Annotated in this window: 106 protein-coding genes and 1 tRNA gene (1 of these 107 only partly in view); 61 read left to right on the top strand and 46 right to left on the bottom strand. The window is 39.9% G+C overall.

Annotated elements, in window-relative coordinates:
• Positions 1 to 50: 50 nt before the first annotated feature.
• Entirely contained in the window at positions 51 to 674 is a 624-nt protein-coding gene (locus GSQ84_RS22125; RefSeq protein ID WP_158799550.1) for a 7-carboxy-7-deazaguanine synthase QueE, read from the bottom strand.
• Between the two features lie 86 nt (positions 675 to 760).
• On the opposite strand from GSQ84_RS22125, the gene GSQ84_RS22120 reads away from it, so the two are divergent.
• On the top strand, positions 761 to 1,123 hold the full coding sequence (locus GSQ84_RS22120; protein WP_158799549.1) for a Rieske 2Fe-2S domain-containing protein: 363 nt from the start codon (positions 761 to 763) through the stop codon (positions 1,121 to 1,123).
• 191 nt (positions 1,124 to 1,314) lie between these two features.
• Positions 1,315 to 1,539, top strand: a complete 225-nt coding sequence (locus GSQ84_RS22115; RefSeq protein WP_158799548.1) for a hypothetical protein — start codon at positions 1,315 to 1,317, stop codon at positions 1,537 to 1,539.
• A gap of 61 nt (positions 1,540 to 1,600) precedes the next feature.
• Here the strand turns inward: GSQ84_RS22115 and GSQ84_RS22110 are convergent, their stop codons facing one another.
• The 6 genes from GSQ84_RS22110 to GSQ84_RS22085 all read right to left on the bottom strand — a co-directional run bounded on the left by GSQ84_RS22110 (position 1,601) and on the right by GSQ84_RS22085 (position 8,370).
• On the bottom strand, positions 1,601 to 2,482 hold the full coding sequence (locus GSQ84_RS22110; protein WP_158799547.1) for a bifunctional 5,10-methylenetetrahydrofolate dehydrogenase/5,10-methenyltetrahydrofolate cyclohydrolase: 882 nt from the start codon (positions 2,480 to 2,482) through the stop codon (positions 1,601 to 1,603).
• Positions 2,483 to 2,511: 29 nt separating this feature from the next.
• Complete coding sequence (gene lepA, locus GSQ84_RS22105) at positions 2,512 to 4,299, bottom strand: translation elongation factor 4 (protein WP_158799546.1); 1,788 nt, start codon at positions 4,297 to 4,299, stop codon at positions 2,512 to 2,514.
• A gap of 30 nt (positions 4,300 to 4,329) precedes the next feature.
• A complete protein-coding gene (locus GSQ84_RS22100) occupies positions 4,330 to 5,070 on the bottom strand; it encodes a copper homeostasis protein CutC (RefSeq protein ID WP_158799545.1) in 741 nt (246 codons plus the stop codon).
• Between the two features lie 210 nt (positions 5,071 to 5,280).
• Positions 5,281 to 6,318, bottom strand: a complete 1,038-nt coding sequence (locus GSQ84_RS22095; RefSeq protein ID WP_158799544.1) for a N(4)-(beta-N-acetylglucosaminyl)-L-asparaginase — start codon at positions 6,316 to 6,318, stop codon at positions 5,281 to 5,283.
• Between the two features lie 65 nt (positions 6,319 to 6,383).
• Positions 6,384 to 7,196 (bottom strand): nitrilase family protein, encoded by an 813-nt coding sequence (locus tag GSQ84_RS22090; protein WP_174238685.1) that lies wholly within the window; start codon positions 7,194 to 7,196, stop codon positions 6,384 to 6,386.
• Between the two features lie 28 nt (positions 7,197 to 7,224).
• The gene (locus GSQ84_RS22085) at positions 7,225 to 8,370 is read right to left on the bottom strand and encodes a methionine aminotransferase (protein WP_158799543.1); all 1,146 of its coding nucleotides are present in this window, start codon (positions 8,368 to 8,370) and stop codon (positions 7,225 to 7,227) included.
• Between the two features lie 307 nt (positions 8,371 to 8,677).
• Here GSQ84_RS22085 and GSQ84_RS22080 point away from each other — a divergent pair, with 307 nt between their 5' ends.
• The 3 genes from GSQ84_RS22080 (at position 8,678) to GSQ84_RS22070 (ending at position 10,199) form a co-directional block, all read left to right on the top strand.
• Positions 8,678 to 8,920: a hypothetical protein gene (locus tag GSQ84_RS22080; protein ID WP_158799542.1), complete on the top strand. Its 243-nt coding sequence runs from the start codon at positions 8,678 to 8,680 to the stop codon at positions 8,918 to 8,920.
• Positions 8,921 to 9,067: 147 nt separating this feature from the next.
• A complete protein-coding gene (locus GSQ84_RS22075; protein WP_158799541.1) occupies positions 9,068 to 9,388 on the top strand; it encodes an RNA-binding protein in 321 nt (106 codons plus the stop codon).
• Positions 9,389 to 9,506: 118 nt separating this feature from the next.
• Positions 9,507 to 10,199: a lysoplasmalogenase gene (locus tag GSQ84_RS22070; protein WP_158799540.1), complete on the top strand. Its 693-nt coding sequence runs from the start codon at positions 9,507 to 9,509 to the stop codon at positions 10,197 to 10,199.
• Here the strand turns inward: GSQ84_RS22070 and GSQ84_RS22065 are convergent, their stop codons facing one another.
• Both GSQ84_RS22065 and topA read right to left on the bottom strand, forming a co-directional pair.
• Positions 10,200 to 10,604 (bottom strand): hypothetical protein, encoded by a 405-nt coding sequence (locus GSQ84_RS22065; protein ID WP_158799539.1) that lies wholly within the window; start codon positions 10,602 to 10,604, stop codon positions 10,200 to 10,202.
• 4 nt (positions 10,605 to 10,608) lie between these two features.
• Positions 10,609 to 13,209: a type I DNA topoisomerase gene (gene topA / locus GSQ84_RS22060; protein WP_158799538.1), complete on the bottom strand. Its 2,601-nt coding sequence runs from the start codon at positions 13,207 to 13,209 to the stop codon at positions 10,609 to 10,611.
• Positions 13,210 to 13,435: 226 nt separating this feature from the next.
• On the opposite strand from topA, the gene GSQ84_RS22055 reads away from it, so the two are divergent.
• Positions 13,436 to 13,945: a glutathione peroxidase gene (locus GSQ84_RS22055; protein ID WP_158799537.1), complete on the top strand. Its 510-nt coding sequence runs from the start codon at positions 13,436 to 13,438 to the stop codon at positions 13,943 to 13,945.
• A gap of 91 nt (positions 13,946 to 14,036) precedes the next feature.
• On the opposite strand, the gene mnmA is transcribed toward GSQ84_RS22055, so the two are convergent.
• Entirely contained in the window at positions 14,037 to 15,128 is a 1,092-nt protein-coding gene (gene mnmA, locus GSQ84_RS22050; RefSeq protein WP_158799536.1) for a tRNA 2-thiouridine(34) synthase MnmA, read from the bottom strand.
• Between the two features lie 269 nt (positions 15,129 to 15,397).
• Here mnmA and GSQ84_RS22045 point away from each other — a divergent pair, with 269 nt between their 5' ends.
• From GSQ84_RS22045 to GSQ84_RS22035, 3 genes are all read left to right on the top strand, one after another.
• Positions 15,398 to 17,680 carry a GH92 family glycosyl hydrolase gene (locus GSQ84_RS22045; RefSeq protein WP_158799535.1) on the top strand — a complete coding sequence of 761 codons (2,283 nt, stop codon included), beginning with the start codon at positions 15,398 to 15,400 and terminating at the stop codon, positions 17,678 to 17,680.
• 188 nt (positions 17,681 to 17,868) lie between these two features.
• A tRNA-Lys gene (locus tag GSQ84_RS22040) sits at positions 17,869 to 17,941 on the top strand.
• A 249-nt stretch (positions 17,942 to 18,190) separates the two neighbouring features.
• Positions 18,191 to 19,408 carry a site-specific integrase gene (locus GSQ84_RS22035; RefSeq protein WP_158799534.1) on the top strand — a complete coding sequence of 406 codons (1,218 nt, stop codon included), beginning with the start codon at positions 18,191 to 18,193 and terminating at the stop codon, positions 19,406 to 19,408.
• Positions 19,409 to 19,521: 113 nt separating this feature from the next.
• On the opposite strand, the gene GSQ84_RS22030 is transcribed toward GSQ84_RS22035, so the two are convergent.
• Positions 19,522 to 19,794, bottom strand: coding sequence for a helix-turn-helix transcriptional regulator (locus GSQ84_RS22030; protein WP_158799533.1), 273 nt, complete (start codon positions 19,792 to 19,794; stop codon positions 19,522 to 19,524).
• A 429-nt stretch (positions 19,795 to 20,223) separates the two neighbouring features.
• On the opposite strand from GSQ84_RS22030, the gene GSQ84_RS22025 reads away from it, so the two are divergent.
• Genes GSQ84_RS22025 through GSQ84_RS22015 form a run of 3 tightly spaced genes read left to right on the top strand, consistent with a single transcriptional unit; the run spans position 20,224 to position 22,265 of the window.
• A complete protein-coding gene (locus tag GSQ84_RS22025; RefSeq protein WP_158799532.1) occupies positions 20,224 to 21,138 on the top strand; it encodes a HEPN domain-containing protein in 915 nt (304 codons plus the stop codon).
• Positions 21,135 to 21,881 carry a hypothetical protein gene (locus GSQ84_RS22020; protein ID WP_158799531.1) on the top strand — a complete coding sequence of 249 codons (747 nt, stop codon included), beginning with the start codon at positions 21,135 to 21,137 and terminating at the stop codon, positions 21,879 to 21,881. Before GSQ84_RS22025 ends, GSQ84_RS22020 begins: the two co-directional genes overlap by 4 nt.
• Before the next feature lie 9 nt (positions 21,882 to 21,890).
• Positions 21,891 to 22,265, top strand: coding sequence for a hypothetical protein (locus GSQ84_RS22015; protein WP_158799530.1), 375 nt, complete (start codon positions 21,891 to 21,893; stop codon positions 22,263 to 22,265).
• Between the two features lie 400 nt (positions 22,266 to 22,665).
• Here the strand turns inward: GSQ84_RS22015 and GSQ84_RS22010 are convergent, their stop codons facing one another.
• Complete coding sequence (locus GSQ84_RS22010; RefSeq protein WP_158799529.1) at positions 22,666 to 23,322, bottom strand: hypothetical protein; 657 nt, start codon at positions 23,320 to 23,322, stop codon at positions 22,666 to 22,668.
• 1 nt (position 23,323) lies between these two features.
• Positions 23,324 to 25,312: a DEAD/DEAH box helicase gene (locus GSQ84_RS22005; protein WP_158799528.1), complete on the bottom strand. Its 1,989-nt coding sequence runs from the start codon at positions 25,310 to 25,312 to the stop codon at positions 23,324 to 23,326.
• Between the two features lie 327 nt (positions 25,313 to 25,639).
• Between GSQ84_RS22005 and GSQ84_RS22000 the strand changes: the two genes are divergently transcribed.
• Complete coding sequence (locus tag GSQ84_RS22000) at positions 25,640 to 26,830, top strand: ImmA/IrrE family metallo-endopeptidase (protein WP_158799527.1); 1,191 nt, start codon at positions 25,640 to 25,642, stop codon at positions 26,828 to 26,830.
• Positions 26,831 to 26,835: 5 nt separating this feature from the next.
• On the top strand, positions 26,836 to 27,378 hold the full coding sequence (locus GSQ84_RS21995) for a hypothetical protein (RefSeq protein ID WP_158799526.1): 543 nt from the start codon (positions 26,836 to 26,838) through the stop codon (positions 27,376 to 27,378).
• 918 nt (positions 27,379 to 28,296) lie between these two features.
• On the opposite strand, the gene GSQ84_RS21990 is transcribed toward GSQ84_RS21995, so the two are convergent.
• A complete protein-coding gene (locus tag GSQ84_RS21990) occupies positions 28,297 to 28,836 on the bottom strand; it encodes a YceI family protein (RefSeq protein WP_158799525.1) in 540 nt (179 codons plus the stop codon).
• Positions 28,837 to 29,057: 221 nt separating this feature from the next.
• Between GSQ84_RS21990 and GSQ84_RS21985 the strand changes: the two genes are divergently transcribed.
• Both GSQ84_RS21985 and GSQ84_RS21980 read left to right on the top strand, forming a co-directional pair.
• Positions 29,058 to 29,978 (top strand): AraC family transcriptional regulator, encoded by a 921-nt coding sequence (locus GSQ84_RS21985; RefSeq protein ID WP_158799524.1) that lies wholly within the window; start codon positions 29,058 to 29,060, stop codon positions 29,976 to 29,978.
• 190 nt (positions 29,979 to 30,168) lie between these two features.
• Positions 30,169 to 31,296, top strand: coding sequence for a TlpA disulfide reductase family protein (locus GSQ84_RS21980; RefSeq protein WP_158799523.1), 1,128 nt, complete (start codon positions 30,169 to 30,171; stop codon positions 31,294 to 31,296).
• Positions 31,297 to 31,439: 143 nt separating this feature from the next.
• On the opposite strand, the gene GSQ84_RS21975 is transcribed toward GSQ84_RS21980, so the two are convergent.
• Positions 31,440 to 32,588 carry a glycoside hydrolase family 76 protein gene (locus tag GSQ84_RS21975; RefSeq protein ID WP_158799522.1) on the bottom strand — a complete coding sequence of 383 codons (1,149 nt, stop codon included), beginning with the start codon at positions 32,586 to 32,588 and terminating at the stop codon, positions 31,440 to 31,442.
• Positions 32,589 to 33,271: 683 nt separating this feature from the next.
• Between GSQ84_RS21975 and GSQ84_RS21970 the strand changes: the two genes are divergently transcribed.
• The 3 genes from GSQ84_RS21970 (at position 33,272) to GSQ84_RS21960 (ending at position 40,493) form a co-directional block, all read left to right on the top strand.
• Positions 33,272 to 37,471 carry a hybrid sensor histidine kinase/response regulator gene (locus GSQ84_RS21970; RefSeq protein ID WP_158799521.1) on the top strand — a complete coding sequence of 1,400 codons (4,200 nt, stop codon included), beginning with the start codon at positions 33,272 to 33,274 and terminating at the stop codon, positions 37,469 to 37,471.
• A gap of 138 nt (positions 37,472 to 37,609) precedes the next feature.
• Complete coding sequence (locus GSQ84_RS21965) at positions 37,610 to 37,948, top strand: hypothetical protein (protein ID WP_158799520.1); 339 nt, start codon at positions 37,610 to 37,612, stop codon at positions 37,946 to 37,948.
• 145 nt (positions 37,949 to 38,093) lie between these two features.
• Positions 38,094 to 40,493 carry an ABC transporter permease gene (locus tag GSQ84_RS21960; protein WP_158799519.1) on the top strand — a complete coding sequence of 800 codons (2,400 nt, stop codon included), beginning with the start codon at positions 38,094 to 38,096 and terminating at the stop codon, positions 40,491 to 40,493.
• Positions 40,494 to 40,567: 74 nt separating this feature from the next.
• Here the strand turns inward: GSQ84_RS21960 and GSQ84_RS21955 are convergent, their stop codons facing one another.
• The 5 genes from GSQ84_RS21955 to GSQ84_RS21935 form a co-directional block, all read right to left on the bottom strand.
• Complete coding sequence (locus tag GSQ84_RS21955) at positions 40,568 to 41,896, bottom strand: FKBP-type peptidyl-prolyl cis-trans isomerase (protein ID WP_158799518.1); 1,329 nt, start codon at positions 41,894 to 41,896, stop codon at positions 40,568 to 40,570.
• Positions 41,897 to 42,229: 333 nt separating this feature from the next.
• Complete coding sequence (locus tag GSQ84_RS21950) at positions 42,230 to 43,078, bottom strand: alpha/beta fold hydrolase (protein WP_158799517.1); 849 nt, start codon at positions 43,076 to 43,078, stop codon at positions 42,230 to 42,232.
• Positions 43,079 to 43,117: 39 nt separating this feature from the next.
• The gene (locus tag GSQ84_RS21945; protein ID WP_158799516.1) at positions 43,118 to 44,032 is read right to left on the bottom strand and encodes a cation diffusion facilitator family transporter; all 915 of its coding nucleotides are present in this window, start codon (positions 44,030 to 44,032) and stop codon (positions 43,118 to 43,120) included.
• A gap of 75 nt (positions 44,033 to 44,107) precedes the next feature.
• On the bottom strand, positions 44,108 to 44,272 hold the full coding sequence (locus GSQ84_RS21940; RefSeq protein WP_254070951.1) for a cupin domain-containing protein: 165 nt from the start codon (positions 44,270 to 44,272) through the stop codon (positions 44,108 to 44,110).
• Positions 44,273 to 44,336: 64 nt separating this feature from the next.
• A complete protein-coding gene (locus GSQ84_RS21935; RefSeq protein WP_158799515.1) occupies positions 44,337 to 44,789 on the bottom strand; it encodes a GNAT family N-acetyltransferase in 453 nt (150 codons plus the stop codon).
• Positions 44,790 to 45,131: 342 nt separating this feature from the next.
• Between GSQ84_RS21935 and GSQ84_RS21930 the strand changes: the two genes are divergently transcribed.
• The 17 genes from GSQ84_RS21930 (at position 45,132) to GSQ84_RS21850 (ending at position 63,973) form a co-directional block, all read left to right on the top strand.
• On the top strand, positions 45,132 to 46,118 hold the full coding sequence (locus GSQ84_RS21930; protein ID WP_158799514.1) for an aldo/keto reductase: 987 nt from the start codon (positions 45,132 to 45,134) through the stop codon (positions 46,116 to 46,118).
• Positions 46,118 to 46,876, top strand: a complete 759-nt coding sequence (gene modA, locus GSQ84_RS21925) for a molybdate ABC transporter substrate-binding protein (protein WP_158799513.1) — start codon at positions 46,118 to 46,120, stop codon at positions 46,874 to 46,876. Before GSQ84_RS21930 ends, modA begins: the two co-directional genes overlap by 1 nt.
• A 15-nt stretch (positions 46,877 to 46,891) precedes the next feature.
• A complete protein-coding gene (gene modB, locus GSQ84_RS21920; RefSeq protein ID WP_174238684.1) occupies positions 46,892 to 47,563 on the top strand; it encodes a molybdate ABC transporter permease subunit in 672 nt (223 codons plus the stop codon).
• On the top strand, positions 47,560 to 48,183 hold the full coding sequence (locus tag GSQ84_RS21915; RefSeq protein WP_158799512.1) for an ATP-binding cassette domain-containing protein: 624 nt from the start codon (positions 47,560 to 47,562) through the stop codon (positions 48,181 to 48,183). Before modB ends, GSQ84_RS21915 begins: the two co-directional genes overlap by 4 nt.
• Positions 48,184 to 48,189: 6 nt before the next feature.
• A complete protein-coding gene (map, locus tag GSQ84_RS21910) occupies positions 48,190 to 48,993 on the top strand; it encodes a type I methionyl aminopeptidase (RefSeq protein ID WP_158799511.1) in 804 nt (267 codons plus the stop codon).
• A 98-nt stretch (positions 48,994 to 49,091) separates the two neighbouring features.
• Positions 49,092 to 50,276, top strand: a complete 1,185-nt coding sequence (locus GSQ84_RS21905) for an MFS transporter (RefSeq protein ID WP_158799510.1) — start codon at positions 49,092 to 49,094, stop codon at positions 50,274 to 50,276.
• Positions 50,277 to 50,506: 230 nt separating this feature from the next.
• Positions 50,507 to 51,010 carry a redoxin domain-containing protein gene (locus GSQ84_RS21900; RefSeq protein WP_158799509.1) on the top strand — a complete coding sequence of 168 codons (504 nt, stop codon included), beginning with the start codon at positions 50,507 to 50,509 and terminating at the stop codon, positions 51,008 to 51,010.
• A complete protein-coding gene (locus tag GSQ84_RS21895) occupies positions 51,003 to 51,536 on the top strand; it encodes a DsbA family protein (RefSeq protein WP_158799508.1) in 534 nt (177 codons plus the stop codon). The genes GSQ84_RS21900 and GSQ84_RS21895 overlap by 8 nt, the downstream gene beginning before the upstream one ends.
• A gap of 79 nt (positions 51,537 to 51,615) precedes the next feature.
• The gene (locus tag GSQ84_RS21890; protein ID WP_158799507.1) at positions 51,616 to 54,210 is read left to right on the top strand and encodes a phosphatidylglycerol lysyltransferase domain-containing protein; all 2,595 of its coding nucleotides are present in this window, start codon (positions 51,616 to 51,618) and stop codon (positions 54,208 to 54,210) included.
• 4 nt (positions 54,211 to 54,214) lie between these two features.
• A complete protein-coding gene (locus tag GSQ84_RS21885; protein ID WP_158799506.1) occupies positions 54,215 to 55,651 on the top strand; it encodes an AcvB/VirJ family lysyl-phosphatidylglycerol hydrolase in 1,437 nt (478 codons plus the stop codon).
• 51 nt (positions 55,652 to 55,702) lie between these two features.
• Entirely contained in the window at positions 55,703 to 56,896 is a 1,194-nt protein-coding gene (locus tag GSQ84_RS21880; protein WP_158799505.1) for an anhydro-N-acetylmuramic acid kinase, read from the top strand.
• An 8-nt stretch (positions 56,897 to 56,904) separates the two neighbouring features.
• The gene (locus GSQ84_RS21875; RefSeq protein WP_158799504.1) at positions 56,905 to 58,671 is read left to right on the top strand and encodes a serine hydrolase; all 1,767 of its coding nucleotides are present in this window, start codon (positions 56,905 to 56,907) and stop codon (positions 58,669 to 58,671) included.
• Between the two features lie 152 nt (positions 58,672 to 58,823).
• Positions 58,824 to 60,194, top strand: a complete 1,371-nt coding sequence (locus tag GSQ84_RS21870; protein ID WP_158799503.1) for an NAD(P)/FAD-dependent oxidoreductase — start codon at positions 58,824 to 58,826, stop codon at positions 60,192 to 60,194.
• A gap of 17 nt (positions 60,195 to 60,211) precedes the next feature.
• Positions 60,212 to 60,886 (top strand): response regulator transcription factor, encoded by a 675-nt coding sequence (locus GSQ84_RS21865; protein WP_158799502.1) that lies wholly within the window; start codon positions 60,212 to 60,214, stop codon positions 60,884 to 60,886.
• Positions 60,886 to 62,139, top strand: coding sequence for a sensor histidine kinase KdpD (locus GSQ84_RS21860; protein ID WP_158799501.1), 1,254 nt, complete (start codon positions 60,886 to 60,888; stop codon positions 62,137 to 62,139). The genes GSQ84_RS21865 and GSQ84_RS21860 overlap by 1 nt, the downstream gene beginning before the upstream one ends.
• 60 nt (positions 62,140 to 62,199) lie before the next feature.
• Positions 62,200 to 63,384 (top strand): aspartate aminotransferase family protein, encoded by a 1,185-nt coding sequence (locus GSQ84_RS21855; protein ID WP_174238683.1) that lies wholly within the window; start codon positions 62,200 to 62,202, stop codon positions 63,382 to 63,384.
• A gap of 58 nt (positions 63,385 to 63,442) precedes the next feature.
• Positions 63,443 to 63,973 carry a GNAT family N-acetyltransferase gene (locus GSQ84_RS21850; RefSeq protein WP_158799500.1) on the top strand — a complete coding sequence of 177 codons (531 nt, stop codon included), beginning with the start codon at positions 63,443 to 63,445 and terminating at the stop codon, positions 63,971 to 63,973.
• Here GSQ84_RS21850 and GSQ84_RS21845 read toward each other — a convergent pair.
• Positions 63,970 to 64,335, bottom strand: a complete 366-nt coding sequence (locus GSQ84_RS21845; protein ID WP_158799499.1) for a PleD family two-component system response regulator — start codon at positions 64,333 to 64,335, stop codon at positions 63,970 to 63,972. The genes GSQ84_RS21850 and GSQ84_RS21845 overlap by 4 nt on opposite strands.
• A gap of 152 nt (positions 64,336 to 64,487) precedes the next feature.
• Here GSQ84_RS21845 and GSQ84_RS21840 point away from each other — a divergent pair, with 152 nt between their 5' ends.
• Positions 64,488 to 65,486: an aldo/keto reductase gene (locus GSQ84_RS21840; RefSeq protein ID WP_158799498.1), complete on the top strand. Its 999-nt coding sequence runs from the start codon at positions 64,488 to 64,490 to the stop codon at positions 65,484 to 65,486.
• A gap of 81 nt (positions 65,487 to 65,567) precedes the next feature.
• On the opposite strand, the gene GSQ84_RS21835 is transcribed toward GSQ84_RS21840, so the two are convergent.
• Genes GSQ84_RS21835 through GSQ84_RS21825 form a run of 3 tightly spaced genes read right to left on the bottom strand, consistent with a single transcriptional unit; the run spans position 65,568 to position 66,330 of the window.
• Positions 65,568 to 65,792 (bottom strand): hypothetical protein, encoded by a 225-nt coding sequence (locus tag GSQ84_RS21835; RefSeq protein ID WP_158799497.1) that lies wholly within the window; start codon positions 65,790 to 65,792, stop codon positions 65,568 to 65,570.
• 4 nt (positions 65,793 to 65,796) lie between these two features.
• Complete coding sequence (locus GSQ84_RS21830; RefSeq protein ID WP_158799496.1) at positions 65,797 to 66,153, bottom strand: hypothetical protein; 357 nt, start codon at positions 66,151 to 66,153, stop codon at positions 65,797 to 65,799.
• Positions 66,154 to 66,180: 27 nt separating this feature from the next.
• Entirely contained in the window at positions 66,181 to 66,330 is a 150-nt protein-coding gene (locus GSQ84_RS21825; RefSeq protein WP_158799495.1) for a hypothetical protein, read from the bottom strand.
• Between the two features lie 161 nt (positions 66,331 to 66,491).
• Between GSQ84_RS21825 and cls the strand changes: the two genes are divergently transcribed.
• Positions 66,492 to 67,952: a cardiolipin synthase gene (cls, locus tag GSQ84_RS21820; RefSeq protein ID WP_174238682.1), complete on the top strand. Its 1,461-nt coding sequence runs from the start codon at positions 66,492 to 66,494 to the stop codon at positions 67,950 to 67,952.
• A 13-nt stretch (positions 67,953 to 67,965) separates the two neighbouring features.
• On the opposite strand, the gene GSQ84_RS21815 is transcribed toward cls, so the two are convergent.
• Together GSQ84_RS21815 and GSQ84_RS21810 are read right to left on the bottom strand one after the other, a co-directional pair.
• Positions 67,966 to 68,163, bottom strand: a complete 198-nt coding sequence (locus GSQ84_RS21815) for a hypothetical protein (RefSeq protein WP_158799494.1) — start codon at positions 68,161 to 68,163, stop codon at positions 67,966 to 67,968.
• A 3-nt stretch (positions 68,164 to 68,166) separates the two neighbouring features.
• Positions 68,167 to 68,370 (bottom strand): DUF3606 domain-containing protein, encoded by a 204-nt coding sequence (locus GSQ84_RS21810; protein WP_216849011.1) that lies wholly within the window; start codon positions 68,368 to 68,370, stop codon positions 68,167 to 68,169.
• A gap of 436 nt (positions 68,371 to 68,806) precedes the next feature.
• Here GSQ84_RS21810 and GSQ84_RS21805 point away from each other — a divergent pair, with 436 nt between their 5' ends.
• Positions 68,807 to 69,976: an esterase-like activity of phytase family protein gene (locus GSQ84_RS21805; RefSeq protein ID WP_158799493.1), complete on the top strand. Its 1,170-nt coding sequence runs from the start codon at positions 68,807 to 68,809 to the stop codon at positions 69,974 to 69,976.
• A gap of 61 nt (positions 69,977 to 70,037) precedes the next feature.
• Here GSQ84_RS21805 and dinB read toward each other — a convergent pair whose 3' ends face one another.
• Positions 70,038 to 71,171 carry a DNA polymerase IV gene (gene dinB / locus GSQ84_RS21800; RefSeq protein ID WP_254070948.1) on the bottom strand — a complete coding sequence of 378 codons (1,134 nt, stop codon included), beginning with the start codon at positions 71,169 to 71,171 and terminating at the stop codon, positions 70,038 to 70,040.
• Between the two features lie 141 nt (positions 71,172 to 71,312).
• On the opposite strand from dinB, the gene GSQ84_RS21795 reads away from it, so the two are divergent.
• Together GSQ84_RS21795 and GSQ84_RS21790 are read left to right on the top strand one after the other, a co-directional pair.
• Positions 71,313 to 74,708 (top strand): glycosyltransferase, encoded by a 3,396-nt coding sequence (locus GSQ84_RS21795; protein WP_158799492.1) that lies wholly within the window; start codon positions 71,313 to 71,315, stop codon positions 74,706 to 74,708.
• 44 nt (positions 74,709 to 74,752) lie between these two features.
• Positions 74,753 to 75,100: a hypothetical protein gene (locus GSQ84_RS21790; protein WP_158799491.1), complete on the top strand. Its 348-nt coding sequence runs from the start codon at positions 74,753 to 74,755 to the stop codon at positions 75,098 to 75,100.
• Positions 75,101 to 75,221: 121 nt separating this feature from the next.
• Here the strand turns inward: GSQ84_RS21790 and GSQ84_RS21785 are convergent, their stop codons facing one another.
• The 6 genes from GSQ84_RS21785 to GSQ84_RS21760 all read right to left on the bottom strand — a co-directional run bounded on the left by GSQ84_RS21785 (position 75,222) and on the right by GSQ84_RS21760 (position 80,717).
• Positions 75,222 to 76,400, bottom strand: coding sequence for a metallophosphoesterase (locus tag GSQ84_RS21785; RefSeq protein ID WP_158799490.1), 1,179 nt, complete (start codon positions 76,398 to 76,400; stop codon positions 75,222 to 75,224).
• Between the two features lie 57 nt (positions 76,401 to 76,457).
• The gene (locus GSQ84_RS21780; RefSeq protein ID WP_158799489.1) at positions 76,458 to 77,375 is read right to left on the bottom strand and encodes a cation diffusion facilitator family transporter; all 918 of its coding nucleotides are present in this window, start codon (positions 77,373 to 77,375) and stop codon (positions 76,458 to 76,460) included.
• 53 nt (positions 77,376 to 77,428) lie between these two features.
• Positions 77,429 to 78,016 carry an RNA polymerase sigma factor gene (locus tag GSQ84_RS21775; protein WP_158799488.1) on the bottom strand — a complete coding sequence of 196 codons (588 nt, stop codon included), beginning with the start codon at positions 78,014 to 78,016 and terminating at the stop codon, positions 77,429 to 77,431.
• A 164-nt stretch (positions 78,017 to 78,180) separates the two neighbouring features.
• Complete coding sequence (locus GSQ84_RS21770; RefSeq protein ID WP_158799487.1) at positions 78,181 to 79,545, bottom strand: MATE family efflux transporter; 1,365 nt, start codon at positions 79,543 to 79,545, stop codon at positions 78,181 to 78,183.
• Positions 79,546 to 79,573: 28 nt separating this feature from the next.
• Positions 79,574 to 80,206, bottom strand: coding sequence for a helix-turn-helix domain-containing protein (locus GSQ84_RS21765; RefSeq protein ID WP_158799486.1), 633 nt, complete (start codon positions 80,204 to 80,206; stop codon positions 79,574 to 79,576).
• A gap of 34 nt (positions 80,207 to 80,240) precedes the next feature.
• Positions 80,241 to 80,717 carry a DUF4442 domain-containing protein gene (locus GSQ84_RS21760; RefSeq protein ID WP_158799485.1) on the bottom strand — a complete coding sequence of 159 codons (477 nt, stop codon included), beginning with the start codon at positions 80,715 to 80,717 and terminating at the stop codon, positions 80,241 to 80,243.
• Between the two features lie 65 nt (positions 80,718 to 80,782).
• Between GSQ84_RS21760 and GSQ84_RS21755 the strand changes: the two genes are divergently transcribed.
• From GSQ84_RS21755 to GSQ84_RS21715, 9 genes are all read left to right on the top strand, one after another.
• Positions 80,783 to 81,106 carry a phosphoribosylpyrophosphate synthetase gene (locus tag GSQ84_RS21755; RefSeq protein ID WP_158799484.1) on the top strand — a complete coding sequence of 108 codons (324 nt, stop codon included), beginning with the start codon at positions 80,783 to 80,785 and terminating at the stop codon, positions 81,104 to 81,106.
• A gap of 190 nt (positions 81,107 to 81,296) precedes the next feature.
• On the top strand, positions 81,297 to 81,506 hold the full coding sequence (locus GSQ84_RS21750; RefSeq protein ID WP_158799483.1) for a coproporphyrinogen III oxidase: 210 nt from the start codon (positions 81,297 to 81,299) through the stop codon (positions 81,504 to 81,506).
• A 137-nt stretch (positions 81,507 to 81,643) separates the two neighbouring features.
• The gene (gene hemF, locus GSQ84_RS21745) at positions 81,644 to 82,537 is read left to right on the top strand and encodes an oxygen-dependent coproporphyrinogen oxidase (RefSeq protein WP_158799482.1); all 894 of its coding nucleotides are present in this window, start codon (positions 81,644 to 81,646) and stop codon (positions 82,535 to 82,537) included.
• A gap of 98 nt (positions 82,538 to 82,635) precedes the next feature.
• The gene (gene gyrA / locus GSQ84_RS21740; protein ID WP_158799481.1) at positions 82,636 to 85,251 is read left to right on the top strand and encodes a DNA gyrase subunit A; all 2,616 of its coding nucleotides are present in this window, start codon (positions 82,636 to 82,638) and stop codon (positions 85,249 to 85,251) included.
• A gap of 85 nt (positions 85,252 to 85,336) precedes the next feature.
• On the top strand, positions 85,337 to 86,419 hold the full coding sequence (locus GSQ84_RS21735) for a lipopolysaccharide assembly protein LapB (RefSeq protein ID WP_158799480.1): 1,083 nt from the start codon (positions 85,337 to 85,339) through the stop codon (positions 86,417 to 86,419).
• 82 nt (positions 86,420 to 86,501) lie between these two features.
• Positions 86,502 to 87,650, top strand: a complete 1,149-nt coding sequence (locus GSQ84_RS21730; protein WP_158799479.1) for a lipopolysaccharide assembly protein LapB — start codon at positions 86,502 to 86,504, stop codon at positions 87,648 to 87,650.
• Positions 87,651 to 87,881: 231 nt separating this feature from the next.
• Positions 87,882 to 89,096, top strand: a complete 1,215-nt coding sequence (locus GSQ84_RS21725; protein ID WP_158799478.1) for a TCR/Tet family MFS transporter — start codon at positions 87,882 to 87,884, stop codon at positions 89,094 to 89,096.
• Positions 89,097 to 89,153: 57 nt separating this feature from the next.
• Complete coding sequence (locus GSQ84_RS21720) at positions 89,154 to 91,310, top strand: FUSC family membrane protein (RefSeq protein WP_158799477.1); 2,157 nt, start codon at positions 89,154 to 89,156, stop codon at positions 91,308 to 91,310.
• A 32-nt stretch (positions 91,311 to 91,342) separates the two neighbouring features.
• Positions 91,343 to 91,753, top strand: coding sequence for an organic hydroperoxide resistance protein (locus GSQ84_RS21715; RefSeq protein ID WP_158799476.1), 411 nt, complete (start codon positions 91,343 to 91,345; stop codon positions 91,751 to 91,753).
• Between the two features lie 110 nt (positions 91,754 to 91,863).
• On the opposite strand, the gene mgtE is transcribed toward GSQ84_RS21715, so the two are convergent.
• The 3 genes from mgtE to GSQ84_RS21700 are packed head-to-tail and all read right to left on the bottom strand — an operon-like array spanning position 91,864 to position 94,990.
• On the bottom strand, positions 91,864 to 93,213 hold the full coding sequence (mgtE, locus tag GSQ84_RS21710; RefSeq protein ID WP_158799475.1) for a magnesium transporter: 1,350 nt from the start codon (positions 93,211 to 93,213) through the stop codon (positions 91,864 to 91,866).
• Positions 93,214 to 93,256: 43 nt separating this feature from the next.
• Complete coding sequence (corA, locus tag GSQ84_RS21705; protein ID WP_158799474.1) at positions 93,257 to 94,375, bottom strand: magnesium/cobalt transporter CorA; 1,119 nt, start codon at positions 94,373 to 94,375, stop codon at positions 93,257 to 93,259.
• A gap of 3 nt (positions 94,376 to 94,378) precedes the next feature.
• Positions 94,379 to 94,990: a WbqC family protein gene (locus GSQ84_RS21700; RefSeq protein ID WP_158799473.1), complete on the bottom strand. Its 612-nt coding sequence runs from the start codon at positions 94,988 to 94,990 to the stop codon at positions 94,379 to 94,381.
• 104 nt (positions 94,991 to 95,094) lie between these two features.
• Between GSQ84_RS21700 and GSQ84_RS21695 the strand changes: the two genes are divergently transcribed.
• Positions 95,095 to 96,120: a glycosyltransferase family 2 protein gene (locus GSQ84_RS21695; RefSeq protein ID WP_158799472.1), complete on the top strand. Its 1,026-nt coding sequence runs from the start codon at positions 95,095 to 95,097 to the stop codon at positions 96,118 to 96,120.
• Here the strand turns inward: GSQ84_RS21695 and aroQ are convergent.
• Positions 96,095 to 96,514, bottom strand: a complete 420-nt coding sequence (gene aroQ / locus GSQ84_RS21690; RefSeq protein WP_158799471.1) for a type II 3-dehydroquinate dehydratase — start codon at positions 96,512 to 96,514, stop codon at positions 96,095 to 96,097. The genes GSQ84_RS21695 and aroQ overlap by 26 nt on opposite strands.
• A 44-nt stretch (positions 96,515 to 96,558) precedes the next feature.
• Here aroQ and xerD point away from each other — a divergent pair, with 44 nt between their 5' ends.
• Entirely contained in the window at positions 96,559 to 97,458 is a 900-nt protein-coding gene (xerD, locus tag GSQ84_RS21685; protein ID WP_158799470.1) for a site-specific tyrosine recombinase XerD, read from the top strand.
• A gap of 359 nt (positions 97,459 to 97,817) precedes the next feature.
• On the opposite strand, the gene prmC is transcribed toward xerD, so the two are convergent.
• Complete coding sequence (gene prmC, locus GSQ84_RS21680; protein ID WP_158799469.1) at positions 97,818 to 98,666, bottom strand: peptide chain release factor N(5)-glutamine methyltransferase; 849 nt, start codon at positions 98,664 to 98,666, stop codon at positions 97,818 to 97,820.
• An 82-nt stretch (positions 98,667 to 98,748) separates the two neighbouring features.
• Here prmC and ribD point away from each other — a divergent pair, with 82 nt between their 5' ends.
• Genes ribD through GSQ84_RS21655 form a run of 5 tightly spaced genes read left to right on the top strand, consistent with a single transcriptional unit; the run spans position 98,749 to position 103,431 of the window.
• On the top strand, positions 98,749 to 99,804 hold the full coding sequence (gene ribD / locus GSQ84_RS21675) for a bifunctional diaminohydroxyphosphoribosylaminopyrimidine deaminase/5-amino-6-(5-phosphoribosylamino)uracil reductase RibD (RefSeq protein ID WP_158799468.1): 1,056 nt from the start codon (positions 98,749 to 98,751) through the stop codon (positions 99,802 to 99,804).
• Entirely contained in the window at positions 99,801 to 100,664 is an 864-nt protein-coding gene (locus GSQ84_RS21670; RefSeq protein ID WP_158799467.1) for a DMT family transporter, read from the top strand. The genes ribD and GSQ84_RS21670 overlap by 4 nt, the downstream gene beginning before the upstream one ends.
• The gene (locus GSQ84_RS21665) at positions 100,654 to 101,268 is read left to right on the top strand and encodes a YigZ family protein (RefSeq protein ID WP_158799466.1); all 615 of its coding nucleotides are present in this window, start codon (positions 100,654 to 100,656) and stop codon (positions 101,266 to 101,268) included. The genes GSQ84_RS21670 and GSQ84_RS21665 overlap by 11 nt, the downstream gene beginning before the upstream one ends.
• A gap of 21 nt (positions 101,269 to 101,289) precedes the next feature.
• Positions 101,290 to 102,168, top strand: a complete 879-nt coding sequence (locus tag GSQ84_RS21660) for a nucleoside phosphorylase (RefSeq protein WP_158799465.1) — start codon at positions 101,290 to 101,292, stop codon at positions 102,166 to 102,168.
• Positions 102,169 to 102,201: 33 nt separating this feature from the next.
• Positions 102,202 to 103,431, top strand: coding sequence for a multidrug effflux MFS transporter (locus GSQ84_RS21655; RefSeq protein ID WP_158799464.1), 1,230 nt, complete (start codon positions 102,202 to 102,204; stop codon positions 103,429 to 103,431).
• A gap of 68 nt (positions 103,432 to 103,499) precedes the next feature.
• Here the strand turns inward: GSQ84_RS21655 and GSQ84_RS21650 are convergent, their stop codons facing one another.
• Positions 103,500 to 104,330, bottom strand: coding sequence for a mechanosensitive ion channel family protein (locus GSQ84_RS21650; protein ID WP_158799463.1), 831 nt, complete (start codon positions 104,328 to 104,330; stop codon positions 103,500 to 103,502).
• 114 nt (positions 104,331 to 104,444) lie between these two features.
• Between GSQ84_RS21650 and GSQ84_RS21645 the strand changes: the two genes are divergently transcribed.
• Entirely contained in the window at positions 104,445 to 104,765 is a 321-nt protein-coding gene (locus GSQ84_RS21645; protein ID WP_158799462.1) for a hypothetical protein, read from the top strand.
• Between the two features lie 71 nt (positions 104,766 to 104,836).
• Here the strand turns inward: GSQ84_RS21645 and GSQ84_RS21640 are convergent, their stop codons facing one another.
• Entirely contained in the window at positions 104,837 to 105,232 is a 396-nt protein-coding gene (locus tag GSQ84_RS21640) for a hypothetical protein (protein WP_158799461.1), read from the bottom strand.
• Positions 105,233 to 105,246: 14 nt separating this feature from the next.
• Positions 105,247 to 106,092, bottom strand: a complete 846-nt coding sequence (locus GSQ84_RS21635) for an RNA polymerase sigma factor RpoD/SigA (RefSeq protein ID WP_158799460.1) — start codon at positions 106,090 to 106,092, stop codon at positions 105,247 to 105,249.
• 216 nt (positions 106,093 to 106,308) lie between these two features.
• Here GSQ84_RS21635 and GSQ84_RS21630 point away from each other — a divergent pair, with 216 nt between their 5' ends.
• The gene (locus GSQ84_RS21630; protein WP_158799459.1) at positions 106,309 to 106,770 is read left to right on the top strand and encodes an Lrp/AsnC family transcriptional regulator; all 462 of its coding nucleotides are present in this window, start codon (positions 106,309 to 106,311) and stop codon (positions 106,768 to 106,770) included.
• Between the two features lie 130 nt (positions 106,771 to 106,900).
• Positions 106,901 to 107,803: a lysophospholipid acyltransferase family protein gene (locus tag GSQ84_RS21625; RefSeq protein WP_158799458.1), complete on the top strand. Its 903-nt coding sequence runs from the start codon at positions 106,901 to 106,903 to the stop codon at positions 107,801 to 107,803.
• Here GSQ84_RS21625 and GSQ84_RS21620 read toward each other — a convergent pair.
• The 5 genes from GSQ84_RS21620 to GSQ84_RS21600 all read right to left on the bottom strand — a co-directional run bounded on the left by GSQ84_RS21620 (position 107,766) and on the right by GSQ84_RS21600 (position 115,201).
• Positions 107,766 to 109,271 (bottom strand): malate:quinone oxidoreductase, encoded by a 1,506-nt coding sequence (locus tag GSQ84_RS21620; protein WP_158799457.1) that lies wholly within the window; start codon positions 109,269 to 109,271, stop codon positions 107,766 to 107,768. The genes GSQ84_RS21625 and GSQ84_RS21620 overlap by 38 nt on opposite strands.
• A gap of 113 nt (positions 109,272 to 109,384) precedes the next feature.
• The gene (locus tag GSQ84_RS21615; protein WP_158799623.1) at positions 109,385 to 110,629 is read right to left on the bottom strand and encodes a glutamate-5-semialdehyde dehydrogenase; all 1,245 of its coding nucleotides are present in this window, start codon (positions 110,627 to 110,629) and stop codon (positions 109,385 to 109,387) included.
• Positions 110,630 to 110,640: 11 nt separating this feature from the next.
• Positions 110,641 to 111,720: a glutamate 5-kinase gene (gene proB, locus GSQ84_RS21610; protein WP_158799456.1), complete on the bottom strand. Its 1,080-nt coding sequence runs from the start codon at positions 111,718 to 111,720 to the stop codon at positions 110,641 to 110,643.
• A gap of 38 nt (positions 111,721 to 111,758) precedes the next feature.
• Positions 111,759 to 114,380, bottom strand: coding sequence for a glucosidase (locus GSQ84_RS21605; protein WP_158799455.1), 2,622 nt, complete (start codon positions 114,378 to 114,380; stop codon positions 111,759 to 111,761).
• 80 nt (positions 114,381 to 114,460) lie between these two features.
• Positions 114,461 to 115,201: a phosphatase PAP2 family protein gene (locus GSQ84_RS21600; RefSeq protein WP_158799454.1), complete on the bottom strand. Its 741-nt coding sequence runs from the start codon at positions 115,199 to 115,201 to the stop codon at positions 114,461 to 114,463.
• 86 nt (positions 115,202 to 115,287) lie between these two features.
• On the opposite strand from GSQ84_RS21600, the gene GSQ84_RS21595 reads away from it, so the two are divergent.
• Positions 115,288 to 115,343: the 5' portion of a hypothetical protein gene (locus GSQ84_RS21595; RefSeq protein WP_158799453.1), read on the top strand. Its footprint extends 160 nt past the window's final position; 56 of the gene's 216 nt are visible here — the first part of the coding sequence; the start codon lies at positions 115,288 to 115,290; its stop codon lies off the right edge, out of view.

The raw sequence follows: 115,343 nt of genomic DNA, 5'->3' as shown, positions 1-115,343 counted from the left end.
AGTGATCAACTCCATGTTATCAAACATAGTTTTTTTGGATTAGATCTAGCTTAAGGAATATTTAAATACTTATGTGTCTGTAATGAAATCTCCCATTTAGGGTTCGCCATTACATAATCTATGATTAGCGGAGTGATCTCTTTTGATTTAGACCATTCTGGTTGTAGATACAACTTACAGGTAGGAGATACCGTTAGCGCATATTGCTCTGCCCATTCAAAATCACTCTTGTTAAATACAATTACCTTTAGCTCATTGGCGAAAGGGGTAATATCAGGACGCGGAGCTTTAAACTTTTTAGGGGAAAGACAGATCCAATCCCAATCGCCCGACAAAGGATAGGCACCTGAAGTCTCAATAAAAGTCAATATATTTTTTTCGTGAAGCTTTTTAGTCAGGTAATCCATATTATAGATCAGCGGTTCACCACCAGTGATCACAACAGCCTTACCTGGAAAAGTATCTGCTTTTGCTGCTATATCATCTGCCAGTGTTAAAGGATGAAGTTCAGCGTCCCAGCTTTCTTTAACATCACACCAGTGGCAACCGACGTCACATCCTCCAAGACGAATAAAATAAGCAGCTTTACCTGTATTAAAACCTTCACCCTGTATAGTATAAAACTCTTCCATTAAAGGAAGCAATGTGCCGTCTGCGGGAATATTATGTGCCATATTAAGAGGTCAAAGTTAAATAAAATATGAACGGTAAATGGGAATATCTGTATATTGGACTTGTTTAAATGACTAATCTGTGAATAATGCAGCTCCACATGGCAAATCTGCGCTGGTATAAAATCGATGAAAAAATACCTGAGGGGGATTTTATCAGGCAGATTACGCTTGCTGGTAAAAAACTGTGTTTATTGAGGACTGAAAACAAGATCCATTTGGTACAAAATAGCTGTCCGCATGCTGGTGGTTTGTTAAGTACCGGCTGGTGTGAAAATAGTCAGTTGATCTGTCCCATTCATCGTTATGCATACAACCTGGAAAATGGAAGAGGAGCAGAGGGGCAAGGCGATTATATCCATATTTATCCTTTGCGTGAAGAAGCCGATGGTTTATATGCTGGATTTCGTCAGAGTTTATTCGGCCGTTTATTTGGGAGGGATGAATCATAAAATTGTATTTTGAATAGCATACAGGACAGTTCTATGACAACTATAGTGTTCACTGAATTGTATACTTTGGAATGAAATATCCTTAAATAACTGTTTTTCAATATATTAAATCCTGATGTAAAGGAAATCAACAGGTATACGGTATAAGGGCATGATTATAGTTTATACTAACACAATTAACTAATCAAATTATGAAAATATTTAAATTTGCCGTAGTTGCAGTTGCACTGATTGCTGCTACAACTTTTAGCCCAGCAGCAAATGCACAAGTTATTGTGAAAGCCAGAATTGGTGGACATGGTCCGGTAAGAAGACCTATTCACCGTAGGTATTACCATCACCGCAGACCTTATTATCATCACAGACCATATCATCGTGGACCTTACCATCGCGGACCATATCGCAGACATTACTAGAATCAAAAAAGACCGTCTCATAAATATGATGACGGTCTTTCTTTTTAATGCTTAAAAATAACTAAGCGTAGATCTCTTTCTTAGCAGAAGCCAGTGTGTTTTTTAGTAAACCAACAATGGTCATGAGTCCAACTCCACCTGGTACCGGTGTGATCCATGATGCCAAAGGCGCAACATTTTCAAAATCTACATCGCCATATAATTTGTATCCTGATTTTGTAGTTTCAGAAGTTTCCCTATTGATACCTACATCAATGATAATAGCACCAGGTTTCACCATATCAGCAGTGACAAAATTCTTCTTGCCAATTGCTGCAATGATAATATCGGCCTGCAAGGCCAGTTCTTTCAGATTACTTGTTCTGCTATGGGTAAGCGTCACCGTACAATTTCCTGGATTTGCATTACGCGCCATCAGGATACTCATCGGGCTGCCTACAATATTGCTGCGTCCAACCACTACACAATGTTTACCGGCAGTATCAATTCCATAAGCTTTTAAAAGCAGAAGGATTCCATAAGGTGTTGCAGGAATAAAACAGGGCAGGTTACGCATCATACGGCCTAGGTTTACCGGGTGGAAACCATCTACATCCTTGCGGTGATCAATTGCTTCTGTAACTTTCTCCGGGTCAATGTGTTTAGGCAGGGGAAGCTGAACAATCAGACCATCGATACCTGCATCTGCATTGATCTCATGGATCTTGTTTAACAACTCTTCTTCCGTCACTTCCACATCATACCTGATCAGTGAAGATTGAAAACCTACCTTTTCGCAGTTCTTCATCTTACTGGCCACATAAGTTTCGCTGCCTCCATCATTACCGACCAAAATAGCCAGCAAATGGGGCTTACGACCTGTTTCTGCTAAAAATTCAGCAGCTTCGGCCGCTATTTCTAATTTAATTTTTTCTGATGCGAATTTTCCGTCCAGTAACTGCATAGGAAATGCTATATTTTAATGTACTTAAATTAATCTAACTTCAATACGGCCATAAATGCAGACTGTGGAATCTCCACATTACCTACCTGGCGCATACGTTTTTTACCTTTTTTCTGTTTCTCCAACAGCTTACGTTTACGGGAGATATCACCACCATAACATTTGGCTGTAACGTCTTTACGCAGGGCTTTCACTGTTTCCCTGGCAATGATCTTGGCACCAATAGAAGCCTGGATAATAATCTCAAATTGCTGACGCGGAATGAGTTCTCTTAATTTCTCACAGATTTTCTTACCGAAATCATAAGAATTACTGCGGTGGATCAATGATGAAAGTGCATCTACTGGTTCAGCATTCAACAGGATATCTAATCTCACCAAATCAGACTTACGATAACCTATCTGGTGATAATCAAAAGAAGCATAACCTTTGGAAATGGTTTTCAGCCGGTCGTAGAAGTCGAACACAATCTCTCCCATAGGGATTTCAAACACCAGCTCTACGCGATCTGAAGTCAGGTAAGACTGATTAACGATGGCCCCTCTTTTCTGGATACACAATGACATTACCGGTCCTACGAACTCAGACTTAGTAATGATATTCGCCTTGATATAAGGCTCTTCTACATATTGCAATTTACTTGGATCAGGAAGGTCTGAAGGGTTATTCACGCTGATCAGATCGTCCTTAGTAGTCAGGGCCTGATAAGATACGTTGGGAACAGTAGTAATTACCGTCATATCGAACTCACGCTCCAAACGCTCCTGGATGATCTCCATATGTAGCATGCCCAGGAATCCGCAACGGAAGCCAAAGCCTAATGCTGCTGAAGATTCTGGTTCAAATACAATAGAAGCATCATTGAGCTGCAGTTTATGCATTGCTTCACGAAGGTCCTCAAATTCATCTGTATCTACGGGATAAATACCGGCGAAAACCATTGGTTTTACTTCCTCAAAACCTTTGATCGGCTCTGAACTCGGGCGGTCTTTATGGGTAATCGTATCTCCAACTTTTACTTCCCTGGCTTCTTTAATACCAGAAATGATATAACCAACGTCACCTGTTTTGATGACATCTTTGGGTGATTGTTTTAATTTTAACGTACCTACTTCCTCAGCAATATATTCTTTTCCGGTAGCTACAAACTTTACTTTATCTTTTTTGCGGATCTCCCCGTTTAAAACTTTAAAATAAGCCACGATACCACGGAATGAATCAAAAACAGAATCAAAGATCAGTGCCTGCAGTTCACCATCAGGATTTCCAGTAGGAGCCGGGACACGGTCTACAATAGCCCGCAGGATGTCATGTACACCTAAGCCCGTTTTTCCGGAAGCAGGAATGATATCTTCTCTTTTACAGCCAATCAGTTCAATGATCTGATCTTTTACTTCTTCTGGCATAGCACCCGGAAGATCCATTTTATTTAAAATAGGAATGATTTCCAGATCATGCTCTAAAGCCAGATAAAGGTTAGAGATGGTTTGTGCCTGTATCCCTTGTGAGGCATCAACGATTAATAAAGCACCTTCACAGGCAGCAATAGAACGTGAAACTTCATAAGAAAAATCGACGTGTCCGGGAGTGTCAATCAGGTTGAATATATAAGGTTGTCCATCCTGAACGTAATCCATCTGGATAGCGTGACTTTTTATGGTAATACCACGTTCCCGTTCCAGATCCATATCATCAAGCAGCTGAGCCTGAGACTCTCGCTGGGTGATTGTGTTGGTATATTCCAATAAACGGTCGGCCAGAGTGCTCTTCCCGTGATCAATATGTGCAATTATGCAAAAATTACGTATGTGCTTCATCAGTGCCGCAAATATAGAATATTCGCTTGATTATTCTGCACTGTTTGCCAGTTCGAGTAATTTATTGACCAGAGTGGCATCTGTGAGGGAAGTACTGTATTCATCTGCATCAGCACCCATGTTCAAATCCTGGTTACGGAAAAGCATGGCACTATCTACAGTTTTCCTGGCGGAAGCATGAAATACTTTGGCGCCGGTAAGGCTGATGATCTCCGCGATATTGCCGGTATGTACACCAGCTCCCGGCATAATGCTGATCCTGTCGCCGGCAAGGAGAATCAACTTGGAGAGGATTAACGCACCTTCCAGGGCAGAAGCTTTTCCACCGGAGGTTAATATACGGACAAAGCCTAATTGAATAATATCTTCCAGCGCCTCTTCCAGATCTGTTGTCATGTCAAAAGCGCGATGGAAGGCAACCTGCATCGGCTTTGCCAGCTCGACCAACTCTGCACATCGCGGCAGGTCAACTTTACCTTCTGCTGTCAGGATTCCTGTAACGATACCCTCGCAATTTAATTCTTTGCAGATCCGGATATCTTCTTTCATCAGTTCAAACTCCAGGTCGGTGTATAGAAAATCACCTCCTCTGGGCCTGATAATAGGGAAAACCTGGATATCCAGCATTCTCTTTGCCATGACGATTTCTGCATAACTAGGCGTGGTACCTCCTTCAGTAAGGCTGGCACAAAGTTCTACACGTACTGCGCCGCCTAGCTGAGCCTCCAGGGCAGAGCTAACACAATTGGCACAAACTTCCATTTCAATCATACGACAAATTTAACAGGAGATCATCTTTTGATCATGATCTCCTTTATAGGGTAAACACCTTTTTGATATCAGATGATCATCTGATTGATACAAATTCAATACTGATAGCTTGAATCAATTAATGATCTCCTTTATAGGGTAACCACTTTTTTGATAATCAAATGATCATCTGATTGATACAAATTCCTGCCGATAGCAGCGAATTGATGATTAGTAATAACTTTTTGCGGGGATCAGCAGACTTTTGTTTTCTTCATTACAAACCGCAAAGCTGAACCCTTTTTGTATGGCATAAGCACCGTACTGTCCTTTTTTATTCAGGGCCAGAAAACCTACCTGTATTTCTTTTGCTTTAGCGGGTTTTCTTTTGATAATCCTCATTACGGCTTCTTTACAAGCTTCTTCAGGTGGATATCCCTGGCGCATTAATTCAACGACCAGGAAGCTGCCTACATTACGGATCACTTCTTCACCTACGCCGGTTGAGGTAGCACCTCCAACTTCGTTATCAATATATAAACCGGCACCGATAATTGGGCTGTCGCCAACACGCCCGTGTAACTTAAAGGCCATGCCGCTGGTGGTACAGGCACCAGAAAGATTACCTTTAGCATCCAGTGCCAGCATACCTATCGTATCGTGGTTATACTGGTTACCAGGCAGGTGGGTAGGCGCTGCTTTATCATATAACTTATTTTCTATATTCATCACCGGCTGATATTTTGCCGTTTTGAGCCATTCTTTCCATGCTTTTTCACTTTCAGGGGTAAGGAGGTTGATTTTCTGGAAGCCATTTTCGAGGGCAAACTGTAAAGCACCATCGCCAACCAGCATCACATGGGGAGTTTTTTCCATCACCATTCTGGCTACAGATATGGGATGCATAATATGTTCTAAAGCCGCTACAGAACCGCAATTTCCATCTTCATCCATGATACAGGCATCCAGGGTAACCTTTCCATCCCTGTCGGGCATTCCTCCATAACCTACCGACTGATTTTTAGGATCAGCCTCCGGTACCTGGACCCCTTTTTCTACTGCATCCAGTGATCGGCCACCGGCAGACAATACATCCCATGCGGCATGATTGGCAGCGATACCAAAATCCCAGGTAGAAATAACCAATGGTTTAACACTATCGGCAGAAGTAGGGGCTTTTGGAAGGACACTGGCAATGCCGGTTTTATCTATGGCAAGGAGTGAAGCGGTAAGGGCAGAGCTTTTGATGAACTTTCTACGGTCGAACATTTAAAAAACGGTTTAGTTGAATCTATATGAATACAAGAATACCTAAAAAAAATTAAAAGCAGAACTTATGCCTCATCTGTAAGAAAAAAATCATCCGCATCCTTTAAAAAAGGAAATTGTCTTCTGATTTTCACTAATTCGTCGTAACTAATACTAAAAGTATATAAATCCTCGTCTTCAGGTTTATAATAAACCGTATTTCCATAGGCATCTATACACATAGAGTGTCCGCTATGGTAAATTTCATTACCATCATGCCCAACACGGTTAACGGCGATCACATAACTCTGGTTTTCAATGGCCCTTGCCGGGATCAGCGCTTTCCAATGTGCAATCCGTTTATCAGGCCAGCTGGCAATGATCAGCAGGATATCGTAAGCTGCATCATGATTCCGCAGGTAAACCGGGAACCTCAGGTCGTAACAGATAGCGAGTCTTATTTTCCAGCCTTTTAATTCTACAACAACCTTTTTCTGTCCTGCGGTATAGTTTTCATCTTCTGCACCCATTCCAAAGAGGTGCCTTTTATCGTAATGTTCGTATTTTCCTGTTGGCAGCATCCAGATCATACGGTTATAATAATGACCGTTCTCGCTGATGATTAAACTTCCGGTGATCACGCAATCATATTTTGCAGCGGCAGCGGCCATCCAGGTCATGGTTTTTCCGTCCATTTCTTCGGCGAGTGCTTCGGCATTCATGCTAAAACCGGTATTGAACATTTCCGGTAAAACAATAAGGTCTGTTTTTTCTTTTACGCCTGATGACAAACGCAGGGATATATTCTGCAAGTTTTTGTCGACATTTTCCCAAAATAAATAAGCCTGAAAAATGGTGATTTTGAGATTATTAATATTGAGATAACTTGGACTTTCCATATAATGATCTACTAAGGAGGCATGTAAATTATAGTTTTATTAGTCTTTCAACGGATCTTTCTAATGTTTCCTGTTTTTTAGCAAAACAGAATCGGAGTACCTTATGGTCTGTATTCCTCATGTAAAACGCTGAGACGGGTATCGTTGCTACGCCATAATCTGTGATTAAACGTTTAGCTAAAACGGTATCTTCTTCCTCACTAAAGTGCCCATAAGTTACACACTGGAAGTAAGAACCTTTACAAGGTAACAAATTAAATTTGGTTTGACCAAGCAGGAACCTAAACAGGTCACGTTTCTGCTGGAAAAAATCAGCTAGTCCCAGGTAAATAGAGGGATCTCTTAAATAATTGGCGATACCCACCTGCATAGGTGTATTTACGCTGAATACATTAAACTGATGGATCTTTCTGAATTCCTTCATTAGATTTTCTGGTGCAATACAGTAACCCACTTTCCATCCTGTGGCATGCAGGAGTTTACCAAATGAAGCAACGATAAAAGAACGTTCCCGCAGTTCGGGATACAAAGCCATGGATTGATGTTTTTCCCCATCATAAACCAGGTGTTCATATACCTCGTCACTCAGGATCATCACGTTTGTATCCTTTGTTAATTTGATCAGCGCCTGTATATCTTTATCTTTCAGCACGCTGCCGGTAGGATTATGGGGGCTGTTCAGGATGATCATCTTAGTACTGGATGAAAAGAGTTTTTTCACCATTTCCCAGTCTATATCATAATCGGGAGGCGCCATTTCATAAGACTTCACCAATCCGCCCATCATTTTTATAATAGGCGCATAGGCATCATAAGCAGGTTCAAAAATGATCACTTCATCTCCGGCCTGTATACAAGCCGTTAAAATCGTAAATATAGCCTGTGTACCACCGGCTGTAATGGTTACTTCTGTATCAGGATGATAGTTGGAACCATATTGAAGATTAACCTTATTGGCTACCAATTCTTTTAAAGCGGGAAGGCCGGCCATTGGCGCATACTGGTTATTACCGCTTTTCATGGCATCGGCTACCAGGTCGATCAGTTTTGGATCGCAGTCATAATCAGGGAAACCCTGAGATAAATTAATGGCATTATGTTCTGCGGCAAGCTGAGACATTACAGAAAAAATACTGTTTGCTGTTCCCGGAAGTTTAGAGTAGGTATTGATCATGTAACTACGAAATTAGAAAATATTTCTTTTTTATGGTCCATTAAGGGTTTATTTAATGTCATAACGAACAATTATACGCATATATTTTAAGGATGAACTTTGAAAAAGACCGTTAACTAACTCATGAAACGTCCAAAAATACTGACAAGAAACAACTTGCTAAATCGACTTTAAAAAAATAAATTTAAATTTTATAAAATATTCACCTTTCTGTAAAACAATAAGAATCAATTGTTTGTTTTACGTTTGAATCAATTTGTCAACTATTAGCGGAGAATAGTTGAACAAAGTTTAAAACTTTACGACTATGAAAACGCTGACTTTTAGTTTCGACCATCCTGTGGCAGTTAAGGTCTTCTTTAACTGTATGTCTGATGTAAGCATCAAACAGCCCATAAAATTTTTAAGAAGTGATGAAAGTGGTTCGTTGACCATTCCCGTTGATGATTGCCCGGAAGGTTCGTGGGAGGTGATGCTGGAATGGAACCACGATGGCAGGGACTTCTGCATGCAGAAAAACTTTAAACTTAAGGGGGCGCTGTTGACATAATGCTGTTAATTAAATTACAGTTAAACCGGGCATGGTCTGTTTTTGTTGAAAAACACACAATTAATCGTTTTTTTTATTGATTACTTACACTTCTATTGCAAATAAAAGGTCGGTTTTCTGTACCTTTGAAGAAATTTTTAAACATTAATGAAGATATTTATTACAGGCCTTCCTTTAGAAGTAGGGGAAGATGAATTAACAGCCGTATTTGGCGATTTCGGTCAGGTAAAATCACTAAGAATTATCAAAGATCGTGAAACTGGTCAGAGTCGTGGTTTTGGTTTCGTAGAGATGCCAGTAGACGAAGAGGCTAAAGAAGCGATCAAGAGAATGAACGGTGGTGATTACAATGGTAACCGTATCAAAGTTGCTGAAGCACAAGAAAAACCAAGTACTGGTGGCGGAAATGCCGGCGGTGGTGGCGGTGGCTTCAAACGCAACAACAATAACAGGGAAAGAAGCTATTAATTAGCTTTTTCTCTATTAGCTCTACTTTTCTATCATCACATAGAGAACCAGGATTTTTTTTAAAAAAATCCTGGTTCTTATTCTCTGGATGATACACGGTTCTGCCGAATATAAACGCATGAAAAAACATTTGATCTTTAACTCGATTTATGTACTGATCTTTTTGTTGGTGCTGTTTGCTGTCGGGAACCACTGGATATATCTTACGTATATCCTTCAGCCTTGTATTACTATTGCGTTGCTGGTAAACTTTTGTATTTCTACAAAGCTTAAGGGGCGTTTTCACCGGAGGCTCTTTAGCGGGCTGGTGTTTGCCCTTACAGGTAATACACTATTTATGATACAGGCTTATAATCCTTCTTATGTTTTATATGGAATGATTGCTTACGCTATTTTTCATATTTGTTATATCCGGGCATTTTACCTGGATTTTCGCTCTGCGCAGGAACTGGATAAAAAAGGAGCAAGGGTAGCGATTCTTAGTGCAGCCTTAATTTTTCCGGCATTTTATTTTTATCTGAGGCCTCACCTGGCCATTATGAAGTTGCCGGTGTTGGTTTATGTGATGATCAGTGCATTGCTGGTGATGATGGCTGCATTTAGAAATTTACGCGTAAATACGGAAAGTTTTAAACTGATCCTTGCGGGGGTCATCTGCCTGGTAGCGTCAGATGCAGTATTGGCCTACGGCCGATTTGTAAAACCTTTCGACTTGTCTTCCTTACTGGTATTGATCCTATATGGAATTGCACAATACCTCATTGTGATAGGGGGGATAGAAAGAAAACTAATCCGTAAGTTTTCTGATTAACTATTTGATCATCACCCCTGGTTTATTTACCAGTGGGATCCTGATTAAATTTTCATCGACAATACTTTCCGGCAGGAAGATGAACTTCTTGTCGTAAATAACACCGTTGATGTAATAGCTGAGCCAGTATTCATTGGTGAGTCCGAAAACCTCGGTATCAATTGCTTCCACACCTTTATAAGAATTTGCCGGGATATCACCCAAAAAATGACGAAGGACGGAAGTTTTTACAACCCTTCCGTCTTTCTCTCCATATCCCTTTGAACTGATGAGCACATTTTCTATCTGAACATTTTTTAAGTTCACCAGATAAACCGTCCAGTTTTTTACTTCCGGGGTTTCACCCATCAGTACCACTGCCATGGCCATGTCCTGTACAATATTTTCCGGCAGATCCTTCTTCATATGCTTATTTCTTTTTTACTGCTGCTTTCTTTTTAGCCGGGGCTTTTTTTACGGCAGCTGTTTTATTTGCTGCAACTTTTGTACCAGCAGCTTTCTTTTTAGTGGCTTTAGGTTCAAAAGCATTGGGAACCTGCTCCACAATTAATTTTTTAATATCTTCCAGTGAAAGTACAGCAAGTTCATCCTGAACATACTTTTCATTGGTAGCCGGGTTTCTTCCCAGTTTCAGCATATCTTTACCAAAGCGGATAAAAGCACCCCATCTGCCGTTTTCAATAGCTATCTTTTCTGCAGGCCATTGTTGAATAAAACGGTTAGACTCTTTTTCTACTTTTTTAGCGATGAGCTCCCTGATTCCATCATCCGTCAGGTTATCAAAATCATAAGCTTTAGGCACGTTAATAAAGAGGTCGTTCCATTTGATAAACGGCCCGAAACGTCCTGTTCCTTTAGTTACAGGCAAGCCGTCATAATGTGCTACAGGCGCATCAGCAGTTATTTTTTCATCGATGATCTGTACCGCACGGGCCTGATCAACTGTTAAAGGATCTTCATTTTTAGGGATAGAAATATAAGTTTCTCCCCACTTCACATAAGGACCAAAACGGCCTACACCAACAGATACTTCTTTATCCTGGTAATTTTCCAGATGGAAAGGCAACCTGAACTGCTCTAGTGCATCTTCAAGACTTACTGTTGCTACCGACTGAGATTTCATCAGGCTAGCATACTTTGGTTTCTCCTCGTCATCTACCTGGCCAATCTGTACCAGCGGGCCAAACTTACCTACCTTGGCATATACATTTCTGCCGCTTGCGGGATCAACACCCAGCAGGCGTTCGCCATTGGCTCTTTCTGCTGTTTCTGTAGTTACTTCTACTTCCTTATGGAAAGGGGTGTAAAAGGCATGCAGCATTTTTGTCCAGTTCTGTAAACCCTGGGCAATCTCATCAAATTCTTTCTCCACGTTAGCGGTGAAGTTAAAATCAACGATACCTTTAAAATGTTCTACCAGGAAATCGTTTACTACTTCACCAATATCAGTAGGGAAGAGCTTTGATTTTTCTGCACCGGTGATCTCCATTTTTACAGACTTGGTTACCTTGCCATCTTCCAGCACGATCGAACCGAAAGAACGGTTACGTCCATCGCGGTCTTCTTTCACTACATAACCACGATTCTGTATCGTAGAAATAGTTGGTGCATAAGTAGATGGTCGGCCAATGCCTAATTCTTCCAGTTTTTTTACCAGGCTGGCCTCTGTATATCTTGCAGGCGGGCGGGAGAAACGCTCAGTGGCACTCATTACCCTTAGTGAAAGATCCTGACCATTAGTTAATGGAGGAAGGATGTTTTCATTGTCTGCATCTTCGTGTTCTTCATCATCACTGGATTCCAGGTAAACTTTAAGGAAACCATCAAACTTCATAACTTCACCTTCAGCAACCAGGTATTCGGGTCTTGTGCTTACATCGATGTGTGCAGTAGTTTTTTCAAACAGTGCTTCGCTCATTTGAGAAGCGATAGCACGTTTCCAGATCAGCTCATACAGGCGCTGTTCAGAACTATCTCCCGTGATCGTATGCTGATCAAAGTAAGTAGGACGAATGGCCTCATGCGCTTCCTGAGCACCTGCGGATTTGGTTTTATAAGTCCTTTGGTGGTGATATTTTTGTCCGTATGCCGAATTGATCTCATTTGCGGCAGCAGTTAATGCTGTTTCAGATAAATTCACGGAATCTGTTCTCATGTATGTGATCTTTCCGCTTTCATATAAACGCTGGGCGATCTGCATTGTTCTTGACACAGGATATCCCAATTTGCGGGATGCTTCCTGCTGTAAAGTAGATGTTGTAAAAGGAGCTGCAGGATTACGTTTTGCCGGTTTTGTTTCCAGATGGCTCACTTTAAATCCGGCACTGATACAGTCGTTGATATATTTCTCTGCATCTGCTTCCTGCTCAAACCGCTGTGGCAGTTCTGCCTTTACAAGTTCCCTGCCTTTTCCAGTACTAAACCTGGCTGTAATTTTATAGGCTGCAGCAGCATTAAACTTATTGACTTCGCGCTCTCTGTCTACAATTAGACGAACAGCTACGGATTGTACACGTCCGGCAGATAAAGAAGGTTTAACTTTTTTCCAGAGTACCGGTGAAAGTTCAAAACCAACCAGCCTGTCCAGCACACGTCTTGCCTGCTGTGCATTAACCAAATTATAATCGATTGTTCTTGGAGAGTCTATAGCCTTTAATATAGCGGGCTTGGTAATCTCATGAAAAACAATTCTTTTAGTGGTAGCTTCTTTAAGTCCGAGGGTTTCAAATAAGTGCCATGAAATTGCTTCCCCTTCACGGTCTTCATCGGATGCTAGCCATACCATTTCGGCTTCCTTGGCTAACTTCTTCAGTTCAGCGACCACCTGCTTTTTGTCAGCAGGCACTTCATAGGTCTGGGCAAAGTCATTGGCTGTATCGATCCCCATATCTCCCTTCACCAGGTCACGAATGTGACCATAGCTAGATTTGACAAGGAAATCTTTACCCAAATACCCTTCTATTGTTTTTGCCTTTGCAGGTGATTCAACTATTAATAAATTCTTGGCCATCCAGAACGTTTTTCTGCAAATAAAACTATAATTAAGCCTAAAATCCAAATTCTATTCATAATAAAAATGAAATACTTGAATTAGGCGCTTAAAATTATTGCGATTTTCTCAAAACCAACAGGACATTTGTCCCGTAAATCAGCAGGTGCTGCATCAAGTTTACCTTAATATTATATACAGGCAACTTATTTGTTCTTATATTCGTTTACTATAAAAAAATAAAACCATGAATACACTATTGATCCTATTTAGCTTGTTATTTACCCCGCCTCAAAGCATCTATGACTTTACCTTCAAAACAATTGATGGTAAAGAAGTTAAGATGGCTCAATTCAAGGGTAAAAAAATCTTAATTATTAACACAGCTTCGAAATGCGGCTATACGCCACAGTATGAAGATCTGGAAAAATTGCACAAACAATATGGCAAAGATGTTGTGTTGATTGGCTTCCCTGAAGGCAATTTCGGCGGACAGGAGCTGGCCACAAATTCTGAGATCCAGGACTTTTGTCATAAGAATTTTGGGGTAACTTTTTTATTGAGCGAAAAAGTTAGTGTGAAGGGAAATGACATTAATCCGATCTTTCAATACCTGACCACAGCGAGCAATCCTGATTTTACAGGAGATATCAAATGGAACTTTGAGAAATTCCTGATCAATGAAAAAGGAGAACTGGTTCACCGTTTCCGTTCACCAGTAAAACCAATGAGCCCAGAGATCACTAAGTACCTGTAAAAAATAAAGTTGAATAAAAAAAGGAGAAGTTCCGATGGGGCTTCTCCTTTTTTTTGTCAAAAATTATAATTTGCCTGATGAGGCAAAATGATTAGATTAAAAATCCGCCACCCAGGAGGTCATTTCCTTCATAGAAAACAGCCGATTGGCCAGGGGCGATAGCTGAAACATTGTGATCAAAAACCACGCGCATTTTATCTTTTTCCTGAACGATGGTACTCAGCATTCCGGCATCTTTATATCTTATTTTAGTGATCACGTTATCCATTGGCTCATTGATACTTTCGTATTTGATGAGGTTTAGGTTACGCACCATGGCTTCGCTTCTTTCCAGTTCCGCGGCCCTGCCCAGCATCACGGTATTACTTTCCGGAAGGATCTGGGTTACAAACATTGGTTCGCCGAAGGCAATACCTAGTCCTTTACGCTGTCCGATAGTATAAAAAGGATAACCTTTATGCTGTCCTACAATCATGCCATCGCTGGTAATAAAATTACCACCAGATACACGGTCTTCCAAGTCTTCTACTTTATGTTTCAGGAAAGAACGGTAATCGTTATCAGGTACAAAACAGATCTCGTAGCTTTCGCTCTTTTTGGCCAGTTCTTCCTGTCCCATATCTAAAGCCATTTGTCTGATATCAGATTTGGCAAAAGAACCCAGAGGAAATTTAGTACGTGCCAGGTTTTGCTGTGAAACGCCCCACAATACATAAGACTGATCTTTATTTTCATCCAGGCCTTTAGAGATTACATGTCTTCCATTGGTATGCTCTCTTACGTTTGCATAATGACCTGTAGCTATAAATTCGCAGTCCAGTTTATTGGCACGTTTAAGTAATGCTTCCCACTTGATGTGGGTATTACAAAGTACACATGGGTTTGGTGTGCGGCCTGCCAGATATTCATCAACAAAATTATCGATCACAAAACCGCCAAATTCTTCCCTGATATCTAATATATAATGGGGGAACCCATAACTTACTGCCAGTGCACGGGCATCATTGATGCTATCCAGACTGCAGCAACCAGTTTCCTTACTGCTGCTTCCGGAGGTTGCATAGTCCCAGGTCTTCATCGTTAACCCAATAACTTCATAACCCTGTTCATGGAGCATCACTGCTGCAACCGAACTATCTACCCCGCCACTCATGGCCACCAGAATTCTTCCCTTTTTACTCATTTTATGTTCATTAATAATATTATTTTGCTCTCATTTGAACCAAGCTAACCCAAATTTTCGACTGTTTTAAAATTGAAAGTTCATTAGGGTACAATAATAATTATACAAAAATAACAGAATTTAATCGGATATTCATTTTTGAGCCGTCAGATCCTTGTAAAAAGGAGTATTAGGGATTGATTAAACGATATAGCAATTACGTTACAGCTATTCCTGAACATTATGTGATATATTAGCCGGCTGAAATTAATAACTCTAACAACAAATAAATGAAGAAACACTTATTCTACAGTTTATTATTCCTACCATTTCTGGCAAATGCACAGCAGGACCTGGCAAAATATGTAAGACCAATTATCGGGACTGAAAAAATGGGGCATACTTTTCCCGGCGCTACAGTACCCTTTGGTGCGGTACAGCTGAGTCCGGAAACCGATACGATATCTTATGAGCAGAATGGCAAGTACAATGGTGATGTGTATAAATATTGTGCTGGTTATAAATATGAAGACCATACAATTGTAGGTTTTAGTCATACGCATATGAGTGGGACAGGCCATTCAGATCTGGGTGATTTCCTGGTGATGCCTACTCAGGGTAAATTGCAAATGAACCCAGGTACAGCAGCTGATCCAAAAAGTGGGTTTCGCTCTGCATTCTCTCACCAGAATGAAGTTGCCGAAGCAGGGTATTATAAGGTAAAACTGGATGACGATAATATCATTGCAGAAATGACAGCTACGAACAGGGTAGGTATGCACCAGTATACTTTCCCGAAATCTGATCAGTCGCACATTATCTTGGATTTAATGTCAGGAATTTATAACTACCCTGATAAAAATGTATGGACTTATGTCCGCGTGGTGAACGATAGTCTGGTAACAGGTTACCGTCAAACCAATGGCTGGGCAAGAACAAGAACAGTTTATTTTGCCATGTCATTCTCCAAAGCGTTTAAGGCTTATGGACAAAAGAACTATGATAAAAAAGAAATCTATCATGGATTCTGGGGTAAGTTTGATCAATCAAAAAACTTCCCTGAGTTAGCTGGCAAGCAGATAAGAATGTATTTCGACTTTAACACTACAGAACAGGAGAAGATTAAAGTGAAAATGGCCATTTCTTCTGTAAGTCAGGAAAATGCATTGGAGAATATGAAAGCTGAGATTCCGGGATGGGATTTTGAGCAGGTAAAGAAACAAGCTAAAGCCGACTGGAATAAAGAACTGAATAAAATTGTGGTGAACACTTCAGAGGATGATAAAGTGAATTTTTATACCGCAATGTATCACGCTTTTATCAACCCAACAACTTATAATGATGTAAACGGTCAGTATAAAGGAAATGATCAGGGTGTTCATGACGCTAAAGATTTCACCAATTACACTACTTTCTCTTTATGGGATACCTATAGGGCTTTACATCCTTTTTTCAATATCATTCAGCCGACCCGCAATAATGATATGGTGAAATCCATGATTGCACATTACGACCAGAGTACTTTAAAAATGCTTCCGGTTTGGATGGAATACAATAATGATAACTGGTGTATGAGTGGTTACCACAGTGTTTCTGTAGTAACTGACGCTATCATTAAAGGTGTATACAATGGTGATCCTGAAGCAGCGCTTGCAGCTTGTATTGCTACGTCTAACCACAGATCGTATGAAGGAATCGGTTATTATATTGATAAAGGTTATATTCCTTTGGAAAAAAGCGGCACTTCAGTTTCTAATACTTTAGAGTATGCTTATGACGACTGGTGTATTGCACAACTGGCTAAAAAATTGAATAAACAAGATGTTTACCAGGAATACATGAAACGTTCTGGCAACTGGCAAAATAATTTTGATAAATCGACTGGGTTTATGCGCGCTAAAAAGGCTGATGGTACATTCCAGAAGAATTTTGATGTCATGAGCACCAATGGCCAGGGTTTTATTGAAGGTAATTCATGGAACTATAGCTTTTTTGTTCCTCAGGACCCTGCATTGCTGATTCAGGATATGGGCGGCAAGAAGAAATTTGCGCTGAAGCTGGATACATTGTTCACGATGCATTTACCGGATGCTTTTTTTGCAGAAACAGAAGATATTACCCGTGAAGGAATTATTGGCGGATATGTTCATGGAAATGAACCTGCGCATCACGTAGTGTATTTGTACAACTGGGCAGATCAACCATGGAAAACACAGTCGAGGGTAAGGATGATCCTGAAGATGCAGTACAAGTCGTCTCCTGACGGTTTAGGTGGTAATGACGATTGCGGACAGATGAGTGCCTGGTATATTTTCTCTACTTTAGGATTTTATCCTGTAGCACCGGGTTCAGATGATTATTCATTGGGAAGCCCTGCGGTTAAATCTGCGGTATTGCAGTTAGAGAGCGGTAAAACTTTCACCGTAGAAGCGGTTAATCAAAGTGATAAGAATGTATATGTGCAGAAGGTATTGCTGAATGGCAAGCCCCTAACAGCGCTTACCATTAAACATGCTGATATCATGAATGGCGGTAAACTTACTTTTTATATGAGCAGTAAACCTGCGAAGTAGTTTTACAATTTTATTCAAAAGGGCAGGGGCGTTATAGCTTTCCTGCCCTTTTTTTGTTGGATAGTTATTGGTGTAAAATTAATTCAGTTGGAAAACAGCTTGTTGAGTACTTTAAGCGATTTATTTAATCTTTGGATTTGTATATGAAATTTAAATTTCTACCTTTGCAGTCCTTCAAAAAGGGTACTGATTCCGTAGCTCAGCTGGTAGAGCATTACACTTTTAATGTAGTGGTCCTGGGTTCGAATCCCAGCGGGATCACAAGAATTCAATATCAAAACGTATAAACCCCTGTAAACGCTATGTTAACAGGGGTTTTGTCTTTTTAGGGGTGCCAAAATTCACATATTTTCTCATATAAAAAGTGAGTAATTAGGTGCGTAATTTTGAAATCTGTTCTACTCACCGAATAAATTGTAACTATTTGTATGACAACTAGTTCAACCACTGCACATCTTGTGTACGTCTTAATGTAAAGCTAATTTTGTTTAACCCTTAATGTGCAACATTATGAAAACTAATTTTAGCCTGCTTTTCTATTTGAAAAAGCAAAAGAACTACATCAGCGGTACTGTCCCTATCTACATGCGTATTACGGTGAAAGGAAAAAGAGCGGAAATGACTACTGGCCGTGAGTGTGAACCTGCTCGGTGGAATGCCAAAGCTGGAAAGGCAATCGGTACAAAAGAAGAGGTAAAATTATTAAATACTTGCCTCGATCAATTACAAACTTCTGTCTATCAGGCATATCATGCGCTTGCCCAAGCAGGGGAAATTATCACTTCTGAAGCCATTAAAAACAGCTTTCTAGGAAAAGCAATTGTTTCTCATACCCTACTGGAAGCGATTAAAGACCATAACCAAAAAATGAAAGCTTTGGTAGGCAAGGAATATGTGCAGGGTACATTAAACCGCTATTTGGTATTAGAACGTCATATTAGTGCATTCATACAAATCAAATATGGACTTCCTGATAAAGACATCAGACAGATAGACCAATCCTTCATTAATGATTTCGATTACTATCTGAGGGCTGATAAAAACTGTTGCAATAACTATGTGGTCAAAAACATGAAGAACCTCAGCAAGATCATTCATATTTGTTTAACAAATAGCTGGATCGTTAGCGATCCGTTTCTAGGTTATAGAGGCAAGTCTAAAAATGTAGACCGCTATTACCTCAACAATGAAGAAATACAGCAGATTGCAGATAAGAAATTTATCTCTGAACGCCTCGGTCAGGTACGGGATGTATTTCTATTTTGCTGTTTTACTGGATTGGCTTACGTTGATGTGTTTAAATTAAAACCCTCCAATATCCGTAAGGGAAATGACGGGGAACGCTGGGTTTTCACCAGCAGGCAGAAAACTAAAACCCGTTCTGCAATTCCACTATTGCCTATTGCCGTTGAAATCGTGGATAGATATGCGACAAACATTACTTGTCTATATAAAGGAACATTATTGCCTGTTCCAAGTAATCAAAAGACAAATGAGTATTTAAAGGAGATTGCAGACCTGTGTGGTATTGAAAAGAAACTGACCTCTCATATTGCCCGCCACACTTTTGCAACCACTGTAACCCTTTCTAATGGTGTTCCTATTGAAAGTGTATCTAAGATGCTTGGGCATACCAATATCAGGACAACCCAGCATTACGCTAAAATATTGGATATTAAGGTTGGTGCTGATATGGCGCTATTAAAAAAGAAATTTGTGACGATTTAATTTCTTGCCTACACAATATTTGGCTTTGTTTAACGCTTTATTATATGAGAGCATTAATTTAGATAAGCGGAAATGGTCATCGATCATTTCCGCTTTCTTGTTTTATCATTGGATTATTTGAAATTCTTACGGGTTGGTGAATACTTCGGAATGGTTATTTTGAAGTTAAATACCTCAGAAGGCTGTATTTCAAGTGCTTTACACACTGCCACCAATCCGCTAACAGATATATTATTCGTGCCTCTCACAATTCTATAAACTTGGCTGTAACTAAAACCAGTTCTATCCTCTATATCTTCCAGACCTATTCTTTTTTCTCTGGAAATAGCCCACAATTTATCTCTAATTGCTTTTAATGAATCCTTGTCGATATACTGTTCTGCCATTTAACAAAATGAATGTATTTAATGCTAATTAAATATTCCAAATTTGGAATATTAACTACTGTTATGTATATTTGATTTACAATAATTAAGATGCTTAAATAATTGGGTTTAGCAATAAATCCAAATTTAATAACGAGCCTCGCGAAAGGAATCTGGTAAATTTTAATCGTGCGAGTGTGAGTAGAGCGCCAATTAACTACATTTGTAGGCCCTTACTGTAAAAGGTGGGGCTGGCGCTTGCTTATTTTTTTGCACGATTAGCCATTTCGAAAGAAGTGGTAAAGCTGAAACTAAAATCTAATTTTAGGTGTAGGCGGGCTTACCAGAGCCTCTTTTGCAATTAGTAGGTGAGCGACCAGCCCCCTCTTTGAGGGTTAACACCACCTACTATTGGCTCATTAACTTTTGTAAAGTAAATGAGATCAATATATGGAAACGCAAACTTTAAGTCCGGCATTAAACCATGCCAACTATTTCAAAACCTTCATAAGGTCACTGGTTGATAAGTTTCAACCGCTTCAAATTTTCTGTTTTGCCAAATCAACTTCTTTTAAGGAACTACAAGGTTGTTTTACAGATCAGCAGAGTAAGTATAATTGCAATTACTGCCTGCTGGTAGTAACTGAAAGCATAACCAGAATTGATTATGAGGCACAGGATTTTTCCAATTATCATTATCAGCATGGTAATATTACTATTCTATGCCATGGCTTGGAAAACATAAACGATGCCATTAAAGCTAACAACCGCTTCTTCATGACGGTATGCACTAAAGGCCAATTAATTTACAGCTATGACGGAATGGGTAATATGGACTGTTCTAACGTTTTCATCCCAACACAAAGCGCTGTTAAAGCAATCAAACATTTATCCCATAGGATGCCTTTAGCCGACGGCTTTTTTAATGGAGCCGGTGAATGCCTATCTAAGGAGCAATTTACGGTTTGCGTTTTTATGCTGCATCAGGTGGTAGAACAGTGTCTGATTGCATTGATTAGGGTACATTTAGCTTACCGCTCAGAAATTCATAACCTTGGCCGGATGCTTGGCTTATCCACAGCTTTTTCAGACAGGCCATTAAAAATGTTTTTATCCGGTAGTGCCGAAGATAAAAGATTATTTGAAGTATTGACAAAGAGCTATTCCGGTGCCAGATATGCCTCTACTTTTAAGGTGAACGAAGAAGAAGCCAAAGCCATCTATCAAAAGGTAGCTGCGTTTAAAGTTATGACCTTGGAAATGTGTCAGCAGAAAATTGAGTACTTAGACAAAGAAGCTACAAATTACAAAGAACTACGCTCTGCTTCAAGAACCCAAGATCACTCAGAACAGGTATTGATATGAAAAAAGCAAAGTATCAACTGATTGATGTTCCAATAGAATTTAAAGTGGCCTGTACTATCTATAAACTTAAGATATCCGAAGTGTTACAGATTTTCATTGACCACGTCACTTTGTATGATACAATCTGTCCCTATTACCATGAAGGGTTTTCTGAGGCGACAAGAACAATTTCTGCCTTTGTGATCGCTAGGAAAAGAAAGTTCAGGGAAAGCAAAGCTTTGCTTCATTGCAGAACAGTGGCTGTAGGTTGTATCAAAGGAGTTATTGAACTGGCCAGAAAGGAAAAAGGTAAAGACCAGGTGAAAAGAAAGAAATCAATGTTTTACGTGGATTCCCTCTTTAAAATTATGGAAAGAACTTATGTTCCATCTGATGTACTATATCTGGATGAAAATACCACACTACAGCTCAGCAAAAATTTCTCTGTGCTTTGTGAACTGCATAACTGCTATCCGAAGGAATATTTAGAACATTTTATGGGTAGGATCTCCTTGGCAGATTGTCATGCCCGCAAAGGACTTAAAATAACAAACGATAATTTAGCAATGGGCTTGTTTATGATGATCGCCAATGGCTTTGCAAGAGACAGTTCTGAAAAGTTACACCTTACGGAAACAGAACTTGATTTTTACGAACGCATGGAAGAAATGCGTCTTGAACTTTATATTGTCAGAAACCTGACCGAAAGAACGGACATCCTACGGGATTTTTACCTTTCCCATTATCAAAATATGAACCCTTAATTGAATACTATGGAAACTACTGTTCAACTGACTTTACCGGAAGATTTTAGTACTTTATGTACCATTTACCAGATTAACCCTGCAACCCTTATACAAGCCTTTATCAATCAGGTATCTTTACCCTGCTTTTACAGCAACCCAACTGGCAATGACCGGTGGGCAACTTATTTCTTTCTTAATTTTTTAGATGTTGAGGAAGAAGCCTATGAAGTCAACAGGGAATTAGAAGAACATTATCTGCGCATCTTTAACATTAGACTTCTGCAACTCTTGGATCAGGATAAAGAAGGTACAAATGCGGAGAACGCAGGCAGAAAAATAATGGCACAATGGCTAAAGGCAGTTTTAGCAGAGCGGGCAAAATATATTACAGATAATTTATAGAGGAACCGACTACCTAATTACTGGGCTTCCTTTCGAAATCGTATGTCTCAGGTTCTTAGCGGGGGAACCTTTTTCGTATATGCAAAGTGAAAATCCCCAAGGATTTTCACAGGCCGCAAGGAAGCGTGGGGCTAGCTCACAATATTACCACTTCTTAAAATTGCGACCATCGGGAGTAGTAAAATAGTTTTTGTAGTACAAAAACATAAACTTGCTCCCTCACTGTCTCATAGTATACGGGCTAGTATACTGCTTTCATTTATCTCACTATCGTCAACCTAGCTAAAGGATACTCGGAGTATCCTTATAACCCCACTTGCAAAGCATAAGGCAAGAAAGTAGGGCAACTGCCCAACTTCCGCTTGCTCAAATCATTCTTCTTGAAATTTGTTATGATTACTTATATATTTTTTTTGAAAAACATGCAATCTGTCTGATTATCTAAATAATCTAAAAACGTATCATGGACTATAGTTTTTTCCAAGCCTATTTTGAAGGTATTATTATTTGAATAAAAAATATCTATATGATTTTCTGGATGGGTATGCTCTTTTCCATCAGCCTTAGCATTTAAATAGCCTTCTGTATCTTTATCAAAACGTAAATATCCATCTTCCAACATCAGTAAATCTTTTAATAGAACCCATAGATTATCCTCATAATCAGATTCAAGTTCATATATTGGTTCTGCAAAGTCTAAACAAACTAAACTATTAAATCTATCATCTTTCAGAATTGACAATAAATCCGAAATGGTCTTTGAATCTAAATCTATAATATTTTTGTAATTAATAATGGCTGAGCCATCATTTATAATGAAGGTAAAAGGAAAATTTATTGAATAATATTTGTTATTGGTGACAAAAAAAAGTCTACTCATTTTTTTTACTTGGAGGATCAATTTTGACTCACTTACCAACTCATCCGGTTTATTATAAAGTAAAAAACGAGAAGCCTCTAGCAAAATAGTTAAAATTTGTACTTTGGTTTTTATTCTTTCATGGGGAAAAAAAATATCCAAAGTACTTTCATTAAGAGTATACGAGACTTTTTTCATTTTAGTAAAACTCTTTTAAAGAAATTATAAATTCAGTAGTGCGTTTTTCGTCAAATCTTTCAATATTCGCATTCACTAGAACTTCTTCAATCTTTTTACGTTTTGTTTCTTCAATACCCAACTTATCAAATAATTCTGTTAAGAACTCCTTATAAGATTTTTGCGAGCTAGTCAAGAAACCAACTAGGTTATTTTTGATTTCTTTCTGTTCTTCAGCAGTAGGTTCTATTGTCTTAATTGCTTTTGTTTGATTTATTGTTTTTAATCCTTCTTCTAAATGTTTGATGTCGTTTTTTTCGTTTACAAGTAAAAAAGATTTAATAAAAGATCTGGTTAGCATCGTATAAAGTACGTTTCTATATCTATATGTTTGTTTGATTGTTCCGGTAATGCAGATCACGAAAGGAAATTCTAAGCCCTTGACGTTATTTGGATTTGATATACATAAGGCATCGTCAATCAACGCTTTACTTTCGTGCGCTCTGTTTATTTTCCAACCGAATCTTTTGTTTATAACTGATGAAAGGTAATCGATGTATTCATAAATCTGTTTGTCATCGTCCAAAATAATTATTGCAATATCATTAGGGCTCACAGTTTCATCTTCTTGTAAGATATCCTCAATAACTTTAACAACCTGAGAACTTTTAGTAGATTTTATGATTTCAACACTTTCAAATTCGTCAGTGTCAATATCTTCAAATCTTCTTAATGGCTCTCTAAAAAACTGTATTTCCCTATTAGCTAATCTCTTTACTGTATATCCGAAGGCATTCCATTCATCGTCGTCAAACCAATTTAGTTTTTTTTCTTCAAACAAGCCTAGTCCTACTGAGTGAGCAAACATTAATGTCCTAGGATCAGTCCGATAGCACTTATTAAGTACAACGTCTACTTTTAAAACTTTTTTATCAATATTTTCGAAAATATCTTGGAATATGTCTCCAGCTATATATACATTTTCTTTAGTTACTTTTTCACAAACCTTAAAAAAGACATCTGGGAAATCTTGACGCTCATCAATCAATATATAATCAAATGCATATTTGAAATCTATAGGATCAATGTTCTCAATATACTCTAATGCTAAAGTGAATATTTTATTATAATCGTTTGTTACACTAAATCTTAAAAAGGGTATTTCATAAAAGTAGCATAAATAACTATATATGCCGGAATTATAGTCCCCTTTAGATCCCCATGCTCTATTAACCCATAAGCGTTTATTCCATTCTATTTGTTTCTCAACTCTCATAAAGTTGAAAAAAATCGGAACCCTTTCTTGTAATGTGTTAGCTAAAGCTATATTATGACAGGTGAAAAATATTTTTGTTGTACCAGTTTTAACATACAGATCTTTTAGCTTATGTAATAAAAGTTCGGTCTTTCCTGTACCAGATAACCCTTGAATAGTTATTATTTTATTGTTGAAATCTTGATACATAAATCTCGTTTGCTCTCCATCAAACAATACAATATTTTTCTTAACTTTTTCTAGTAGTGTTTCTGGGACTTCAGATCCAATTTTTTCAATATCATTAATGCTACCTATTAATAGTGAGATAAGTAGATCACTTATCCTTTGCAATTTTCTGTCGTCAAGAAAATTTTCACCTACGATGCCTTCTATGTTATTTACATCAAAATCTTCAAGTCTAACTGTATTGTTCTTTTTCCAATCTCTTGGTCTACCAATATGCTCTTTGTAATTATACTTATCTGAAATTGAATTCAAATCTTCAATAAAGTCATCACAATAATTTTGAAAATCTTCTTTATTATCTCCTAGATTCAAAAAAATTATTTTGTGTTTTGGAATTAATATAACCAGACAGCTATCCTCATAATCATAATTGTACTTTTCTCCTAAAGGAGACGTAATTAAATAGATCTGCTGGTTGGGATGGTTTGTTAAATACTCTTCGAACTTATTTGCGATATTTTCACCTAGTTCATTTTCATTGAGATTTTTAAACAATTGAATATTCATCTAAATTATTTATTAATTGATAATACTATCATGGAATAAAGATATATCTAAGATATGAAACAGCCTTGAATATTGTAATAGTAAACAAAAAAATAGATGTTTCTTATAATTAGTCACTAAAATACTTAAGAACAGAAGAGGAGCGATTCGGTCAATATCGATTTCAAAACCAATAAATTTGGATATCATATTGCCGAATCTAATTTGTAAATTTTCATCACTTAGAAGCATAGCTAGTAATAACAATAAATAATGAGGGTAAATACCCTCATTATTTATTGTTAAATAGAATATAATATTTATATTTGAGGGTAATTACCCTATTTTATGAAATATGACGTTGATGAATTATTGAAATCTGTTTTTTCAGAGGAAGATAAACTTGATATTAAAGCAGTTTTTGATTTAAAACTCACCGAATATAATCTCAGCAAATCAAAAGCTTTACGGCTTTTAAATGTTGATAAAGATGTTTTTGAAGAAATAATTTCTGGTACAGCTAAACAGCCAAATCTAATACATGTGGTTAAAATTGCAGAGTTTCTTGATATAGATATTAATAACTTTATCAAAGCAATATTAAAGAATCAGAGCACAGAAAATATTAAAGCAATTAATAATGCTAGGAACACCTCCTTTTTGTTAAAAAACTTTGACATCAAGAATCTAACAAAAATGGGGTTTTTTGATTCAACAGACGAAAGCGAGCTTTTGGTGAATAAAGTATTAGAATTTTTTGGTTATGATTCAATTCAAAAGTTCGAAGAGCTTTTAGAAGAACCACTATATAGTAGATCCAAAAGAAATTTTTCTGATAAGATGAAGGACTTTTGGGTAAAATCAGCATATCAGACCTTTAAGATAATTAATAACCCAAATAACTACGATAGGGAAAGACTAAAAGATTTAATAGTTAAAATCAAACCTTATAGTCAGGATGTAGAAAATGGATTGTTGACAGTATGTAGGGCATTATATAATATAGGGATTACTGTAATTTTTCAGGACTATTTATCCACAACTCATGTTAGGGGAGCGACATTTATTATAAATGATAGGCCTTGTATAGTCATCACCGATTACCTCAAAAAATACCCAACTTTATGGTTTACGCTTCTACATGAACTGCATCATGTACTTTTTGATTTTGAGATCGTAAAGAAAAACAATTTTCACCTCACTGGCGATGATGATCTATTCTTGATTGAAGAAAAAGCGGACTCATTTGCTCGTGATTTTTTCTTTCCGGAGGAGAAATTTCAATTTATAAAAAGACACATCAACAGCCCATTTCTGGTAAATAAACTAGCTAAGGAGAGCGAAATACATCCGTCACAGGTTTATTCTTTTTTTTCTTGGTATCAGGAAAAAATTTACCATAAAAATTATCACGCGGCCTTTAAAGAATATTACCCAGATTTAAGTTTGGCGGTTAAAAAATTAAATCCCTTAAGTTGGGAAGATTCCACTATTAAGGAGGCAAGTGAAAAAATTAAAGAAATATTAGAAATTAATTAAAGATTATGGCAGATAAAAACACAACCAAAAAAGATCAAGATTTATCACCGGCAGACATCGAAAGGATGGAATTGCTTTTTAAGGCAAATGAAAAAGTAGGAAAGCAGCTTACTATTAGTAGCGAAACTGGAAGTCTTGAAGAAATAGATGAACTAAAAGCGATTCTCGCCAAAGATTTTGAAAATCCAGAAGAAAAATACAATATATATTATAATGGTATAAGAAGGCTCTTAATGGACAACCTACCAAAAGGTTCCGAATTTGAAGAAATCAGGAAAATCATCTATGATGAAAAGAATATCTTTTTAAATTTAGGAAAAAGAAAATCAGACAACAATGGTGTTAGAAAGTCGGATGGAAGAATGACCTATCAACCGATAATGAATGATATCCTAGATATTATTATTGGTTGGGTAGCTGATTCAAGAAATCCCTTTGAAATATATAAAAGGTTTTATGAACTTAATGAGAAAAACAGCTATGGTCATGAAGAATATGACGAATCCACCAAAGCCGTGGCGAAAGCAATGTTGAACATTGCGAAATAAAAATAACAAGGAATGTCAAAATTGGCAGCTCTTGTTATTTTATCCTTAGCCTATAAAATAATTGATGGTTCATTATAATTTAAAATTAACACCTTTTATTGATGTAGGTATGAGAATCAAAAAATTAGTTACTACTTTGATATCTTATTAAATTATCCATATATTTAGTACATAGCATTTACAACTAAAGCGTATTAAATAAAAGGTGAGCGATTCGGTTAGTACCGATTTCAAAATCCTCTAAATATTGAATAAAAGGTGATTTTCACACTAGGCTCGAATCCCAGCGGGATCACCTTATGGGACAGACTGTTAACATTACGGTCTGTCCCTATTTTATTTTCAGCCAAAACCGTGTTTAACATACAAATAAAGGCTAAAGCCTCATTTACTTTAGGTGTTCGATAACCCGAATTTTCGATCTCTAATTTCTCAGGAAATAAAGCACAGATAATTTCCCTTTTTCCATCAATATCGGCCTAATCTGATCAATCGTAAGCCATAAGCTTTCATCTTCTAAACGTGTCTCCATTTTTGTAGTACCGTCTTCAGTATAATATATAATTTTATGCAATTACCAGTAATCCCCATTCAATAGCTACATATGGCAGACTGCCATTTTGGTTGTGGGAATACAAGTACCATGCTCAAACCCGAAGACCCGTATCCATCGGCAAAACATCAACGATACCTTGACCAGAGTTTAGCCAAAATAGAGAACCACTTTGCAGCGGGTTTGGAACACCTCCGGAACGCCATTTACCCGTTCCGGAGGCGTTCCAAACCCGTTCCATACCCGTCCCAAACCCGTTGCTCACTCCGGTCAAAGCCTGGCTGAAGTTCGCCTAAAATTCCCTTAACTCATAATGCTTTCCCTCTTTGTTTAGCACCAGAACAGCCCTATATATCTCAGCAGTCTTATGATGACGCCTGTTTTAGAAGCTGTAATTCGCTGAATATTTTCACTTCTTCTCCCAATCCGACGTCACCTGTATCCAGGACACGATTAAAATTGATATGCCATTCACTTCGTTTGATTTTACCAGTTATTGTAAAGCCGGCTTTTTTACCATGTGTTGGATCGCTTACTAAACCTCCGAACTCAACATTTAAGCTTACCGGTTTTGTGGTTCCTTTCATTGTTAAATCGCCATGTAAAATAAAACTGCATTCATCAACTTTTTCAATCTCTTTAGATTCAAACGTCAATTCAGGGTGATTACCCATATCAAAAAAATCTGAATTTTTTAGGTGGGTATCTCTTTGTTCATCATCAGTTGAAAGCGAAGCAATCTTTGCAGTTAATGATATAGATGCCGTACTAAAATCATCTCCATCAGTTTCTGCTTGTACCTGAAAGTCTTTAAAAGATCCAGAAACATTACTAATCATCAGGTGTCTGATTTTAAATCCTAATTCACTATGAACTGGGTCTGATAGCCATTTTGATTTGATCATTATTTTAAAATTTAATTTCATCCGTTATTTTAGAATCACTTAACATCTATTTAAAATTTAAGCATCCACTTTCCGGTCATGGAGGCAAAATTAAAGAAAGTGGTGTGGCCCATCGTATCAAAATCTTGCCTTGTTGTAGCTAAATCTGACCAGATCAGTACTTTTACAGACTTTATAAATTGATGCCAGTCAAAATGTATTATCTTGCAATAAATAACGAGATGACTATTTCAACAAAGAAAATATTCATAGATACAATCACCGAATACCATCAATTGGCTAATTTATCGAAGCCGAAACATCAATTGTTAAGTGTGATTAAGTTTGAGGACTTGAATTGGAAGCCGGAGGAGCAAACCATCAGTATGGTTAGGAATTTTTATATTGTTGCACTTAAAAAAAATATAAATACAAACTTCAAATATGGTCAGCACGGAATGGATTTTGAAAAGGGTATCATGCATTTCATGTCACCCAAACAGGTTTTAACCATCGAATCCCCCGTTGATGAAATTACCAATTACGGATGGCAATTGCTCATCCATCCTGACTTTCTCTTGAACACTACGCTGTCAAAAAAAATCAAGCAATACGAATACTTCAATTATAGATTTAACCAGGCTTTACCACTCTCTATTGAAGAAGAAGAAACCGTTGTCCATATTATCAACAATATTTATCTTGAACAAGATAAAACCGCTGACCATAACAGCCATGAAATCATAATTGCACAGATTGAACTACTTTTGGCTTATACGGAGAGATTTTATAAAGGGCGGGATAGTAAAGAAATAAAAAATGAAAGTGCATTATTGGACCGACTGGAGCTTTTAATTGATGAATGTCTCAGCAATAATAGTTTGTCGATGGCAGGCATTCCCAGTGTTGAGTATATTTCTGATCAGTTACATATTTCTGCGAATTATCTGAGCCGCTTGCTTCAGAAAATTACAGGGCGAAGCACCAAACATTATTTACAGGATAAACTCATTGAGCTGGCGCAGGAAAAGTTGTCTGCTACAGAGTTATCCGTCTCGGAAATAGCGTACGAATTAGGTTTTAATTCGTCTCAATCATTCAGCAGACTATTTAAGATGAAAACCAACCAGACACCTACGGAATTTCGTCAATCTTTTTTATGAATCTTACAACAGAATAATCAATCAATTTAAAAAAGCGATTGGTAGCTCTACGGCGAAGCCACCTGGTAAATGGATGACCAATTCATGAACTCTTTCGTCTTTCTATTTTGTCACGATTCGGTTACATGCCTGTTTAGTTTTGCTTTTCCCTTATAAAATCAGACATTAGGATGTTAATAAATTTAATCAGATGAAAAAAATAGCTCTAATCGTTCTTGCGTTTATACCGGCAATAGTTTTTGCCCAGGATTCTAAGTTTATCATACAGGGCCATGTGGGTACCATTGGCGCACCGGCTAAAATATACTTGCAATACCGTAAAGATAAAAAAACTGTTGTCGACTCTGCTGAGTTGAATGGTGGCAATTTCAAATTCACCGGCGATATAGGTTCGGTACCTGCAAATGGTTACCTGATTCTCAATCCAAAAGGAACGGGTATGAATAACACCCGGGACTACAAGTCTATTTATGTGGAAGCTGGCACGTTAAATATAACCACTGCTGACCTTTTGGCGAATGCTAAAGTTGACGGACCAAAAAGTAATCAGGAAAATGTGCTTTATCAGGCGGCTTTAAAACCCGTAAATGATGGTTACAATGCTTTGGAAGCCAAAGAAAAAGCAGCTGGTGACCAAGCTAAAACACCTGAATTTATAAAACAGGCTAAGCTCGAAGAAAAAGCGATCGATCAAAAAGAAAAAGCCATCAATAAACAATTTATAAAAGATCATCCCGATTCTTATATCAGTTTATCCGCTTTACAATCCTATGCTTATAGTGCCGATTATAAAGATATTGCACCGTTATTTGACGCTTTAAAACCAGCTATAAAAGCATCGCCAAATGGTGTACTATTTGCAGAGACCCTGCCGAAACTAAAAGCGGTGGCCATTGGCGCTACAGCGCCTGAATTTGCTGAGGCAGATACCGCAGGCAAGGTTGTTAATCTGTCGTCGTTCCGTGGCAAATATGTGCTGGTAGATTTTTGGGCGTCATGGTGCGGCCCCTGCCGTGCAGAAAATCCTAATGTTGTAAAAGCGTACAATAACTATAAGAACAAAAACTTTACTATTGTAGGTGTATCGTTAGACCGGCCAAATGCTAAAGAAAATTGGATGAAAGCCATTCACAAAGATGGTTTGTCATGGACACAATTGTCCGACCTTAAGTTCTGGGACAGCAAAACAGCCGGTATGTACGGTGTACGCGCTATACCTCAAAACTTCCTGATTGACCCTAATGGTAAGATCATCGGTAAGAACCTGCGTGGCGATGATCTGAATGATAAACTTGCAGAATTATTTGGAAAGATCTAATTCTTAATTACATCAATAAAAAGGGGGAATTGCGTTGCAATTCCCCCTTTTTATTGATGTACCTCTCGCTTATAAAAGCTATCCTGCCACAAGCTATCACTAACACAGGTTGGTTTTATCTCATTTCTGCACCCATGAAGATCTTATTGCGCAGGTACCAACTGCATAAACGTAACTATACTACTGGCTTCATAAGATTGTATATATCCGGTAGGACAGCTCACGGCATAATTGCGGTAAGTTAAATTTCTTGCCTGATCGCGGTTTGCCCAGCCAGTATTTACATTATTCTGTATCCAGCTCAAGTATTGGGTTTGCCCGCCTTCATTGATCAGCTGCATCATATAATCAGCAAAAATAGCTTTCATTACACCCTGTTCGTTAAAATCGCCCTCAGCAGGCAAAATTCCATTGGTACAGAGGTTATTTTCAACGTAATCGGCATATTTTTTGGCATCGTTAAGATAAGTGATATTATTAGATTGTTTGTAAAGTGCGTATGCCGCGCCAATTGCGGTGCCAGCGTTATAAGTATAAGCCTGGCCGCCCGGAGGATTACTGCCAATTTTATTATCATAAACCTCGCCTGTACTGGTATTCGTCAAATTGGCTTTTGACCAGCTATAAATAGATTGTGCCTTAGTTAAGTAATCGTTATTTCCAGTTATGCTATACAATCTCATCGCCGCGATAACAGTAGGGAAGTTGATACAGGAGTTTTTACCGCTGTGGTTAAAGTCCCAATACATTCCTCCATCGACAGGGTCATAGGAGCCGGCCCATACATGTGCAAAACCATCCTGTGATTTTTGCAGGTAAGTAGCGTTTCCGGTGATCTGATTGGCCCGCGCCAGAGCCATGATCCACCACATCATATCGTCGTATATAAACCAGGTAGTAGTATTGTTCCAGTTATAACCATCATACTGATCATATCCGCCCTGATAAATATCATTTACACGTGTTAGCTGTGCGGTGGTTTTTGTCCGCTTGTAGACATCCATTGCCATATCCCAGAAAATGGCTTGTGTCCAGATGGCAGCGATACCATCTTTAAGTGTGGTGCTGTAATATAATTTATTGTCAGGATTGTAACAGGCAGCATTAAAGGCAGTGTAAGCCAGATCCGCATCGGCTGAAGTAATAGCAGGAGTAGCCAGCTGGTGAGTTGCACTTTTGGCACTGCCCAGTAAACTGCCTGATGAAGGTGTTATATCTTTGACTTTATCGCAGCTTAAAATAGCGGTGTATCCCGCTAAAGCTAAAAAAATAAAGGATTTTTGTACGCTCATAAATTTTAGGGTTAAGGTTTATATTTTGTTATTTAAAAATACAATAACTATTTGTTAAACAACCTATCAAATAAAAATTTATTGGTTTACTGTAACATTAATTCCAGCTTTTATTTGATGTGGATGCAGTAATTCAAATCATCATTAGCATTTGTTTCTATTTTGGTGTACTAAACGCCGATTGTACTTCATCTAAATAAAATGTCACCTCTGGGTGTTTACCACTAAACTCACGGAATTACACCGATATAGTGCTGGACTAAGGACGAAGTTTCTATGAGCAAGCCTACATCCAGAGATTAACAAAGATCTAATCACCTGCACTAAACCATACTTAATTGAAAATCAACCGCGAAATAATCAGAAGAATGCAGCATCCACAAGAAGAATCAGGAGGTGCATCCGCATTTATTTAATTTTACCCTTTCAAAGACTTAAATTTACTTAAACTGAAGTAGTCTAATAAAATCAAAATAATCATTAAAATAATAACTACCTTGAGTATAAATAATTTTCATAAAAACGAACTATTATCTTAATTAAACAATAACCAATTTATCAGAAATTTCGTATATAGTTATAACAATAAAATATTATCTTGTAATTTGATCGTCAGAAAAAGATGAAAGTATACCGATAACCCATTATTAATTGAACCAAATTTGACCTCTAATTTAAAACTTTTGCTAATTCTACTGCTTCAGGCAGTATCGATGGTCGCATTTTCGCAAAAAGAGCAATTGCATTTCTCGCATTTAGGCAACAACAGGGGCCTTTCAGAAAGAAATGTAAATTCTGTTTTTCAGGATAGCAGGGGTTTCATATGGATTGCTACGCGGGATGGGTTAAACAGATATGATGGGTATCAGATGAAGGTTTTTAGGAATAATCCTGATGATCCTTTCACTATTGCTGATAACTATGTCACCCATATGGTGGAAGATAAAAAGGGAAATATATGGATTGCAACCATTGGTGGTGGTGTAAACAGATTTGACCCAAAAACCAATAAGTTTTATCATTATCCTCATCAGGATGGAAATCAAAAAAGCATTGCCAGTAATTTTATCAACAGACTGGTAGTTGATGATTCGGGAAGTATCTGGGTGGCCACTCAAAACGACGGTTTAGATTTATTTGATCCGGTGCTGAATCAGGCTATCCATTACCGTACAAATAAATCAGATCCACAAAGTATCAGCGGAAACAGGATTTTTACCGTATATAAAGATAGTTATAACAATATATGGGCGGGTGATCAGAATAATGGACTGAATTTGTTTAATAGAAAGACCAAAAATTTTAAAAGATTTTCCCATCAGGCTAATGTACCGGGCTCAATTTGCGGTAATAATATCAGCTATCTTTTCGAAGACAGTGGCCATCATCTGTGGGTTGGTACATCAGGTACGGGTTTAGATCTCTATGATTATCATACAAACACTTTTAAGCATTTTGTAAACGATCCTAAAAACAACAATTCACTGATCAATAATAGCATCCAAAGTATTGCTGAAGATAGTCGCCAAAATATCTGGATAGGAACAGAGAATGGAGGGTTAAGTGTATTTAACTATGCTAAAAATATTTTCAGCACTTACTTCCATGATGAAGTAGATCCAAGCAGTTTGAGCACAAACTCCGTTGACGCTATATTTAAAGACAGCTTTGGCAATATGTGGGTAGGTTCTTTTGGCGGAGGGATCAACCTTTACAAACAGTACAGTACAAATTTTGATTATTACAGGCACAGTGATGCTCAAAATAGCCTGTCTAATAATTTTGTACTGAGCATTAGTGAAGATTCAAATCACAATTACTGGCTCGGAACAGATGGCGGCGGCTTGAACATGTTTAACAGTCGCACTGGAAAATTCTCTGTTTTTAAACACCAGGATGGCAGGAATAGTATTTCTGTGAATTATGTTATAGATGCCAAAGAGGGTGCAAACAAACAATTATGGATTGCTACATGGGACGGAGGCCTTAATGTTTTAGACCTAAAGACAAATCAGTTTAAAGTTTTTACACACAATAGCAATAATGACAACAGTTTAAGTTTTAACAATATATATACATTGCTTCCGCTAGCTGATGGAAAGGTGTGGATAGGCACATTTGGCGGAGGACTTGATTTATATGATCCGGATGGCAATACATTCATTCATCATCGTCACAACGTAAATGATCGTAAAAGCATTGGCAGCGACCGTATCAATTCAATATACAAAGATCATAAAGGTAATTTATGGATAGGTACTAATGATAGTGGCCTTGATCTGTTTGACGCTAAAACAAATACTTTTACCCATTTTAAACACAATAACAGCAGAACAAGCATCAGCAACAATACAGTTGTAAACATACTGGAAGATCATGCAGGTAACCTCTGGCTTTGTACTTTTGATGGCCTTAATCTGTTTAATCAATCCACAAAAACCTTTACGCATTTTACCACCAGAGATGGGCTGTCAAATAATTTTACCCATGCTATTTTGGAAGATGACCAGCATAACTTATGGGTGAGTACCAATAATGGTTTGTCCAGGTTTAATCCAAAAACCAGGGTGTTTAAAAACTTCAGTACGGAAGACGGCCTGCAGGGGTATGAGTTTAAACCACATTCTGCGTTGAAAAGCAGTACTGGAGAAATGTTTTTTGGAGGTGTAAGTGGGTTTAATAAATTTTATCCCAAAAAAATTAAAGCGATACAATATAATGCGCCCCTTGTTTTAACTGGTTTTCAGATCTTTAATAAAGAAGTTCCTATTGCAGTGAACAGTAAAGATAAGTCGCCATTGAAGCAGGACATTTCTTTAACGAAGTCAATCACTTTATCCTATAAGCAGTCTACAATATCATTTGATTATGCTTCCATCGACTTTTTATCTTATGATAAAAAATCATATTACTATTTATTGAAAGGCTTTGATAAGGGATGGAACCATATTGCAAATAAAAATTCTGCAGTTTATACAAACTTACCAGCTGGCGATTACACCTTTATGGTAAAATGCAAGAACAATGATGGCCAGTGGTCGTCATCTGTGATTAGCCTTAAACTGAATATTGTTCCTCCTTTCTGGCTAACCTGGTGGTTTGAACTGCTTTCTGCTATTGTTATTTTAGCCCTTGTTTATTATTTATACCGCTTTAGGATCAATAATATTATCAGTCAGAAAGCTACGCTGGAGAAATTAGTTAGTGAACGCACGGCAGAAGTGTCTCTTCAATCTGAAGAACTTCAGGCCATCAATGAAGAACTTCATTCGCAGTCGGAAGAACTGCAGCACCAGAGAGAGCAGGAATCTATAGCACGCAATGAAGCCGACAAGGCCAATCAGGCTAAAAGTATATTTTTGGCTAGCATGAGCCATGAAATAAGAACGCCAATGAATGGGGTAATGGGAATGGCATCCTTGTTAAATGAAACCTCCCTTAGTGAGGAGCAGCAGGAATATACAGATGCGATCATCAAAAGCGGGGAGAACCTGCTTGGAGTAATCAACGATATCCTGGATTTCTCCAAGATCGAATCTGGAAAAATGGATATTGAAGAGGAAGATTTTAATCTGAGGACCTGTATTGAAGAGGTGATGGATATGTTTTCCCAGAAATCTGCTAGACAAAAAATCGACCTTGTCTATGAAATTGACCACAATTTGCCCACTGGTATTGTAAGTGATAGCCTCAGGCTTAAACAGGTGCTCATTAACCTGATTAACAATGCCATTAAATTTACTGAAAAAGGTGAAGTGTTTTTGATGGTCAGCTTAAATAAAAACTTTGAAGATGGCGCTTTACAGATAGAATTCAGCATCAAGGATTCTGGGATAGGCATCCCTGCAAATAAGCTGGCGGACCTATTCAAACCTTTTTCCCAGGTAGACTCCTCTACAACACGTAAATATGGCGGTACAGGTCTTGGATTGGTAATCAGTGAGCGGATTGTAAAGCTAATGGGTGGCGAAATATGGGTGGAGAGCAAGCTCGGTGAAGGATCAAACTTCCATTTTACCATTCAAACGATTAAAAGCAATGTTGTCAATGCTAAAGTATTGCTGATGCCTGCCGATGCTGATTTGAAAGGAAAACATGTGCTGATTGTAGATGATAATGCAACCAACAGGATTATCTTAAATAAGCAGCTTGAATTGTGGGGATTTGTACCCACCGCTGTTTCATCAGCAGCCGAAGGCCTGATTTATTTAAAAACTGATCATCAGACTGAACTGGTGATTACAGATATGGAAATGCCGGAAATGGACGGGGTATCTTTTGCCAGGGAAGTAAAAGCAGCTTATAAGAACCTGCCTGTCATTATGCTGAGTTCAATTGGTGATGAAAGTATGAAAAACTTCTCCAGTCTTTTCTCGGCAATTTTGGTTAAACCCGTGAAGCAAAAACAACTATGGAAAAGTATTGCCACGCAATTTTCTAAGTCTGCCGTGATTGCTGCACCGGAAGAAAAGCCTGCTCATGTCCTTACCGAGGAGTTTGCTCAATTGTATCCAATGAAGATCCTCGTAGCTGAAGACAACCTGATCAACCAGAAATTGATTTCGCATGTATTGAATAAACTGGGTTATAAAATTGATATGGTAGATAACGGCAAGCAGCTGTTGGATAAGATGGTGATCAACCAGTACGATGTAATATTAATGGATATACAGATGCCTGTTATGGATGGCCTGGAAGCTACTAAAGCCATCAGAGACAACTTATCACATCAACCTTATATTATAGCGTTAACTGCTAATGCGATGCCCGAAGAAAAGGAAATCTATCTGAAAAGCGGTATGAATGAATATATCTCTAAACCAATGAATATTGGGAAATTGATGGATATATTCAAATTGGCCTATGAGCACATGATCCACTAGTTAGCTGTCTGTTTTTCGCTTGAACTACTTAAAAGCGATATTTTAAACAGTTTATATTTAATGGTTTACGGTTTAAACGATTATAAAATGACGATTGAGTTAATTTTATAATTACTTTTAATCATCCGAATATATATAATGAAGAAACTCTTACCTCTATTATTACTTTGTTTTTTATTTAGTTCTTGTAAAAAAGTAGACGATGGTGTTCCTGATTCTGAATATCAGTTTCAGGTTACCTGCAGCAGCTGTACCATTGGTATCAAAGCAGGAAATGAAGTGCTGGCCTATAATGTACAGGGTTACCTTGCTATACCTTATAACAGTACTTTTCCAAAGATCACGGTATCTTTATACACCGATTACGATATCGATGCTACTACTGTTAAATTTGTAGGCAGCGGTTACAATACCATCCTGTTTGATGGGGATCTTTACTATGATGATCCTGCAACAATAATCGACCTTAATTTGTAAGTTACAGACCTGTACATTATCGTTCGCTTGCTGTTCATTTATGTACACTTACATGATATAATCTTTATAAAACAATGATTGCATGCTGATTTCTGCGTTTAGCATACTTGGCATACCATTCGCTATTTTGGTTTAAAAAGAATAGATGTTCAGGCTGAATCTTAAAATCGCATGGCGAAACCTCTGGAAAAATAAAGGATATACTCTAATCAATATACTTGGATTAGCTACTGGTATGGCCAGCTGCATGCTGATTTTTCTTTTTATCCACTATCAAATGAGTTTTGATGAAGGCTATAAAAATGAAAACAGGATATACCGTTTTGTAACCGACTGGAAATACCCCGGTTTGGAAGATCATACCGAAGGTGTACCCATACCTTTAGTAGCTGCAGCCAGGAACGATTTTCCCGGTTTGGAAAAAGTTGCAGCCATTCAGAGAAAATGGGAAATTATCCATATTAATGATGAAAATGGAAAGGAAAAGATAAAAACTGAAGAGACAGTATTTTATGCTGAACCTGATTTTTTTGATATTTTCAATCTGTCCTGGCTTTCTGGAAAAACACAGCAGACCTTGAATGAACCTAACACCGCCGTCCTGTCTGAAACTATGGCCAGGAAACTTTTCGGTACGATAGAAAATGCGGCAGGGAAAAGTCTTTTATGTGCTAATGGCAAAAATTTAAAGGTAACTGGTGTATTTAAAGACATGCCGGAGAACAGTAGTTTTCCGTTAAATATTGTGATCAGTTATCAAACGCTGAACAATAAAAAATTTACACACTGGGATTCTGTAAGTTCAGAAAACGAATGTTATGTATTAGCCAAACAAGGTGTAAGCCTGAACAACCTGCAAGCTTCCATGCTGCAGTTTAATAAAAAATATTACCAGCAAAAGAGTATTGCAGGTAATCAAAGCAATAGGCTGCAACCACTTCGGGATATCCATTACAATGGACATTATGGTAATTTTGCTGGTTTATCCATCGCAAAAAAAGAAATGTATGGCCTCACTATTATTGGGCTGTTTTTAATCTTAACTGCCTGTATAAATTTCATTAATCTGGCAACAGCACAGGCTGTTAACCGGTCTAAAGAAGTTGGAATAAGGAAGGTGATGGGCAGTCAGCGGAAACAGCTTGTGATCCAGTTTCTAATGGAAACTTTTGTGGTTTCCATTCTCGCATTATTAATCTCCTGTGTGCTAACAGAACTGGCCATTCCGGGAATGCAGCATCTTTTTAGCGGACATATTTCCTTTAACCTGTTTGGACAGCCCGTCATCTTTATATTTATGACTGCTCTGGTTATACTCGTTAGTTTTTTGGCAGGCTTTTATCCGGCAATGATCATATCAGGGTTTAGCCCTGTGTTGGCTATCAAAAATAAAGTTGCTGTCAATGCGGGCGGTCTAAACCTTCGGAAAGTGCTGGTGGTAGTACAATTTACTATTACCATTGTATTGATCATCTCCACACTGGTTATCGTCAAACAGATGCAATATGTGAATGAAAAGTCTTTGGGATTTAATGGCAACTCCGTAGCGATGGTCAGTATCCCAGGAGATAGCTTAAGCAAAAACAAATACAATACTTTTAAGGAAAGGGCCTTACAGATACCAGGAGTACAATTACTAAGTTTCTGTCAGAATGCCCCGCAATCGGAAAATATGAACACCACTAAATTCATATACAACGGACATAGAAACAACGACTTCGAAGTGAGGATCTCTAAAGAAGATGAGAACTATTTTAAGCTTTTCGATGTCAAACTGATTGCAGGTAAGGTTTTTATGAAAAGTGATACTGCCAGGGGATGTGTGGTCAATGAAACCTTTCTTAAAAAAATGAATATAGCTAACCCTGAAGAGGCGATAGGGAAAATGCTAAACCCGCTCACTGAAATCGGAAGGAATGTACAGATTGTAGGAGTGGTTAAAGATTTTAATGATCTGTCATTGAAGGACAATATTTCGCCTATGGGCATTTATGCTGAAAAAAGCTCTTACAACAACGTAGCTATCAGGATCGACGATAAAGAGCTGATTCCAGCCATGAAAAAAATAGAAGTTTTATGGAACAATACTTTTCCAGCTTATGTATATCATTTTAACTTTGTCAATGACCATACAAATAGTTTTTATGAAGGGGAGCGCATTACAGGTGTACTTTTCAGGGTGTTTGCCGGGGTAATTATTTTCATCTCTTTTACCGGTTTATTTGGCCTGATCTCATTTGTGGCTAACCAGCGCACCAGGGAAGTGGCCATCAGGAAAGTTTTGGGTGCATCTACACTGGAGCTTATCAAAATGCTGAACGGTTCTTTTTTACTGCTGGTTTTTCTGGCAAATTTAGTCGCCTGGCCTCTTGCTTATCTCTTTGTTTCCAAGTGGCTATCGGGCTTTGCCTATCGTATATCATTAAATGTATGGCCATTTGCACTTGCCTTTTTCATTTCTATGCTGCTTACCCTCATTACAGTCAGCATCAGATCTTACAAAGCGGCCCATGCCAATACAATTGACTCACTTAAATATGAGTAGCTTATTTTATGATATACATTGAAAATCCCTGCAATGATGAGTTACAGGGATTTTCTACTTAACAATGCTAAGAATTATTTTTCTGATTTAAGAACTTCAAGTTCATAGATCAACGCAGCACCGGCAGGAACTTCTTCATCACCGGCGTCACCAAAAGCAAGCGCAGACGGAATATAAACCATCCATTTAGAACCTGCAGGCATCATCAGTGCAGCCTCTTGTACGCCCGGCAGAGCTTTATCCAGACGGTGTTCCCATGGTTTCATGTTATCGTATGTACTCCATAACTTCTGCCCGCTTACCAAAGTAGCCGTGTAATGCAGGCTAACCCTTTCATTTATTGTTGGTATTGGTCCATTGCCCTTTTTTATGATTTTATACTGCAAACCAGAAGGGGTAACTACTATACCTGGTTTAGATTTGTTTTTCTCCAGAAAAGCTTTGCTTTCCTCGGCCCATTTTCCTTTTATACCGGCTACATTAAACGCATTGTGGTAGGAACGGTTGGGTTTCAGGTAGATCTTTTTGTTGGCATAATCCATGATCACATTAAAATGTTTGATTACTTCAATCCCTAATATCCCCAGATAACCATCACCTGGTTTTGCCTGAGGATTTACTGTCAACCTGATGGCCATTTGACCGAAATCAAAACCATCAAACGCCATTTTTTTAATCATTGCAATCTGATCGTTTGTTTCTGCATTCATTCCTCTTCCTTTAGTCACCAATACTTCCCCAAGTTTACTGTCAAAGTCGTGGTATTTATTGAAAGGAGTGCTCACAATCAAACTAAATGAGTTTCCCGTATCAAACATTACCTTTCCTGTGAAAGTTTCCCCATTGGCCAGCGTAATGGAAATAGGGAAGCGGGGGATCAGGATATTCTTACTGAACTCGAAAGGAATACCGGTATAACCTGTCGTATCAGCCTCTTTAATTTGGTTATAAAGTGATATTTTTTTATGATCAAAATCTATCTGTGTGACATAATGGTTTAGGATCTCATAACCCACAATACCGTCTATCTTTGAGCCTATGGCTGTAGAAAGCGAATTGAAATTCACCAGTGCAAAGTTCATGTCCTTGATTTCAGCTGCGCCTAGCTTTAGGTTTTGATGCAGGGCCATCGTGTAACTCTGAACACCGCCAGAGCCTGCTATAGTTGCGTTTTGCCTGTTTTCCCTGCTGATACCAATTTTTTCAGCCAATGCAGAATCTATAGATCCTCCGGTTGCACCGCTGTCAAAAATGAATCGCAACGAATCACTTTGTTTGGTTTGTACTTTTATATACAGGTGCTGTCCAAGAAATTCAAATGGAAATTGGGCAACCTGGGCTTTTAAGCCGCTTATACAATTAATCAGTAAAAAGGCAATGGGTAAACTTCGTTTAAATTTCATTATGGTTGTATTTAACCACAAAGATATTTTTGAGACTATAATAACTGTCCTCTACAGTCTTACCGGGGGCGTGCTTATTATCGGGAAATCACATAAAATAGGATTGCCCATATTCCCATAAAGATTAATCCTGTATAAAATTCCCAGAGATGCTTTTTTAAATCTTTTGTAATCAATAAACGGTACAGTATGTACACAAAATATACGAGTACGAGCCCAGGAATCATCAATATTTGCATTTGATAAAAATTTAGGTGAATAGAATCTGAATTAAAATTAATTATTTTCTAATGACCAAGAAATTATTTAAGCTGTTAAATGATATTTACAGAACTATTGAAACGTAGCTCCCCCTTCAATTTTCCTATACGGGGTTTTAAAGAAATCACTGATTAGCGGGTTAAACTGATCTTTCTTAAAAATAGGAGTAGAGTGGCCTGAGTTGGGAATGATCCACAAGTAAGAATTTGGTATAGCCTGGGCAATGGCCATGGTATGAGCCGGAAGGATCACGTCATGATCGCCACCAATTACCAAAACAGGACATTTGATGGAGTGTAATTGCTCCAGTTTAATATTGGGTTGAACACACATTAGATCAACCAGTTTTAACTGTGCTTTATTTTCCGGTGTTTTGGGTAACTTCCTTAAAGAATCAGCATCTTTAACCATCATTTTATAAACGAAAGGCGTTAATGCTGTACTATCCGGCCACAAGTTAGCACCGGTTACGGCCAGCTTTTTAACTTTATCAGGATGACGCATGGCCAATAATAAACCGTCTATTCCGCCGTCGCTCCAGCCAATCACATTCGCATCTTTCACATGAAGGTTATCCATCAATGCATTAAGGTCATCGGCCATCATTTCATAACTCAGGGAATCCTTTGTATCAATTGTTTTACCCTGTGCACGGCTATCAGCTATGATCACCTGATAGTTTTTTGAAAAATAGGGGATCTGGTTGGTAAAATTACTGATAGACCCTCCGTTACCGTGGATCAGCAGCAAGGGTTCACCATGGCCATACACTTCATAATACATTTTAATACCGCGAATAGTCATGTATTTTCCTGCCGCTTTGTTGTTGCCAAATGGAATGCTATCCTGATTGCTCTGAGCGGCAAGGTGGTCACAAAACCCTAAAATCAATAAAAATAAAAAGTTGATATATTTGATCATAACATCTGTATTAATTCGCTAAAGATAGCATTTCCGTCCTTAATCAGGTTCAACCAGGTTTCCCAAACAATCTTTCTGGTAACTTATATTTTCCAGTTCATGGATCAACTGAATGGTAGGATGGGTAATTTCAAACCGGTCATGTAATTGATCTTTAATTTCCTTTAATACTTTATCATCTCCTTTATTTTCAGGTAACAATAAATGTGCACTTAAAGCTGTTTGGGTAGTGCTCAATGCCCAGATATGAAGATCATAAACCGCCTCAACGCCTTTGATACTTAATAAATATTGTTTTACTTCGTCTATATTGATATTTTCCGGAACAGCATCTAACGCTAAGTTAACAGAATCCTTTAACAAATTCCAGGTACCCCACACCACCACAAGGATCACCACAAATGACATTACCGGATCAAGCCAGTTCCATCCGGTAAACTTGATGATCAGTCCCGCAATCACCACGGCCAGCGCTACTGCTGCATCGGCAGCCATATGGTAAAATGCACCTTTTACATTTAGGTCTTCCTTTTGACCCTTCATAAACAGGAAGGCGGTGAAGCCATTTACCAAAATGCCGATTCCGGCTACCCAAACCACAATGTTCTCATCTACATCCTGGAGGTGCTGTAACTTGTGAATCGCATCACCGGCAATAATCCCCATAGTTACCAATAGTATCAATGCATTTAAAATGGAAGCCAGAATACTCATTCTTTTTAAGCCATAAGTATAATTTGGGGACGGCTTTTTCAATGCAAAGGCAAGAGCACCCCAGGAGAACCCCAGACTAAGCACATCGCCAGCATTATGACCTGCATCAGCCAGTAAAGCAGAAGAATGTGCAATCAATCCATAAATTACCTCTATAACCACATAAGCGGTGTTGAGCAAAATACCTATTAAAAATGCTTTTCCATGATTGGAAGGGGAATGATCGTGCGAATGTGCCATAATAATAAGATACCAATATACTTTTATATTGTTTTAAATTATCTGAAATGTCGTTAAGATTTTTGTAACTACGGATCACAAAAAATCCTCTCTATGAGGACTAAAAACATCAATCAATACACCCGCTTTTTTGAAAACTACGCAATGTACCTCATTAGAAGGGATATAAAACCCGTCGCCCGGATTTAAAACCCGCTGCTGATCGCCTATAGTAGTTTCAAAGACCCCGCTGTATGCCACCGCCAAGATCCTGCCATTGGCTTTCGGCAGCGATCTGAAACAAATTACTTTGTACCATTTTAGCTTAATTAACCGGTCTGATCATATGAATGTGATCAATTCCATCTTCATCATACACTTCTCCAACACTGGTAAAGCCAAACGACCCATAAAAGGTTTTGAGATAAAGCTGGGCACCAATCTTAATTTGTTTCTTTCCATACAGACGTTCACAGTTTTCAATAGCCAGCTTTACAAGTTCCTTTCCAAATCCTTTCCCCCTGACAACACTGCTGGTAACAATTCTGCCTATAGAAGGTTGTTGATAGGATAAACCACTTGGAACAATCCTTGCATAGGCTATCAATTCCTTATTATGGTATAACATCAGGTGCTGACAGGATTGGTCTATATTGTCCATATCCAAGAAAACACATTTTTGTTCTACTACAAATATCTCACTACGCAGCCTTAGGATAGCATATAGCTCTTTTACGGTAAGGGAGTCGAAAGGCTTGCAGATCTCAGTAAATTCCATATTTTAGTTGATCGTTTTTATAAGCTGAAAAAAATACAAAATCGCTCTGTGACCTCGCATTCGCCGCAAGATATAAAATTCCTGAATGCCTGCGCATAGAACAATTCACAAATCAAAAATGTAAAAATTTAGTTGCGGTTTGCAGATAGATAACCTGATTCTCAATTATTGATTAGTTATTTGTTTAACTATGAGAATTAATTGTATAATCAACTAACAGCAAACATAGATTACATTAAAGTGTTTATTTAAAACATTCAACCTGCTAAATTTGGCAGAGTGGATGATCGGAGTCATCAATTGATCGTAAGCTCCTGATCATAAATTAAAAAAAGAAATAACATGAAGTACAGAAAATTAGGAAATACAACAGAAGAACTTTCGGCAATTGGATTAGGCTGCATGGGAATGAACCATGGTTATGGAAAACCTGATGATAAAGAATCCATTGCTACCTTAGAAAAAGCAATTGAATTAGGCGTTACTTTCTGGGATACTGCAGATGTATACGCAGCCGGTAAAAATGAAGAACTGGTAGCACAGGTTTTGAAAAACAACAGGGACAAAATATTCCTGGCCACAAAATTTGGGTTTCTCTCCAATCCCGGTGAAGGAAAACTGTCATTTGACGGATCGCCGGCTTATCTAAAAACGGCGGTGGAGAAAAGTCTGAAAAGACTAGGAACAGATGTAATTGACTTATACTACGCACACCGTGTTGATCCAAACGTACCTATTGAAGATACCGTGGGCGCTATGGCCGACCTGGTAAAGGAAGGTAAGGTGCGTTACCTTGGCCTGTCTGAAGCTTCTGCCAATAGTTTAAAGAAAGCACATGCAGTACATCCCATCAGTGCATTACAAAGTGAATACTCGCTGTTAACCAGAGGCGTAGAAGATGATGTTTTACCCTTGTGTAAAGAACTGGGAATTTCATTTGTTCCATTTAGTCCTTTAGCCCGGGGATTAATGACCAACACTCTAGACGTAAGTACACTGGCCGATGGAGATTTTAGAAAAGGATTACCAAGATATCAGGAAGAATACAAAAGCAACAATGAACAATTAGCACATGGTTTCGCTGCTATTGCCGCTGGAAAAAATAGTACTGCTGCGCAGCTGGCTTTGGCCTGGGTATTGGCACAAGGTGAACATATCATCCCTATCCCGGGAACGAAAAGAAGAAAATACCTGGAAGAAAATGCGGCTGCGGTAGACCTGGAGCTGAATGCTTCAGATCTGCAGGAAATAGAAGAATTGCTGGCAAAATATCCAAATACAGGCGCACGTTACAGTGAAACACAGAATCAACTCGTAGACCGTAGCTAATGCTCTTCTTAAAAAAAATAAGTTTATCAGTAATCATCCTCCTGACAGTGCTCTCCTCTATGGCGCAGCCTGTCAGGGTGGCTGTTGCCGCAAATGCGCAGTTTGTTTTGCAAAAACTGGCCTCAGATTTTAAAAAGAAAACCGGGATAACAGTTGAAGTAATCAGCGGGGCATCCGGTAAACTGGCCGCACAGATAAAACAAGGGGCGCCCTATGATATATTCTTGTCTGCTGATATGAACTTTGCACAAGATGTATTCAATGATGGACTGGCCCTTAACCAGCCTAAAGTCTACGCATTAGGTAGTCTGGTGGTTTGCTCTACTACCGGGGCCGATCTTAAAAACTGGAAGTCTTCTATTACCAACCATGTCCCTGGAAAAATAGCTATTGGCAATCCCGAGGTAGCTCCCTATGGAAAGGCAGCAAAAGAGGCATTAAACCATTATGGTTTGTATCAGGCCGCATCAGATAGGCTGGTATTTGCCGAAAGCATCAGTCAGGTAAATACATATGTGCTAAAGGGCGTCGTGAATATCGGTTTTACAACTGCATCGCTGGTATATGAGCTTAATCCAATCGGCAGTTTCAAATGGGAGAAAGTAGATCCCGCCGCTTATGCACCAATCGAACAGGGTGCTGTATTGTTGAAATACGCAAAAAACAAGAATTTTGTAAATAATAAGAAATTTTTTGATTATCTTTTCTCTACTGATGCAAAAGCTATTTTCAGGCAATTTGGCTACATCATAGTTTAAAAAGAAAAGATACCCATGGAATGGACACCCATTTGGCTAAGCCTTAAACTTGCCGCCATCACTACGTTGATCTTGCTCGTTATCGGTATTCCACTTGCTTACTGGCTTTCTAGGCGCAGCTCGTTGTTTAAAGTGGTGATAGAAGCGATTCTTACTATGCCTTTGGTATTGCCTCCATCCGTATTGGGTTTCTACTTACTACTTTGTTTTAGTCCCCATAGTATATTGGGTAGCTGGCTGTTGCAACACTTCAACCTCAGCCTGGTCTTTTCGTTTGAAGGACTCGTTGTTGCATCAGTAATCTATAGTCTGCCTTTCATGGTTAGCCCGGTTAAATCAGCACTTGCCCATTTATCCCCATCACTGGCCGAAGCTTCCTATACCATGGGTAAATCCAAATTAGAAACCTTTTACCGTGTTTTACTGCCCAATGTAAAAACTTCTTTGTGGACGGCCGCTGTACTTACCTTTGCCCATACCATGGGAGAATTTGGAGTAGTCCTGATGATCGGTGGAAAATTGGAGGGTGTGACCAAAGTTGCTTCTATAGCTATTTATGATGCTGTAGATAATAATCAATATGATAAGGCCAACCAATATGCTTTTGTACTGTTTGCGATCACTTTTGTGATTGTAGTCCTGGTCTTTATTTTTAACAGAAATGCATCACGGGGGCCATTGGAATGATAGAAATAGCAATCCGTAAAAAGATAAAAACTTATAAAGGAAATAGAGAACTGCAGGTGGATACGGTATTCCCCGATCAGTCGGTTACTAAAATATATGGCCCTTCAGGTGCCGGGAAAACCACTTTTTTAAAGATCCTTGCCGGTCTGGTGGTTCCCGAACAGGGATTCATTACAGCTGAGGGGGAGGTTTGGCTGGATACAGCAAATAAAATCAATAAGCCCCCGCAGCAGCGCAGAGTAGGTTTTGTATTTCAGGATTACGCCTTATTTCCAAACATGACGGTGACAGAACATCTTCAATTTGCGACAAAAGACCATCAGCTGATCAATAGGTTATTGTATATTGGAAGGATGGAAAATTTCAGCAGCCAAAGGCCGGCACATTTATCAGGCGGCCAGCAGCAGCGACTGGCAATTTTAAGGGCTTTAGCCTTAAAGCCATCTTTATTATTGCTGGATGAAGCTTTTTCTGCCCTGGATGATGAACTTCGGGAAAACCTGATTACAGATTTAAAAATCCTGTTAACAGAGTTTGAAACAACAACCCTCGTTGTAAGTCACCATGCCCAGGAGACAATTGGTTTTGCTGACCATAGTTTAAAAATTGATTTAGAATGAATACACATGATCATATTTAAGACTGAAGAAGAAATAGAACTGATGAAAGTCAGTGCTTTACTTGTTAGCTCCACTTTAACCGAAATCGCTAAAGTGCTTAAAGCAGGAATGACAACCATGCAGCTGGATAAGCTGGCCCATGAATTTATAAAAGACCATGGTGCAGTGCCATCGTTCTATCACTATAATGGATATCCTTTTCACATCTGTACCTCTGTTAATGAGGTAGTTGTACACGGCATGCCCAACCAGCGGCCACTATTGGAAGGAGATGTGATTACTGTAGATATAGGCGTGGTTAAAGATGGATATCATGGCGATCACGCTTATACTTTTATGTTGGGTGAAATGGCCCCTGAGACTATAAAGCTGGTAAAAATAACTAAAGAATCCCTGTTTATAGGCATTCAGGAAGCCATCGTAGGCAATCATATCGGCGATATTTCCAGTGCCATACAGCGTTATGCCGAGAAAGAAGGTTACGGTGTGGTCAGAGACTTAGTAGGGCATGGAATAGGACGCACCATGCATGAAGATCCCCAGGTGCCTAACTTTGGCAGAAGAGGTACCGGTATACAAATGCGCGAAAACCTGACCCTGGCCATCGAGCCGATGATCAACCTGGGCACTAAAGATCTGTATACTTCCAGAGATGGCTGGACGATCAAAACTGCCGATGGAAAACCTGCAGCGCATTTTGAGCACGACGTTTGTATCAAACCAGAAACCGCATTGATCTTATCAGACTTTTCACCCATCGAAGCAGCCGAAAAAGCCAATCAAAACCTAAACTCTTCTTATTACGAATAGTTTCTTTTGTCATTTGATTTTAATATGACCCGGAAAGCCGCAAAATAGCTTTTGATTCATAGCGGATAAATTACGTTAAGGCCTATTTTTGCAGTCGAATGAAATCCACTGACAAAAACCATCATGAGGAGGGTGCTGCCCTGAAGTCCGGTACAATTTTACTAATGGCTGTTGCCGCAGGGATCACTGTAGCAAATATCTACTATAACCAGCCTATTTTGAAAGAGATGGCTATTTCACTGCATGCCAGTGATGCTGAAATTGGCAGGGTATCTATGTTTTCACAAATCGGTTATGGACTGGGAATGTTCTTCCTGATCCCACTGGGGGATATGGTAAACCGCAAAAGGTTGATCCTGTTGCTGCTACTCAGTTTAATGACTTCATTAGTGCTGATGGTGATTTCAAAAGGTGTGATTTTAGTGTGGGTATTGAGCCTGCTGATCGGTATTTGTTCTGCACCTGCACAGATCATCCTGCCAATGGCAGCGAGCCTGGATAAGGTAAACAGAGGTAAAACTGTGGGTATTGTTTTCAGCGGCATCCTGGTAGGGATTTTAGGCTCCAGGGTAATCAGTGGTTTTATCACCGACCTACTGGGCTGGAGATACGTTTACGGCATTTCTGCCTTGATGGTATTGGTGATCACTGTCTTGTTAAAACTGTATCTTCCAAATGTAAAGCATAAATTTACAGGCACTTATGGAGCTTTACTTAAATCTACACTGAGTATGGTTAAAGAGCATGCGGTATTGAGACAGTCGGCATTACTGGGTGCATTTACCTTCGGTATTTTTTGTTCTTTCTGGACTACCGTTACATTTTACCTCAGCGGGCCTGCTTTTAACTTTCATGCCAATACCATCGGTTTATTTGGTATTGTAGCCATCGGCGGTGCATTGGTTGCCCCATATTTTGGTAAACTGGCAGATAAAGGAAACACCCGCAGGTCCTTACTAATGACAGTAGGCCTGATTATTTTTAGTTTGCTGCTCCTCAAATTCTTCCCATTATCTGTTCCGGTAATGATTGCCGCAATTTTTCTGCTGGATATTGGTGTACAGGCTACGCAGATCACCAATTTTGCCAGGATCTATGCCCTTGATGAAAATGCGCACAGCCGTTTAAATACCATTTATATGACCACCTACTTTATTGGAGGAGGAATAGGTACCTTTTTTGGCCTGTTGTGCTGGAAACATGGGGGATGGGAACTCTCTACCTGGCAAATGCTTACCTGGTCGCTCGTTGCCATTTGTATTGTTTTCTTTTCCAAAAAGTAAATCAATCACTGACACAGGGTTTTCGGGATTAATAACTGTACTTCAACAAATGTGGCCGGTGGTTAATATTCGTTTTACTATAAATGAGCTCTGGGTTTTACGAATCCAGCCGGCTTTAAATCATGAAGCCGCATTTTCAAAAAACCTTATAGCTTTTTCTAAAAAGGACGGGTTAAGGAAAAACAAAAGCAATTACCGGTTGTTCTGAAGGTAATATAAAGAACAAGAAGATGAGCGAATTATTACAAGCCGGTACAACTGCACCTGAGTTCACGCTTCAGAGTGCAGCAGGAAGTTCTGCAGGCGATCAGGCAGATCATGTTAAATTAAGTGACTTTAAAGGTAAAAACGTTATTCTGGCTTTTTATCCGGCCGACTGGAGTTCAGTATGCGGTGATCAGCTTACCCTGTACAATGAGGTGCTTGCTGTGTTTGAAAAATATAACGCAGAATTTTTAGGGATTTCTGTAGATGGTGCTTTCTGCCATCAGGCTTTCCGGGAAAACAGAAACTTTAAACTAACCCTTTTATCAGATTTTGAACCTAAAGGAGCAGTAGCTAAACAATACGGTGCTTACAGGGAAAAAGATGGTTTCACAGAACGTGCGCTGTTTGTAATTGATGGCAAAGGAATTATCCGCTGGAGTTTCCTTTCGCCGATAGAGGTAAATCCAGGTGCCAACCATATTATAGAAGCCTTAAAAGAAATTCAGGGAGAACAAAAAAATGATTGATAATGCAAATGATTTAACCATTGCGGTTAGTAAAAAAGACCATATCCAGGGCAGTTTAGATGCGCCTATAGTTTTGGTAGAATACGGAGATTTTGAATGCGTGCATTGCGGACGTGCCTATGGTATACTCAAAAAGATTCAAAAACACTTTGGTAAAGACCTCGCCTTCGTATACCGAAGCTTCCCGCTTGCCGAAGTACATCCACATGCCCAGCATGCTGCAGAGGCCGCAGAGGCCGCTGATGCCAGTGGTAAATTCTGGGAATACCACGATCTTTTATTTGAACACCAGGACGCACTGGACGATTCTTATCTGGTAGATTATGCCAATGAACTGAAGATCCCTGAAAATGATTTTGTAGCTGCAATGGAAAAAGAACAATATGCGGATAAAGTTCAGGACAGTTTTATGGGCGGAGTAGAAAGCGGGGTAAATGGTACACCTTCCTTTTTTATAAACGGCAGCAGGTATGATGGCGACTGGGAATATGAACCTTTTATGGAGTACCTGAGTAGTTTAAGCTAATTTTTCCGCTAATGTCTTAAATGAGGAGAATTGTTATACTTTTGTCAGTTCTTACCTTTCAGAAACGTGACGCCCATTTATGAAATTCCCAACTCAATATAATCCGTTACCTTTTATACGCGAAAATTATAAAACCATTGCCAGTTATCTGTTTACCATATTTTTTATTGGTTTAGGCATATGGTATATCGATCACGAGAAAGGAGAACTTACACAGGTTAAACACCTCGTGTTCACTTCAAGATGGGACTGGGTCACTGGAGGGATAATTTTAAGCATCATCTATTTATTTGTCCACGGTTTAATGTATAAGGCTTCCTTTGCATCCGTGGGCAGTAAGGTGTCCCTGGCAGACTCTACCACGCTTTACCTCAAAAGGAACTTTGTAAGTGTTTTTTTGCCTGCGGGAGGCGTTTCTTCACTGGCTTTCTTTAGTGGGAATATCGAGAAAAAGGGTGTTTCAAAATCGCAGATCAACTTCGCTTCTTCCATTTATGGTTTTGTAGGGATTCTTTCTGTAGTAGTTATTGCCGTCCCGGTATTTATCTACGCCATTATTGAAGGAACTATCGGCACACAGGAATGGTTTGGCCTGATCGCCGTTTTTGTATTGATAGGAGGTATCTACTTAATTTACAGATCTATTGCTACCAATGGTAAACTCTACCAGCTGATTGTAAAATACATACCGATGGTGGATGTGTTTCTTGGGGAGTTCAGGGAAAACAAAATAGAACGGAAGAGCTTTATCCATACTTTTCTGTTCAGCATGCTGATCGAGATCATTGGTATTACACACATTTATATTGCGATGGTGGCTTTAAACCTGCCTCCGTCGTTAACCATAGCCACGGTAAGTTATATCGTAGGCGTTATATTTCTGATTATTTCGCCATTTTTAAGGGGTTTAGGTGCGGTCGAAGCATCCATGACTTTCATGCTGATTAAATTGGGTTATTCTGATGCTTCAGCAGTAAGTATTACTTTCCTTTACCGTTTTATGGAGTTCTGGATACCTCTGCTGATTGGTGCTTTAAGCTTCCTGCTGAAGATCAATAAACTGCTGATGCGTATTGTTCCGGCATTACTGATCTTAGCGCTGGGCATTGTTAACGTTGTTTCAGTATTAACACCGGCGATTCCGGAAAGGCTGGTCTTTTTACAGAACTTCCTTCCCGTTTCGGCCATTGCAGCATCCAATTATTTTGTACTGGTAGCAGGTTTATTCTTGCTGGTTACCGCAGCATTTATGCTGAAAGGCTTAAAAATGGCCTGGTATTTTGCCCTTGCTCTGTGTTTGCTGTCGCTGATCGGTAACCTTACCAAGGCGATTGATTATGAAGAAGCCTGTTTTTCACTGATCGTTATCGTCGCCCTGATCACTTCCAGAAAAGAATATTACGTAAAACACAATTCAAGGTTACGTTTTCTGGGGATACAAACCATGCTTTTAAGTATCGGAGGTGTTGTTCTATATGGTATCATTGGATTTTACTTCCTGGATTCGAGGCACTTTAATGTAGATTTTAGTTTTGTACAATCGGTAAAGTATACGCTTGAAAATTTTGTGCTGGTAGAAAGTGCAGACCTGGTACCGCAGGATGCTTTTGCCAGGGGATTTTTGCTGTCCATCAACATCAGCGGTTTCCTTTCTATTGGCTTCCTGGTCTATACACTGATCCGTCCTTATATTATTAAAGATGTAACTACTCCTGAAGAATTTGCTTATGCAAGGCAACAGGTAGAAAAACATGGCAACTCTGCCATGGATTACTTCAAAACTTATCAGGATAAACTGATCTACGAGACCCCTGAAATTGAAGGTTTTATCTCTTACAGGATAACAGGGAATTTCGCTGTCGTATTGGAATCACCAGTCACGGCACCTGAAAACCAGAAAGCCCTGATCAAATCTTTTGATAAGTATTGTTTTGAAAGCGGGGTGAAAAGTTTCTATTACCGCGTAGCCGAAGAAAACCTGGCACCTTTTATCGCCTCTGGTAAAAAAAGATTGTACTTAGGGCAGGAGGGAGTGGTGGATCTGACTACTTTCACCCTGGATGGCGGCAACAGGAAATCTATAAGGAATGCCCTCAAAAAGGTATCTGATCAAGGGTATAAGAGTAAACTCTATATCGCACCGATAAAAGATGGTTTATTACAAAAAATCAAAAATGTATCTGATGAATGGCTGGCTGAAACGGAACGTGAAGAAATAGTTTTCTCTCAGGGCATGTTCATCTGGGACGAATTGAAAAAACAAACCATCATTACGGTAGAAAATTCAGAAGAGAAAATTGTGGCTTTTCTCAATGTGATCCCCGATTATGCCGAGGGCGAAGGAACTTACGACCTGATCCGGAAAACCAACGATGCACCAAATGGGGTGATTGACTTTATCTTAGTGGAACTGTTCAAATACCTGAAAGCGATTAATTGCACGTCAGTAAATCTGGGTTTTGCCCCTCTATCAGGATTGGATGATCCTAAAAACCTGACAGAACGTTCCATGAAGTTTGCTTATGAAAAGATAAGATCTTTCTCTCATTATAAGGGATTAAGAGATGCAAAAGATAAGTTCTCTCCGGTTTGGCATAATAAATACCTGGTATACGATCAGGATTATGACCTGATACAAGTGCCTGCAGTATTATCAAAAGTGATTAAACCATAATTTAATGAAGCGAATACTTCTACTATTAACGCTGTTTTTTGCGTTAAGCAGTTCAACCTATGCGGTAACTATAGATTCCCTTACTTACGGGATTTTTGGAAAAGTCATTGTTTATCATCCTGTAAAAACACCTACATCGGTAGTGCTTTTTGTTTCTGGCGACGGAGGCTGGAAAGACGGGGTGATCAATATGGCGAAAGATATTGCCAATCAGGGTGCACTGGTTTTGGGGATAGATGCTAAAACTTATAAAAACGGATTGGCCAGATCAAAAGCAGAGTGTTATTACCCGGCGGCAGATTTTGAACGGATCAGTTTAATGATCCAGAAAAAGTACAAGCTGGTCACGTATTCCAAGCCCATCCTGGTAGGTTATTCCTATGGAGCCACTTTAATCTACGGCATACTGGCGCAAGCACCCGCCAATACTTTTAAGGGAGCTATAGCCCTGGGCTTTTGTCCCGATATAGAAATTAAAAGACCTTTGTGCAAAGGAAGCGGTTTAACCCAGCACGTACTAAAGCCGGGTGTATCTTACTGGCTGGAAAGAACTGAAAGTCTTACGGAACCATTTATAGTATTAAACGGTTTTAAAGATCAAACCTGTCCTTATACGGCTACCGCAGCCTTTTTAAAAGGAATGCCAATGGCAGAACTGATCGACCTTCCCAAAGTAGGTCATGGTTTTTCTATTGCTGATAACTGGCTGCCACAGTTCAATGAGGCTTTCCAGAAAATATTAAACACACAATCTTTTGCAGAGCGTAAGCAGGCAGAAAATGTAACGCTAAAAACACAGCCGGTTACCCCTTATGGAAATAACCTTCCTTTAATTGTTATTCCTTCCCCAAAGAAAAGTAATCTCCCTATGGTATTGATGATCTCCGGTGACGGAGGATGGACCAGCTTTGACCAGTCGCTGGCCGAAGCAATGGCAGAAAAAGGACTTTCTGTAGTTGGCCTGGATGCACAGAAGTATTTCTGGAACACCAGAACACCCAATCAAACTACAGAAGACCTGAGCAAGGCTATCTTACATTATGCCGCGCAGCTGGGTAAAGAGAAGTTTGTACTTGCCGGTTATTCTTTTGGTGCGTCGGTAGTTCCTTTTGTTGCGGCACGTTTTGAACCGGCTTTAAAATCGCGTCTGGCAGCCGTGCTGGCCTTATCACCAGATGTAACGGCAGATTTTGAAATCCATATCCTGGATATGCTAAGCATAGGTGATGAAACACCCGAAACCTATAACGTTTTGCCCGAAATGAAGAAGATGAAAACTATTCCTGCTGTTAGCTTTTTTGGCAAGGCAGAAGGAAATGAGATTCCTGAGAAGTTCGAGCAGGCAGGTCTTAAGGTAGACATCATTCCCGGCGACCATCACTTTGACGGCGACTTCCAGGGTATAGCCAATGCATTTCTTAAATTTATTCCGCAGCAATAGCATTTTTAAACTACAGTCTGTATATTCAGCCAGCAAATCAATTGCTTCATAATGAACGATCAAATTTCAAAATTAGCACAGATTGCTGACGCACCTTCCAGAATCATTATTGGCCTGATGTCTGGTACCTCAATGGATGGGCTGGATATTGCCTTGTGCAAATTTACAGGGATGGGGCTGGAGACAACAGTTGAGTTACTACAATTCACCACCGCCCCCTATGAAAAGCAGTTTAAGGAAGAGCTAAAAGCTATTGCCTTTAAAAAAGAGGCCGATCTGCAAAAGGTAACCCTAATGAATGCAGTGATCGGTTCTTATTCTGCAAAGCTGATCCTGGCCGCACTGCATAAATGGAAATACCCTGCCGAATCAGTAGACCTGATTGCCAGCCACGGGCAGACGATATTTCATGCACCGATTTCACTCCATAAACTGGCCTCTTTTCCAAATTCAACTTTACAGATAGGTGACGGCGACCATATCGCCGTAGAAACTGGAATCATCACGTTAAGCGACTTCAGGCAGAAGCATATTGCTGCCGGTGGTGAAGGCGCCCCGTTGGCTATCTATGGAGACCATCTTTTGTTTTCCAGCAACTCAGAAAGCAGGATATTGCTTAATATAGGAGGGATAGCTAACTTTACTTATCTCCCGGCCGGAAGAAATGCGGGTCAGCTGTTCTCTACAGATGTAGGCCCTGGAAATACCCTGATGGATCAGTTTGTACAGCACCGCTACCCGGGTAAATATTATGATCAGGATGCGGCACTGGCAAAATCCGGAACCGTAAGTGAAACACTGGTCAGGGAACTGATGAATACAGCTTTTTTTGATCAGCCTTTTCCAAGAACCACAGGGCCAGAATTGTTTAACCTGGCTTACCTGCGTGCAGCGCAAAAAGCAGCCGGGGAAGAAGAGCTGTCCAATGAAGATATATTGGCTTCATTAAATGAATTTACTGCCAGAACCATCATCGGTGCAATCAGAAATTCTATCAATGAACAGGACTTTGTGATCTACCTGAGTGGTGGCGGAATGCATAATCCACTGCTGGTGCAGAAACTGAGCGAGGGGTTAGGACTCCCACTAAGGGATACCGCTGAATTAGGTATCAATCCCGATGCTAAAGAAGCAGTGCTCTTTGCTTTACTGGCGAATGAATGTGTAGCAGGCGGACAAACCGATTTTGGTTCCCGTCCTGGTATGCCCAATATAACAATGGGTAAGATCAGTCTCCCTAAATAAATAACCTTATGAAATTCAATCCCGCTTTTTTACTCCTGTTCCTGTCTTTAGGCCTGGCCAAACAAGCAGGCGCCCAGAACCATGCAGATAACGTATTGTGGCTGCAGCATGAAAAACAGGTAGAAGCTCGTACCGTTTTGCTGCACAATGAAAATCACCTGGTGCCTTTTGTTCAACTGGAACAGCTTTCTGCTGCAAGTGTTAACCTGGGTGCATCACATGGAGCTCTTTTTAACGCCTTGTTGAATAAATACTGTAAAGTTGATTCGGTTCAGGCTGAGCATCTTTCAGATTTAACCGGTTATCACCATTTAGATGACGACCTGAAGTTATACCAGACCATCATTGTTCAACTATCTGCAGCGGGTACCTTCAATGCGCAATTATTTGGTTTCCTGCAGGAACTGGAAAAAACGAAAAAAGTGGTGGTAGTGATTTCGGGTAAGCAGGATCACACCGCTTTTTTTAGCTCTTTTCATTCACCAGTACTCTGGTGTAAGGACGATACACAGGAAAGTGCTTCGGCACTGGGCCAGATGCTCTTCGGCGGAATTGGTTTAAACGGCAGCCCGGCTATTCGCTTAAAATATTCCGTACCCGAAGAGGCTGGCGTAAACCAGCATTACCTGGATAGCATTGGTATCATCATGAAAGAAGCCATTGCAGCAAAAGCAACGCCTGGAGGGGTAGTGATGGTATTAAAAGATGGCAAGGTGATCTTTCAGCAGGCCTTTGGCAAACAAACTTATACCGGCGACAGGGAAATGAGAACCAGTGATATTTTCGATATGGCCTCCCTGACTAAAACTTCGGCCACCACGCTGGAAGTCATGCGGCTCGTAGAAGAAGGAAAATTGAGTTTGGACAGCGCCATCAGTAAATACATTGTGAGGGCGAGGGATATCACCGATAAAAAGAATATCCGCGTAAAAGAAGTAATGCTGCACGAAGCAGGATTTACGCCTTTCATTGCTTTTTATAAACAGCTAAAACCCGGGGATATGAGTGCATTACGCTCAGCAGCTTATCCTACCGAAGTAGCTGATAATTACTTTATCCGAGCCAATTATTATAAAGATATCATGTGGCCGGAAATGCTGGAAAGTAAGATCATTACCAGAGGTAAGTTTGTATACAGCGACCTGAGCATGTATTACATGAAGGAAATTGTAGAGAAAGTAACGGGAATAAAAATGAACGATTATCTGGACCAGCATTTTTACTCTCCATTGGGGATGCAAACAGCAGGGTTTTTACCCCGTAACCGTTTTGCTAAAGATAGAATTGTACCCACAACAGAAAATGACGGATGGTTTAGGGATATGCTGGTACAGGGTTTTACAGATGATCCCGGTGCAGCAATGGCCGGAGGCGTAGCAGGTCATGCAGGATTTTTCGCTGCATCAAATGACCTGGCCATTTTATATCAGATGCTGCTTAACAAAGGTAGCTACGGTGGGCAGCAATATTTCAAAACTGGCACCGTAGAGCTTTTCACTTCCGGCCAATCGAAAGTAAGTCGTCGTGGTTTAGGTTTCGACCGTAAAGATCCTGATCCTGCCAAAGGTTATCCATCTTACCTGGCTTCATCCAAAACCTTCGGCCATACGGGATACACCGGTACCGCGGTATGGGTAGATCCAACAAAGAACCTGGTGTACATATTTTTATCCAACAGGGTCTATCCCGATGTGAAGAGCGATGCACTGCTAAAAATGAATATCAGAAGCAGGATACAGGACGTCATATACAGGGCAATTGCTAAGGGAAATTAGCTTTAAAAAGCGCTGAAAAGTTGACGGGAAGTAAACATTTACTGTATATTTTACTTTTGTGGCCATGTATTAAAACATTCCCTTACTTTTAACTGTCCTTAGAGCTGGAACAACCGGAGAGTTGTACTGGAAGATGCCATTAACGATACATTATGCACAAAAAAATAGTTATTATTGGAGGAGGGTTCGGCGGGATCAACCTTTCTGGGAAACTTGGAAATAACAAAGATTATGAGGTAACACTCGTAGATAAAAATAATTACAATTTTTTTCCCCCATTGATTTACCAGGTAGCAACCGGTTTTCTGGAACCGTCGGCTATCAGTTATCCGTTCCGTAAACTTTTTCGTAAAAAAGACAATCTGCGGTTCAGACTGGGTGAACTGCTTAAAGTAGTTCCTGAATCTAACCAGATTGTATTGACCAATGGAACTGTAGATTATGATATACTGGTTTTTGCCTGTGGAGCAGAAACCAACTATTTCGGGATGGAAAACGTAAAGAAAAATGCCATTCCTATGAAAACCGTAGGGGACGCTATACAAATGCGGAACAGGATCCTGACCCATGTGGAAGAAGCTACGATGTCAGCTAATCAGGAAGATATTCTGGAAAATTTAAATATTGTCGTTGCAGGAGGAGGACCAACCGGAGTAGAAATATCAGGCATGTTCGCCGAAATGAGTGCCAATATCGTGCATAAAGATTATCCCGAAATTAAACACACCGGTGCAAAGATTTACCTGGTAGACGGCGGATCTGCAGTGTTGAAACCCATGAGTAAACAGGCTCAGGAACATACCTACGCAGCATTAACAAAATTAGGAGTAAATATCATCCTGAACACGCATGTAAGTGATTTTGTAGACAACAAAGTAATTTTCTCTGATGGCAGACAAATACCCACTAAAAACCTGATCTGGGCGGCAGGGGTAAGTGCGATGAAATTTGAAGGAATACCTGATACCAGTTATGGCAGAGGGAAAAGATTGTCTGTTGATGCTTACAATAAAGTAGAGGGATTTGACAATATATATGCTATCGGGGATACTTGTATCATGACCAGTGATCCTAACTATCCGGACGGACACCCTCAACTTGCACAGACTGCCATTCAGCAAGGTAAAAATCTGGCAGAAAACTTAAAACTTGCTGTTGAAAATAAACCTTTGCGTGCTTTCTCTTACAAAGATCTGGGTACCATGGCCATCATTGGCAGAAATAAAGCCGTTGCTGATCTCCCTCATCCCGAACTGCACCTTAAAGGTTTTATCGCGTGGTGTGCCTGGTTATTTATCCACCTTGCTTCCCTGATCTCTTATAGAAACAGGTTAAATACATTGTATAATTGGATGGTCGCCTATTTTTCTAAAGACCAGTCTTTAAGAATGATCATCAGACCTGTAGATTACATTGAAGAGAAGAAAAAAATTGATGATATAAAAGCCGAAATTAAAAAAGAGGAAATTGCCGTAGCTGCTACTGATAATAACAATGAGCAGGGGAAGTCTAATCTGGTTTAATTCCTTATATTCATTTAATGAAGATTTTATTAGTTGAGGACGAACAGGCTTTACGCGACAGTATCATCACCTATTTTACAGAAGAAGGAAGTATCTGTGAAACTGCGTCCGATTATCCATCGGCCCTTGCAAAAGTTAACTTGTACAGTTACGACTGTATCGTCCTGGATTTGACCTTACCCGGAGGCGATGGCATGGAAGTACTGCGCAGGCTAAAAGACCTCAATAAAAAGGATGGTGTGCTCATTATCTCTGCACGTCATTCCCTTGATGATAAATTATCCGGGCTAAATCTCGGTGCAGATGATTACCTGGTGAAGCCCTTTCACTTGTCGGAATTAAAAGCCAGGGTAACGGCTATTGTCCGCCGTAAGAGCTTTGATGGAAATAACTCTATCATCTTTCATGAAATCAATATCGACAGCCTCGCCATGAAAACCCGGGTGGGCGATCATACCTTGAATTTAACGCGTAAGGAATACGATCTGCTGATCTATTTTATTGCGAACCAGAATAAGGTAATTACCAAAAGTGCTCTCGCAGAACACCTTTGGGGTGATGAAATGGATCTTTCAGATCATTTCGATTTCATTTACACCCATATTAAAAATTTAAGAAAAAAACTACTGGAAGCCGGTTGTACAGATTATATCAAATCAATGTATGGTGTAGGTTATAAATTTGGCGCCTGATGAAGTTAGCACAAAAATACAACAGGGCAAATTTGTATACTTCCCTGCTCATCCTGGTATTAAGCGGCGCAGTTTACTACTTTGCTATTCATTATATCCTAACTCAAAAATTAGATCATGATCTGAAGATTGAAGAAGAAGAGATTGTAGCTTACGCAAGGAAATACAAAAAATTGCCTATACCCAATGACTTTAAAGATCAGCGCATCAGTTATGAACTGTTGGAAAAAGGGGCACAGCGGGAAAGGTATTATAGCCACAACCTTTATTTTAAGCCCGATGAAAGGGAAGCTGAACCGGGACGGAGCCTGATCACCACCATCAGACTGGAAGGTGATATTTACAGGGTAAGCATTACCAAATCCAGCCTGGAGGCAGAAGACCTGGTCAGATTGATCTTCCTGATCACTTTAAGCGTGATCGTTATTCTCTTACTTAGCTTAATGGTAATCAATCGGTTCCTGCTCAATAGTTTATGGCGACCATTTCATGAAACGCTTAAACATCTGAAAGCATTTAACCTGGCAGATGCCAATGAATTTTCTGTGCAACCTACAGAGATTGATGAGTTTGAAGAGTTGAACCAGTCTGTACTGGTGATGGCCAAACGTGCAAGACATGATTATAAAGAGCTAAAGAGTTTTACAGACAATGCTTCGCATGAAATGATGACGCCACTGGCGGTGATCAATTCTAAGTTAGATACGCTGATACAAACCGAAGCTTTATCAGATAAACAGGGCGAATTGATAGAAGACGTTTATCTTGCGGTGAGTAGGCTATCGAGACTTAACCAGTCGCTGTTATTACTGGCTAAAATCGAAAACCGCTTGATAGAAGATGAAGAGAAAATTGAATTTGGAGCATTGATTAGTTTAAAAATCAGGCAGTTCAAAGAGCTTCTGCAAGCCAATTCCATTCAGGTGATACAACAGCTGGAGTATAGGGAAGTGTACATGAATAAACACCTGGCAGATATCCTGATGAATAACCTGATCAGTAATGCAATCCGGCATAATAACGACCATGGTAATATTACGATCCAGCTTAACCAGGATGGTCTTAGCGTTTGTAATACAGGTTCGCCTATTGCATTGGATGCCAGCAAGGCCTTTGAGCGTTTTTATAAAGATGCTTCTTCCGAAGGTAGCGGATTAGGCTTAGCCATTAGCACCCAGATTTGCAACTTATACGGCTTTAAGCTGGATTATCTCTATGTAAACCCCCAGCACATTTTTAGGGTAGAATTTTAAATCAATAGGGCTTTATTGCTTAAATTATAAATAGTTTTGTGGCAAATTAAGGAAACCGAAATGATCAGCCATAAAGAACTCTTTTTGCTCAACAATGCACAGACATCAACCAGCCCCAATATGCTGGAACCGGATCATGCCGAAGGTATGTATGTATATGATGTGAACGGCAAAAGTTATATGGACCTGGTATCGGGTTTTGCTGTTAGTAATATCGGCCACAGACACCCTAAAGTACTCGATGCCATCAGGGCGCAGCTGGATAAATACCTCCATCTTACTGTATATGGTGAATTTGTGCAGTCGCCCATGGTACTTTTTGCACAAAAACTGATCAGTGTTCTTCCTGAGCAGCTCAACAATGTTTATTTCGTAAATTCAGGAACTGAAGCTACAGAAGGGGCATTAAAACTGGCTAAGCGTTTTACCGGCAGGTCTGGCATTATCTCTTGTTTTCATGCTTATCATGGCAGTACACATGGGGCGCTGAGTGTAATGGGAAATGAACATTACAAACAGAAGTACCGTCCTTTATTACCGGATATAAGTTTTATCCATTTTGGAAAGGAAGAAGACCTGCAGCTGATCACAGAAAACACGGCTTGTGTAATTATGGAAACGGTGCAGGGAGAAGCAGGCATCAGGGTTGCTTCCACTGAGTATATGTTAAAACTAAGGGAACGCTGTACAGCGATGGGCACCTTGTTGATCCTTGATGAAATACAAGCTGCATTTGGGCGGACAGGTAAGCTTTTTGCTTTTGAACATTATGGGATTGTTCCGGATATATTATTGCTGGCTAAGGCTTTAGGTGGCGGCATGCCAATTGGTGCTTTCATTGCCGACCGGGAAGTTATGGGGGTGTTAAAGGAAAATCCGATTTTGGGACATATTACCACCTTCGGTGGGCACCCGGTGTCAAGCGTAGCCGGGCTGGCCAGTTTAAATGTTATCCTGGATGAAGACCTGGTAGCAGGTGTAAAGGATAAAGGGGATTTATTCCTTGAGCTGCTGGTTCATCCCTTGATCAGAGAAGTTAGAGGAATTGGTTTAATGATGGCCATGCAATTGGATACCTTTGAACAGGTAGAGCGCGTCAGCAAGCTCTGTGCAGCGGAAGGGGTGATCATCGACTGGTTCCTGCACTGTGAAACGGCATTACGTATAGCGCCGCCACTGATCATCACTGAAGAGGAGATCCGAAAAGCCTGCGGCATTATCCTGCAGGCCCTGGACAGGCTATAAGAATTAGAGATTTTAACTCAGGCCGATAACCTGGGCAAAACCAAATTTAATCAATGACATGAGCGAAGTGAATAAAGATTTACAATTTATAAAAAGCACTACCGAAGATATAGATGCTATTTTCGGTTTTTATGATGATGCCATTGCCTTTCAGAAAACCGTTTTTAAAACGCACTGGAAAGGATTTGAACGCAGCCTGATAGAAAGGGAAGTGGCAGAAGGCCGTCAATGGAAAATTATAAAGGATGGAAGGATTGCCTGCATATTTGCAGTGGAATTCTCCGACCCTTTGATCTGGAAAGAAAAAAATGGTGATCCATCCATTTACCTGCATAGAATTGTAAGCCATTCTTCTTTCAGGGGAAATAACTTTATGCTGGCTATCGTAAAATGGGCTAAAGATTTTGCCAAAGCAAATTCACTGCAATTTATCAGAATGGATACCTGGGGAGATAACCCTCAGCTGATTAATTACTATGTAAAATCAGGATTTCGCCATGTAGGATTTACTACACCAGAGCGTTCACCTGATCTTCCTAAACATTATGAAGGCATCGATCTGGCACTATTTGAGCTGACTGTCGATTAAGAAGCCAGCTGAAAATATACTTTATCTATTAAGTCACCAATATCAAAGGGTTTGGGCAGAAAATCATTTGGCCCAAATTCTTGGTTTTTAGTCGATTCAGCGCCTTCATGTCCTGAAATCAGGATGATGGGAATATGTTTCAATTCTTCGCTTTCTTTAATGGCCCGGCAGATATCTCTTCCATCAACGCCATCCAGCTGTATATCCATCAGAATCAGATCGGGTTTTTCTCTGGAAATGGTCTTTAAAGCATCCTGACCGCTGGAAAAGGTGGTTAAATCCCAGTCTACAAAATCAAGTACAGATTCCATTGCTGTTAATATCTCCTGGTCGTCATCAAATATTACTATTTTCTTGTTCATTCTAAATTATCTTTCTTTACGATTTATTTCTACGACCAATTCTGTGCCAGTATTATTGAAGCGGATGAAGGTTTGTCAGATTTAAGCATTAATAACTGAATGTTATAACAATCAAATAACTTTTGTGTTCATTTAAATAAAGAATCTTCAGCATGTCATATAGAACAATAGGAAAATCAAATCTAAAATTAAGCGCGATAACTTTCGGTGCATGGGCCGTTGGTGGCTGGATGTGGGGCGGGTCAGATACAAATGATGCTATTGAAGCGATGAAGGCCGCATACGACCACGGAATTACTTCTATCGATACTGCACCGGCATACGGACAGGGCGATAGTGAAATATTAGTGGGTGAAGCCATTAAAGGAATTCCCAGGGATAAGGTACAGATCATGACCAAGTTTGGTATGCGCTGGGACCTGCCGGATTTTAAAGGGCCCGTTCACTCTGTATCGAAGGATAATAACGGAAATGAAATTAAGACAGTAAAATACGCTGGAAAAGAAAGCGTAATTTATGAAGCCGAGCAAAGCCTGAAAAGATTAAAAACAGATTATATCGATCTTTACCAGATCCACTGGCCGGATGAAACCACACCCATGGACGAAACTTTCGAAGCGGTGATTCGATTGCAGGAGCAGGGTAAGATTATTGAAGCAGGAGTGAGCAATTACAATGCTGCTCAGACAGCCGAGGCGAAAGATCTTGTTAACCTGGTATCTAATCAGGTTTCTTATAGTGTATTGCGCAGGGAGATTGAAGATGAACTGGTTCCTTATGCCCTGAAAAATAACATCAGCATTATTGCTTACAGCCCACTGGAACGTGGTTTGCTAACAGGGAAGATCACTCCCGGGTACAAATTCAATGAAGGCGATCATCGTGCTACCCGTTCCTGGTTTATTGGAGATAACCTGGTTCATGTTAATCACTTCCTCGATCAAATCAGGCCGATAGCAGCAGATAAGAAGGTAACACTTGCCCAATTATTATTACGCTGGACGATAGATCAGCCCGGTATTGCTGTAGCATTGGCCGGTGCACGGAATGCGAAACAAGCGATTGAAAATGCTGCCGCTATGCAGCTAAACCTCAGCGCACATGAACTCGATCAGATCAAACTGGCTGCCGAAGCTGTTAAATTAACTTAGTGCGTTTTCCTTATACGCCTGTGATCAACACGAAAAACCGGAATGATGTTATTGTCTAACCGGTTTTTCTATATCAAATGGTTATTTCCCTGTTTTTTTCTTTTTTTGAGTTTTGCCAGTAGGAGCATCACTATAACTATTTGTCTTATTTTCAGATACGATTGAGGATAGCGGAATAGAATCTGGAGTTTTACCTATTTTTTTATAGGTGGCAATAGCCTCTCTGAATAATTCCTTGTCCTGATCACTTAAAACGGATGGCGCGATAATAAAATCCACGCCTTTTGGTTCTTTTATATATCCCATTGTCTTATATATTTATTGTTGAGTAATATTTATTTATCAAAAAAAATGCACTTTCAGGATAGATGATCATATTCTGATCTCCAATATGAGTTGCACCCAACCTTTCTACATAGTGATTTACTAAATTCGTTTTTGACTTAAAACCAATGATGCCATCATTACCATTATCGAAGGATAATTTGCAGCAATAAGCAATCAGATTGCCGCCTACTCCTTCATAACGTTTTTTAATTCCAAAGTTGAGTGGTGAACTCTCTATCAAATGTAAGTAAATGTGGTCTATTTTATCTGTAATACTGATTAAACCCTGTAGTTCATTATTTGTAACCGTAATCAACTTATATACTGTTCTATCATCCATCCTTGATTCTTTTTTTCAATGAAACTTTCATCCGTATTTTTTATCCACATACAATAGATCATTTTTATTTGCCGGGTTAACTTCTGTTTGAAAACTTTCTCCGGAGAGCTTATTGACGATGCTATTGGTTAGCCTGTCAATTTCAATTTCTATACTGTAACAATCATTATTCTTCATACCACAAATTTACGTAATTTATTTAATATAGAAAATATTTACACATTTATTTTATAATTATTTAACTAATTGTTTCATTTAAACTACAATATACCTAATATTTGTATGTTTTCATGCCAATTGATCCATTTCTTTTTTTACATTTGGTTATACAGAACCCTATGCAAGAAATAAGCTGGATACTTTTATTAGAGATTCTTTATGTACTCGCAGTGATTGCTACCTGTCTGCGGATCATTTATGATACCCGCTCTACTTCTAAAACGCTGGCCTACCTGATGCTGGCCGTATTCTTACCCATTTTAGGGATTATCATTTATTTCTGTATCGGCACTAATTACCGCAAGCGCAAGTTGTACAGTAAAAAGATCGTTCAGGATGAACAGATGCAGTTAACAATCAGGGAACAGATTTACACGGAATCAAAAAAAATATGGGATACCGTTCCTGAAGAAATCCTTAAATACCAGAAACTGGCAAAGCTATTACTTAATGATGGCACCAGTTACCTGAGCGGAGGTAATGAAGTGGATATCCTGTTTAATGGAGAACAGAAATTCCCCGAAGTGATCCGCTCCCTGCAGCAGGCCAAAAATCACATCCATATAGAATATTATATTTTTGATGATGATGAGATTGGAAATACGATCAAAAATATACTGATAGATAAGGCAAAGGCAGGAGTGGAGGTAAGACTGATCTATGATGATTTTGGCAGCCGAAGTATCAGAAGAAGGGTAATTCCGGAACTAATTGAAGCAGGTGTACAGGCTTATCCTTTTTACAGGGTTTTGTTTATCGCATTGGCCAACAGGATCAACTATAGAAATCACCGCAAGATCATTGTGATTGATGGCTGTGTAGGTTTTACCGGAGGGATCAATGTGAGCGACCGTTATATTAACCATAAAAACCGCCCAAAGCAAGTGTATTGGCGGGATATGCATGTGAAAATAACTGGTAGCGGTGCCTATTATTTACAATACCTGTTTATCTGCGACTGGAATTTCTGTGCCGACGAAAACCTGGAGCCGAGGCCAGACTTTTTCTGCGAGCAGAAAGAAACCGCTGGAAATGCTATTGTGCAAATTGCTGCAAGCGGTCCGGATTCCGATAATCCCACCATTTTATTTTCACTGATCCAGGCTATAGGCATGGCAGAACAAGAAATTTTAATTACTACACCTTATTTTATACCCGGTGAAAGCCTGCTGGACGCAATGGTGGTTGCCGCTTTAAGCGGGGTAAAAGTCGTCTTACTGGTACCGGGATTATCAGATTCGGCGATGGTGTCGGCAGCAGCAAGGTCTTACTTTGGTGAACTCATGCGTTCTGGTATAGAGATCTATCAATATCAGAAAGGATTTATCCATGCCAAGACCATGGTTTCCGATCAGCAGCTGTCTGTTATTGGTACAGCTAATATGGACAACAGAAGTTTTGAACTAAACTTTGAAGTCAACAGCGTGATTTATGATCACCATACAGCGGTGGAAATGACCAGGATATTCTACAAAGACCTGGAAGATGCTACCCGGATAGATCCGGAGGCATGGGAGCAAAGGGCTGCTTATAAACAACTGCCCGAAAAATTGGCCCGTTTATTATCGCCTCTATTATAAAAAAATAGCTGATCTATTTTCTCCCGAAAATCTCTTTCAGGTAGTAATAGATCAGCAGTATGATGATGACAGTAATCAGTGCAGACATAATGCCTGCAACCAGCCCCAATGCCAGGTTAAATAATGGAAAAACGATATATTTAACCACAAAGTAGGCGATTACCAGCATCGCGGCAATAATTAATATACTGCCCAGTTTAAATTCCCTCATCAATTAAAAAGGATATTTATTTCTGATATATAACTCTACTTCATCAGCTACGGTAGTACCGGATGCTTTTACGGCGTTAGCTAATAACTCAGGGCTCACACCAAATCTCTTCGACCAATATTCTACATCATAATATTCAGTCAGGTCGATACTGGTTCTGTCTGGCATTCTCATTTCGTTTTTATCGTAATAGGTATGTCTGAGCATATTCATAGGGATTAAATAGTTCTGGTGAATCTTATAACAATACTTATGCCTAAATTTAATAATTAATTTTTTTAAAAATCGCGTCAAATGTTACGATCCTGTTAAAGAAAACAGGTTTTTTCTGATAATATTTGCGCCTGCTTAACGTCAGCTTAACAAAATGACGGAAATTATTTTATATGTTTTGAAATCTAGCTTAAAATGAAATTTATTGTATGTTGATTTTCAATTATTTACAAGATTTTATTTTTTAATGTGACATTTTACATCAGGTCTCCATTTGGATATACCAGAGCAAAATTATTTGATTAGATATCTTTATCTCCCATCACTAAAAATCCAGAAAATTGTTGCTTTTTCTGCAATCATTAAAAGATAAATTGAAATAAACAGTGCAGCGGGAGTATATTTGTCTCCTGTTATCAAAACATATTACATGGTTCGTATCAGCAGTCATTTCCGCACAAGCTTAATCTTATTATTTGCAGTATTGGTTTTAAGTGGCTGTGCCAGTAGAAATGTCGCTGTAAAACAGCCAGTTCTTCTTACCAGCGTAAGCCAGTTAAAATACCTTAATACCTATGTGTTGCCTTATAACCAGGCTTTTGCCAACACTACAGTAGGGGGGCTTTCCAGCATAGATTTTGATCCTAAAAGTAATACCTATTACTTGATCAGCGACGATCGCTCGCACATTAATCCGGCAAGGTTTTACACGGCCAAAATTGATATTTCTGCGAAAGGAATAGACCAGGTAACTATTACCGGAGTGCATACCATGCTCCAGAAAGATGGCAGTTCTTATCCTCAGCTGACCAAACATGCCACCAGAACTACCGATCCGGAAGGGATGCGTTACAATGGAATTACGCATCAGCTCACCTGGACAAGTGAAGGTGACCGCATTGTTTCGCCCGAAGATACCACGCTGATTGATCCGACCATTACGGTGATCTCCACTAATGGTAAATATATAGACAGTATTCCCCTGCCAGATAATTTAAGAATGAGATTGACTGAAAGTGGCCCCAGGAGAAACGGCGTGCTGGAAGGACTAACATTTGCAAATGATTTTAAAACGTTGTTTGTTAACCTCGAAGAACCTTTATATCAGGATGGCCCGCGTGCCGGCCTGGTGCGTAATAAGGCTTTTGTAAGAATATATCAGTTCGACCTGAAAAACAAGAAGAACACCGCTCAGTATGCCTATGAGCTGGAGCCTATAGCCCTGCCGCCGGCAAAAGAAGGAGCAGAAATTAATAATGGCATCCCTGATATTCTCTGGTTAGGGGATGATCGGCTATTGGTTACTGAACGTGCCTATTCTGGTGGAAAGGGAACCAATCTGAAAGTGTTTATGGCAGACCTGAAAGGTGCCGATAATATCATCAACCTGAAATCCATGATCAAAACACCAGTATCGCATCCTATAAAAAAGAAGCTGCTGCTAAATATGGATGATCTGGGTATCTATATCGATAATATCGAAGGGGCAACCTTTGGCCCAAAATTGCCCAACGGACATCAGACATTGATTTTTGCCGCTGATAATAATTTCAATCCAAAAGAAGAAGCTCAGTTCATGATTTTTGAAGTGATTCCTTAATAGTTTCGGCAGGAGATGATTTTGACAAGAGGGCCGCTGAGGCATCATCTTTTAAAATGAATTAGAACAACTCGAGCTGATCAGGATCAATCGTTTTAGTTGTAAGAATTGTGTTTCCGAAATTACTTAAGGAAATACCCAGCAGGCGTACTGACCTGTTTTCTATATCAGCTTTTACCAGCAGTTCCTTTGCTGCAGTAATGATGGACAGATAATCATTAACAGGAGTGATGAAGGATTGGTTCCTGGTGATTTGCTTGAAATCGTTGAATTTGATTTTGAGGGTCAATGTTTTTCCCTTTAAATTACTTTTCTCCAGTCGTTCGGTTACCTTTTCAGCGATTTGCTCCAGTTCCGTTACCATCTCTTCCAGGTAAACTAAGTCCTGCTCGAAGGTATCTTCGGCTCCCAGTGATTTAGAGATCCGGTGTGGCTGTACCGGTCTTTCATCTATTCCACGCACAATCTTAAAATAAAACCTGCCGGTTTTGCCAAACTTCCGCACCAGTTCCTGCTCAGAAAGCTGTTTCAGATCAGCACCGGTATGCAATCCCATCTTTTTCATTCGGTCGGCCGTTACCTTGCCCACGCCAAAAAACTTTTCTACAGGCAGTTTCTCCATAAATGCCTGTATTTTGGAGGGGCCGATAAAAGTTAAACCATCAGGTTTATTCATATCGGATGCAATCTTGGCAATAAACTTATTGCTGGAAACACCTGCAGATGCAGACAGGTTAAGCTCGTCGCGGATAGCGTCTTTAATCTGTTTAGCAATTTCCAGGGCTGAGCCTATATTTAGCTTGTCTTCTGTTACATCAAGGTAGGCTTCGTCCAGCGAAAGGGGTTCTATCAGATCCGTATAACGGTGAAATATCTCGCGGATACTCACCGATACGCTTTTATAAGCATCAAACCTGGGCCTTACAAAAAGGGCTTCAGGACAAAGCTGTATAGCCCTGCGGGCAGACATAGCAGAGTGGACACCAAATTTCCTGGCCTCATAACTTGCCGTTGCCACTACACCTCTGCCATCCGGAGACCCACCAACAACCAGGGGTTTCCCTCTGTACTGGGGGAAATCCCGCTGTTCTACAGCAGCATAAAACGCATCCATATCAATGTGAATGATTTTGCGCTGCAAAGGTTTTTGGCTTTCTGGTTCCATACTAATTACGAATCCTGCAAAAGTCCTCATTATCTACGGTTTTTTTGTCAAATTCAATCCTTATATTTGTCAAATATTAGGATTTTGGTAAATTACGTAGGCACCATATTTGCGTTTAAACCTTATATTACTGTAGTTTTATATCCTGGTTAATTACTATTAAACACACAAATGCCCGAAAAACAAATTTTTCAGACTACCAAAAAAAGCAGATGGATAACCTTTCAGTGGGTAACAAGGCTGCTGATTATTGTCTTTATTATTGCAACTGCCTGTGTAGCTTATACATTGGTATCCAATCATTATCCAACATTACCACAAATCAGCTCCGCAACCACGTTAAGTAAAAAACAACTGGAGCAGATTAAAAAATCGACCACCTTTAAGGAATTTAATATCTCCAAAAAGAGATTGTTAAAGATCAGGCAGGATCAGAAAATACACCGCCTGAAAAACCCTAACAATAAAGTACGTATCAACGCGGGTTTTTATGTAAACTGGGACCCGCAGTCACTGGACGACTTGAAAGACCATATCAAACAACTCGATATGGTAGTTACAGAGTCCTTTTTTATCAAAAATGGTGCAGATACATTGATTGATCAGGTAGACCCTGATGCTATGAAACTGATCCGCAAAAATAAAAAGACGGCCATTGCAATGGTCTCTAACTATACCGGAGATCAGTTTGACGGGAAAGCTATCCATAAACTATTACAGGATAAAGATCTGCAGAACCGCTTTATTGCCAACCTGATCAAAAAATTGAAAGGTTATGGTTATGCCGGTGTCAATGTTGATTTTGAGGAACTAACTGAAAAAACAGATGCTCCTTTAACCGCTTTTCAAAAGAACTTATACGAAAAGCTACATGCAGAACACCTGCTGGTTTCTCAGGATATCTCTCCTGATAATGAAGACTATAACCTTTCGATACTGGATAAATACAACGATTTTATCTTTATCATGGCCTATGATCAGCATAGCGAAAGCAGCAATGCCGGTGATATTTCAAATCAGCAATGGGTAGAAGAGCAGCTGGACAAGGTATGTGAGAAAATATCTTCAGACAAGGTGATGCTGGCCCTGGCCTGTTATGGTTATGACTGGCCGGATGGAGACGTAGGAAAGACCATTACCTATCAACAGGCAATTGCTACTGCCAGCAGATATGGCGGAAAAGTGATGTATAATCCTATTACAGCCAATCTGAACTACACGTATAAAGATGAATCTGATCTGAAACATGAAGTTTATTTTACGGATGCCGCTACCAATTTTAACCTGATCAGGAAAGCGGATGACTGGGGTGTTGCAGGTATCGCCGTTTGGCGTATGGGATCGGAAGATCCAAGGTTATGGACTTTCATCTCCAAAGATCTGAGTATCGATTCAGTCAGAAAATCAGGCGTAGACTTAAAAAGATTAACACATATCGGATTAAATGACAGGATTGATTATTCTGGTGAAGGTGAAGTGCTCGATTTGGTATCTATTCCAAAAGCAGGAAAGATCGATGTGAAACTAGATACGTCAGATTTCACCATTTCCGGTCAGAACTATGTGGATCTGCCTACAAAATATAGTATCCGCCGTTATGGCCACCAGGAAAAGAAAATCGTGCTGACCTTTGACGACGGACCTGATCCTGTATATACACCTGAAATCCTGGATATCCTTCAGGAAGAGAAAGTTCCCGGCTCCTTCTTTGTAGTCGGTATCATGGCCGAACAGAATATGGGTATTTTGCTGAGGGAATATAACCTGGGGCACGAAATTGGAAACCATACGTTCTTCCATCCGGATATGTCTAAGATGGGACCGGAAAGGGTGAATTTTGAATTAAACGCCACCAGAAAGATCATTGAGTCCGTTACTGGACACAGTACAATCCTATTCAGGCCTCCATACAATGCAGATGCAGAACCAACAACTTCTGCGGAGATTTTGCCTGTGGTACAAAGCAGGGACCAGAATTATATCAACATAGGAGAGTCTATTGACCCGCAGGACTGGCAGCCGGGAATTACTGCTGATGAGATTTTCGATGCTGTAGTGAAACAGCAATCGCTTGGAAATGTATTGTTGCTGCATGATGCCGGAGGTAACCGTGCCGCAACAGTGGAAGCCCTGCCAAGGATCATTAAATACTTTAAATCCCATGGATATGAGTTTTCTACCATTGGTCAGCTGATAGGTAAAAAAAGAGATGATCTGATGCCTGCAGTACAATTAAACAGCAGTGACTTTATCAGTTCTGGTGATGACCTGTTCCTTAAAGCATTCTCTTACGGAACATTAGCCCTGAACTTTATTTTCACCCTGGCTATTATCCTGGCGATCTTAAGAAGTGTATTTATTGCCATCCTGGCGATCAAACAGAAAATCGATTCTAAAAAGGAAAAAGAGTTTTTACTGAAAAACCCCGACATGAAGGTGAGTGTGATCATTCCTGCCTACAATGAAGAGGTGACAGTAGTAAATACAATCAATAGTTTACTGAGAACCACCTATCCAAATGTAGAATTTATCTTTGTGGATGATGGTTCTAAAGACCGCACGGTAGAATTGGTTAAAGAAGCCTTTGGCCATATGCCACAGGTAAAAATATTTACCAAACCTAACGGAGGTAAAGCGACCGCGCTTAATTATGGTATCCAGCATACAGATTCGGAATTTGTAATTTGTATTGATGCAGATACACAGTTGAAAACCGATGCGATCACCGAATTGATGCGTTATTTCTATGAAGATGAAATCGCTGCCGTTGCGGGTACCGTGAAAGTTGGAAACAAAAATAACCTGATCACCAACTGGCAGTCGATCGAGTACATCACGGCTCAGAATATGGACAGGAGGGCTTTTGATATCCTGAATACGATCACCGTTGTACCTGGCGCTATCGGAGCTTTTAGAAGGGCAGTTATGGAAGAAGTAGGCGGTTTCACTAAAGACACCCTTGCTGAAGATTGCGATTTAACCATGCGTATTTTAAGGGCTGGTTATGAAGTAAGAAACTGTGATTCTGCTATTGCTTATACAGAAGCTCCCGAAACCGTAAACATGTTGCTTAAACAGCGCTTAAGATGGAGTTTTGGTGTGATGCAAAGTTTCTGGAAAAACAGGAAAACATTATTTAACAAAAAATATGGTTATTTCGGTATGGTAGGTATGCCTAACATATTGATCTACCAGATCATATTACCTTTGTTTTCTCCGCTGGCAGATTTCTTTATGCTGCTTTCTATCATTACCGGAATTTACTCCTTATCGTCCGTTAACTCCCTTAATGTAGAAGGCGTAAGAAGTCTGATGAGTTTGCATAATGGTTTCGGACAAGTGTTCTTCTACTATTGTATATTCATCGTAGTGGATCTGCTCTTTGCCGGAATAGCATTTAGGATGGAAAAAGAATCTTACAAAAAACTGCTTTATATCATACCTCAGCGTTTTTACTGGAGACAGCTAATGTACCTGGTATTATTCAGGTCTATACGCAAAGCCTTAAAAGGTGAGCTGGAAGGCTGGGGAAATTTAAAACGTACCGGTAACGTAAAAGAACAATAACAAATACAGCGCAGCCCTTAGGGGCGGCGTTAAAATTACAAATCATGTCAGAAACAAATATACCAATGACCAATACAAAAGAAATCTTCGCAGATTTTAAAACGTTTTATACCAAAGCCGTAGAGCCGTTGAAAAAAGCTAATCCTTCATTTATCAGGTTAGATGGAAAATTAAAAGGGGATACACGTATCGTTTTTGCTTATTTCCAATACCAGGATAAAAAATGGAAAGTAAATGCCGATACCCATATCGACAGGCTAAAGATTGCTTTTGAAGAGGCTGAAAAAGGAAATGATCCTTTTGTGATCAAAGCATTAAGAGATAATAGAGGCGAATACCTGGCGATCAAAGGCCAGCCGGTTAGAGACAGTAAATTATATATTTACGCATAGGGCTAACCATTGGCGCTTCATAGGGGCGATAAATTCTTTAAACCAAAACAGGCTGCCCGTATGGACAGCCTGTTTTGGTTTAAACTATAATTTTCGATTCAATGCCCCTTTAAATGAAAGATTAACGGGTTTTTCTCAATTCAATAACAGTAATTTCAGGCCAGATGCCTACACGGCCGGAAAAACCAATGAAACCAAATCCCCGGTTGATATTCAGCGTTCTTCCATTTTCAGTTTTTAAACCGGCCCAATGGTTATAGCGGAATTTTACAGGGCTCCACTTGATTCCAAATGCTTCTATCCCAAACTGCATGCCATGGGTATGGCCTGCTAAGGTAAGCTGGATATTTGCTGGCGACTGTTTTACCTGCGCTTCCCAATGTGTTGGATCGTGTGAAAGTAATACTTTAAAATCGCTGACACTGGTATTCTCCATGGCCTTCTTTAAATCACCACGCTCACCAAATCCTACGCCCCAGTTTTCTACACCGGCAAGGATAATGTGCTGTCCGTCTTTTTTAATTTCCACGTGTGTATCCAGTAACAATTTAAATCCCAATTCCTGGTGGTAAACCTTCAATTGCTGAAGATTAGCCTTTTTCTCTGTTTCTGTATTCCATTTTACATAATCTCCGTAATCATGGTTTCCGAGGATAGAAAACTGGCCATATGGAGCTTTAATCTGCGAGAAATAACTGATCCAGGGTTTAATCTCTTCTGCCTTATTGTTCACCAGGTCTCCGGTAAAAACAAAAAGATCTGCCTGCTGTGCTTTGATCATATTGATGCCCCTTTGTACGGCAGCAGGATTATTAAAGCTACCGGCATGAACATCAGAGATCTGCAGAATAGTAAAACCATTAAAATTTTCTGGCAGTTCGTCAAAATGCAGCACATGTTTGATCACCCTGTAATTGTACTTCCCAACAATCATCCCGTAAATAAATAGAAGGATGGTCAGCAGAAAAAGAATGAATGCGGTATCTACCCAATAGCTATTTCTTGCTGTACCAGTAATCAACCTGTAGATATCGCCAATAAATAATACAATAACGAGCACCAGTTCTGAGGCAAATAAGGTAAGCACTACATGGCTTACGATTTTGAAAAACAGATCCATGCCATATTTTGCCATTCTCCTGATGGCGTAAAAAAGAGATCCGTAGATCGCCATAATGCATATCCAGAAAACAGGTGTGACATATGCTGAAGAGCTTAAACTAAGCAATCCCGAAAGAACATAAAAATTAAGTGCAAAAGCAATGCTGATAATCAGCAGAAATGGAATTAAACGTTTCATATTGGCCGCTAATATAGAGACATTTAGAATAGGGAAGGAGTACCGGCAATTAAAATACTAGTATTGGACAGGGTTGGTTAATATTTCTGGCTGAATGATGACAAATCGCATGAGTTTAAATTTTTCTTTAATTTCAATACGGATTCTTTCAATCGTTTCATTGATATCCTGCGTATCGAGATCCTCCCTGAATGCAACGATCAATACCAGCAGTATTTCATCGGGCGACTGATAAGTAGAGATGATATTGATCACTTTTAAAACAGCAGGATCGTTTTCTACCAATTTTGTGATCATCTGCCGGGTATCTTTTGAAACTCCCTCACCCATCAGCAAACTTCTGCTTTCACGCGCCAGTATCAGTGAAGCCGCTACCAAAAGCAGGCCAACCAGTAAAGAGGCAAGACCATCCAGCTGAGGGAGGTTATACCGGTGGCTTAAAAACATACAAATTATCACAGTTAACAGGCCTATAACTGCTGCCCCATCTTCAAATAACACCAGGAAACTGGATGGATCTTTACTTCTTACAATAGCGTCCCACCATTTGTCATGCCCCCTGATCTTATTAAATTCTTTAGCTGCGATTACAAACGAAGTGCCTTCAAACAGGACAGAAGAGGCAAGAACGATATAATTCCAGGTCGGGTCGCCCAATGATTTTGGGGTAATGATATGTATAATACCCTGATAAATAGATATTCCTCCACCTAATCCAAATATTAAAATAGAAACTATAAAAGAATAAAAATACAGCTCCTTACCGTAACCAAAAGGTCTTGTGGCATCAGCAGGCTTCCGGCTTCTTCTTAATCCAAAAAGCAGTAAAACCTGGTTCACGGTGTCTACCAGTGAATGTATACCTTCTGATATCATCGAAGCACTATTGCTAAAAGCACCAGCTGTAAACTTTGTAACTGCAATCAGCACATTTGCTGCAAGAGCGGCATAAATTGATTTATTTGATTTGGCCATATGTTAATCCGGTATTTGTTCTTCAAACAGTATACCAGAAAACCAGAATCTGATTAAAAGAATGTACGCATGGTTTGAATGCCCTTTCGTATCCTCGTTTTAACGGTGCCAATGGGAATATCCAGTGCTTCAGATACTTCGGCCTGTGTATAACCCTGAAAATAAACCATATCTATAATAACGGTTTGCATAGGGGTAAGTGTTTTGATGAGCTGTCTAAGGTCTAGAAATTCAGGATGATATTCAATATGATGGAGTTGGTTAACCTGAAAGGTAAAATCATCGAGGTCATCATTTTTTAAATTATTCACCTCTCCACGGGTTCTCAAATGATCAATAGCTTTATTTTTAGCTAACCTTGCCATCCAGGTAAATAACCTTCCTTTTCCAGCATCATATTGTGCGATAGATTTCCAGATTTTGAGAAATGTTTCCTGAAGCACATCTTCGGCTACATCCTGTTGTTTGATGATTTTAGAAATAATACCCAATAATGAAGCTGCATAACAAGCATAAAGTTTTTCAAGCGCCTGTTTCTCGCCTGCCAACAAGCCATTTACAAGAGCTGCTTCTGCACTGTCATTTGCTTTAGGATAGATTTTCTCATGAAAATCACCCAGGGGTAGTAAAAATGAAAGCATACATTTAGGTTTGGTTTTGTCAATCTGAAGTCAAAAGTCAGGCCTAATCGTAGCGATATTCTCATAAGCTATAAGATTAAGTCTTTGTAACCCTTTTAATACACAAAATCTCAAAATAATGTTCAAACCTACATTGTGGTTAAATTTTTATCAATAAATTTCGTCTACTGTATAATATATGCCAGCTTTTTAGTACGTTTTTGAAATCTAAAGAAAAGCAGTATAGATGCGCTGAGTAGACCAAAGGTCAAGCCATACCAAATTCCATACACACCCATACCTAATCTAATGCCAAGAAAATATCCCAAAGGAATACCCACAATCCAGTAAGCGACAAAGGTAATGAAGGTCGGGTAGTTCACATCACCCAGTCCCCGCAGTATGCCCAGCCCAACAACCTGTGTGCCGTCAAACAGCTGAAAGAAACCTGCTATAATTAATAAATGCGAAGCAATACGGACCACGGCCGCATCGTCAGTATAAATAAAAGGTAATATACCATTAGCACAAACAAACAGGATAGCTGTACAGGCCATAAAAAGAAGAATGACATGATAACTTGCCAGTGCGGAGTGCCTGAGGTCAATAAAATTTTTCTTACCCAGATTGTTCCCTGTTTTTATCGTCGCCGCAGAAGCGATACCGCTGGATAACATGTAGGTCACCGAAGCCAGGTTAATCGCTACCTGATGAGCCGCCTGTTCTACTACGCCGATGGTACCGATTAGAATGGCTGCACCACTAAAAGCACTGATCTCAAATGAATATTGCATTGCAATAGGGGCGCCTATTTTTAAGATCTGAATACTTCTGGCTTTATCAATAAAGGTGATCCTGAAGTTTTTGATATAATTCCTAAAGTTTTCAGAACGGAAAACATATAAAGACATAACGGTAGCCATCATCAAACGGTCAATTAAAGTGCTTAAACCAACGCCTTTAACCCCCATAGGATGAATGCCAAACATTCCTTTTACAAAGATGATTCCCAGGATCACATTGATCAGGTTACCCCAGATGGAAATGTACATGGCCTGCTTGGTAAAACCGAGGCCTTCAGTAAATTGCCTGAAAGTCTGAAATATCATGATGGGAATAATAGACAGCCCCAGGTAATGCAAATAGGGTTTAGCATCTGCAACAACCTCTGGCGATTGCCCGATGTGATCGATGATCAGCAGGGTTCCAAAGTTCACGATGATAAACAATAAAAAACCAGTAATAATATTGATCATCAGGCTATTGGATAACAATCTCCCACATTCCAGATAATTCTTACTGCCATTTTCCCGTGCAACCAAAGGGGTGAGGCCATAGGAGATACCAAGACCAAGTACCAGCACCAGAATAAAAATGCTGTTTACCAGTGATACTGCTGCCAATTGAGTGGTTCCGGCAAAGTGGCCTACAATCACGCTGTCTGCAAGTGCAACCATGGTATGCCCCAGCTGGGAAACAACAATAGGAATAGCTAATCGGAGGTTATCTGTATAATAAGGCTTATATCTGGCGTAAAATGAATTGAGCATAACGTTAACTGAACCGCCAAAGGTAAGCCTATTTTGACGCTGTCAGGGTAAAATATTCTTCTTTTTCCGAAGTATGAGGCTGGATCAGGTCGGCAAGGATAAAACTAACCAGTATTTTCTGCGCCTGTTTATGGGAGCATCTGGTGAGTTTACTAAATTGTTTTAATGTAATCCTGCCTTCATCGTCCAGAAATTGCAGCAACTTTTTCTCCTGTTCAGTATAGGTAATCAGCTGTCCCGTTTGTGTGTTTTCCTGTTTCAGCACATCTATAATGATTTTACTGGCTAGTATACTTTTATCTTTAACACGGAAATAGACCCACCATTTTTTGTTCTCATCCAGTGCATAATGGGGTTTCGTATCACTCTGCGCAATTTTAGCCACCAGCACCAATTTGCTTTCTATATAGATCTCTTCAAATTCGGGTTCAATGGCAGGTTTGCAAAACTGATGGGCAGATTTAATGATCATATATCTTTCTTCCTCTTCAGATTTTACGCCTTTTATACTGCCATCATCTGCAACGCCAATGAGCAGCTGACCGCCCCTGTTGTTAGCAAATGCCACCAGGCTTTTTGCAATCTTCTCATTGTTAGTGATCGTTTTTTTAAAATCCAGTGTAGTACCTTCGCCTTGTAAAATTAGTTTCCTGATATTCATTTTTCCGGGTTTATGCGGTATACTGATTAATAAGCTACGCTGTTTTTTCTTCCAGCTGCAGGTTTCTGATATAAACTTCGTTCATAACCCTTACACAAACCTCTCCATTTTTATTTTTAACTTCCATAGGAAAAGCTTTTACAAATTTCCCATCGGTATTTAACGCTTCAATGGCCTCATTTAACATCTCTTCTGTAATTAAAATAGTAAAATAAAGCGAAGAATGACCGGGTTTTATATACTGTATACTGGCACTTTTTAGCCATACCTTAATCTTAAAGCCCTGCCTTTGCAGCAGCTGATCAAATAATATCGCATAAAAAGGGTCTGTTGCGCCGTAGATCGTTCCGCCAAAAATGGAGTTATTATAATTTTTATTCAGCAAGCTTTTATTGATTTTAACATCAGCCCCGCTGAATCCTTTGTGAAATTTCCTCACCCAGATACGCTGAAAGAATAAGGGCGGGTAAAAACGAAGTGCCCACCTGAGTGTATTTTCTGATACGATCATTTGCCTTAAATATCTGAAAGATTATTGAAATTATGAACTTCTGCCAATATTTGATAAATTGGCATATGTATATATATGAAACACTAACAGAAGCGGTAAGCGATCTTGGAAAAAGAGGGTATGAATATGATTTTACACTTGCACAGGATTGTATAGAATGTAAGTCGCTGGATTTACAACTGATGCCTGAAGAATTTGAAATTGAAGAGTTTTACCGTTTTGAAGGCATGACCGATCCGGACGACAGTGCTGTTATTTACGCGATCTCTTCCCCGGTAGGTAATCTGAAAGGTGTGATCATCGACGCCTATGGTGCCTATGCAGAAAATGTTTCTCCCGAATTACTGGATAAATTGAAGATCAGTCATGAACCGCCCTTTAACGAATAATTGTTGAGTTAATAGATTTTTAATCTAATTTTAATCATTTTTTAATCTCAAAAATAAAGTAATTGCTCTTTTACGTTTATTTTAGGGCATAATTAGACAGTAAACAGGCTTTTTTAAGTTAAACATTAAAAAAAATTTAACTTAATGAAGTAATTGTCGTTAATTTGCCAAAACAAAACATAGAAATCTCATGAAAAAAACGATTTTAAGTCTTGCTTTTGCTGGTACATTAATGTTAGCCGCATCTGCATGCAACTCTGCTAAAACTGCTTCAACTACAACTGACAGCACTACTAAAGTTGTTGATTCAACTTCAACAATGAAAACTACTGTAGATACTGCTAAAAAAGACACTGCAGCAAAAACTACTACTCCAGCAGACACTACAAAAAAAATGTAGTCTCTACCAAAATCTAAAGGAAAGGCCGTCGAAAGATGGCCTTTCTTGTTTTAGTGTAAAATTGGAAAAGTAATATCGGCTTGAATCCTGCTTAAAATTTTATAACCCGTAACTTTGAATTATATATTCAGGAAGCGATGTTAAAAGATAAAGTGGTTGAAGCGTATCAGAAAATACAGGATGAAATTTGCCAGGGACTGGAACAGGCCGATGGTAAAGGTAAATTTCAGGAAGAATTATGGACAAGAGAAGGCGGGGGAGGCGGGCGTACACGCATTTTTCAAAATGGAAATGTCATAGAGAAAGGTGGCGTTAATTTTTCTGCGGTATACGGTAAATTGCCTGAAGCCATTAAAAAAGCATTTAAGGTAGAGAATGATGAGTTCTTTGCTGCCGGCGTATCTATCGTGATCCATCCGGTAAATCCTTTTGTACCTATTATACATATGAACATCCGTTATTTTGAAATGGATGAGCAAACCCGCTGGTTTGGCGGAGGGATCGACTTAACACCGCATTACGTGATTGATACTGATGTACGTTATTTTCATCACCTGCTAAAAAATACCTGTGATGAATTTGATAGTTCATTTTATCCCAAATTTAAAAAACAGGCCGATGATTATTTCTTTATCAAACACCGTCAGGAAACTAGGGGTGTTGGAGGTATATTTTACGATAGGTTAAAACCTGATAATACGGGGCTCGACTGGGATCAGCTCTTTGATTTCTCCCTGGCAGTTGGAAATACCTTTTTACCGGCTTATACAGAACTGATTGACAGGAACAGGGATACTGCCTATACCGAAGCCGAGCAGGAGTGGCAATACCTGAGAAGGAGCCGGTATGTTGAATTTAACCTTGTTTATGACTCCGGTACTAAATTTGGCTTAGAGACCAACGGAAGGGTCGAATCTATCTTAATGAGCTTACCACCAATGGCTAAGTGGGAGTATAACCACAAACCCGCAGAAACAAGCCTGGAAGCTGAAACTCTGTCTAAGTTAATAAAAGGGCTGGACTGGGCTTAATTTTTTTCCACAATGCGCTTAAACAGCATAATTTTCTTAAATTCGCAAGGTTATAACATTACCTTATTTAAATCGTTTTTAACGAACATTAACTTTTTATGGCAGAAGATTTAGAAAATCAGGAAAACGATAAAATAATAAAAATTGATATAGATGAGCAGATGAAGTCTGCTTACATCGATTATTCGATGTCTGTTATCGTATCAAGGGCGTTACCTGATGTAAGAGATGGATTGAAACCAGTGCACAGGCGTGTGCTTTATGGTATGCTGGACCTTGGTCTGGCAAGTAATAAACCGTATAAGAAATCAGCCCGTATCGTAGGGGAAGTATTGGGTAAGTATCACCCGCACGGTGATTCATCGGTTTATATGACGATGGTAAGGATGGCACAGCCATGGAGCTTACGTTATTTACTGGTAGAAGGCCAGGGTAACTTTGGTTCTGTTGATGGTGACTCTCCTGCAGCAATGCGTTATACTGAAGCAAGATTTCAGAAGATTGCTGAAGATATGCTTGCCGATATCAATAAAGACACCGTAGATTTCCAGCTTAACTTTGATGATTCCTTACAGGAGCCAACAGTACTTCCTTCAAAAGTACCCAATCTGTTGATCAATGGGGCATCCGGAATTGCAGTAGGTATGGCAACCAATATGCCGCCTCACAACATTACGGAAGTAATCAATGCAACAGTCGCTTATATTGAGAACAACGAAATCACTATTCCTGAATTAATGAAATTTGTTAAAGGTCCGGATTTTCCTACCGGTGCTTTAATTTATGGGTACAGTGGTGTTCAGGAAGCTTTTGAAACAGGCAGGGGACGTATCGTGATGCGTGCAAAAGCTGAAATTGAAGCGGTGAAGGACAGGGAAGTAATTATTGTTACCGAGATCCCTTATCAGGTGAACAAGGCGATGATGATTGAGCGTACCGCTGAACTGGTTGGCGAAAAGAAAATCGATGGTATCTCTAACATTAAGGATGAATCTAATAAAGATGGTATCCGTATCGTTTACGAAATTAAACGTGATGCGAATGCTTCTATCGTACTGAATAACCTATTCAAACAGACAGCGCTTCAAACTTCGTTCAGTGTAAACAACATTGCCCTGGTTAACGGAAGGCCGCAAATGCTGAACCTGAAAGATCTGATCAGGCATTTTGTGGATCACAGGCATGACGTGATTGTCCGCCGTACCAAATTTGAATTGAATGAAGCACAAAAACGTGCACATATCCTGGAAGGTTTATTAATTGCTTTAGATCATTTAGATGAAGTAATTAAACTGATCAGGGCGTCGAATACACCGGAAGAAGCCAGACTTGGTTTGATGGAACAATTTGGCCTGAGTGATATTCAGTCGAGAGCTATCCTGGACATGACCTTACGTCGTTTGACAGGTCTGGAAAGGGATAAGATCAAGGATGAATACAATGAATTAATGAAAACTATCGAATACCTGCAGTCTATCCTGGCTGACGAAGGATTGAGAATGCAGATCATCAAAGATGAACTGGCAGAAATGCTGGAGAAATATGGTGATGAACGCAGAACACAAATCGTTCACTCCGGAGAAGATATGAGTATGGAAGACTTCATCGAAGATGAGGAAGTAGTTATTACCATTTCTCATGAAGGTTATATCAAACGTACCCCTGCTACAGAATACCGTACACAGGCAAGAGGTGGTAAAGGATCTAAAGGAAGTGATTCAAGAAATGAAGATTTCATTGAACACCTGCTGATTGCTTCTAACCACAACTATATGCTGTTCTTCACCGAAACCGGACGTTGTTTCTGGCTGAGGGTTTATGAAATTCCTGAAGGTTCAAGACTGAGTAAAGGAAGGGCAATTCAAAACATCATCAATATCCCTAAAGAGGAAAAAATTAAGGCTTATATTAAAGTTAAAAACCTTAAAGACCAGGATTACCTGGAAAACAACTATATCATCATGTGTACCAAAAAAGGTACGATCAAGAAAACTTCACTGGAAGCTTATTCGAGACCAAGGGTGAATGGTATCAATGCCATTAATATTAATGAAGGTGATCAGTTACTGGAAGCAAGTTTAACCAGCGGATCAAGTGAAATTGTAATGGCCTTACGTTCAGGACGTGCCATCAGGTTCAATGAAAGCACTGTTAGGCCAATGGGAAGAACAGCTACAGGAGTAAGAGGTGTAACCCTTGCACACGATAAAGATGAAGTTGTTGGCATGATTGCTGTTGATGATCCATCAGCAACAGTAATGGTTGTTTCTGAAAAAGGTTATGGTAAACGTACTTCAATTGAAGATTATCGTGTAACTAACCGTGGTGGTAAAGGTGTAAAAACAATTACAATCACAGAAAAAACCGGCGATCTGATTGCTATAAAAAGCGTAACAGATAACGATGACCTGATGATCATTAATAAATCTGGTATCGTTATCAGAATTGTTCTAAGTCATTTGAGGGTTATCGGACGAGCTACACAAGGTGTTAGACTGATCAATTTAAAAGGTAATGATGCTATTGCATCGGTAGCTAAAATTGAGCATGAAGATGATCCTGAGGAAGAAGTTTCTGAAGATGTTTTGGTTGTAGATCCCGCAGATGTTCTGGAAGAACCAGCTGCTGAAGGTGAAGCCGCAGAAACTGAAGAAGAAGAGGAGGATGAAGATGATGAAACTCCGGAAGACGATAAGGATACTGAAGAAAATTAATAGTTAATAAAACCAATCCAAATAAAACCTGCTTTAGTGACAAACTTACTGAAGCAGGTTTTGTGAAAATTAAAAATAGACCCATATGAAAAAAGTACTTTTAAGTATGTTATTTTTAGGTGCTGCCACCTATGCTAATGCTCAGAAGAGTGAGGTTACCAAAGCTAAAAATGCCTGGACCGTTGCTAAATTTGCTACCAATGGTAAACAGCCTTTAGATGCTACTTTAAAAACACTTGAAGACGGTGTAAAGACAACTGACAATGCAATTGCCAATGAAAAATCTAAAGATATGCCTGAGGCATGGTCTTACAGAGCATTATTTGCTTCAAGAATTGCATTTGTAGATACTGTAAATGTTCAGAATGCTATTGCCAACGAAAAAATCGCTGAAGATGCGATTACTAAAGGACGTGCATTAGATACCAAAGGTGCTGAAAAAGAAAACTTCACTGAAGCAGAACAAACTTTAAACAATGCCTTAAGAAACAGGGCTATTGTTGCTTATAATAAAAAGGATTTCAAATCAGCATTGGAATATTTCAATGAAATCACTGCTAAAAATCCACAGGATACATCAACTTACGTAAATGCAGGTGTTACTGCTAAACAATTGGAGAACTATCCTGAAATGGTTAAAAACTTCAATAAAGCGATCGACCTGAATTACAAAGACAGCGAGTCGTTGTACAGTGAAGTTGTAGCTACTACATTTGCTCAACTGAAAGATACTGTTGCTGGTTCAGCTTTGCTGGAAAAAGCTATTGCTAAATATCCTGAAGATAAATACTTCATCGGTATGCAGACAGATTTATACATCAAACAAGGTAACGTAGCAAAATCTCAGGAAATGCTGACTAAACTGATTGCTAAAGATGATAAAAATGCAGCTTATCAGTATGCAATGGGAGATACCTATTACAAACAAGCTTTAGACCTGCAGGTTAAAAGAAACAAAATCGATGCAAAGAACAAAAAGGAGTTTGAAACTGTAACCACTAAAATGACAGGTTTCATTGACCAGGCTTTGCCATACTACAAAAAAGCGTATGAACTGGATCCTAAAATGACTGCAGCTTTAGAAAACCTGAAGATCATTTACGCGTTCAAAAATGACACTGTAAACTATGAAGCAACTAAGAAATTATTAGATGCTCAGAAAAAATAATCAGTAATGACTGATATTAAAAGAGGGATAAATTTTATCCCTCTTTTTTTTTGTATAAATTTGTAGCTAAGCCCATATGTATATGATTGATAAAAGACGGTTATTTTCTCTTGCTTTTTTTATAATAGTTACCGCTCAGTCGGCATTCTCCCAGAAAACACAATTGCTGATCGCAAAAAATAGTGTAGGGAAATTACAGGCAGCAATTGCAAATAAGAAAGACCGGAAAACACAGTTGGCGATACTAGGGGATGGGGTTAAGGCTGTTGAAGCAGCCGCTAAAGATTCTAAAAGTAGAAAATGGCAGGAAACATGGGCCATTAAGTCTTATTTAAGTTCATATATCGCTATACTGGACAGTAATAAAGACAACAGTAGTAAATATTACGACCTGACTTTACTGGCTATCGATACGGCTAAAAGATTTAATGATTACCAGGATAACGCAGGTTTAGTAGCTGCAGCAAACTATAATGTAAACATTATTAAACAAGCCCGCGGAAATGAAGCTTACCGTAAACAGGACTTTGGCGTAGCTTTCAAATACCTGAGAGAAGTGAGTGATTTCTTCCCTAAAGACACTGCACTTGCTGTAAATGCAGGCTTATGTGCCGAAGCAATGCACAAAGATGATGATGTATTTACGTATTTTAAAAGAGCTAAAGATAACGGAATAAGAAATCCTGCTGTTTTCCAGCGACTGGCCAACATCTATAAAGATAAACCAGATGTAGACAAGGCCATCAAAACCTTACAGGAAGGTCTTGCATTCAACCCATATAAAGAAACGCTGAACAATGATTATATCAATATCCTATTGGATAATGAAAAATATACTGAAGCTAATCAGGTTATTGAAAGCACATTAAATGTAAATACAAGAAGTAAATTGCTGTATTATCTATATGGTTATTTACAACAAAAGAATGCGAACATGCCAACGGCTGAAATTGCTTACAATAAGGCATTGGATGCAGATCACAATTATTTCGATGCGTTGTTTCAATTGGGATTGGTTTATATCAACCTTGGTGATACACAATTAAATCCTGCGGCTAAAGACATCCCTAAATTCGCTTCTTATATCAACCGTGCTGAAGTAATTCTTTTGCAGGCACATAACGTAAACACCAAAGATAAAGCAACCATTAATCTGCTGATTGAAATCTACACCCGCAAAAGCAGGTTTGACAGGGTTCAGGAACTTAAAGCTCAACTGGATGAGTTTTAAACCTCTCAAATCAATTATCTTTTAAATATTTAATGATTAAATAACAGCTGTTGATCAGGAATAGGCGCTATATCAATAATACGTACTTAACATAATATTAATTATAGTAATAACTGATATGGGTGAAATAGAGCAGATTTACAGTTAAAACTCAGTCTACCGTGAGTTAACAAATCAATTCCTGTTAGGTTCTCTTAGAAATAAACCTAAATTTACAAAATAAATTACCATATGGCCTCTCAAAAGAAATCTGCAGTTGGATTTATTTTCATCACATTACTCATAGATTTTACCGGATTTGGAATTATTATTCCAGTACTGCCAAAACTGATTGAAGAACTGACTGGTGGCGGGTTAAGCGTTGCCGCTATTTACGGTGGCTGGCTCACTATTTCTTATTCAGTGATGCAGTTTATTGGTGCACCGATATTAGGCGGCCTGAGCGACAGGTTTGGTCGCCGCCCTGTGTTATTAGGATCACTGTTCGGCTTAGGGATCGATTATATATTTTTAGCCTTTGCACCAACCATCGCCTGGTTGTTCTTAGGACGTATCATTGCCGGAATTACCGGTGCCAGCTTCACAACGGCAATGGCCTATATTGCAGATGTCAGCGAACCCGAAAAAAGAGCGCAGAATTTTGGTATGGTTGGCGCCGCATTTGGTATCGGATTTATCGTGGGCCCGGTAGTTGGCGGTTTATTCAGCCAGTTTGGTTTAAGAATCCCATTTTTAATCTCTGCCGGATTGGCTTTAATTAACTGGTTATATGGATATTTCATTCTTCCTGAGTCACTTGCAGCGGAAAACCGTCGTGCTTTCGACTGGAAACGGGCTAATCCGGTAGGGTCCCTCCTGCACATCAAAAAATATCCTGCCCTTGCAGGACTGCTGGCAGCGCTTTTTCTGCTCTATATATCAGGTCACGCCGTACAATCGAGCTGGACTTATTATACCATGGAGAAGTTCCACTGGAATGAGGCCTGGGTAGGTTATTCATTAGGTTTTGTTGGGATTGTTGTTGGTGTAGTCCAGGGAGGATTAATCAGGGTGATCATCCCAAAAATCGGACAGGTAAACGCGGTATATTACGGATTGGTTTTATATATCATTGGCTTTGTACTTTTTGCCTTTGCTACCCAGGGCTGGATGATGTTTGCTTTTATGCTCCCTTACGGTTTGGCAGGTATATTCGGGCCAGCGATGCAGGGTATCATCTCCAATAGTGTTGAAGCAAACGGACAAGGTGAAATTCAGGGTGTTACAGCCGGGTTAATGAGTGCGGCCGCCATTATAGGGCCTCTGGTCATGACCAACCTCTTTGCTTATTTTACCAACCCTAAACATGCGGTTTATTTTCCGGGCGCACCTTTTATTCTCGCGGCTTTTTTAACGGTGATCGGGCTTTTTATTTGTTCGGCCTCACTGAAGAAATATCACTCTTGAGTGTGTTTAGGCCTAATTCGGTAAGATTTTTGATCTGTTATAACTATTAAATGTACTATGAGTAACCGTCAAATCAGAACCATACAGGATTTTTTACTGAGCACCTATTTTGCTGATGGGCTTCGTATAACTTTTGGTGTCCTTATTCCTTCTCTGGTATTGGCGCAGTTTAACCTGCTGAAGTTTGGAATTACCCTTTCTCTTGGTGCCTTATGTGCGAGCATGGTGGATACGCCCGGCCCGATTGTCCACCGCAGAAATGCCTTGCTGGTAACTACGGTGCTGATTACCTTTTTCTCTATTGGAGTTGGCATAACCAATACCAATCCTTATTTTATCGCTGTTCTATTGGTGATATGCAGCTTTTTGTTTTCCATGTTTTCGTTGTATGGCACTCGTGCAGCCTCTATAGGCACGGCTGTTTTACTGGTCATGATCCTGAGTATTGATGACGTGAGACCCTGGAAAGACGTACTGAATTATGCTTTGTTAATTTTTGCCGGAAGTTTATGGTATACCTTTTTGAGTTATTCATTTTATCGCTTAAGGCCTTACCGGCTGGTTCAGCAAACGCTGAGTGAATCGATACATGAAGTCAGCGAATTTTTGCGGTCAAAGGCTAAATTCTATCATCAAAATACCAATTATGATAAAAACTATGCTGAGCTGCTCCAGCTTCAGGTATTGGTGCATGAAAAACAGGATGCCGTAAGGGATCTTCTTTTTAAAACAAGGGAAATTGTAAGGGAATCTACACCCGAAGGCAGATTTCTGATGGTGGTTTTTCTGGATATGGTAGATCTTTACGAGCAGGTTATGTCTACCTATTATAATTATGAAAGATTGCATGAACAGTTTGATGCGACAGGGATTCTGGGCAGTTACGAGCATGTCATTAACAGAATAGCCCTCGAACTCGATGAAATTGCCTTTGCCCTTAAAACGGGTGGTACCCCTCTCCCGCCGGTTGTGCTGATTGATGAGGTGAGACGTCTGAAAGAAAAGATCATCACCCTGGAAACAGAGAATAAAGATGGAAAATACAATACCTTAGGTCTCGTTGCCTTAAAAAATATTGAAGTTAACATTGAAAACATCCTCACCAGGGTTAAAACCATCAACAGTTATTTCAATAAAAAGGAAAAGAAAAATTTAAAGGGAATTGGATTGGATACGGAACGTTTCGTCACCAGAAACCCTATTGATATTAAACTCTTTTATGATAACCTTACCTTCAGCTCTTCTACATTCAGACACGGCGTAAGGGTTTCTACGATTATGCTAATCGGCTTTTTAGTGGCCAGGTATATGGATTCTTCCCATAGCTACTGGATCTTACTGACTATACTGGTGATCTCCAAACCGGGTTTCAGTTTGACCAAAGAACGAAATTACCAGCGCCTGGTGGGTACGATAGCGGGTGCCCTGGCAGGTATGGCTATACTCACTTACGTTCATGACAAACACTCCCTGTTTATTATCCTGCTGATCTGCATGATCGCAGCATATAGTTTTCAGCGTAAAAACTACGTGGTCAGCGTATTGTTCATGACCCCTTATATTCTGGTATTATATGATTTCCTGGGTCTGGGAAGTTTATCCGTTGCCAGGGAAAGGATCTATGATACCTTAATAGGCTCAGGAATTGCGGTATTGGGCAGTTATACGATATTTCCAAACTGGGAGCACCAGAATTTAAAAGAGGCAATGCAAAATACTTTATTAGCCAATCTGGCTTATTATGAACAGGTAACCCAGCTGTATTTTAGCAAAGAACAAAACACAACTAATTATAAAGTTGCCAGAAAAGAGGTATATGTAACCTCGGCCAATCTGGCCTCTATCTTTCAGCGGATGTTTTCTGAGCCAAAAAGCAAACAAAAGATGATGACAGAGATGCACCAGTTTACGGCGCTCAACCATCTTTTATCGTCTTATATCGCCACACTTTCCTTATACAGTACAGAACATGCTTATCAGCTATCACGTCCTGATGAATTGAAACCAGTAGTGAACAATACCACTTATTTATTAAACCTTTCTGCGGAATATCTCCTTAAATACAATGGTGAGGAAAGTAATGTCCCCCTGATTAAAAGTACCGGTGACGCCCAAAAAATCAATCAGGATGAAATGGTGGTTATTGAACAGTTCGACCTGATCCAGAAAGTAGCTTACGATATATTTAAACTGTCGGAAAAGATCAGGTTATAAAACTTAAAGCTGGTCTGGCTTGTTGTATTGACATGGAAAAGTTATATACAGCTGCAGTAACAGCTACAGGAGGCCGCGACGGTCATATTAAATCAAGCGATGGTCAATTAGATTTTGAAGTAAAAGCACCTAAAGAAATGGGTGGCCAGGGTGGCGCAACAAACCCCGAGCAGTTGTTCGCAGCGGCATGGGGACCTTGTTATCTGGGCGCTCTGGGATCGGTTGCTAAAAGTGCCGGTGTAGATGTATCTGAAGCTACAGTAAATGTTCAGGTATCTTTTAATAAGGATGGTAATGCCTATGTATTGTCAGCTGATCTGGATGTTCATATTCCGGGTATCAGTCATGATGAAGCACAATCACTAGCCAACAAAGCACATTTAGCTTGTCCTTATTCTAAAGCAACAAGGGGCAATATTGAAACTCGCATTACAGCGATTTAATATTTATAAAAGTGAAAAAAGCCGCTTTCTTAACAGAGAGCGGCTTTTTTTTGATCCTTTCTTACCGGTCTAACATCCATCGTAAAGGTTCAGCATAAGTAAATTATTTCTTATAATAAGAGCTTACTGGCCAATCCCAACAGCAGTAAAAACCCAAATACATCCGTAAAAGTGGTGATGATAATCGAAGAGGCAATTGCCGGATCAATTCCTACACGTTTTAAGATCAATGGTATCCCTGCTCCTGTTATCCCTGCAATTAGCAGGTTTCCTGTCATCGCCAGAAAGATCACTAATCCCAACAACGGATTATGGTCAAACACAATGGCGAATACAAATACGATCAATCCTGTTACAGCCCCATTGATCAATCCTACGGTAATCTCTTTGATCACTGCACGGTAAGCCTGGTTATCAGTTAAATCGTAAAGGGAAATCCTTCTTACGGTTACGGCCAGTGCCTGCGTAGCAGCATTACCACCCATTCCTGCAATGATCGTCATATAAGCAGAAAGCACTGCAATTTTAGCGATGGTGGGTTCGAACATCCTTACCACGGCCGAAGCCAGAAAGGCTGTTCCCAGGTTGATCACTAACCAGGGTAAGCGAGATTTTACCGCCTCTATCCAGTTACCGCTCAGTTCCTCATCTTCAGATACCCCTGATATTTTTAAGATATCCTCTGTATTTTCATCCTGTAGTACGTCGATAACATCATCAAAAGTTACCCTGCCCAGCAGTTTCATCTGTTTGTCCAGTACCGGGATACTGGTAATATTATATTGAGAGATCAGCCTGGCTACTTCTTCCTGATCCGTATCCGGGCTTACCCAGGCCACATCAGTTTTAACCAGCTCGGTGATCTGTACATTACCTTTAGCTTTAATAATATCTTTCAGGGATACAATACCCTGGAAAACATTGCGCTCATCTACTACGAAGATCGTGTAGAACTCTTCAATCTCTTCGCTCTGCCTGATGATCTCATCAATGGCATCTTTTTTTGTCAGGTGCAGGTGGATACGGATGAACTCCGTATTCATCAGTCCCCCGGCAGTATCTTCATGATAACTTAGCAGGTTCCTGATACTCGACGCATCATCTTCATTCAGGTCGCCCAGGATCTCCTTCTGTTCATGCTCCTCTAACTGGGAAATGATGTCTGTAGCATCATCGTAATCCAGTTCTTCAACAATCTCGGTACGTTTATCCGGATGAAGCTGTAATAGAAGTTCTTCCGGGTGTGCCTCTTCATGCATTTCAGAGATAATCTCCGAAGCCATTTCTACAGGAAGCAGGTTAATGATCCGCTGACGGTCTTCCTTGGTCAGGCTCTCAAAGAGTATCGCAATCTCAGACGCGTGGTATTCATTCAATATCACAGTCAGTTGTTCATCACTGCTGCTTAATCCGGATTTTATTCTGGATACGTCGGTTTTATTTAATTCATAAGATTGCACGGGTCTAAGGTAGGCATATTTTCCATTTCTAATGGCTCAGCCTCTATTTAAACCAGCCTTTTCTCCAAAAATAGATGACCTCAAATGCGGCAATGATGACCATGATGACCATCGCGATGATATACCCATGCGGAGCGTATAATTCCGGCATATTATCAGGCATCACTTTATTGGTAACCGGGTCCTGCCTGGCAAAATTCATCCCATAAATCCCGGCAATAAAAGTGAGCGGAATAAAGATCGATGACATGATAGTCAGTACTTTCATGATCTCGTTCATCCGGTTACTGATAATGGACAGGTACATATCTATATTGCTGGCAGAGATCTCTTTCAGCGATTCAATAATATCTATAATTTGTATACAGTGATCGTAAGTATCCCTCACGTACATTTTTGTCTGATCAGTGATCAGTTTGCTGTCACTGCGCAGCATATCGTTCAGTTTGTCCCGCTCCGGCCAGGCTACCCTTCTCATGGCGATCAGGTTTCTTTTTACCAGCTGCGTATCAAACATAATCGATTTATCGGGATGCTCAAACAAACGGTCTTCTATCTGATCAAGGTCTTCTCCCCATGCCCCAAGGATTTCAAAATAGGTATCTACAATGATATCCATTAATGCATACATAATATAACTGCTGCCCCCTGTTCTGATACTCCCCTTTCCAACTTCCAGCCGCTGCCTTACCGGGTTCATACAGTCAGAATTTTTATCCTGGAGGGAGAAAACTGCATTGTCCATCAGGATAAAAGATACCTGCTCATTATCCAGGTTCTTATCGTTATCTACCAGCATCATTCTGCTGGTGGCGTATACATAATGGTCGTACTCCTCAAGTTTCGGCCGCTGATAGGTATGGGTAATATCTTCCAATACCAGTTTATTGATCTTCAGATCAGTACCTAAGGTTTCAAATAACTCAACGGAATTAAAACCCTTAATATCGATCCAAAAAGTGAAATTCTTATCAGTAATCAGCTGCGAAACGGAAGACAGCGATTCCAGCTGCTGCACGTTATAGGTATCTGCATTGTACTTGTAAACCGTAATCACAGGTTTAACCGAATTTTTATCGATATAAACTTGTCCGGGACTTGAACCTGTTTCAGGTAAAATGTAACGTTGTCTTTTTTTTCTGGAATGATTTCTTGAGCTCATATATTATAGACAGTTCTTTGCCTGTGGTCCCTGATTGAATAACAAATCTACGATACTCATGTTTGGCAAAAAACCATTTCTATCTTCAAATACCTGGTAATAGGGTTTTGCTGGTGCTAAAAACTCAGGATCTTTAAAATGAAGTTTAGAACGGTAGTCCTTTTCAAAGGGAACATCATCCATGTATTCAGTCGTAAATTGCAGTTCAGGAGCTTTTTTTAGCTGTTTAAAAATCCATTGCAGAAGTTCCAGGTTATAATCAAACAGAAATTCAAATTTCTTATGGTAAAATGGGGCGAGCTCATCTTCATAAAATTCAAAATAGGCAGAATTTCTGTAACAGCTTTCCAGGCTTAGCCAGTGCAGACGCTGCCATTTAAAATCATAACTGATCCTGACATCTTTCATTCTGGTATGGTATTTTGACCCCTTAATTACTGGCAGAAACAAGTCCAATGGACCGTTTGGAGAATGAACCGTAGCGCGGTTACGGTAAGTCTGTTTAGGGAAATGTTCCTCCTTCTCCAGGACAAATTCAAAATGATTTGCCTGTAAGGCAGAAAAATAACTTACTGGTGGAAGATAAAAAATAGGAAATATAGCAAGATTGTGCATTGGTTAATTTATGTTTGCATTTTTAATCCGGCAAAATAATGATAATAAAAGGCTTTCTCCTAGTATTACGTGATTTTTATAGATGATAAACCTCAATTAACCTCATGTCTGTACCTAATGTAGCTGTTGTTATTTTAAACTGGAACGGTAAAGAATTATTGTCGCGTTTCTTACCGAGCATCGTTCGTTCCAGATATCCCAATCTGCAGTTAATTGTAGGTGATAATGCCTCATCCGATGATTCTGTAGATTTTATACGCAGCAACTTTCCAATGGTAAGCGTTTTGGTGAACGATCAGAATTATGGTTTCGCCGAAGGATACAACAGAATATTGCAACAGGTGGATGCAGATTATTATATCCTTTTAAATTCTGATGTTGAAGTTCCTGAAAACTGGATTGAACCGGTGATACAGGTGATGGAAACCAACGAGAGGATCGCTGCCGCACAACCCAAAATCAAATGGCAGAAAGATAAATCCAAATTTGAGTACGCAGGTGCTGCCGGTGGTTTTATGGATAGCAATGCCTTTCCCTTTTGCAGGGGAAGAATATTTGATCATTTAGAAACCGACAACGGGCAGTATGATGATGCCAAAGAGATCTTCTGGGCTGGTGGGGCTGCTTTTTTTATCAAAAGAAAACAATGGGAAGAAACAGGCGGACTGGATCCTGATCTGTTTGCGCACATGGAAGAGATTGATCTTTGCTGGCGTTTAAAAAATCTGGGTTATCAGATCGCTTACTGCCCTGGTGCCGAAGTGTACCATGTAGGAGGTGCAACACTGGATGCGGAAAACCCCTATAAAGTATTTTTAAACTTCCGGAACAACCTGATCATCATGCAGAAGAACCTTCCTGCTGGTGAAGCAGCATGGAAGATTGCCATGAGGATGACAATAGATTTCATCGCCCTGCTGCAATTCGTGTTAAAAGGTAAATTCAAATTCGCACGTGCCGTGAATAAGGCGCATTACCAGTTCGTGAAAAGCAGAAAAAGAACAGCTGCTAAAAGAGGTAAAACGCAGATACCTTATGCCAAACTCACCGGAGTTTATCCTTCCAGTGTAGTCTGGGCATACTTTATCAAGGGGATCAAAAATTTTAGCCAGCTAAAAAACTTTCAATAGCCAGGCGGTATCCGTCCATTCCAAATCCGGTTAATACGCCTTTACAGTTTTTACCGGTCAGGGACACATGACGGAACTCTTCGCGTGCATAGATATTGGAAACATGTACTTCTACCACAGGTGTTTTGATCGCTGCAATCGCATCAGCGATGGCTACGGAAGTATGCGTATAACCTCCCCCGTTTAAAATGATACCATCATAGGAAAATCCTACTTCATGTAATTTATTGATTAGCTCGCCTTCTACATTACTTTGGTAGTATTCCAGTTCCAGGATCGAAAAAGTATCTTTTAATCCTATAAAATATTCTTCAAAAGTCTGACTGCCGTATATTCCCGGCTCACGTGTACCCAATAGATTTAAATTCGGTCCGTTAATAATTTGTATCTTCATCCATCCAAACTTAGCCTTAAAAACTAACAATTAAAATTTTTTGTGTGATTAATTACCCCTGGCATAAAGCCTTTAAAACCTATTTGAAACTGGAACGCGGACTGTCTGAAAATTCGGTGGAGGCCTACTTAAATGATGTAGCGAAATTGTTTCAGTATTACGAAGTTATAGGTAAGGAATTGAACTTCAAAGAGCTAAAAGAAAGTGACTTATATAATTTTATGATTTGGTTGAGTGAGCTGGGCATGCTGGCCAATACCCAGGCCAGGGTGATCTCCGGATTAAAATCTTTTTTTAATTTCCTGATCATTGAAGACCTCATTAACCTCGACCCATCAGTACAGCTGGAATCTCCAAAGTTAAGCCGTAAACTTCCTGATGTGCTTACTGTTCCGGAAATAGAGGCTTTAATAGCTGCCATCGACCTCTCTAAACCTGAAGGTATGCGGAACAAGGCGATCATAGAAGTTTTATATGGCTGTGGCCTGCGCGTAACAGAACTAGTTACCTTAAAGATCTCAGATCTCAATACTGCACAGGAATATATTAAAGTAACCGGTAAAGGAAATAAAGAAAGGATCATCCCTATCGGGGAAACTGCCTTGCAGTATATTGATATTTACCTGAACGAGGTTAGGGTACATCTTTCCATAAAAAAAGGAAATGAAGATTTTGTTTTCCTGAACAGGCTGGGCACCAGTTTATCAAGGATCTCTGTATTTACCATTATCAAAGGTCTTGCCGATCAGATCGGCTTAAAGAAGAGTATCAGTCCCCATACTTTCAGACACTCTTTTGCTACCCACCTGATTGAAGGCGGTGCCGATCTGCGCGCCGTGCAGGAAATGCTGGGGCATTCCAGCATTACCACCACAGAATTGTATACCCACCTTGATAAGGATTATTTAAAAGGGATTGTTACACAGTATCATCCAAGGACATAATATAGAATTTACCGCTGTTTTTTGTGTTAGGAATCGTTTTTTACTGCTGCGAGTTGATGATAATCGCGTTGATATACCACTATTCTGTAGACTTCAGGCTGATTTAAATATTACAGCATCTTGCGGTCTTTACCCTGGAACGGCAACTGGGGTGTGTCTGGTTTTTCTCGTGCCAGACGGGGTTCTACACTGCTGGTATGATTTAAATAACGAAGTAAATCATACTGTTCTTTCCCTGCATATCTTGGGGACGACAACCGCTTCTGTCTGGTTTTTCCAGTGTCAGGTAGCGTATTCTGTAACTGATGAGTTGATCGTTACTGTATTTATACTACCCAATTTCAAGACTTCAGAATGATTTAGATATTACAGCAAATCATGCGGTCTTTACCCTGCATATCTTTTCTTAAGCTAATGTTTTTAAAGCCCTTATCCTTTAACATTTCAACTGTTTCTATACCCAAATACTCATTGATTTCAAAAAATAATCTTCCTTGCGGTTGCAGTTGCCGAAGTGCAAAATCTGCTATAGCTTTATAAAATATCAATGGGTTATCATCACTCACAAACAAAGCCAAATGAGGTTCATGATCCAGTACATTCTGGTGCATCTCCTGGCGCTCCTGTTCAGTAATATAAGGAGGATTGGAAACGATTAGATTATACTTCACATTGCTTTGATAACTTAAGATATCAGCAGGGATAAAGTTAACCGGTGTTTCATTTAGTGCTGCATTTTCGCTGGCCACGGCAATAGCAGCAGCAGAAACGTCAAGCGCACTGACCTGAGCATTAGACAAGTTTTTCTTAAGCGTTATGGCGATACAGCCGCTTCCAGTTCCAATGTCAAGCACATATGTTTCATCAAGTTTTTCTGCAGCTACGGTCTCTAAGATCCAGGCTACCAGCTCCTCCGTCTCCGGACGAGGTATCAGTACAGCAGGGTTTACCTTAAATTTTAACCCATAAAACCAGGTTTCCTGAAGAACATATTGCAGCGGCTTCCCATCTTTTAGTTCATTTAACAGCTTACGATAGCTAAGTAACTGGTCATCATCGGGGATTTCATTATTATGAATGAGCAGCTGCGTACGGTTCCAGTCAAAAATAGAAGTTACAGCAAGATAAAATAATTGCCTCGCTTCTTCCTGATCATAAAAAACAGCCAGTTCACTGATAAAGTATTGTTCTAATTGCTTAAAATCCATGGAATGCAAAAGTAAGTAATAAAGTTGCATCTGTATGTTTGAAATATTTCAATAGCTCACAAATTGAAAGTACTTTTGTCGCATGAGCGATGAGTTGTACATGAAGCGGTGTCTCGAGCTGGCAGAAATGGGTAATGGTCAGGTGAGTCCGAATCCGCTGGTAGGCTGTGTAATCGTTAGTGAAGGAAAAATTATCGGTGAAGGATTCCACCAGCAGTACGGAAAGGCACATGCAGAAGTCAATGCAGTGAATGCGGTATTGGCCAGCTATGGACAGGCAGCAGCAGAATTGTTAAAAAAAGCTACTGCTTACGTTAGCCTGGAGCCCTGTGCACATTTTGGGAAAACACCTCCCTGCGCCGATCTGCTGATCCGTCATCAGGTGAAAAAAGTAGTGATCGGAAACCGCGATCCCTTTCCTGATGTAAATGGAAAAGGGATGGAAAAACTACTTAACGCCGGTATTGAAGTTGTTGTTGGGGTGTTGGAAAAAGAATGTTATTACGTTAACCGTCGCTTTTTTACCAGGATAAACCAGCAGCGCCCCTATATCATATTAAAATGGGCGCGTACGGCAAATGGTTACTTCGCTCCAAAAAATACAGTACAGCAATGGATCAGTGGCCCACTGGCCAAAAAGCTGGTTCATAAATGGAGAACAGAAGAAGATGCAATTGTTATCGGTAAAAAAACTGCTATTGCTGATAACCCCGAGCTGACTGCTAGAGAGTGGACGGGTAAAAATCCGGTGCGGGTGGTGATCGACCGAAACCTGGAAATCCCGTCCAGTCACCATATATATAATGACCAGGCCAAAACAGTAATCCTGAATGAGCATAAAACGGATGTTGAAGGTAATATCCATTTCATTTCTATGGAAGACATGTTATATTATCTTCCGCAAAAAGTTGCTTACCAATTGTACCTGATGGATATACAGTCCGTTATCGTAGAAGGCGGGGCCGATATCCTGAACCAGTTTATCGCTTCCGGTCTGTGGGATGAAGCCAGGGTATTCAACTCTTCAGAAAGCTGGGATACCGGTATTTTCTCTCCGCAGATCAATGGCAGGATTACCGCGGTAACTAAAGTCGACCAGGATCAGTTAACCATTTATGAAAATGTCTTAAAAAAATGATATATATATTATTAAGCATCAGCTGCAGTGTTATTGTAGCGATCTTACTTAAACTGGCAAAACGCTATAAAATTAATGTGCTGCAGGCTGTGATGTGGAATTACCTGGCCGCCATTGTGCTCTCCTATTTTTTCTTTAAACCAGATCTACATGTATTTAAAGCTGTTCCGTCGCCACTGCTGATTGGTTTAGGCGTATTATTACCTGTACTTTTTATGCTGCTGGCTGCTTCAGTAAGGAATATTGGAATCGTTAAAACAGATATTGCCCAGCGTCTTTCCCTGTTTATTCCTATTCTTGCAGCTTTTTACCTCTTTGGCGAAAATTTTACCAACTTAAAAATCGCAGGCCTGATCGTTGGTTTTATCGCTATATTTTTAACATTGATCAAAAAATCTGCGGTCAGGAACGATCGCCTTAGCTATGTCTACCCTATTATCGTATTCGTTGGTTTTGGTATAATTGACGTGATGTTCAAACAGATAGCCTTAAACACCTCTATTCCTTATACCAGTTCCCTGCTGATCGTTTTTTGTATCTCTTTTGTAGTTGCCCTGCTGATATTAGCCTACACCGCACTCGTCAAAAAACAAAAAGTAGAACTGGTAAACTTTGTGTGCGGACTGGTACTGGGCTGTTTCAATTTTGGAAATATCTTATTTTATATGAAGGCACACCGTGCGATGGCCGCACATCCTTCAACAGTATTTGCAGCCATGAACATGGGCGTGATCCTGGTTGGCAGCATCATTGGTATTCTCATATTTAAAGAAAAGGTAACTAAACTGAATTATGTAGGGATAGCCATGGCGCTTTCAGCTATCTTACTGATTACCCTATCACAAATATATGCTGTTTGATGATACCTATAAAACGATAGATCATCCTGCTGAAGGTGTCTTTAAAGATAAAGGAAGTAAGTTTATCGCTTTTGCTTATCCGATCATTAATGAATCGGAGGTAAAACCCATCCTGCTTAAACTCAGGGCGGAACATACCAAAGCAAATCACTTTTGTTATGCCTATCGCCTAAGTCCTGATAAAGGGGTTTACCGTGTTAATGACGACGGAGAGCCCTCTGGTACTGCCGGAAGGCCGATATTAAATGTGTTGTTGTCCGCAGGATTGACCAATATACTGATCGTGGTAGTCCGGTACTTTGGAGGAACATTATTGGGAGTTCCAGGATTGATCAATGCCTATAAATCGGCTGCCGCTGAAGCTGTTGAAACGGCAGCTGTAGTAGAAAAAACGGTTAAGGACTTATATGAGATCACCTTTGATTACCTGGTCATGAACGATGTAATGCGGCTGATCAAAGAAGAACAGCTGAATATTATTACACAGCATTTTGATAATGATTGCAGTATTACATTTGAGGTGAGGAAATCTCATCTGAACAGAGTCCTGGAAAGGATTGAAAAACAAAGTGCCATCACCTTAAAATACGTTGGTACGATTTAATTACCCGGTTATAAAAAGATTATGATGCAAAAATTGTCTGAAGCAGATTTGATCATCAATCCCGACGGAAGCATTTACCATTTAAACCTGCTTCCTGAAGATATTGCTGATACCGTCATTACCGTTGGTGATCCCGACAGGGTTTCGGCTATAACGAAATATTTCGACCGTATTGAAATTAAAAAGGGAAAACGGGAGTTTTTAACCCATACCGGATATATAGGCAGCAAAAGAATTACTGTTGTTTCTACCGGTATTGGCACGGATAACATAGATATCGTATTGAATGAGCTGGATGCACTGGTAAATATCGACTTCAATACGCGTCTGGTAAAAACTCAGTTGACGTCGCTCAACATCATCAGAATTGGAACTTCTGGTGCTGTACAGGCAGATTTGCCTATGGGCACTATCCTGGCTTCCTCCTACGGGTTAGGACTGGATGCCCTGATGAATTTTTATGTGCAGGACGTACCAGATAAGGAAAACCAGCTTTTTGCTCAATTAAAAGCACATTTTATAGAACTTCCCGCCATTCGTCCCTATCTGACTGCTGCCGATCCTGGATTATTAAATACTATCGGCAAAGATTTTGAACAAGGAATTACGGCTACCGCGCCGGGCTTTTATGCCCCACAAGGCAGACAAGTAAGGGCACAAAATGCGGTACCCAACCTCGTTCAGCTCCTTAATAGTTTTAGCTTTGCTGAACACAGGATCACTAACCTGGAAATGGAAACTGCGGGGATTTATGCGCTGGCTAAAATTTTAGGCCATAAAGCATTGTCTGTTAACGCTATCCTGGCAAGCAGGGTAAATAATCAGTTTAGCCCGGAACCTAATCTGATCGTAGAAAAAGCCATCAAACTTGTTTTAGAAAGAATTACTACCTCAACATAAAAATTTCTCACCCTATCTAGCCGCCCCTTACCCATGACTAAACGCAAACACTTTTTCCTGATACTTCTTTTAGGCTCGCTCACTGCCCTGGGTCCTTTCTCTATCGATATGTACCTGCCGGGATTTCCAGCCATAGCAAAAGACCTGCATACTACCGTAGCTAAAGTTTCACTTTCGCTATCGGGATTTTTTATTGGTATTTCTATCGGCCAGCTGTTATATGGCCCGTTACTGGATCGTTTCGGCAGGAAAAAACCATTATACATCGGCCTTATACTTTATATTATCGCTTCCATTGGCTGCGCCTATGCTACTGATATCAATACACTTATATTTCTGAGATGTGTTCAGGCCATCGGCAGTTGTGCAGCGGCAGTAGCTTCTATTGCAATGGTAAGGGATTTGTTTCCTGTCAGCGAAAATGCCAAGGTATTTGCCTTACTGATGCTGGTTGTTGGCGCTTCGCCGATGATTGCACCTACGGTGGGTGGTTATGTAACCACAGCTTTTGGATGGCATTCCGTATTTTATGTATTGATGCTGCTGGGGATCATCAACCTTGTTGCCAGTATTTTTGGACTGGAAGACAAATACGAGCCCGATCTGACGATCTCGTTGAAGCCAAAGCCCATCCTGATAAATTTTATGACGGTTGTAAAAGAACCACAGTTTTATACTTATGCCATTACCGGTGGTGTTGCCTTTTCCGGGCTGTTTGCTTACGTTGCAGGCTCTCCTTTGCTGTTCATGGATATCTTTGCCGTAAAGGAAGAAACCTATGGCTGGATCTTCGCCTTTTTATCAATCGGTTTGATTGGTTCGAGCCAGCTAAATACCCTGATGCTTAAAAGATACAGCAGTGAGCAGGTGATCTTTGCGGCGCTCACGTGCCAGTCTATTACAGGGGTAATCTTTCTGGCTGGCAGTTTTAACGGCTGGTTTGGCCTGCCGGCTACCATTTTCCTTTTATTTATTTTCCTCAGTTGTCTGGGTTTCTCCAGTCCGAATACTTCGGCCTTGTCTATGGCTCCGTTTACAAAAAACGCAGGCAGTGCATCTGCTTTGATGGGTGCTGTACAAATGGGTTTAGGAACACTGGCTTCTGTTGGGGTAAGTTTATTTGATACACGCTCTTCACTGCCCATGGTTGCTATCATGGCTTCAACCTCACTGATCGCCCTGGCTGTGCTGTATTTTGGCAGGAAAAACATTAAACATCAAATTAATGCAGATCCCGAACAGGCAGGCGGATCATTTCATTAACCTGTTTTAGAAAGTGCAGAAGGAAAATTTTAGAAAGCGTAGCCGGAAAAGTCGACCTCGATTTTTCCCTAGCTTTCCTTGGCAGACATCCCCGGAAGCGGAAGACCGGCTTCTTTCATGTCGCGCATCAGGTTTTCCTGGAACTTCAATCGCGCGTCGTTAAAGCCGTGGGAATTTAGCCAAACGTTGATCAGTACCGTGTATCCCCCTTCTTCCAACAAAGTAACGCCAACGCGATGTTCAGGCGTCTTCAGAATATCCTTTGAGTCTTCTATAGTTTTATTGATGATCTCCAGCAATTGATCATACTCAATGCCATAGTTGAACTTCATCGTGATGTCCAGCCTGCGGCTGCCTTTGGTGCTCACGTTGATGATAATTTCATTGGATAACTTTCCATTGGGCACTACGACCAGCCTGTTATCAAAAGTGGTAATTGTGGTATAAAAGATCTCAATAATGGTTACCGTACCTTCCTGCCCCTGCGCAACGATATTGTCGCCTACCACAAAGGGTTTTAAGATCAGGATCAGTATTCCACTGGCAAAGTTTTGTAAGGTTCCTGATAGGGCTAAACCAGCTGCTACACCAAAAGCACCAACCAGTGTGACAAATATTGTCATTTGGATACCAATAAACTGCATTACGGTAAATATCAGTAATAGCCTTAAACCATTTACAGACAAGCTGATAAAAAAAGGCTTCAAAGAAGGATCAATCGATTTTTGATGTAATCCCGTAGTTAACCACTTAGCAAATAGCCTGATCAGCCACATGCCTATTAAAAGAATGATAATTCCTATAATGATATTAGGGCCTTTGGCAATTACCCAGTCGAAGGCTTTATCATAAAACTGTAGGGTATGGTCTGCGCTTGCTTCTACGGTAGTTGTTTTCATAATACTTATAATTCGATAATAACGTTATTTAAATTAAAAAGTTTATCAATTTCATAAAACCCCAAACAAAAAACCAGCCAATCTGTTCATTTCAGATATAATCAGGAGGATCACATGTTCAATAAACTCACCCATAACCTTACCGTTTTAGCGGCAAAAAAGCTGCTGGAAACCAATAAAAACGAAAACCTGAGTACTGCCAAATGCGTGTTATCAATGGCTGCCGGCGCTTACATCTTTCAACGGGGACTAAAAAATATACATAGTCACCCTTTAATCTTTTTACAGGAAACTTTTCTTGGTGCTTTTTTAATCTATGACGGCATCAGCAATATCAAAAGTATCCACCCCAAAAAACCGACCGATATTTCACAGGTACGAAGAAACCAGATTCAGGGCAATGATCCTGATAGTTTAACCCCTGCCTTTGTATAAGAACGGATTACAGGCAGATTTGCTTAAAAAAGATCTGCCTGTAAATTTACCATCTAATTGAATCCTTCCCCTCAGCCAACCAGCTCACTCAGTTTTTCATAAAATAGCGCAAGACTTTCGAGTTCTGAGCGCAACTGGCTACTATGTTTATACACGTACAGGTCACGTTCACTCATCACACTAACCTCGGGCAATTCCCTCATGAGCTCCATCAAAGTGATCATCATATCATAAACCAGGAAAAGGTGAAACCTTAAATAGTGATAGGAATGGTTGCCAAATATCAGCACATCCTTTGAGGCAGATGTTTTTACACGTCTAAATTCATCAGCGATATAATTCTCATCTTTTAATTCTTTTAGCGGTCCTTCCAGGTGTTCCAGACGCTGAACTAACTTAACCAGGTTCTCCAGCTGATTAAAGCTTTCAGCAAAATAATTATAGGGCATAATTTTAATTTTTAACATTTTAACAAGTGATTTTAAACCTGATTTACAGGCATGTTTTTTTTAATTTTTTTAATTCCTCCATCCTTCAGCTGCCTCACCCTTTCCCTGCTGATATTGAATAAACGGGCTATATCTTCCAGCGATAGTGCTTCCCTGCCGGCCAGTCCATAATATAGCTGCAGGACTTCCGCTTCCCGTTTGGTTAGCAGTCTTAGCAAAACACTAACTTCATGCGCTTTAGCTTCCAGGTTCAATTGGTTATCCGGCTGATAATAAGAATCTGTCAGCACGTCCAGCAGCGTATTCCCTACTTCAGTATCGAGGACCATATGCAGGGATGTACTTTTTCTGGCTAGCTGGAGATGATTCAGGATCTTATATTCATTCATGCTGGTTGCTTCGGCTATTTCAGCGGTAGTAGGGAACCTTTCCAGTTGCTGTTCCAAAACCAATACCGCTTTATTGATCAGCGTAATCGAATTGATCATATTTAGCGGCAGCCGCACTATCCTTGTTTGCTCGGAAATAGCCAGCATGATAGACTGCCTGATCCACCAGACAGCAAAAGAAATAAACTTAAACCCTTTTGTCTCATCAAATTTGGTGGCTGCCTTGATCAGGCCCAGGTTCCCTTCATTAATCAGATCGCCCAGGCTTAAACCGCGGTGCTGGTATTTTTTGGCGACCGAAACCACAAACCTTAAATTGGTACGCACCAGCAGGTCCAATGCCGCCTGGTCACCCGCTTTGATGAGCCGTGTGAGTTGAACTTCTTCCTTTACCGTAAGCAGGGGAATCTTGTTAATTTCTGCGAAATAGCGATGCAGGGATTCCATATCCCAATCCGTTATCGTCTGATCAATTTTAATGTCCTTCATAACCTCAAATAATGCCTCAAAGTTGGCGTACATAATCTTAAAAGAAAACGGAAGGGTTCAGAACCGGATAAATACCTTTATTTAACTTAAATATTAAATTTAATTCATATACAGAATATACTTAGCTGTAAAAAGTGAAATTAATTAGGTTTTAATAATTTATTATTTATTAGTTTTACCGCTAATAACTATTTCTAACCGACCAGATATAAATTAATGCTACACGCACTTGACCGAACAGACAAATCTATCCTTAGAATCCTGCAGCAGGATTCATCTACTCCACATAAACAGATTGCATCGAAACTCAACAAATCAACGTCAACCATCAGCACACGTATCAAATGGCTAAATGAAAACGGATATATTTCGGCGAATAAAGCAACGCTGAACCGCAAAAAGCTAAACCTTGAAGTGCTTGGCTTTATTCATTTGAGATTGGACAACAACTCTGCACCAACTATTGAAGCGTTTAAACATAGCCTGAATCAGATCAAAGGTGTATATGGGTGTATCAATATGGTGGGCGACTACCATTTTAAAGTAAAAGTAGCCACGAGAGACACTACTTCTTTTTCGGATATTCATAAAATCATTGCCGGCCTGGCCCATGTAAAAGAATCCGTTAATTACATTGAACTGGAAGAAGTAATCCCAGATAAAGGATACTATTTCTAACACCAACCAATTTTAAAACAGGATAGTTGATCAGTTTACCGTAACAATTTATGGCTGCATACCGCTTTTTTATTCGAATTTAGCAGAACAAGACACGAAATAATTTAAGTTTGCATCTTAATCCAAACACATGCTGCAAAGGATAATCTCCCATATTGGCGTATTCTTTTTATATGCACTATCCCTGCTTCCCATGAGGGTGCTGTATGCTATTTCTACTTTTGCCTATTGGCTGCTGTTTTATGTATTTGGCTATCGCAGGGCCGTTGTAAGGTTAAACCTGACCAATGCGTTTCCTGAGAAAAGCAAATCCGAGATCGATAACATAGAAAAACGTTACTATAAATATCTGGCTGATCTGATCTTCGAAATCGTGAAGATGTCTACCATTTCTAAAAAGCAATTGCAAAAGCGTTTTACGTTTAAAAATATCGACCTGATCAATGCTTACTTTGAACGCGGTGAAAGCGTACTGGCTTGTTCTGCACATTACGGAAACTGGGAATGGGGAACGCTGTCACTGGGGCTCAGCCTGACCGGAATTAACTATCCTATATATAAACCGTTAAACAATAAGATATTTGACAAATGGTTTTATACCATCAGGACCAGGTTTGGCAACCGTCTGATCGCCATGCGGCAAACTTACCGGGCATTGAGCGAAAGCAAAAACGAGCCTACCCTCTTCTGCTTTGGCAGTGACCAGGCTCCCCCTAAAAGTGAATCCCACTACTGGATCAATTTCTTAAACCAACAGACATCCATTCCACTGGGGATTGAAAAGATCGCCTTAAAAACAAACCGGCCCGTGTTTTATCTGAAAGTGAAGGTTTTAAAAAGAGGTTACTATGAGGTAGACTGTGTGCCTCTGGTATTACATCCGGATCAAACCACGGAACATGAGATCACTGATATTCATGCAGACTTCCTGGAAAAACTGATCCAGGAAGATCCTGCGTATTGGTTGTGGAGCCACAGAAGGTGGAAACACCAGCCTACTGCTCCGTTACTTGTAGATTCAATATCCCTGTAGTTTCTGTTCTGATGGCCCTGCTTAATTCCGGATTATCATTTAACGTTTTTCCGTAAGAAGGGATCATCTGTTTTAACTTGGCCTGCCATTCGGCACTGGCTGTATGTGTTTTAAAACAACGTTCTATCAGGCTGATCATAATCGATACTGCCGTGGAAGCTCCCGGAGAAGCACCTAACAATGCCGCAATGGAACCATCTGCAGCAGTGACTACTTCAGTACCAAATTCCAGCTTACCACCATGTTCCTCATCTTTTTTGATGACCTGAACACGCTGACCAGCAGTTTCCAGTTCCCAATCCTGCATAATTGCATCAGGAAGATATTCCTTTAACGCATCCAAACGGTCTTCAGGAGATTGTCTCACCTGGTCGATCAGGTATTTGGTTAAAGGCAGATTATCTAGACCGGCCGCGATCATCGGGCGGATGTTACTTACTTTAATAGACATTGGCAGATCCATCAGCGATCCATTTTTCAGGAAACGTGTTGAAAATCCTGCATAAGGGCCAAATAACAAGGCCTTTTTGCCATTGATCATCCTGGTATCCAGGTGAGGAACAGACATTGGAGGCGAACCTACCGAAGCTTTACCATAAACTTTAGCATTGTGACGCTCAATCACTTCAGGGTTCACACATTTTAACCACTGGCCACTTACCGGGAATCCGCCAAAACCTTTTCCTTCAGGAATATCAGATTTTTCCAGTAAAGGCAATGAACCACCACCTGCACCGATAAACACAAACTTTGCTTTTACCGTTCTTTTATCACCTGTATCCTGGTTTTTAACTTTGATTTGCCACAGGCCATCCTTTTGTTTCAGCTTACGCACTTCCTGGTTAAATTCCATGGAAACATCAGGTTTACCTATCAATGAGTTGAACATCATTTTAGTTAGTGCACCAAAATTTACATCCGTACCCAGCAACATCCTTGTTGCAGCAACTTTTTCTTCAGGATTTCTTCCGTCCATGACTAAAGGAATCCATTTTTTAAGCTGTGCAGGATCTTCCGTATAGGTCATTTCTTTAAACAACTCACATTTCTGTAAGGCAGCGTGTCTTTTCTTCAGGTAATCTACATTTTCCTTGCCCCATACAAAACTCATATGAGGAATACTTTTAATAAAAGTTTCAGGGGAACCAATGATCTTATTCTGGATTAAAAACGACCAGAATTGTTTGGATACTTCAAAAGACTCTGCTATAGCAACAGCCTTAACCGTTTCTATAGAGCCATCACTTAACTGCGGTGTATAATTTAACTCACAAAATGCAGAGTGTCCTGTACCGGCATTGTTCCATGCATCAGAACTTTCTGCCGCGGCCACATCTAAACGTTCAAAGATCTCTATGTTTAATTCCGGTGAAAGTTCTTTTAAAAGCACTCCTAAAGTTGCGCTCATAATACCTGCACCAATGAGTACTACATCAACTACTTTATCTGAATTGTCTTTACTGGTCATGAAGGATAGATAATTTATTCTTTATATCGGCCACAAAATTAATATAATGACCGATAGTTGAGCTTTTATTTTCTATTTTATCCGTCATTTTTCATGATTTCTGACAAAAATAGCTATCGTACTTGCCCGTTACCCCTGATCACCCATTTATAACTGGTCAGTTCTTCCAGTCCCATAGGCCCGCGGGCATGCAGTTTTTGTGTACTGATGCCTATTTCGGCGCCCAAACCAAACTGTCCGCCATCGGTAAAAGCAGTAGAGGCATTGGCATATACTGCTGCCGCGTCAACCGCATTGAGGAAATTTAAGATCTGCTCCTCATCTTCCGAAATGATTGCTTCACTATGTTTAGAGCTATAAAATGCGATGTGTTCCAATGCCGCCGCTGTATCTGTTACTGTTTTAATGGCTAATTTATAATCCAGAAACTCTATTCCAAAATCTTCCGGAAGGGCATGATGTAATAACTCCGAAGGGTAAGAACCCTCCAGCGCGGTGTAAGATTCAGGATCGGCATAAAGCTGAACAGATTTATCTATAAGAGGAGCCACCAAAGTAAAAAGATCATCCAGCCGCTGTGAATTGATCAGCAGGCAATCCAATGTATTACATACGCTTGGCCTTCTTGTTTTTGAGTTATAAATGATCGCGCTCCCCTTTTCCTTGTCTCCGGAAAGATCGAAATAGGTATGCACAATTCCGGCACCAGTTTCTATAACCGGGATCTTACTGTTATCCCGCACATAGTTGATCAACGACTGGCTGCCGCGAGGGATCAGCACATCAACAAAACCTTTTGCATTGAGCAGGGCCGCTGTAGCTTCACGCTCTGGCGGAAGTAATACGGCAGCATTGATATCAATACCTTTACGCTCCAGCACTTCATGTATTACTTTAATTAAAGACTGGTTAGAAAACTCGGCATCACTCCCCCCTTTGAGTACGGCAACGTTACCAGTTTTAAAACAAAGGGAAAAAACATCCATCGTTACATTTGGCCTGGCTTCATAGATCACGCCAATTACCCCTAAAGGAACGCGTATTTTGGATAAAAATAATCCATTGGGAAGGGTTTTTGCAGAAATTACTGCCGCCAATGGGCTTTCCAGGGCCGCTACGTTGATCATTTCCTCTGCTATCCCTTTCAGTCTTTCCCTGCTCAACTGTAAACGATCATATTTTGGATCTTCGGCAGGCATTCTTGCCAGATCCTTTTCATTTGCTGCCAGGATAACTTCCGTATGGATGATCAGATTGGCGGCTACTTCTTTTAGTACATCGTTCACCTGTGCCGCATCCAGCATATATAGGGTACGGCTTGCTTTTACTGCATTCTCAAAATAAACCTGGTATTCCATATCCTGTTTCATTAACCTACTGCGTAAAAATAATTATAATGCACCAAAGGCTTTTGTCCCTTTTGTCCTATTCTTTCTTTTGTTTTATCCGATCCATATTCAGCTATACCTAATCCAATCAGTACGTTATGTTCGTCAACTAAACGGATGATATCGCTCTTTTGAAAATCGGAAGTAACACTTAAAATCCCAATCGGGAGCAAACTCCGCGCCTGACCAGAGATCAGCGCGTCTATTGCGCCCTGATTCAGCTGAACTGTTCCTTTAGCTGCCTGCTCAGAATGGGCGATCCACTTTTTCTTTCCGGATTTACTCTTTTCAGGAACAAAAAAGGTGTGCACTACCTGTTTGCTGATCAGGTCAGTAAGCACATGATCACGCGTCCCATTGGCAATATGAACCGGAATACCCAGTTTGGCTACTTTTTGTGCCATCCCTAATTTAGTAACCATGCCACCTCTGCCCGATCCTGATTTTGCAGTATTGATGAAAGAACCTACTGTGTCATTATCCCTTTTAATCTCTTCGATCACACTGGAACCAGGAGATTTTGGATCTCCGTTATAAATCCCGTCTACATTGGACAAAATAACCAGTGCATCCGCATCCATCATAGAGGCTACCAGACCTGCCAGTTCATCATTATCTGTAAACATCAGTTCTGTAACAGATACTACATCATTTTCATTTACAATGGGGATGACCTGGTGTTTCAATAAAATAGACAAACAGTTTTTGATGTTCAGGTAATGCTTGCGGTCGCGGAAATCTTCTTTGGTTACCAGCACCTGCGAACAAAGCAGCTGGTGTTTTTCAAAGAGCGACAAATAAGTGTTGATCAGCTTGATCTGACCGATAGAGGCCAATAACTGACGGGCTGCAACAGCATCATGTTTTTCTGTAATGCTGATCATACTTCTCCCTGAAGCTACTGCTCCGGAAGAGATCACAACAACGGTTATCCCCTGTTTTTTAAGGTCTACAATTTGATCTACAAGGTGTTCGATCCGGGATTGATCAGGTAAGCCATTAGCTTGTGTAAGGACATTAGAACCGATCTTTACCACGATTCTTTTATAGGCGAGGGCCATAATTAAGGATAATAATTGTTGGGAAATCTAATGAATTGTTATAACAGGGCCACCAGCCCTGTCCATCCTGTCTGGTGGTTCGCCCCTAAGCCTTCGCCTGTGTTCCCATTAAAATACTCATGGAATAAAATGTAGTCTTTAAAATAGGGATCATGGTTAAACTTGGGGTGCCCACCCGAGGCGGGTCGTTCACCATTCTCATCCTTCAGGAAGATACTTTTTAAGCGGTTGCTTAACAGAACTGCGATCTCCGCCAGGCTGTGGTACTCACCGGAACCTGTAGGGTATTCTACCCTGAAATCATCAGTATAATATTGCTGGAAGTTCTTTAACGATTCAATAATCAGATAATTCATGGGCATCCAAATCGGGCCACGCCAATTACTGTTTCCGCCAAACATATTTGAATCACTTTCTGCCGGAGTATATTTCACGGTATAATCAAACCCATCCAGCTGATAGCGGTACGGCGTATTATCGTAGGCTTTGGATACCGAACGGATACCATAATCAGAAAGGAACTCATTCGGATCGAGCATCCGTTTTAAAAGCAGTTTCATCCTGTGGCCGCGCAATAGCGACAGTAAATGTTCATCGCTACCCTTTGTATCTGTCCAATGGCTTACCAGGTTGACCAGATCCGGGCGATGTACCATAAACCAGTCCATCTGATTCTTTAGAAAATCTAATTTTTCCCACTTATCTTCTTCAAAAACAACCTGGGCAAATAATGGGATTAGTCCTACCAGGCTTCTAAAGCGTACTCTGTCGGCAGTTCCATCAATTTTGCGGAGCATATCGTAGTAAAAACCGTCTTCCTCATCCCACAGGCCATGTGAATCTTCGCCCATATTGGAAATAGATCCGGCAATAAACAGGAAATGCTCAGAAAACTTAACCGCCAGACTTTCGAAAACCTTATGGTGCAGGGCAAGCTCCATGCTAATCTGCATCATGTTCAGCGCATACATTGCCATCCAGCTGGTACCATCGGCCTGCTCCAGGAATCCTCCGCCGGGAACAGGCTGGCTCCGGTTAAATACACCAATATTATCCAGGCCTAAAAACCCTCCTTCAAAAATATTATTCCCTTCACTATCTTTCTGATTCACCCACCAGGTAAAGTTAAGGAGGAGCTTATTGAATACCTCAATCAGAAAGTTCATATCTCCCTTTCCCTTTTTTGCTTTATCTGTCTGGTAAACATGCCAGGTAGCCATAGCATGTACAGGCGGGTTTACATCGTTAAAATCCCATTCATAAGCAGCCAGCTGCCCACTGGGATGCATATAGGTAGAGCTTACCATAATGGTTAACTGTTTTTTTGCAAAATCAGGATCCAAAGCAGCAAAGCTGATGCAGTGAAAACCGAGGTCCCATGCAGCAAACCAGGGATACTCCCATTTATCGGGCATAGATAAAATATCGTTGGCCACAAAATGTTTCCATTTTGAGTTTCTTCCTTTTTTCCGTTGTTCCGGTGGTTTAGGCTGCCCCGGGTCGCCCTTTAGCCATCGGTTAACATCATAACTATAAAACTGTTTATTCCACAACATCCCGGCCCATGCCTGGCGCTGCATCTTTTTTTCTTCGTCACTGGCCGATGAAGGATGACAACCCGTATAAAAACTATCCGTTTCTGCTATCCGCAGGTCCATAACCTGTTTAAAGTCAGTAAAAGGTGCAGCGGATTTATTTTTAGACAGCCTGATCCTGATCTGGTGACTCTCTCCGGCAGGAATAGTGAGGTGATACCACATCCCAACTTTTGTTCCGCTTTGCGAAGGATTAACAGCATTCGCATTGCCCTTTACAATGGCTTCATGTATGCCGTCTTTGACGTAAGGAGTTGCATTAGGGAAATTATACAGGCGTTCGCTGTTACTTTCATTCTCTGTAAACAAAAGCTTCGGGTTACCTTCCACAAAACAGTAGTAATCACCTATATCAGCAGATCTTAGCAGAATATATCCACCCTGGTTCAACAGCTCAGGCTTCGCTGATCCATCTCCTATGCACCATGTATTTCTATACCATAACTGCGGGATTACATCTATCGTGGCAGCGGCATTACCACGGTTCCAGACGGTGTAGCTGATCAGCAGATCGTCCTCATCATTTTTAGCATATTCAATAAAAACATCTGCATAATCATCTTTATCAAACAGGCCCGTATCAATCAATTCAAATTCTGGCTGTGTCCTATCCCTTTTGCGGTTTTCGTCAATTAGCTGCTGATAAGGGAATGCCTGTAAAGGATATTTATACAGCATTTTCATATAACTATGAGTAGGACTGCCGTCTAAGAAATAATAGATTTCTTTTACATCTTCCCCATGATTTCCTTCCTCATTAGTGAGGCCGAATAACCTTTCTTTAAGAATGTTATCCTTCCCGTTCCACAAAGCCAGCCCTGCACATAAAAATTGTTTATCATCACTAAAACCTCCAATTGCTTCTTCTCCCCAACGGTAGGCCTTGCTCCTGGCCGTATCATGTGTGGTATGGTTCCAGGCATCGCCATTGGCACTATAATCTTCCCTCACGGTACCCCATTGGCGGTCGGAAACATAAGGCCCCCATTTCAGCCAGTTTGTTTTACCTTCATAGTGATCTTGAAGGCGCTGTTTTTCGGGATTTAAAGGGGTGCTGGAATTCATTCTTCAATAATAAGGAATGTTGGGGAATTAAAAAGTAATGATTTGGTCATTATCCTTTTTGGGACTGTTGCTTAATCCTTTTAAAACCTGCCTGAAAGGGCAAATGCAGGACCGCCATTTTGATAAGTCGGCAGGATCACGATATCGGATTTCTTTTTGCCCCAGATCATTTTTTGAACGGACGGATAAACCAGATAGGCAAACTTTGTAGACAAGATACCCAGGCCCGCACCGGCAACCACATCGCTAAACCAATGGTAATTTTTATATAACCGTAACACAGAGGTAGCCGAAGCAACACCATAACCGCCTATAGAATACCAGATAGACTCTTCTCCATATTCCTTACGCAAAAACTCGGCAGTAGCAAAAGCCGTTGCCGCATGTCCGGAGGGAAAAGAATAGTCATTGAGCCTGTTGGGCCTCATCCGGTTGCTGGATGTTTTAAGCACATCTACAGAGGCGGTAGTAAAAGCCGCAGTAATGATCAGAATGGCAGTTTTATCCCTGAAATTGTTCCTTCCTTTAATCCCCATCAAATCGAGACCATATACTGCCAGTGCAGGCACATAACGTAAATAATCATCAGCTGATGTATGAAAACTATGGTTATCCTGATTGATCTTTTTATGGACATAATTATCAAACCGTCGTAAAGTGTTGTTGTTTAAAGCTACAAACCCATAGGTTACTGCAGCAGCAGGAAGAATAAAGGCCACAAACTTTGGACGGCCTGTTGCAACCGTATCAGCCTGCTGCCCTTTTGAACTTAAAACAGATAATAAAAACAGTGCGGAAAGCAGGAAACATTTATTTAACATAGAGCGCGTAATTATTTAACATCGCTAAACTATGCAATTATGGTAATAGACGCACTATTTTGCCGTTTAATTTTAAATTTGCATTTATGGAAGAAATTCAATTGTCTGGCATATTTGGGAATAAGATCTGCAGGGTAAGGTG

Source organism: Pedobacter sp. L105 (assembly GCF_009765875.1).
GTDB lineage: Bacteria > Bacteroidota > Bacteroidia > Sphingobacteriales > Sphingobacteriaceae > Pedobacter.
Note: the sequence above shows the minus strand (reverse complement) of the source record. Positions and strands in the feature narration are given on the sequence as shown.

Bases quoted from the DNA above. Each gene is read 5' to 3' on its own strand.
- prmC (WP_158799469.1), bottom strand. From the start codon at position 98,666: ATGGATTTTAAGCAATTAGAACAATACTTTATCAGTGAACTGGCTGTT.
- GSQ84_RS21815 (WP_158799494.1), bottom strand. From the start codon at position 68,163: ATGAGGGAATTTAAACTGGGCAGTATATTAATTATTGCCGCGATGCTG.
- ribD (WP_158799468.1), top strand. From the start codon at position 98,749: ATGAGCGATGAGTTGTACATGAAGCGGTGTCTCGAGCTGGCAGAAATG.
- cls (WP_174238682.1), top strand. From the start codon at position 66,492: ATGCAAGAAATAAGCTGGATACTTTTATTAGAGATTCTTTATGTACTC.
- GSQ84_RS21915 (WP_158799512.1), top strand. From the start codon at position 47,560: ATGATAGAAATAGCAATCCGTAAAAAGATAAAAACTTATAAAGGAAAT.
- GSQ84_RS21790 (WP_158799491.1), top strand. From the start codon at position 74,753: ATGTCAGAAACAAATATACCAATGACCAATACAAAAGAAATCTTCGCA.
- GSQ84_RS22095 (WP_158799544.1), bottom strand. From the start codon at position 6,318: ATGTTCGACCGTAGAAAGTTCATCAAAAGCTCTGCCCTTACCGCTTCA.
- GSQ84_RS21975 (WP_158799522.1), bottom strand. From the start codon at position 32,588: ATGAGCGTACAAAAATCCTTTATTTTTTTAGCTTTAGCGGGATACACC.
- GSQ84_RS22020 (WP_158799531.1), top strand. From the start codon at position 21,135: ATGAAAAAAGCAAAGTATCAACTGATTGATGTTCCAATAGAATTTAAA.
- GSQ84_RS21750 (WP_158799483.1), top strand. From the start codon at position 81,297: ATGAAAAAAACGATTTTAAGTCTTGCTTTTGCTGGTACATTAATGTTA.
- GSQ84_RS21825 (WP_158799495.1), bottom strand. From the start codon at position 66,330: ATGAAGAATAATGATTGTTACAGTATAGAAATTGAAATTGACAGGCTA.
- GSQ84_RS21810 (WP_216849011.1), bottom strand. From the start codon at position 68,370: ATGCTCAGACATACCTATTACGATAAAAACGAAATGAGAATGCCAGAC.
- aroQ (WP_158799471.1), bottom strand. From the start codon at position 96,514: ATGAAGATACAAATTATTAACGGACCGAATTTAAATCTATTGGGTACA.
- GSQ84_RS22030 (WP_158799533.1), bottom strand. From the start codon at position 19,794: ATGGCAGAACAGTATATCGACAAGGATTCATTAAAAGCAATTAGAGAT.
- GSQ84_RS21715 (WP_158799476.1), top strand. From the start codon at position 91,343: ATGGAAAAGTTATATACAGCTGCAGTAACAGCTACAGGAGGCCGCGAC.
- GSQ84_RS22075 (WP_158799541.1), top strand. From the start codon at position 9,068: ATGAAGATATTTATTACAGGCCTTCCTTTAGAAGTAGGGGAAGATGAA.
- GSQ84_RS22055 (WP_158799537.1), top strand. From the start codon at position 13,436: ATGAATACACTATTGATCCTATTTAGCTTGTTATTTACCCCGCCTCAA.
- GSQ84_RS21995 (WP_158799526.1), top strand. From the start codon at position 26,836: ATGGCAGATAAAAACACAACCAAAAAAGATCAAGATTTATCACCGGCA.
- GSQ84_RS22090 (WP_174238685.1), bottom strand. From the start codon at position 7,196: ATGGAAAGTCCAAGTTATCTCAATATTAATAATCTCAAAATCACCATT.
- GSQ84_RS21735 (WP_158799480.1), top strand. From the start codon at position 85,337: ATGAAAAAAGTACTTTTAAGTATGTTATTTTTAGGTGCTGCCACCTAT.
- GSQ84_RS21850 (WP_158799500.1), top strand. From the start codon at position 63,443: ATGAGCGAAGTGAATAAAGATTTACAATTTATAAAAAGCACTACCGAA.
- GSQ84_RS21700 (WP_158799473.1), bottom strand. From the start codon at position 94,990: ATGCACAATCTTGCTATATTTCCTATTTTTTATCTTCCACCAGTAAGT.
- mnmA (WP_158799536.1), bottom strand. From the start codon at position 15,128: ATGAGTAAAAAGGGAAGAATTCTGGTGGCCATGAGTGGCGGGGTAGAT.
- GSQ84_RS21695 (WP_158799472.1), top strand. From the start codon at position 95,095: ATGTCTGTACCTAATGTAGCTGTTGTTATTTTAAACTGGAACGGTAAA.
- GSQ84_RS22100 (WP_158799545.1), bottom strand. From the start codon at position 5,070: ATGATTGAAATGGAAGTTTGTGCCAATTGTGTTAGCTCTGCCCTGGAG.
- GSQ84_RS22120 (WP_158799549.1), top strand. From the start codon at position 761: ATGCAGCTCCACATGGCAAATCTGCGCTGGTATAAAATCGATGAAAAA.
- map (WP_158799511.1), top strand. From the start codon at position 48,190: ATGATCATATTTAAGACTGAAGAAGAAATAGAACTGATGAAAGTCAGT.
- GSQ84_RS21670 (WP_158799467.1), top strand. From the start codon at position 99,801: ATGATATATATATTATTAAGCATCAGCTGCAGTGTTATTGTAGCGATC.
- GSQ84_RS22110 (WP_158799547.1), bottom strand. From the start codon at position 2,482: ATGCAGTTACTGGACGGAAAATTCGCATCAGAAAAAATTAAATTAGAA.
- GSQ84_RS22085 (WP_158799543.1), bottom strand. From the start codon at position 8,370: ATGATCAATACCTACTCTAAACTTCCGGGAACAGCAAACAGTATTTTT.
- GSQ84_RS21660 (WP_158799465.1), top strand. From the start codon at position 101,290: ATGATGCAAAAATTGTCTGAAGCAGATTTGATCATCAATCCCGACGGA.
- GSQ84_RS21770 (WP_158799487.1), bottom strand. From the start codon at position 79,545: ATGCTCAATTCATTTTACGCCAGATATAAGCCTTATTATACAGATAAC.
- GSQ84_RS21655 (WP_158799464.1), top strand. From the start codon at position 102,202: ATGACTAAACGCAAACACTTTTTCCTGATACTTCTTTTAGGCTCGCTC.
- GSQ84_RS21935 (WP_158799515.1), bottom strand. From the start codon at position 44,789: ATGGAATTTACTGAGATCTGCAAGCCTTTCGACTCCCTTACCGTAAAA.
- GSQ84_RS21805 (WP_158799493.1), top strand. From the start codon at position 68,807: ATGGTTCGTATCAGCAGTCATTTCCGCACAAGCTTAATCTTATTATTT.
- GSQ84_RS21775 (WP_158799488.1), bottom strand. From the start codon at position 78,016: ATGCTTTCATTTTTACTACCCCTGGGTGATTTTCATGAGAAAATCTAT.
- GSQ84_RS21980 (WP_158799523.1), top strand. From the start codon at position 30,169: ATGAAAAAAATAGCTCTAATCGTTCTTGCGTTTATACCGGCAATAGTT.
- dinB (WP_254070948.1), bottom strand. From the start codon at position 71,171: ATGAGGACTTTTGCAGGATTCGTAATTAGTATGGAACCAGAAAGCCAA.
- GSQ84_RS22015 (WP_158799530.1), top strand. From the start codon at position 21,891: ATGGAAACTACTGTTCAACTGACTTTACCGGAAGATTTTAGTACTTTA.
- GSQ84_RS21855 (WP_174238683.1), top strand. From the start codon at position 62,200: ATGATCAGCCATAAAGAACTCTTTTTGCTCAACAATGCACAGACATCA.
- GSQ84_RS21830 (WP_158799496.1), bottom strand. From the start codon at position 66,153: ATGGATGATAGAACAGTATATAAGTTGATTACGGTTACAAATAATGAA.
- GSQ84_RS22025 (WP_158799532.1), top strand. From the start codon at position 20,224: ATGGAAACGCAAACTTTAAGTCCGGCATTAAACCATGCCAACTATTTC.
- GSQ84_RS21870 (WP_158799503.1), top strand. From the start codon at position 58,824: ATGCACAAAAAAATAGTTATTATTGGAGGAGGGTTCGGCGGGATCAAC.
- GSQ84_RS21665 (WP_158799466.1), top strand. From the start codon at position 100,654: ATGCTGTTTGATGATACCTATAAAACGATAGATCATCCTGCTGAAGGT.
- GSQ84_RS21885 (WP_158799506.1), top strand. From the start codon at position 54,215: ATGAAGCGAATACTTCTACTATTAACGCTGTTTTTTGCGTTAAGCAGT.
- topA (WP_158799538.1), bottom strand. From the start codon at position 13,209: ATGGCCAAGAATTTATTAATAGTTGAATCACCTGCAAAGGCAAAAACA.
- GSQ84_RS21865 (WP_158799502.1), top strand. From the start codon at position 60,212: ATGAAGATTTTATTAGTTGAGGACGAACAGGCTTTACGCGACAGTATC.
- GSQ84_RS22125 (WP_158799550.1), bottom strand. From the start codon at position 674: ATGGCACATAATATTCCCGCAGACGGCACATTGCTTCCTTTAATGGAA.
- GSQ84_RS21875 (WP_158799504.1), top strand. From the start codon at position 56,905: ATGAAATTCAATCCCGCTTTTTTACTCCTGTTCCTGTCTTTAGGCCTG.
- GSQ84_RS21890 (WP_158799507.1), top strand. From the start codon at position 51,616: ATGAAATTCCCAACTCAATATAATCCGTTACCTTTTATACGCGAAAAT.
- modA (WP_158799513.1), top strand. From the start codon at position 46,118: ATGCTCTTCTTAAAAAAAATAAGTTTATCAGTAATCATCCTCCTGACA.
- gyrA (WP_158799481.1), top strand. From the start codon at position 82,636: ATGGCAGAAGATTTAGAAAATCAGGAAAACGATAAAATAATAAAAATT.
- GSQ84_RS21720 (WP_158799477.1), top strand. From the start codon at position 89,154: ATGAGTAACCGTCAAATCAGAACCATACAGGATTTTTTACTGAGCACC.
- lepA (WP_158799546.1), bottom strand. From the start codon at position 4,299: ATGAAGCACATACGTAATTTTTGCATAATTGCACATATTGATCACGGG.
- GSQ84_RS21955 (WP_158799518.1), bottom strand. From the start codon at position 41,896: ATGAAATTTAAACGAAGTTTACCCATTGCCTTTTTACTGATTAATTGT.
- GSQ84_RS21780 (WP_158799489.1), bottom strand. From the start codon at position 77,375: ATGGCCAAATCAAATAAATCAATTTATGCCGCTCTTGCAGCAAATGTG.
- GSQ84_RS21950 (WP_158799517.1), bottom strand. From the start codon at position 43,078: ATGATCAAATATATCAACTTTTTATTTTTATTGATTTTAGGGTTTTGT.
- GSQ84_RS21640 (WP_158799461.1), bottom strand. From the start codon at position 105,232: ATGTTAAAAATTAAAATTATGCCCTATAATTATTTTGCTGAAAGCTTT.
- GSQ84_RS21620 (WP_158799457.1), bottom strand. From the start codon at position 109,271: ATGACCAGTAAAGACAATTCAGATAAAGTAGTTGATGTAGTACTCATT.
- corA (WP_158799474.1), bottom strand. From the start codon at position 94,375: ATGAGCTCAAGAAATCATTCCAGAAAAAAAAGACAACGTTACATTTTA.
- modB (WP_174238684.1), top strand. From the start codon at position 46,892: ATGGAATGGACACCCATTTGGCTAAGCCTTAAACTTGCCGCCATCACT.
- GSQ84_RS22065 (WP_158799539.1), bottom strand. From the start codon at position 10,604: ATGAAGAAGGATCTGCCGGAAAATATTGTACAGGACATGGCCATGGCA.
- GSQ84_RS21965 (WP_158799520.1), top strand. From the start codon at position 37,610: ATGAAGAAACTCTTACCTCTATTATTACTTTGTTTTTTATTTAGTTCT.
- GSQ84_RS21895 (WP_158799508.1), top strand. From the start codon at position 51,003: ATGATTGATAATGCAAATGATTTAACCATTGCGGTTAGTAAAAAAGAC.
- GSQ84_RS21615 (WP_158799623.1), bottom strand. From the start codon at position 110,629: ATGGAATACCAGGTTTATTTTGAGAATGCAGTAAAAGCAAGCCGTACC.
- GSQ84_RS22070 (WP_158799540.1), top strand. From the start codon at position 9,507: ATGAAAAAACATTTGATCTTTAACTCGATTTATGTACTGATCTTTTTG.
- GSQ84_RS22080 (WP_158799542.1), top strand. From the start codon at position 8,678: ATGAAAACGCTGACTTTTAGTTTCGACCATCCTGTGGCAGTTAAGGTC.
- GSQ84_RS21945 (WP_158799516.1), bottom strand. From the start codon at position 44,032: ATGGCACATTCGCACGATCATTCCCCTTCCAATCATGGAAAAGCATTT.
- GSQ84_RS21840 (WP_158799498.1), top strand. From the start codon at position 64,488: ATGTCATATAGAACAATAGGAAAATCAAATCTAAAATTAAGCGCGATA.
- GSQ84_RS21650 (WP_158799463.1), bottom strand. From the start codon at position 104,330: ATGAAAACAACTACCGTAGAAGCAAGCGCAGACCATACCCTACAGTTT.
- GSQ84_RS21635 (WP_158799460.1), bottom strand. From the start codon at position 106,092: ATGAAGGACATTAAAATTGATCAGACGATAACGGATTGGGATATGGAA.
- GSQ84_RS21645 (WP_158799462.1), top strand. From the start codon at position 104,445: ATGTTCAATAAACTCACCCATAACCTTACCGTTTTAGCGGCAAAAAAG.
- GSQ84_RS21860 (WP_158799501.1), top strand. From the start codon at position 60,886: ATGAAGTTAGCACAAAAATACAACAGGGCAAATTTGTATACTTCCCTG.
- GSQ84_RS21765 (WP_158799486.1), bottom strand. From the start codon at position 80,206: ATGAATATCAGGAAACTAATTTTACAAGGCGAAGGTACTACACTGGAT.
- hemF (WP_158799482.1), top strand. From the start codon at position 81,644: ATGTTAAAAGATAAAGTGGTTGAAGCGTATCAGAAAATACAGGATGAA.
- GSQ84_RS21600 (WP_158799454.1), bottom strand. From the start codon at position 115,201: ATGTTAAATAAATGTTTCCTGCTTTCCGCACTGTTTTTATTATCTGTT.
- GSQ84_RS21900 (WP_158799509.1), top strand. From the start codon at position 50,507: ATGAGCGAATTATTACAAGCCGGTACAACTGCACCTGAGTTCACGCTT.
- proB (WP_158799456.1), bottom strand. From the start codon at position 111,720: ATGGCCCTCGCCTATAAAAGAATCGTGGTAAAGATCGGTTCTAATGTC.
- GSQ84_RS22045 (WP_158799535.1), top strand. From the start codon at position 15,398: ATGAAGAAACACTTATTCTACAGTTTATTATTCCTACCATTTCTGGCA.
- GSQ84_RS22115 (WP_158799548.1), top strand. From the start codon at position 1,315: ATGAAAATATTTAAATTTGCCGTAGTTGCAGTTGCACTGATTGCTGCT.
- GSQ84_RS22005 (WP_158799528.1), bottom strand. From the start codon at position 25,312: ATGAATATTCAATTGTTTAAAAATCTCAATGAAAATGAACTAGGTGAA.
- GSQ84_RS21905 (WP_158799510.1), top strand. From the start codon at position 49,092: ATGAAATCCACTGACAAAAACCATCATGAGGAGGGTGCTGCCCTGAAG.
- GSQ84_RS21835 (WP_158799497.1), bottom strand. From the start codon at position 65,792: ATGGGATATATAAAAGAACCAAAAGGCGTGGATTTTATTATCGCGCCA.
- GSQ84_RS22000 (WP_158799527.1), top strand. From the start codon at position 25,640: ATGAAATATGACGTTGATGAATTATTGAAATCTGTTTTTTCAGAGGAA.
- GSQ84_RS21725 (WP_158799478.1), top strand. From the start codon at position 87,882: ATGGCCTCTCAAAAGAAATCTGCAGTTGGATTTATTTTCATCACATTA.
- GSQ84_RS21730 (WP_158799479.1), top strand. From the start codon at position 86,502: ATGATTGATAAAAGACGGTTATTTTCTCTTGCTTTTTTTATAATAGTT.
- GSQ84_RS21785 (WP_158799490.1), bottom strand. From the start codon at position 76,400: ATGAAACGTTTAATTCCATTTCTGCTGATTATCAGCATTGCTTTTGCA.
- GSQ84_RS21755 (WP_158799484.1), top strand. From the start codon at position 80,783: ATGTATATATATGAAACACTAACAGAAGCGGTAAGCGATCTTGGAAAA.
- GSQ84_RS21990 (WP_158799525.1), bottom strand. From the start codon at position 28,836: ATGATCAAATCAAAATGGCTATCAGACCCAGTTCATAGTGAATTAGGA.
- GSQ84_RS21930 (WP_158799514.1), top strand. From the start codon at position 45,132: ATGAAGTACAGAAAATTAGGAAATACAACAGAAGAACTTTCGGCAATT.
- GSQ84_RS21605 (WP_158799455.1), bottom strand. From the start codon at position 114,380: ATGAATTCCAGCACCCCTTTAAATCCCGAAAAACAGCGCCTTCAAGAT.
- GSQ84_RS21625 (WP_158799458.1), top strand. From the start codon at position 106,901: ATGCTGCAAAGGATAATCTCCCATATTGGCGTATTCTTTTTATATGCA.
- GSQ84_RS21845 (WP_158799499.1), bottom strand. From the start codon at position 64,335: ATGAACAAGAAAATAGTAATATTTGATGACGACCAGGAGATATTAACA.
- GSQ84_RS21960 (WP_158799519.1), top strand. From the start codon at position 38,094: ATGTTCAGGCTGAATCTTAAAATCGCATGGCGAAACCTCTGGAAAAAT.
- GSQ84_RS22010 (WP_158799529.1), bottom strand. From the start codon at position 23,322: ATGAAAAAAGTCTCGTATACTCTTAATGAAAGTACTTTGGATATTTTT.
- GSQ84_RS21795 (WP_158799492.1), top strand. From the start codon at position 71,313: ATGCCCGAAAAACAAATTTTTCAGACTACCAAAAAAAGCAGATGGATA.
- GSQ84_RS21630 (WP_158799459.1), top strand. From the start codon at position 106,309: ATGCTACACGCACTTGACCGAACAGACAAATCTATCCTTAGAATCCTG.
- GSQ84_RS22035 (WP_158799534.1), top strand. From the start codon at position 18,191: ATGAAAACTAATTTTAGCCTGCTTTTCTATTTGAAAAAGCAAAAGAAC.
- GSQ84_RS21880 (WP_158799505.1), top strand. From the start codon at position 55,703: ATGAACGATCAAATTTCAAAATTAGCACAGATTGCTGACGCACCTTCC.
- GSQ84_RS21985 (WP_158799524.1), top strand. From the start codon at position 29,058: ATGACTATTTCAACAAAGAAAATATTCATAGATACAATCACCGAATAC.
- GSQ84_RS21760 (WP_158799485.1), bottom strand. From the start codon at position 80,717: ATGATCGTATCAGAAAATACACTCAGGTGGGCACTTCGTTTTTACCCG.